96 protein-coding genes, 1 tRNA gene and 3 pseudogenes are annotated in these 101,839 nt (G+C 60.9%); 34 read left to right on the top strand and 66 right to left on the bottom strand.

Going from position 1 to position 101,839, the window contains the following annotated elements:
• The 7 genes from ACKTSJ_RS03780 to ACKTSJ_RS03750 form a co-directional block, all read left to right on the top strand.
• Positions 1-280 (top strand): transposase (locus tag ACKTSJ_RS03780; protein WP_407897535.1); only part of this gene is annotated, 280 nt, incomplete at its 5' end.
• A 166-nt stretch (positions 281-446) separates the two neighbouring features.
• Positions 447-1,475: an electron transport complex subunit RsxD gene (gene rsxD, locus ACKTSJ_RS03775; RefSeq protein ID WP_407897533.1), complete on the top strand. Its 1,029-nt coding sequence runs from the start codon at positions 447-449 to the stop codon at positions 1,473-1,475.
• Positions 1,472-2,104, top strand: coding sequence for an electron transport complex subunit RsxG (gene rsxG / locus ACKTSJ_RS03770; RefSeq protein ID WP_407897531.1), 633 nt, complete (start codon positions 1,472-1,474; stop codon positions 2,102-2,104). The genes rsxD and rsxG overlap by 4 nt, the downstream gene beginning before the upstream one ends.
• Complete coding sequence (locus ACKTSJ_RS03765; protein WP_407897529.1) at positions 2,101-2,796, top strand: electron transport complex subunit E; 696 nt, start codon at positions 2,101-2,103, stop codon at positions 2,794-2,796. Before rsxG ends, ACKTSJ_RS03765 begins: the two co-directional genes overlap by 4 nt.
• On the top strand, positions 2,793-3,425 hold the full coding sequence (gene nth / locus ACKTSJ_RS03760; RefSeq protein ID WP_407897527.1) for an endonuclease III: 633 nt from the start codon (positions 2,793-2,795) through the stop codon (positions 3,423-3,425). Before ACKTSJ_RS03765 ends, nth begins: the two co-directional genes overlap by 4 nt.
• Positions 3,425-3,847: a DUF1841 family protein gene (locus ACKTSJ_RS03755; protein ID WP_407897525.1), complete on the top strand. Its 423-nt coding sequence runs from the start codon at positions 3,425-3,427 to the stop codon at positions 3,845-3,847. The genes nth and ACKTSJ_RS03755 overlap by 1 nt, the downstream gene beginning before the upstream one ends.
• Positions 3,844-4,374 carry a cob(I)yrinic acid a,c-diamide adenosyltransferase gene (locus tag ACKTSJ_RS03750; protein WP_407897523.1) on the top strand — a complete coding sequence of 177 codons (531 nt, stop codon included), beginning with the start codon at positions 3,844-3,846 and terminating at the stop codon, positions 4,372-4,374. Before ACKTSJ_RS03755 ends, ACKTSJ_RS03750 begins: the two co-directional genes overlap by 4 nt.
• On the opposite strand, the gene pssA is transcribed toward ACKTSJ_RS03750, so the two are convergent.
• The 5 genes from pssA to ilvB all read right to left on the bottom strand — a co-directional run bounded on the left by pssA (position 4,371) and on the right by ilvB (position 9,122).
• Positions 4,371-5,129, bottom strand: coding sequence for a CDP-diacylglycerol--serine O-phosphatidyltransferase (gene pssA, locus ACKTSJ_RS03745; protein ID WP_407897521.1), 759 nt, complete (start codon positions 5,127-5,129; stop codon positions 4,371-4,373). The two genes, ACKTSJ_RS03750 and pssA, sit on opposite strands and share 4 nt — an antisense overlap.
• A gap of 5 nt (positions 5,130-5,134) precedes the next feature.
• Entirely contained in the window at positions 5,135-5,776 is a 642-nt protein-coding gene (locus ACKTSJ_RS03740; RefSeq protein ID WP_407897519.1) for a phosphatidylserine decarboxylase, read from the bottom strand.
• A gap of 95 nt (positions 5,777-5,871) precedes the next feature.
• Complete coding sequence (ilvC, locus tag ACKTSJ_RS03735; RefSeq protein ID WP_407897517.1) at positions 5,872-6,888, bottom strand: ketol-acid reductoisomerase; 1,017 nt, start codon at positions 6,886-6,888, stop codon at positions 5,872-5,874.
• A gap of 36 nt (positions 6,889-6,924) precedes the next feature.
• On the bottom strand, positions 6,925-7,416 hold the full coding sequence (gene ilvN / locus ACKTSJ_RS03730; RefSeq protein ID WP_407897515.1) for an acetolactate synthase small subunit: 492 nt from the start codon (positions 7,414-7,416) through the stop codon (positions 6,925-6,927).
• Positions 7,416-9,122, bottom strand: a complete 1,707-nt coding sequence (gene ilvB, locus ACKTSJ_RS03725) for a biosynthetic-type acetolactate synthase large subunit (protein ID WP_407897513.1) — start codon at positions 9,120-9,122, stop codon at positions 7,416-7,418. The genes ilvN and ilvB overlap by 1 nt, the downstream gene beginning before the upstream one ends.
• 156 nt (positions 9,123-9,278) lie before the next feature.
• Here ilvB and ACKTSJ_RS03720 point away from each other — a divergent pair, with 156 nt between their 5' ends.
• From ACKTSJ_RS03720 to ACKTSJ_RS03710, 3 genes are read left to right on the top strand one after another with little or no spacing between them, the layout of a single operon-like run.
• Positions 9,279-9,860, top strand: a complete 582-nt coding sequence (locus ACKTSJ_RS03720) for an RNA polymerase sigma factor (protein ID WP_407897511.1) — start codon at positions 9,279-9,281, stop codon at positions 9,858-9,860.
• Complete coding sequence (locus tag ACKTSJ_RS03715; RefSeq protein WP_407897509.1) at positions 9,845-10,186, top strand: DUF3619 family protein; 342 nt, start codon at positions 9,845-9,847, stop codon at positions 10,184-10,186. The genes ACKTSJ_RS03720 and ACKTSJ_RS03715 overlap by 16 nt, the downstream gene beginning before the upstream one ends.
• Positions 10,187-10,194: 8 nt before the next feature.
• Positions 10,195-10,569: a DUF3106 domain-containing protein gene (locus ACKTSJ_RS03710; RefSeq protein WP_407897507.1), complete on the top strand. Its 375-nt coding sequence runs from the start codon at positions 10,195-10,197 to the stop codon at positions 10,567-10,569.
• Between the two features lie 9 nt (positions 10,570-10,578).
• Here the strand turns inward: ACKTSJ_RS03710 and lptG are convergent, their stop codons facing one another.
• Both lptG and lptF read right to left on the bottom strand, forming a co-directional pair.
• On the bottom strand, positions 10,579-11,655 hold the full coding sequence (gene lptG / locus ACKTSJ_RS03705; protein WP_407897505.1) for an LPS export ABC transporter permease LptG: 1,077 nt from the start codon (positions 11,653-11,655) through the stop codon (positions 10,579-10,581).
• The gene (gene lptF, locus ACKTSJ_RS03700) at positions 11,652-12,794 is read right to left on the bottom strand and encodes an LPS export ABC transporter permease LptF (RefSeq protein ID WP_407897503.1); all 1,143 of its coding nucleotides are present in this window, start codon (positions 12,792-12,794) and stop codon (positions 11,652-11,654) included. The genes lptG and lptF overlap by 4 nt, the downstream gene beginning before the upstream one ends.
• A gap of 37 nt (positions 12,795-12,831) precedes the next feature.
• On the opposite strand from lptF, the gene ACKTSJ_RS03695 reads away from it, so the two are divergent.
• The 4 genes from ACKTSJ_RS03695 (at position 12,832) to ACKTSJ_RS03680 (ending at position 18,072) form a co-directional block, all read left to right on the top strand.
• A complete protein-coding gene (locus tag ACKTSJ_RS03695; RefSeq protein ID WP_407897501.1) occupies positions 12,832-14,313 on the top strand; it encodes a leucyl aminopeptidase in 1,482 nt (493 codons plus the stop codon).
• 20 nt (positions 14,314-14,333) lie between these two features.
• On the top strand, positions 14,334-14,759 hold the full coding sequence (locus ACKTSJ_RS03690) for a DNA polymerase III subunit chi (protein ID WP_407897499.1): 426 nt from the start codon (positions 14,334-14,336) through the stop codon (positions 14,757-14,759).
• Complete coding sequence (locus tag ACKTSJ_RS03685) at positions 14,756-15,070, top strand: hypothetical protein (RefSeq protein WP_407897497.1); 315 nt, start codon at positions 14,756-14,758, stop codon at positions 15,068-15,070. The genes ACKTSJ_RS03690 and ACKTSJ_RS03685 overlap by 4 nt, the downstream gene beginning before the upstream one ends.
• Before the next feature lie 146 nt (positions 15,071-15,216).
• Positions 15,217-18,072, top strand: coding sequence for a valine--tRNA ligase (locus ACKTSJ_RS03680; protein WP_407897495.1), 2,856 nt, complete (start codon positions 15,217-15,219; stop codon positions 18,070-18,072).
• Positions 18,073-18,105: 33 nt separating this feature from the next.
• Here ACKTSJ_RS03680 and ACKTSJ_RS03675 read toward each other — a convergent pair whose 3' ends face one another.
• Together ACKTSJ_RS03675 and ACKTSJ_RS03670 are read right to left on the bottom strand one after the other, a co-directional pair.
• Complete coding sequence (locus tag ACKTSJ_RS03675; protein WP_407897493.1) at positions 18,106-18,336, bottom strand: sulfurtransferase TusA family protein; 231 nt, start codon at positions 18,334-18,336, stop codon at positions 18,106-18,108.
• 10 nt (positions 18,337-18,346) lie between these two features.
• On the bottom strand, positions 18,347-19,633 hold the full coding sequence (locus ACKTSJ_RS03670) for a protein kinase domain-containing protein (RefSeq protein WP_407897491.1): 1,287 nt from the start codon (positions 19,631-19,633) through the stop codon (positions 18,347-18,349).
• A gap of 94 nt (positions 19,634-19,727) precedes the next feature.
• On the opposite strand from ACKTSJ_RS03670, the gene ACKTSJ_RS03665 reads away from it, so the two are divergent.
• A complete protein-coding gene (locus ACKTSJ_RS03665) occupies positions 19,728-21,149 on the top strand; it encodes a M48 family metalloprotease (protein WP_407897489.1) in 1,422 nt (473 codons plus the stop codon).
• 3 nt (positions 21,150-21,152) lie between these two features.
• Here ACKTSJ_RS03665 and mutY read toward each other — a convergent pair whose 3' ends face one another.
• From mutY to ACKTSJ_RS03625, 8 genes and pseudogenes are all read right to left on the bottom strand, one after another.
• Positions 21,153-22,247: an A/G-specific adenine glycosylase gene (gene mutY, locus ACKTSJ_RS03660; RefSeq protein WP_407897487.1), complete on the bottom strand. Its 1,095-nt coding sequence runs from the start codon at positions 22,245-22,247 to the stop codon at positions 21,153-21,155.
• Between the two features lie 56 nt (positions 22,248-22,303).
• Complete coding sequence (locus tag ACKTSJ_RS03655; RefSeq protein ID WP_407897485.1) at positions 22,304-24,448, bottom strand: AsmA family protein; 2,145 nt, start codon at positions 24,446-24,448, stop codon at positions 22,304-22,306.
• Between the two features lie 363 nt (positions 24,449-24,811).
• Positions 24,812-25,744, bottom strand: a complete 933-nt coding sequence (locus ACKTSJ_RS03650) for a CobD/CbiB family protein (RefSeq protein ID WP_407897483.1) — start codon at positions 25,742-25,744, stop codon at positions 24,812-24,814.
• A 356-nt stretch (positions 25,745-26,100) separates the two neighbouring features.
• A complete protein-coding gene (cysN, locus tag ACKTSJ_RS03645; RefSeq protein WP_407897481.1) occupies positions 26,101-27,354 on the bottom strand; it encodes a sulfate adenylyltransferase subunit CysN in 1,254 nt (417 codons plus the stop codon).
• Between the two features lie 98 nt (positions 27,355-27,452).
• Positions 27,453-28,379 (bottom strand): sulfate adenylyltransferase subunit CysD, encoded by a 927-nt coding sequence (gene cysD / locus ACKTSJ_RS03640; RefSeq protein WP_407897479.1) that lies wholly within the window; start codon positions 28,377-28,379, stop codon positions 27,453-27,455.
• A gap of 289 nt (positions 28,380-28,668) precedes the next feature.
• A pseudogene (locus ACKTSJ_RS03635) lies at positions 28,669-29,343 on the bottom strand (phosphoadenylyl-sulfate reductase); the annotation flags it as partial.
• Positions 29,340-31,370 carry a nitrite/sulfite reductase gene (locus ACKTSJ_RS03630; protein WP_407897477.1) on the bottom strand — a complete coding sequence of 677 codons (2,031 nt, stop codon included), beginning with the start codon at positions 31,368-31,370 and terminating at the stop codon, positions 29,340-29,342. The gene ACKTSJ_RS03630 and the pseudogene ACKTSJ_RS03635, both read right to left, overlap by 4 nt.
• 11 nt (positions 31,371-31,381) lie before the next feature.
• On the bottom strand, positions 31,382-32,164 hold the full coding sequence (locus ACKTSJ_RS03625; protein WP_407897475.1) for a sulfite exporter TauE/SafE family protein: 783 nt from the start codon (positions 32,162-32,164) through the stop codon (positions 31,382-31,384).
• 109 nt (positions 32,165-32,273) lie between these two features.
• Between ACKTSJ_RS03625 and cysB the strand changes: the two genes are divergently transcribed.
• The 3 genes from cysB (at position 32,274) to ACKTSJ_RS03610 (ending at position 37,434) form a co-directional block, all read left to right on the top strand.
• On the top strand, positions 32,274-33,200 hold the full coding sequence (gene cysB / locus ACKTSJ_RS03620; protein ID WP_407897473.1) for an HTH-type transcriptional regulator CysB: 927 nt from the start codon (positions 32,274-32,276) through the stop codon (positions 33,198-33,200).
• 229 nt (positions 33,201-33,429) lie between these two features.
• A complete protein-coding gene (gene serB, locus ACKTSJ_RS03615) occupies positions 33,430-34,266 on the top strand; it encodes a phosphoserine phosphatase SerB (RefSeq protein WP_407897471.1) in 837 nt (278 codons plus the stop codon).
• A 273-nt stretch (positions 34,267-34,539) separates the two neighbouring features.
• Positions 34,540-37,434 carry an adenosylcobalamin-dependent ribonucleoside-diphosphate reductase gene (locus ACKTSJ_RS03610; RefSeq protein ID WP_407897545.1) on the top strand — a complete coding sequence of 965 codons (2,895 nt, stop codon included), beginning with the start codon at positions 34,540-34,542 and terminating at the stop codon, positions 37,432-37,434.
• Between the two features lie 142 nt (positions 37,435-37,576).
• Here the strand turns inward: ACKTSJ_RS03610 and ACKTSJ_RS03605 are convergent, their stop codons facing one another.
• Entirely contained in the window at positions 37,577-37,813 is a 237-nt protein-coding gene (locus tag ACKTSJ_RS03605) for a VF530 family DNA-binding protein (RefSeq protein ID WP_407897469.1), read from the bottom strand.
• Positions 37,814-37,888: 75 nt separating this feature from the next.
• Here ACKTSJ_RS03605 and ACKTSJ_RS03600 point away from each other — a divergent pair, with 75 nt between their 5' ends.
• Genes ACKTSJ_RS03600 through ACKTSJ_RS03590 form a run of 3 tightly spaced genes read left to right on the top strand, consistent with a single transcriptional unit; the run spans position 37,889 to position 39,355 of the window.
• Positions 37,889-38,587 (top strand): rRNA pseudouridine synthase, encoded by a 699-nt coding sequence (locus tag ACKTSJ_RS03600; protein WP_407897467.1) that lies wholly within the window; start codon positions 37,889-37,891, stop codon positions 38,585-38,587.
• A gap of 15 nt (positions 38,588-38,602) precedes the next feature.
• Positions 38,603-38,815, top strand: a complete 213-nt coding sequence (locus ACKTSJ_RS03595; protein ID WP_407897465.1) for a DUF3820 family protein — start codon at positions 38,603-38,605, stop codon at positions 38,813-38,815.
• 18 nt (positions 38,816-38,833) lie between these two features.
• A complete protein-coding gene (locus tag ACKTSJ_RS03590; protein ID WP_407897464.1) occupies positions 38,834-39,355 on the top strand; it encodes a M48 family metallopeptidase in 522 nt (173 codons plus the stop codon).
• 15 nt (positions 39,356-39,370) lie between these two features.
• Here ACKTSJ_RS03590 and ACKTSJ_RS03585 read toward each other — a convergent pair whose 3' ends face one another.
• Both ACKTSJ_RS03585 and dbpA read right to left on the bottom strand, forming a co-directional pair.
• On the bottom strand, positions 39,371-40,690 hold the full coding sequence (locus tag ACKTSJ_RS03585) for an enoyl-acyl carrier protein reductase FabMG (protein ID WP_407897462.1): 1,320 nt from the start codon (positions 40,688-40,690) through the stop codon (positions 39,371-39,373).
• A gap of 93 nt (positions 40,691-40,783) precedes the next feature.
• Positions 40,784-42,202: an ATP-dependent RNA helicase DbpA gene (gene dbpA, locus ACKTSJ_RS03580; RefSeq protein ID WP_407897460.1), complete on the bottom strand. Its 1,419-nt coding sequence runs from the start codon at positions 42,200-42,202 to the stop codon at positions 40,784-40,786.
• 65 nt (positions 42,203-42,267) lie between these two features.
• Here dbpA and ACKTSJ_RS03575 point away from each other — a divergent pair, with 65 nt between their 5' ends.
• Positions 42,268-42,639, top strand: a complete 372-nt coding sequence (locus tag ACKTSJ_RS03575) for a YajD family HNH nuclease (RefSeq protein WP_407897458.1) — start codon at positions 42,268-42,270, stop codon at positions 42,637-42,639.
• 13 nt (positions 42,640-42,652) lie between these two features.
• Here the strand turns inward: ACKTSJ_RS03575 and ACKTSJ_RS03570 are convergent, their stop codons facing one another.
• The 5 genes and pseudogenes from ACKTSJ_RS03570 to ACKTSJ_RS03550 all read right to left on the bottom strand — a co-directional run bounded on the left by ACKTSJ_RS03570 (position 42,653) and on the right by ACKTSJ_RS03550 (position 46,875).
• Positions 42,653-43,549 (bottom strand): AEC family transporter, encoded by an 897-nt coding sequence (locus ACKTSJ_RS03570; protein ID WP_407897456.1) that lies wholly within the window; start codon positions 43,547-43,549, stop codon positions 42,653-42,655.
• 30 nt (positions 43,550-43,579) lie between these two features.
• The gene (locus tag ACKTSJ_RS03565; RefSeq protein WP_407897543.1) at positions 43,580-44,938 is read right to left on the bottom strand and encodes a DEAD/DEAH box helicase; all 1,359 of its coding nucleotides are present in this window, start codon (positions 44,936-44,938) and stop codon (positions 43,580-43,582) included.
• Positions 44,939-45,046: 108 nt separating this feature from the next.
• Positions 45,047-45,400: pseudogene (locus tag ACKTSJ_RS03560) on the bottom strand (hemerythrin domain-containing protein); the annotation flags it as partial.
• A complete protein-coding gene (locus ACKTSJ_RS03555; RefSeq protein ID WP_407897454.1) occupies positions 45,397-46,608 on the bottom strand; it encodes an NnrS family protein in 1,212 nt (403 codons plus the stop codon). The gene ACKTSJ_RS03555 and the pseudogene ACKTSJ_RS03560, both read right to left, overlap by 4 nt.
• A gap of 24 nt (positions 46,609-46,632) precedes the next feature.
• Positions 46,633-46,875, bottom strand: a complete 243-nt coding sequence (locus tag ACKTSJ_RS03550) for a DUF2249 domain-containing protein (RefSeq protein ID WP_407897452.1) — start codon at positions 46,873-46,875, stop codon at positions 46,633-46,635.
• A 209-nt stretch (positions 46,876-47,084) separates the two neighbouring features.
• Between ACKTSJ_RS03550 and ACKTSJ_RS03545 the strand changes: the two genes are divergently transcribed.
• The 3 genes from ACKTSJ_RS03545 to ACKTSJ_RS03535 are packed head-to-tail and all read left to right on the top strand — an operon-like array spanning position 47,085 to position 49,037.
• On the top strand, positions 47,085-47,516 hold the full coding sequence (locus tag ACKTSJ_RS03545; RefSeq protein WP_407897450.1) for a hemerythrin domain-containing protein: 432 nt from the start codon (positions 47,085-47,087) through the stop codon (positions 47,514-47,516).
• A gap of 10 nt (positions 47,517-47,526) precedes the next feature.
• Entirely contained in the window at positions 47,527-47,751 is a 225-nt protein-coding gene (locus tag ACKTSJ_RS03540) for a DUF2249 domain-containing protein (RefSeq protein WP_407897448.1), read from the top strand.
• Positions 47,748-49,037, top strand: coding sequence for a hypothetical protein (locus ACKTSJ_RS03535; protein ID WP_407897446.1), 1,290 nt, complete (start codon positions 47,748-47,750; stop codon positions 49,035-49,037). The genes ACKTSJ_RS03540 and ACKTSJ_RS03535 overlap by 4 nt, the downstream gene beginning before the upstream one ends.
• 23 nt (positions 49,038-49,060) lie before the next feature.
• Here ACKTSJ_RS03535 and ACKTSJ_RS03530 read toward each other — a convergent pair whose 3' ends face one another.
• Positions 49,061-49,258, bottom strand: coding sequence for a hypothetical protein (locus tag ACKTSJ_RS03530; protein ID WP_407897444.1), 198 nt, complete (start codon positions 49,256-49,258; stop codon positions 49,061-49,063).
• Positions 49,259-49,446: 188 nt separating this feature from the next.
• On the opposite strand from ACKTSJ_RS03530, the gene pepN reads away from it, so the two are divergent.
• From pepN to ACKTSJ_RS03510, 4 genes are all read left to right on the top strand, one after another.
• Positions 49,447-52,092 carry an aminopeptidase N gene (pepN, locus tag ACKTSJ_RS03525; RefSeq protein WP_407897442.1) on the top strand — a complete coding sequence of 882 codons (2,646 nt, stop codon included), beginning with the start codon at positions 49,447-49,449 and terminating at the stop codon, positions 52,090-52,092.
• Between the two features lie 144 nt (positions 52,093-52,236).
• Complete coding sequence (locus ACKTSJ_RS03520) at positions 52,237-53,025, top strand: dienelactone hydrolase family protein (RefSeq protein WP_407897440.1); 789 nt, start codon at positions 52,237-52,239, stop codon at positions 53,023-53,025.
• A 6-nt stretch (positions 53,026-53,031) separates the two neighbouring features.
• Positions 53,032-53,958 (top strand): hypothetical protein, encoded by a 927-nt coding sequence (locus ACKTSJ_RS03515; protein WP_407897438.1) that lies wholly within the window; start codon positions 53,032-53,034, stop codon positions 53,956-53,958.
• Positions 53,946-55,037, top strand: a complete 1,092-nt coding sequence (locus ACKTSJ_RS03510; protein ID WP_407897436.1) for a hypothetical protein — start codon at positions 53,946-53,948, stop codon at positions 55,035-55,037. Before ACKTSJ_RS03515 ends, ACKTSJ_RS03510 begins: the two co-directional genes overlap by 13 nt.
• A gap of 83 nt (positions 55,038-55,120) precedes the next feature.
• On the opposite strand, the gene ACKTSJ_RS03505 is transcribed toward ACKTSJ_RS03510, so the two are convergent.
• Genes ACKTSJ_RS03505 through ACKTSJ_RS03495 form a run of 3 tightly spaced genes read right to left on the bottom strand, consistent with a single transcriptional unit; the run spans position 55,121 to position 56,543 of the window.
• Positions 55,121-55,519 (bottom strand): rhodanese-like domain-containing protein, encoded by a 399-nt coding sequence (locus tag ACKTSJ_RS03505; protein WP_407897434.1) that lies wholly within the window; start codon positions 55,517-55,519, stop codon positions 55,121-55,123.
• 56 nt (positions 55,520-55,575) lie between these two features.
• The gene (locus tag ACKTSJ_RS03500; protein WP_407897432.1) at positions 55,576-56,061 is read right to left on the bottom strand and encodes a peptidylprolyl isomerase; all 486 of its coding nucleotides are present in this window, start codon (positions 56,059-56,061) and stop codon (positions 55,576-55,578) included.
• Positions 56,058-56,543, bottom strand: coding sequence for a peroxiredoxin (locus ACKTSJ_RS03495; protein WP_407897430.1), 486 nt, complete (start codon positions 56,541-56,543; stop codon positions 56,058-56,060). Before ACKTSJ_RS03495 ends, ACKTSJ_RS03500 begins: the two co-directional genes overlap by 4 nt.
• A 93-nt stretch (positions 56,544-56,636) precedes the next feature.
• Between ACKTSJ_RS03495 and ACKTSJ_RS03490 the strand changes: the two genes are divergently transcribed.
• Positions 56,637-57,767 (top strand): JmjC domain-containing protein, encoded by a 1,131-nt coding sequence (locus ACKTSJ_RS03490; RefSeq protein WP_407897428.1) that lies wholly within the window; start codon positions 56,637-56,639, stop codon positions 57,765-57,767.
• A 2-nt stretch (positions 57,768-57,769) separates the two neighbouring features.
• Complete coding sequence (locus ACKTSJ_RS03485; RefSeq protein WP_407897426.1) at positions 57,770-58,261, top strand: hypothetical protein; 492 nt, start codon at positions 57,770-57,772, stop codon at positions 58,259-58,261.
• A 33-nt stretch (positions 58,262-58,294) separates the two neighbouring features.
• Here ACKTSJ_RS03485 and ACKTSJ_RS03480 read toward each other — a convergent pair whose 3' ends face one another.
• Genes ACKTSJ_RS03480 through dapA form a run of 3 tightly spaced genes read right to left on the bottom strand, consistent with a single transcriptional unit; the run spans position 58,295 to position 60,555 of the window.
• Positions 58,295-59,059, bottom strand: a complete 765-nt coding sequence (locus ACKTSJ_RS03480; protein WP_407897541.1) for an MBL fold metallo-hydrolase — start codon at positions 59,057-59,059, stop codon at positions 58,295-58,297.
• Positions 59,060-59,067: 8 nt separating this feature from the next.
• Positions 59,068-59,661, bottom strand: coding sequence for a hypothetical protein (locus ACKTSJ_RS03475; RefSeq protein ID WP_407897424.1), 594 nt, complete (start codon positions 59,659-59,661; stop codon positions 59,068-59,070).
• Positions 59,662-60,555 (bottom strand): 4-hydroxy-tetrahydrodipicolinate synthase, encoded by an 894-nt coding sequence (dapA, locus tag ACKTSJ_RS03470; protein WP_407897422.1) that lies wholly within the window; start codon positions 60,553-60,555, stop codon positions 59,662-59,664.
• A 108-nt stretch (positions 60,556-60,663) separates the two neighbouring features.
• On the opposite strand from dapA, the gene ACKTSJ_RS03465 reads away from it, so the two are divergent.
• Positions 60,664-60,897 (top strand): ferrous iron transport protein A, encoded by a 234-nt coding sequence (locus ACKTSJ_RS03465; RefSeq protein WP_407897420.1) that lies wholly within the window; start codon positions 60,664-60,666, stop codon positions 60,895-60,897.
• On the top strand, positions 60,894-62,681 hold the full coding sequence (feoB, locus tag ACKTSJ_RS03460) for a ferrous iron transport protein B (RefSeq protein WP_407897418.1): 1,788 nt from the start codon (positions 60,894-60,896) through the stop codon (positions 62,679-62,681). Before ACKTSJ_RS03465 ends, feoB begins: the two co-directional genes overlap by 4 nt.
• A 189-nt stretch (positions 62,682-62,870) precedes the next feature.
• Here the strand turns inward: feoB and ACKTSJ_RS03455 are convergent, their stop codons facing one another.
• The 34 genes and pseudogenes from ACKTSJ_RS03455 to ACKTSJ_RS03290 all read right to left on the bottom strand — a co-directional run bounded on the left by ACKTSJ_RS03455 (position 62,871) and on the right by ACKTSJ_RS03290 (position 101,046).
• A complete protein-coding gene (locus tag ACKTSJ_RS03455; RefSeq protein ID WP_407897416.1) occupies positions 62,871-63,440 on the bottom strand; it encodes a YfaZ family outer membrane protein in 570 nt (189 codons plus the stop codon).
• A gap of 23 nt (positions 63,441-63,463) precedes the next feature.
• Positions 63,464-63,553: transfer RNA gene (locus tag ACKTSJ_RS03450), tRNA-Ser, on the bottom strand.
• Positions 63,554-63,747: 194 nt separating this feature from the next.
• A complete protein-coding gene (locus ACKTSJ_RS03445; protein ID WP_407897415.1) occupies positions 63,748-64,338 on the bottom strand; it encodes a CheB methylesterase domain-containing protein in 591 nt (196 codons plus the stop codon).
• Positions 64,319-65,146: a CheR family methyltransferase gene (locus tag ACKTSJ_RS03440; RefSeq protein WP_407897413.1), complete on the bottom strand. Its 828-nt coding sequence runs from the start codon at positions 65,144-65,146 to the stop codon at positions 64,319-64,321. The genes ACKTSJ_RS03445 and ACKTSJ_RS03440 overlap by 20 nt, the downstream gene beginning before the upstream one ends.
• A gap of 30 nt (positions 65,147-65,176) precedes the next feature.
• Entirely contained in the window at positions 65,177-65,680 is a 504-nt protein-coding gene (locus ACKTSJ_RS03435; RefSeq protein WP_407897411.1) for a CZB domain-containing protein, read from the bottom strand.
• 44 nt (positions 65,681-65,724) lie between these two features.
• Positions 65,725-65,935, bottom strand: a pseudogene (locus ACKTSJ_RS03430) (methyl-accepting chemotaxis protein); the annotation flags it as partial.
• 442 nt (positions 65,936-66,377) lie between these two features.
• Complete coding sequence (locus tag ACKTSJ_RS03425; protein WP_407897410.1) at positions 66,378-68,231, bottom strand: chemotaxis protein CheA; 1,854 nt, start codon at positions 68,229-68,231, stop codon at positions 66,378-66,380.
• 158 nt (positions 68,232-68,389) lie between these two features.
• A complete protein-coding gene (gene cheZ, locus ACKTSJ_RS03420; protein ID WP_407897408.1) occupies positions 68,390-69,121 on the bottom strand; it encodes a protein phosphatase CheZ in 732 nt (243 codons plus the stop codon).
• 8 nt (positions 69,122-69,129) lie between these two features.
• Complete coding sequence (gene cheY, locus ACKTSJ_RS03415) at positions 69,130-69,528, bottom strand: chemotaxis response regulator CheY (RefSeq protein WP_407897406.1); 399 nt, start codon at positions 69,526-69,528, stop codon at positions 69,130-69,132.
• A 77-nt stretch (positions 69,529-69,605) separates the two neighbouring features.
• The gene (locus ACKTSJ_RS03410; RefSeq protein WP_407897404.1) at positions 69,606-70,547 is read right to left on the bottom strand and encodes a chemotaxis protein; all 942 of its coding nucleotides are present in this window, start codon (positions 70,545-70,547) and stop codon (positions 69,606-69,608) included.
• A 10-nt stretch (positions 70,548-70,557) separates the two neighbouring features.
• The gene (locus tag ACKTSJ_RS03405; protein WP_407897402.1) at positions 70,558-71,502 is read right to left on the bottom strand and encodes a chemotaxis protein; all 945 of its coding nucleotides are present in this window, start codon (positions 71,500-71,502) and stop codon (positions 70,558-70,560) included.
• Positions 71,503-71,532: 30 nt separating this feature from the next.
• Positions 71,533-73,185, bottom strand: coding sequence for a methyl-accepting chemotaxis protein (locus tag ACKTSJ_RS03400; RefSeq protein ID WP_407897400.1), 1,653 nt, complete (start codon positions 73,183-73,185; stop codon positions 71,533-71,535).
• A gap of 15 nt (positions 73,186-73,200) precedes the next feature.
• On the bottom strand, positions 73,201-74,826 hold the full coding sequence (locus ACKTSJ_RS03395; protein ID WP_407897399.1) for a methyl-accepting chemotaxis protein: 1,626 nt from the start codon (positions 74,824-74,826) through the stop codon (positions 73,201-73,203).
• A gap of 27 nt (positions 74,827-74,853) precedes the next feature.
• On the bottom strand, positions 74,854-75,915 hold the full coding sequence (gene motB / locus ACKTSJ_RS03390; RefSeq protein WP_407897398.1) for a flagellar motor protein MotB: 1,062 nt from the start codon (positions 75,913-75,915) through the stop codon (positions 74,854-74,856).
• 10 nt (positions 75,916-75,925) lie between these two features.
• Positions 75,926-76,780: a flagellar motor stator protein MotA gene (gene motA / locus ACKTSJ_RS03385; RefSeq protein ID WP_407897396.1), complete on the bottom strand. Its 855-nt coding sequence runs from the start codon at positions 76,778-76,780 to the stop codon at positions 75,926-75,928.
• 312 nt (positions 76,781-77,092) lie between these two features.
• Complete coding sequence (flhC, locus tag ACKTSJ_RS03380; protein ID WP_407897394.1) at positions 77,093-77,641, bottom strand: flagellar transcriptional regulator FlhC; 549 nt, start codon at positions 77,639-77,641, stop codon at positions 77,093-77,095.
• 61 nt (positions 77,642-77,702) lie between these two features.
• Positions 77,703-78,023 (bottom strand): flagellar transcriptional regulator FlhD, encoded by a 321-nt coding sequence (gene flhD, locus ACKTSJ_RS03375; RefSeq protein ID WP_407897539.1) that lies wholly within the window; start codon positions 78,021-78,023, stop codon positions 77,703-77,705.
• A gap of 333 nt (positions 78,024-78,356) precedes the next feature.
• Entirely contained in the window at positions 78,357-80,084 is a 1,728-nt protein-coding gene (locus ACKTSJ_RS03370; RefSeq protein WP_407897392.1) for a tetratricopeptide repeat protein, read from the bottom strand.
• 56 nt (positions 80,085-80,140) lie between these two features.
• Entirely contained in the window at positions 80,141-80,611 is a 471-nt protein-coding gene (locus ACKTSJ_RS03365) for a prepilin-type N-terminal cleavage/methylation domain-containing protein (RefSeq protein ID WP_407897390.1), read from the bottom strand.
• A 517-nt stretch (positions 80,612-81,128) separates the two neighbouring features.
• Positions 81,129-82,832 carry an HD domain-containing phosphohydrolase gene (locus ACKTSJ_RS03360; protein WP_407897388.1) on the bottom strand — a complete coding sequence of 568 codons (1,704 nt, stop codon included), beginning with the start codon at positions 82,830-82,832 and terminating at the stop codon, positions 81,129-81,131.
• A 407-nt stretch (positions 82,833-83,239) separates the two neighbouring features.
• Positions 83,240-85,633, bottom strand: coding sequence for an ATPase, T2SS/T4P/T4SS family (locus ACKTSJ_RS03355; RefSeq protein WP_407897386.1), 2,394 nt, complete (start codon positions 85,631-85,633; stop codon positions 83,240-83,242).
• 14 nt (positions 85,634-85,647) lie between these two features.
• Complete coding sequence (locus tag ACKTSJ_RS03350; RefSeq protein ID WP_407897385.1) at positions 85,648-86,724, bottom strand: cyclic nucleotide-binding domain-containing protein; 1,077 nt, start codon at positions 86,722-86,724, stop codon at positions 85,648-85,650.
• A 6-nt stretch (positions 86,725-86,730) separates the two neighbouring features.
• The gene (locus ACKTSJ_RS03345) at positions 86,731-87,495 is read right to left on the bottom strand and encodes an MBL fold metallo-hydrolase (RefSeq protein WP_407897383.1); all 765 of its coding nucleotides are present in this window, start codon (positions 87,493-87,495) and stop codon (positions 86,731-86,733) included.
• Between the two features lie 10 nt (positions 87,496-87,505).
• Positions 87,506-89,737 carry a CHASE2 domain-containing protein gene (locus ACKTSJ_RS03340; RefSeq protein WP_407897381.1) on the bottom strand — a complete coding sequence of 744 codons (2,232 nt, stop codon included), beginning with the start codon at positions 89,735-89,737 and terminating at the stop codon, positions 87,506-87,508.
• Positions 89,738-89,796: 59 nt separating this feature from the next.
• Complete coding sequence (locus tag ACKTSJ_RS03335; protein ID WP_407897379.1) at positions 89,797-90,534, bottom strand: FHA domain-containing protein; 738 nt, start codon at positions 90,532-90,534, stop codon at positions 89,797-89,799.
• A gap of 25 nt (positions 90,535-90,559) precedes the next feature.
• A complete protein-coding gene (locus ACKTSJ_RS03330) occupies positions 90,560-91,387 on the bottom strand; it encodes a Stp1/IreP family PP2C-type Ser/Thr phosphatase (protein ID WP_407897377.1) in 828 nt (275 codons plus the stop codon).
• Between the two features lie 8 nt (positions 91,388-91,395).
• Positions 91,396-93,924 (bottom strand): CHASE2 domain-containing serine/threonine-protein kinase, encoded by a 2,529-nt coding sequence (locus ACKTSJ_RS03325; protein ID WP_407897376.1) that lies wholly within the window; start codon positions 93,922-93,924, stop codon positions 91,396-91,398.
• A gap of 104 nt (positions 93,925-94,028) precedes the next feature.
• Entirely contained in the window at positions 94,029-94,454 is a 426-nt protein-coding gene (locus ACKTSJ_RS03320) for a universal stress protein (RefSeq protein ID WP_407897375.1), read from the bottom strand.
• On the bottom strand, positions 94,451-95,194 hold the full coding sequence (locus tag ACKTSJ_RS03315; RefSeq protein WP_407897537.1) for a TerC family protein: 744 nt from the start codon (positions 95,192-95,194) through the stop codon (positions 94,451-94,453). The genes ACKTSJ_RS03320 and ACKTSJ_RS03315 overlap by 4 nt, the downstream gene beginning before the upstream one ends.
• A 19-nt stretch (positions 95,195-95,213) precedes the next feature.
• Positions 95,214-96,095 carry a succinate--CoA ligase subunit alpha gene (gene sucD / locus ACKTSJ_RS03310; protein WP_407897373.1) on the bottom strand — a complete coding sequence of 294 codons (882 nt, stop codon included), beginning with the start codon at positions 96,093-96,095 and terminating at the stop codon, positions 95,214-95,216.
• On the bottom strand, positions 96,092-97,261 hold the full coding sequence (gene sucC, locus ACKTSJ_RS03305) for an ADP-forming succinate--CoA ligase subunit beta (RefSeq protein WP_407897371.1): 1,170 nt from the start codon (positions 97,259-97,261) through the stop codon (positions 96,092-96,094). Before sucC ends, sucD begins: the two co-directional genes overlap by 4 nt.
• Before the next feature lie 202 nt (positions 97,262-97,463).
• The gene (phoR, locus tag ACKTSJ_RS03300; RefSeq protein ID WP_407897369.1) at positions 97,464-98,768 is read right to left on the bottom strand and encodes a phosphate regulon sensor histidine kinase PhoR; all 1,305 of its coding nucleotides are present in this window, start codon (positions 98,766-98,768) and stop codon (positions 97,464-97,466) included.
• 75 nt (positions 98,769-98,843) lie between these two features.
• On the bottom strand, positions 98,844-99,533 hold the full coding sequence (gene phoB / locus ACKTSJ_RS03295; protein ID WP_407897367.1) for a phosphate regulon transcriptional regulator PhoB: 690 nt from the start codon (positions 99,531-99,533) through the stop codon (positions 98,844-98,846).
• A gap of 70 nt (positions 99,534-99,603) precedes the next feature.
• Positions 99,604-101,046: a sodium:solute symporter family protein gene (locus ACKTSJ_RS03290; protein ID WP_407897365.1), complete on the bottom strand. Its 1,443-nt coding sequence runs from the start codon at positions 101,044-101,046 to the stop codon at positions 99,604-99,606.
• Positions 101,047-101,629: 583 nt separating this feature from the next.
• On the opposite strand from ACKTSJ_RS03290, the gene ACKTSJ_RS03285 reads away from it, so the two are divergent.
• Positions 101,630-101,839 (top strand): transposase (locus ACKTSJ_RS03285; RefSeq protein ID WP_407897363.1); only part of this gene is annotated, 210 nt, incomplete at its 3' end.

Here is a 101,839-nt window from a genome sequence, read left to right as displayed (position 1 = left end):
GTGGGACTACAAAAGCGAAGCGTGGGCGCGGCGCTTCTTCGAGAATTGGAAAGCCAGCCTGAAATGGCAACGGTTGAAACCCTACGAGAAATTTGCCGCGATGATCGGGCGTCATTGGGATGGAATCGCCGCCTATTGCAAGCCGGAGAATAAAGTTTCACTCGGATTCGTTGAAGGACTCAACAACAAGATACGAGTCATCCAACGCCGTGCGTATGGACTGCGCGATGAAGAATATCTGCGGCTGAAAATACTCACGTCCATGCTCCCGAGGCTCTAAAAAACATGAAATTTACCCACACTCTTTCACGAAGACCCAATGAATTAAAAGCGACGGGCATCCACGTTGGCTTGCTCATCAATTTTGGACGAAGCAAGGTTGGCTTCAAGCGTCTGGTTTTTTAATCCGTGTTTCATCCGTGTTCATCCGTGGCTAATTAAAAACTATGCTGTCATCCCCGTTCATCGCGCGCCCGCTTGCCGTCAACCAGATCATGCTGCGCGTGCTGTTGGCGCTGCTCCCCGGCATCGCCCTGTACGTGTGGTATTTCGGCCCGGCGATCCTGGTGTCGATCACGCTGGCTTCGCTCGCGGCGCTGGCGACCGAGGCGCTGATGCTCAAGCTGCGCGGCCGCCCGCTCAAGCCTTTCCTGTCGGACAACAGCGCCCTGCTCACCGCGTGGTTGCTGGCGCTGTCGGTGCCACCGCTGGCGCCGTGGTGGCTGGTGGTCGTCGGTGCCGCCTTTGCCATCGCGGTAGCCAAACAACTCTACGGCGGCCTCGGCAACAATCCGTTCAACCCGGCCATGATCGGCTATGCCGTACTCATCATTTCCTTTCCCCACGAGATGACGCACTGGGTTTCGCCGCAGGTGCTGGGCGGGGTTCACTTATCGTTCGCCGATCAACTGAATTTCATCTTCCGCCACGCCCTGCCGCCCGGCTTGACGCTGGACGCGATCACCATGTCCACCCCGCTCGATACGCTGAAGACGCAATTGCATCTTGGCCTGTCGGTGAGCGATATCCGTGACATGCCGATCTACGGCCGGCTGGCCGGCAAAGGCAGCGAAATGGTGGCTATCGGCTTCGCCCTGGGCGGCCTGTATTTACTGTTCGCGCGCATCATCTCCTGGCATCTGCCGCTGGTCTTCCTCGGCACCCTGTTTGCCATGGCGGGCCTGTTCCACCTGTTCGATCCCGCCCATTATGTCGCGCCCCTGTTCCACTGGTTCTCCGGGGCGGCGATGATCGGCGCGTTCTTCATCCTGACCGACCCGATCAGCTCGCCGACCACCGCCAAAGGCAAAATCATTTTTGCCGCCGGCGCCGGCATCCTCACGTATCTGATCCGCGTGTTCGGCGGTTTCCCGGATGGCATCGCGTTCGCCACGATTCTGATGAACCTGTGCGTCCCGCTCATCGATGCTTATACGCAGCCGGCAATCTTCGGCCGGAAGGATGCAAAAAAATGAAACGCGTCGTCCGTTCCACCCTGCAAACCGCGGTTAATCTGGTGTTTTTCGCCATCCTCGGCACGGCCATCCTGACCGCCACTTATGCGCTGACCCGTGACACCATCAGCGCGACAGTGGCTGCTGCCAAGCTCAAGCTGATCTCGCAGTTGTTGCCCGCAGATAGTTACGACAACGACATCATGCGCGACACGCTCACCTTGCCCGCACATGCATTGTTGGGTACGGACGAGCCTTCGCTGGCACATATCGCGCGGCGCAACGGTGAACCGGTTGCGGTGGTGCTGGAGGTGGTGGCACGCGAAGGATATGCCGGCGATATTCAGATGGTGCTGGCGATCCGTAGCGACGGTGCCCTGTCCGGGGTGCGCGTCATCAATCACAAGGAAACGCCGGGGCTGGGCGACTACATCGACATCGCCAAGAGCGACTGGATCCGCCAGTTCGAAGGCAAGACACGCATGAATGACGCCAACTGGAAGGTGAAAAAGGACGGCGGCCAGTTCGATTCGATGGCGGGCGCCACCATTACCCCGCGCGCCGTGGTCAAGGCCAGCCATCTGGCCCTGCAATATTTCGATACGCACCGCGGCGAGCTGCTGCCGCAAGAGAAAGGAGTTCAACCATGAACTGGAGCGAATTCAAAACCATCGCCCACAACGGCCTGTGGAAACAGAATCCGGGGCTGGTGCAGTTGCTGGGGCTGTGCCCGCTGCTGGCGGTGAGCAACACCCTGGTCAATGCGCTCGGCCTCGGTTTGGCGACCACACTGGTGATCACCCTGAGCAATACCACCATTGCGCCGGTACGCAGCTATGTGCCGAACGAGATCCGCATCCCGGTGTTCGTGCTGATCATCGCGGTGCTGGTTACGGTGGTGCAGTATCTGATGAACGCCTACGTGTATGACTTGTATCTGGTCCTCGGCATCTTCGTGCCGCTGATCGTGACCAATTGCATCGTGCTGGCGCGGGCGGAATCGTTCGCCTCGAAGAACCCCGCCCTGCCCTCCGCCGTGGACGGCCTGATGATGGGCCTCGGCCTGAGCGCGGTCCTGGCCACGCTGGGCGGGATGCGCGAGATCATCGGCAAGGGCACGCTGCTGTCCGGCATCGATCTGGTGTTTGGCGAGAACTCAAAGGCGTGGGTGATCCATGTCATCCCCGATTATCACGGCTTCCTGCTGGCCATCCTGCCGCCCGGCGCGTTCATCGGCCTTGGTCTCATCATCGCCGCCAAGAACTGGCTCAATCTGCGTGCCGAACGTAAAGTGCGCAGCCAGCCGGTGCCGGTCGCGATGCCCGGGGCCGTGCAGGGATGAATGCTGCCAAGCGGCGGGAAATCTTCCTGCGTCTGCAAACGGCGAATCCGCACCCCACCACCGAACTGGAATACTCGACGCCGTTCGAGTTGCTGGTCGCGGTGATCCTCTCGGCGCAGGCTACCGACAAGAGCGTCAACCTTGCCACGCGCGAACTGTTCCCAGTCGCCAATACGCCGCAGGCCGTCCTCGCTCTCGGCGAGGACACCCTGCGCGAATACGTGCAGCGCATCGGCCTGTATCAGACCAAGAGCAAACACATCATGCAGATGTGCCGTCTCCTGCTGGAACGACACGGCGGCGAAGTGCCGCAAACGCGCGCCGCGCTGGAGGCCCTGCCCGGCGTGGGGCGCAAGACCGCCAACGTGATCCTCAACACGGCCTTTGGCCAGCCCACCATCGCCGTCGATACGCACATCTTCCGCATCAGCAACCGCACCGGCCTCGCGCCCGGCAAGACGGTGCTGGAAGTTGAAAAGAAACTGCTGAAATTCGTTCCTGATGAATTCAAACTCGACGCGCACCACTGGCTGATCCTGCACGGACGCTACGTGTGTGTGGCGCGCAAGCCGAAGTGCGGCGCGTGTGTCATTCAAGACCTGTGTGAATTCAAGCAAAAGGTGTTCTGATGTTCCAGCCGACTCGCGATGAAGCGCGACTGTTCCTGTTTGAATCCTGGCGCAAGCGATGTGCGGGTGAGCTGCTGTCGCCGCTGGAAGACCTGACCGCGCAACTGATCGGCAAACACCCGGAATATCACACGCTGTTCAACGATGCGCAGAACAACCAGGACAAGGATTACGCGCCGGACGGCGGCCTGGTCAATCCCTTCCTGCACCTGATGATGCACCTGACCCTGGAGGAGCAGCTTTCCATCGGCCAGCCGCACGGCATCCGCGAGCAGTTCGCACGCCTGACGCAAAAGTACGAATCGGAGCACGAGGCGCAGCACGCCATGATGGACTGCCTCGGCGAAATGATCTGGCAGGCGCAGCGCAACAAAACTGCGCCGGATGCCGCCGTTTATCTTTCCTGTCTGGAGAAACAATGAGATTGAGCAAGATCACCACCCGCACCGGCGACGACGGCACGACCGGTCTCGCCGACGGCACCCGCCTGCCCAAGCATCACCCGCGCATCGCCGCCATTGGCAGTGTGGACGAACTCAACAGCCAGATTGGCCTGCTGCTGGCCGAGCCCATTCCGGATGAAATACGCGCGGAACTGCTGCGCATCCAGCACGACCTGTTTGATCTGGGGGGCATGCTGGCCGTGCCCGGCGCGCCGTTCGACGGCGCCAAGCTCGCCCGGCTGGACGGGGCCATCGCGCGGCACAACGCGAGTCTGCCGCCCCTGAAGGAATTCATCCTCCCCGGCGGTTGCCGCGCCGCTGCCCTTTGCCATGTCGCGCGCAGTGTGGCGCGCCGCGCAGAGCGCGATTATCTGCAACTGCAGCAAAGCGAGACCTGCACCCTAGCGGGATTGCATTATCTGAACCGGCTTTCCGACTTGTTGTTCGTGTTCTGCCGCCAGCTGAACCTGGCCGCGGGAAAACAGGAAACGCTGTGGCAACGTTAAGGTTGGCCCGGCGGCGTTGACCGGGTTTTGCGCAGATCAAGCAACGCCATCACGTAGCCCGACAGGCAATAGCCGAAGAACAGCAGGAACAGGTGCAACGGCGGATCGACCGACACCAGGATGAAGAACAGGGCGAACAGGAAGATGACAATGAACGGCACGCTCTTGCGCATGTTGATCGATTTGAAACTGTAGTATTTCAGGCTGCTGACCATGCTCAGGCCGGCAAACACCGTGAGCGCCGCAGCGTACCAGCGCAGGTCGTTGCCGCTGAAACGGTTATCCGACATCACCCACACGAATCCGGCCACCAGCGCGGCCGCCGCCGGGCTGGGCAAGCCCTGGAAATAGCGCTTGTCGATCACGTCGATGTTGGTGTTGAAGCGCGCCAGGCGCAGCGCGGCACCCGCGCAGTAGATGAAGGCGGCGAACCAGCCCCATTTGCCCAGATCGCGGAACGCCCATTCGTACATCAGGATGGAAGGGGCGACGCCGAACGACACCATGTCGGACAGGCTGTCGTATTCGGCCCCGAACTCGCTCTGGGTGTGGGTCATGCGCGCCACACGGCCATCCAGACCGTCCAGCACCATGGCGATGAAGACGGCCACGGCGGCGATCTCGTAGCGCCCGTTCATCGCCTGCACAATGGCGTAGAACCCGGCAAACAGGGCAGCCGTGGTGAACAGGTTGGGCAGCAAATAGATGCCGCGCCGACGCAAATCCATTTTGCTGCGATGATTCATCGGGTTCATGGTTGTCAGCCGAGCTGTGCCAGGATGGTTTCAGTGGCAGACACTTTATCACCGATGCTGACTTTGACGGTAGCGGTCAATGGCAGATAAACATCCACCCGCGAACCAAAACGGATGAAGCCGTAACGCTGGCCGCGGGTCAGCACATCACCCGCCTTGATGTAACACAGGATGCGCCGCGCGATCAGTCCGGCGACTTGCACGAAGGTAACTACCTGCCCGTTGCCGGTAGTGAGGACTACGGCATTGCGCTCGTTCTCGGTGGAGGCCTTGTCCAGGTCCGCATTCACGAACTTGCCCGGGAAGTACTGGATCTTCTCGACCTTGCCATCGACCGGGCAGCGGTTGGAATGCACGTTGAACACGTTCATGAACACGCTGACCAGGATCGCTTCGCGCTGCGCGTAAGGGTCCTGTGTGCGCTCGACCTTGATCACCCGGCCATCGGCAGGGGACAGCACGGCAGCCGCATCCTGCGGAATTTCGCGCGCCGGATCGCGGAAGAACTGCACCACGAACAGAAAGATGATCCACAGCGGAATCGACCAGCTCAGGCACCACGCGGATACGGCCAGCGCCGGCACCAGCGAGAGCGCAATGAATGGCCAGCCCTCGCGGGCGATGATGGGGTGCGGATAGTTGTTCATTTGGCGAGAAGGTGAAAGTGGAAAGAGAGAAGGGGAAAGCGTTCCGAGCGCAAAGGTTTTACCCTTCCCTCTTCACCCTTCCCCCTTCCCGTTTTTTAGTTCTTGGATTGATCGACCAGCTTGTTCTTGCTGATCCACGGCATCATGGAACGCAACTGGCCGCCGACTTGCTCGATCGGATGTTCCGCATTCAGGCGACGGCGCGCCGTCATTTCCGGATAATTGGTGCGGCCTTCCAGGATGAACTGCTTGGCATAGGAGCCGTTCTGGATGTTCTTCAGGCATTCCTTCATCGCGGCGCGGGACTGGTCGGCGATCACGCGCGGGCCGGTCACGTACTCGCCATACTCCGCATTGTTGGAGATCGAGTAGTTCATGTTGGCGATGCCGCCCTCGTAGATCAGGTCCACGATCAGCTTCATTTCGTGCAGACATTCGAAATAAGCCATTTCCGGCGCATACCCGGCTTCCACCAGCGTCTCGAACCCGGCCTTGATCAGTTCCACCGCGCCGCCGCACAGCACGGCCTGCTCGCCGAACAGATCGGTCTCGGTCTCTTCGCGGAAGTTGGTTTCGATCACGCCGCCCTTGGTGCCGCCATTCGCCGCCGCGTAGGACAGGGCGATGTCTTTCGCCTTGCCGCTCTTGTCCTGGTGGACGGCGATCAGGCTCGGCACGCCGCCGCCCTTGAGATATTCGGAACGCACGGTGTGTCCCGGCCCCTTCGGCGCGATCATGATGACATCCACATCGTTGCGCGGCACCACCTGGTTGTAGTGCACGTTGAAGCCGTGGGCAAAAGCCAGCGCGGCACCCGCCTTGATATGCGGCGCAACTTCTTTGTTATAGACATCAGGAATATTTTCATCGGGCAACAGCATCATCACCACGTCGGCGTTTTTCACCGCATCGGCCACTTCGGCAACCTTGATCCCGGCGGCTTCCGCCTTCTTCCAGGAGGCGCCGCTCTTGCGCAGGCCGACCGTCACGTTGACCCCGGAGTCGCGCAGGTTCTGCGCATGGGCGTGGCCTTGCGAGCCGTAGCCGATGATGGTCACGTGTTTGCCCTTGATCAGGGACAGGTCTGCGTCTTTGTCGTAATAAACTTTCATGTTGGCCTCGTTGAATAAATTCGGTTAAGGGGAAAATTACAGTTTCAGGATGCGTTCGCCGCGGCCGATGCCCGATGCGCCGGTGCGAACCGTCTCCAGAATCAGCCGGTGCTCGATCGCCTGCAGGAAATGGTCCAGCTTGTGGCCGGCGCCGGTCAGTTCGATGGTATAGGTCTTGTCGGTCACATCGATGATGCGGCCGCGGAAGATGTCGGTCATGCGCTTGAGTTCTTCGCGATCGGCACCTTCGGCGCGCACCTTGACCAGCATCAGCTCGCGTTCGATGTGGTCGCCGTCGGTCAGGTCCATCACCGCCACCACGTCCACCAGCTTGTTGAGCTGCTTGTTGATCTGCTCGATCACCGCATCGGAGCCGCGCGTGACGATGGTCATGCGCGACAGGGTTTCATCCTCGGTCGGCGCGACCGTCAGCGATTCGATGTTGTAGCCGCGCGCCGAGAACAGGCCGGATACGCGCGACAGCGCACCGGCTTCGTTCTGCATCAACAGGGAGATGATGTGCCGCATTACAGATCCTCCGCCATGATGATTTCAGAGAGTCCCTTGCCGCCGGGCACCATGGGAAACACGTTCTCGGTGGGATCGGTGTGGATGTCGAGGAAGACCAGCTCGTCCTTGCGCGCGAACGCCTCGCGCAGCCCGGCTGCCACGTCGGCCGGCTTGTCGATGCGCACCCCGACATGGCCATAGGCCTCGGCCAGCCTGACGAAATCGGGCAGCGCATCCATGTACGATTCCGAATAGCGGTTGCCGTGGAAGAACTCCTGCCACTGGCGCACCATGCCGAGATAGCCGTTGTTGAGCAGGACGATCTTGAGCGGCAGATGGAACTGTTTGCAGGTGGACAATTCCTGGATGTTCATCTGGATGCTGCCCTCGCCGGTGATGCAGGCCACGGCCGCCCCCGGATGCGCCAGTTGCACGCCCATCGCCGCCGGCAAACCGAAGCCCATGGTGCCGAGGCCGCCGGAATTGATCCAGCGCCGCGGCTGGTTGAACTTGTAATACTGGGCCGCCCACATCTGGTGCTGGCCGACGTCGGACGTGATGAACGCGTCGCCGTGCGTGACCTCGTACAACTGTTCGATCACATACTGCGGCTTGATGACTTCGGTGGAGTTGCGATAGGTCAGCGATTTGCGCGCGCGCCATTCATCGATCTGCCGCCACCAGTCCCCGAGCGCGGCGGCATCGGGTTTTTGCTTGCTGGCGCGCAACAGGACCAGCATGTCGTCGAGCACGTGCCGCACATCGCCGACCAGGGGCACATCCACCTTCACCCGCTTGGAAATGGAGGCGGGGTCGATGTCGATATGGATGATCTTGCGCGGCACTTCGGCGAAATGCGCCACATTGCCGATCACGCGGTCGTCGAAACGCGCGCCGATCGCCAGCAGCACATCGCAATGCTGCATCGCCATGTTGGCTTCCAGCGTGCCGTGCATGCCGAGCATGCCCAGGAAGTTCTTGTCCGGGGACGGGTAACCGCCTAGCCCCATCAGCGTGCTGGTAACCGGAAAATCCAGCAGCCGCACCAGTTCGGTCAATTGCTTGGCGGCATCGGACAAGACCACCCCGCCGCCGCTGTACACGACAGGATGCCTGGCCGCGAGCAACAGTTGCACCGTCTGCTTGATCAATGCAGGATCGCCCCGGGTGGCCGGATTGTAGGAGCGGATACTGACCGAGGCCGGGTACTCGTAAGCAGCTTTCTGGTTCGACACGTCCTTGGGAATATCCACCAGCACCGGGCCGGGGCGTCCCGTCCTGGCCAGATAGAACGCCTTCTTCAGGGTGAGGGCGATGTCCTTCGCATCCTTCACCAGGAAGTTGTGCTTGACGCAGGGGCGCGTGATGCCGACCGCGTCCACTTCCTGAAAGGCGTCTTCGCCGATGAAGCCCGTCGGCACCTGGCCGCTAATCACGACCAGCGGGATGGAATCCATGTAGGCGGTGGCAATCCCGGTCACCGCGTTGGTCAGGCCGGGGCCGGAAGTGACCAGCGCCACCCCCACCTTGTCGGTGGAGCGCGCATAACCGTCAGCCGCATGCACGGCAGCCTGCTCATGCCGCACCAGAATGTGTTTGACCTGTTCCTGCTTGAACAGCTCGTCATAGATGAACAACACCGCGCCGCCGGGATAGCCGAAGACGTATTCGACTCCTTCTTCCTGCAAACAGCGGACGGTTATTTCAGCACCGGTCAGTTCCATGGGACAACTACCTGTAGATTGCGTCGTTAAAGGTCGTGCACGATAAAGGCTGGCGGCATTTTGGTCAACCCCGCGGGCATTCCGGGCGGGCTGAAAACCCTTGCTGCAACAGGAATTTGCTATGATCGGCGCACCCAAGCCACGGCCGCGCCATCCTTGTCCACCGCAACCCAGCTTTCCGACTTCCTCGCCAGCGTCGAGCGCCGCGCCTTCAAGCATGCGGTATATGCCGTGCGCGATGATCAGGCGGCACTGGACATCGTGCAGGAAGCCATGCTCAAACTGGCGGAGCGTTATGGCGACCGACCGGCAACGGAATTCCCCATGCTGTTCCAGCGCATCCTGCAGAACACCCTCCGCGACCATTTCCGGCGCCAGAAAGTGCGCAATGCCCGTTTTAGCCTGTTTTCATCCTTTACTTCAGCCCAAGATGAAGATGAAATGGACCTGCTGGATGTGCTGGAAGACGGGGAGAATGCCAGCCAGCCAGCCACGCCGCACGCTGCGGCGGAGAATCAGCAACTGCTCGGCATCGTTGAGGCCGCGTTGCGGAAATTGCCGGCGCGTCAACGCGAAGCCTTTCTGCTGCGTTACTGGGAAGGACTTGATACAGCAGAAACGGCAGCCGCGATGGGCTGTTCGGAAGGCAGCGTCAAAACACACTGTTCGCGCGCGACCACGACGCTGGCGCGCATCCTGCAAAAAAAGGGGGTAGATTTGACATGGGCAGCAAACTAGATCGCAAGGCGCTGACCGCCCTGCTTGACAATGCGGCTGAGCAACTACCTCCGCACGTCGCAACCCGCCTCTCGGCCGCGCGGCACGCAGCCCTGCAACAGCAGAGACAACGGAGCCGGTTCCAGGTACGCCTGCATCAACTGGTGCCGGCACTATCGGCGCCGATGCAGCGGCATCCATCCGGATGGAACCTGGCACTGCTGGGGCTGTTCACCCTGCTTGTCGTCGCATTTTTCCAGTGGGGCACCCCGGCCCCGCACGACCATACCGAGCTGGACTTGGCCATTCTGACCGACGAATTGCCCGTGAGCATGTACGTCGATTGAGGACGGTGATGCGCAGCTGCATACCGCTTTACTGCTTGTTGCTGACGGCGCTCCTGTTGCCGCCCGCGACCGTCCACGCCGAGGATTGGAGCGATCTGACGCCGGCGCAACAACGCTTGCTGGCCCCGCTGGCCCACAGCTGGGCAGGCCTGGAAAAAAGCGAGCAGAAAAGCTTTGCCGGCATCGCCAGGGCGTATCCGAAATTGCCGCCTGACAAGCAGCAGCGCCTGCGTGAGCAGATTTCGACCTGGGCAACACTGACGCCGGAGCAACGCCATCGGGCGCGCGAAAAGTTCACCGCGTTCAGCAAGGTACCCGCCGAAAAGCGGGAGGCCGTCAAACAGATGGTGCGCGAACAGGAAGGGAAGCCCGGAAATCGCTAGGGGCAGCGCTCAACGTCTCTCTGAACGCCACAGCATGGTCAGGGCCAAACCAAGGAAAATCCAGCTCATGGCGGTGGCGCTGAAGATGGCCGGCCATTCGTTCAGCGCCCCCAGATTGGCAAACAGCCGGCCGGCAAAGTGGAAGCCCAGGCCCAGCACGACCCCGACGAAGATTTTGCCCCCGATCCCGCCCTCGCGCCGCTGATAGGACGAAAACGGCAGTGCCAGCAAAAGCATGATCAGCACCGCAAAGGGATAGACCAGCTTGTTCCACAACGCGATGTCGTAGCGCACGGTCTTCTGCTTGTTGTCAGCCAGGTGGCGGGTGTACTGAAACAGATTCCACGCCGACATCTGCTCCGGAACCACCAACAGCACATTCAGAATGGCCGGACTTAGCGCGGTATGCCACGCCGCGACAGGGAGCGCCTCGACGCTCGTGCCCTGCTCCGCGAACAACGTCCGCCGGACATCCTCCAGTTGCCACAGGCCCTCGCTTTGATAGGAAGCCCGTCCGGCGGCGGTGATGCTGCGCAGTTGATAGCTTTGGTCAAACTGGTAAATGCTCAAGTTGAGCAGCGAGGTGTCGGGCAACACATTTCTGACATTGACGAAACTGCCCTCGTCTTTCACCCACACGCCGGATCGAAATTCCTTGATGTTGACCTGCGCGTTCTGCGCCTTGAGCTTGATCTGCTGTGCCAGCTTCTCGCTCGGCGGCGCGATGAATTCGCCAAAAATGAAGCAGAGCACCAGCAACGGCGCGCCAATCCGCAACAAGGTCAGTATCATCTGCCGCAACGACACGCCGGACGCGCGATAAACCGTCAACTCCGAACTCGTGGCCATCTGCACCAGGGCGAAGATCGCCCCGATCAGCACGGCGACCGGGAACAGCTCGTAGATATGCCCCGGCAGCGTCAGCAGCACGAACAATAGAATATAGCCCAGCCGGTAATCACCGCGCCCCATCACGTTGAGCTGATTGATCAGGTCAAGCAGGGCGAACAGCATCAGCAATGCGGCAAACACCAGGCCGACGCTGAAGTAGATTTCGCGCGCGAGATAGCGGGCGAGCAGTTTCATCGCCCGAACCTCCACCATGGCGCAACGGAGGAGCGGTAGCGGAACAGGACGAGCAGGACCAGCACCATCGCCAGATGCAAGCCCCACAAACCGGACAGCGGACTGATTTTCTTGAGCGCCACCCAGGAATTGGCCACGCTGATCATGTTGTTGTAGAACATGTAAATCACCATTGCGGTGATGAGATTCAGCGAGCGGCCTGCGCGCGGATTGACATAGCTGAGCGGGATGGCGAGCAGCGCCAGGATGAGCGCGCTGAGCGGCAAGCCGATGCGCCAGTGCAACTCAGCCGTGTGCAGGCTGGTCGGATGCTGCAACAGATAGCGGGTGGTATGGGCTTTGATATTGGGTTGTTCCTTGCCCAGCTCGGCCGGTTCGATGCGCACCGCGTAGCGCTCGAAGCGCGAGATCCTGAAATCCGCCTGGCCGGGAACGCCCTCATAGCGCGCGCCGTTCAGCAACACCAGAAAACGGTCGCCGTTCTCCGCCGTTTCCTGGTATCCCTCCTTCGCCACCATGGTGCCATCTTTGCCGTTCTGCACCGAGCGCACGAAGATATTACCGACGCGCTTGCTGTTGATGTCCACGTCTTCCAGAAAAAACACGCGGTCCGCCTGCTTCGATTCGCGGAAAGCGCCGGGCGTGGCATGCGATACATCGTCGCGACTGTCCAGCCTGCGCTTGTACTCATCCGCCTTGGACAATGCCCAGGGCGACAACACCAGACTCATGAAGGCGATCAGCAGCGTGACCGGAATGGCATATCCCAACACCGGGCGCGTCCAGCGCACCAGACCGATTCCGGACGAGAACCACACCACCATCTCGCTATCGCGATAGCAACGCGACAAGGTCAGCAGGATCGAAAGGAACAGGCTGATCGAAAGCAGCACGGGCAGATAATTCATGGCGCTGAAGCCCAGCATCACCAGAATGCCGTCCACGGCCAGCAAACCGCTGACCGATTCCCCGAGGAAACGGATCAACTGGGTGAACACCACGATGCCGAGCAGAATGAAGAACACCAGCAAACCGGTGGCGGCAAATTCGCGGATCAGCGAGCGAAAAAATATCCCGCGCAGCCGCGGCGTGCAAGACAACTTTGACTTTTGCGGCGGGGATTGCGGATAATCCGGCATCTGGACGGGTTCAGAGATCACAATTGAGGAGTGGCGCGTGGAATTTAGCATAAAACAAGGAAGTCCGGAAAAACTGAAGGGCGGCTGTGTCGCCGTCGGCGTGTTCGAGGGCGGCAAGCTGTCGCGCGCGGGGCAAACCCTCGACCGTGCCTGCAATCACCTGCTGAGCGACCTCATCGCGCAGGGCGACATGAGCGGAAAATCGGCGACCACACTGTTGCTGCACAAGCTGCCGGGGATCGCCGCCGAACGCGTGCTGCTGATCGGCTTGGGCAAGACCGGCGAGCAAACCGAAAAATCCCGCGTCGAGATTCTGCAAGCCCTGTTCAAGACACTGCTTGCCACGCCAGCCAAAGACGCCGCGCTGTATCTGGCCGAAGCCGATCTCGGCAAGGATGCGGCATGGTTGCTGCGGCAAGCCGTGTTCATCGCCGCCGAGCAGGCTTTCCGCGCCGACGGGCTGAAAAGCAAGCCGGCCGATGCGGTGAAACTGAAGCGGATCACCTTCGCCACTCTGGACAAGCCCGCAGCACAATTGCAGGAAGTGATCGGGCAAACCGCCGCCACCGCGCGCGGCATGGCGCTCGCCAAGGCGCTCGGCAATCTGCCGGGCAACATCTGCACGCCGACCTACCTCGCGGCGCAAGCACTGGCACTGGGCAAAACACACAAGAAGATCAAGGTCACCGTGCTGGAAGAAAAGGACCTGCGCAAGCTGGGCATGGGCGCCTTCCTCTCCGTCACGCGCGGCAGCGAACAGCCCGCCAAGCTGATCACTCTGGAATACGCCGGCGCGGACAAGAAGCAGAAACCCGTCGTGCTGGTCGGCAAGGGCATCACCTTCGACAGCGGCGGCATCTCGCTCAAACCGGGCGCGGAGATGGACGAGATGAAATACGACATGTGCGGCGCGGCCAGCGTACTGGGTACACTGCAGGCCGTCGCGGAAATGGGATTAAAGCTGAACGTGGTCGGTATCATTCCGAGCAGCGAGAACCTGCCCTCCGGCACAGCCACCAAACCGGGCGACATCGTCACCAGCCTGTCCGGTCAGACGATCGAGATCCTCAATACCGATGCGGAGGGGCGCCTCGTCCTGTGCGACGCCCTGACCTACGCGGCAAAATTCAAACCGGATGCGGTCATCGACATTGCCACCTTGACCGGCGCCTGCGTGATCGCGCTGGGCCATGTGGCCAGCGGCTTGTTCAGCAACGACGACAAGCTTGCCGGGGAAATTCTGGCGGCAAGCAGGCAAGCGCACGACCGGGCCTGGCAACTGCCGCTGTGGGAAGACTATCAGCCGCTGCTGGACTCCAACTTTGCCGACATGCAGAACATCGGCGGCCGCGCGGGCGGCACCATCACCGCCGCCTGCTTCCTGGCGCGCTTCACCAAAGACTATCGCTGGGCGCATCTGGACATCGCCGGTACTGCCTGGAAATCGGGCAAGGAAAAAGGCGCGACCGGACGTCCTGTGCCGCTGCTCACGCAGTACCTGATTAACCGCGCAGGCTGAAGGACGCCACCCCCGAGCCAATGACCAAAGTCGAGTTCTATTCCGGCAGCGCAGACAGGTTGCGCACCGCGTGCGAATTGAGCCACGAGGCGATGCAAAACGGCGCGCGCGTGTTGCTGCATGTGCCGGACGACGATTTGGCCGACAAGCTGGATAAACTGCTGTGGCACTATCCCGCCACCGCCTTCATGCCGCACTGCCGCAGTCACGAGGCGGAAGCGGCCAGCATGCCGGTGGTGATTGGGCGCGACGAAAATTTCCCCCACTCCGAATTGCTGATCAGTCTGCACGAGGAATGCGTGACGTTCTTCAGCCGCTTCGAGCGCGTGATCGAGATCGTCGGTTGCAGCGAAGAAGAGGCTGCACGCGGACGCCTGCGCTTCAAGTATTACCGCGACCGCGGCTATGAACTCGGCCACACCAAGCTTGCCGGGCCCCACAGATGAGCGGCCCGGAAGAATTTGCACCCGACATCCCGCTGTTGACCGAAATCGCGGGCAATCCGGCGGACGATCTGCCGCTGCTGACCGACGTGGCGCAGGAAACCCCACCGGCACCGCCCCCGGACATCGCGCTGAACGCTGAACCCCGCTTGCAGCAAACGCTCGAAACCTATCTTGAAACCGTGTTTGCCGAAAAACTGAAAGCCCACCTGGCCATCGCCCAACAATGGGCAATCGACGCAGCCATCACCGAATTGAAGAACGAACTGCCGCAACTGATCCGCAAGGCACAGGATCGAACGGACATGGACTGACCCTCCGACACGGTGCGGCGGAGTCGTAACGCGCCGCAGCCGACAGCCCGCCTCGGGCGCCATGCGGAGTTGGTATAATCGCGCCCTTCTTCGACACGCTCAGGACAGGCTTTGCGCCGCATCTCTGACATACATACCGCACGATCATGACTCACAAAGAACTCGCAAAAAGTTTCGACCCCAAAGACATCGAATCGCACTGGTATCCCGTCTGGGAAAGCGCAGGCTATTTCAAGGCCGGACTCGACCCGCATAAATCCGAATCTTTCTGCATCCAACTGCCGCCGCCCAACGTCACCGGCACGCTGCACATGGGCCATGGCTTCAACCAGACTTTGATGGATGCGCTGACGCGCTACCACCGCATGCGCGGCGACAACACCCTGTGGCAACCGGGCACCGACCACGCGGGCATCGCCACCCAGATCGTCGTCGAACGCCAGCTCGACGCGCAAGGCATCTCGCGCCACGACCTCGGCCGCGAGAAGTTCATCGAAAAGGTGTGGGAGTGGAAGAAATTTTCCGGCGACACCATCACTCGCCAGATGCGCCGCCTCGGCACCTCGCCCGACTGGTCGCGCGAACGTTTCACCATGGATGCCGACCTCAACAAGACGGTGACAGAGACTTTCGTGCGCCTGTACAACGAGGGGTTGATCTATCGCGGCAAGCGCTTGGTGAACTGGGACCCGAAACTGCACACCGCCGTCTCCGACCTCGAAGTGGTGCAGGAAGAAGAAGACGGGTTCATGTATCACATCCGTTATCCGCTGGCGGACGGTTCCGGCCATCTGGTGGTGGCAACGACGCGCCCCGAGACCATGATGGGCGACGTTGCCGTGATGGTGCATCCTGAAGACGAACGCTACAAACACCTCATCGGAAAACAAGTCACGCTGCCGCTGTGCGACCGCACGATCCCCATCATCGCGGATGAGTACGTCGATAAAGAATTCGGCACCGGCGTGGTCAAGGTCACTCCTGCGCATGACTTCAACGACTATGCCGTCGGTCAGCGTCACAAGTTGGAGATGATCTCCATCCTCACGCTGGATGCGAAGATCAACGAGAATGCGCCCAAGCAATACCAAGGTATGGATCGATTCGCCGCACGCAAACAGATCGTTGCCGATCTGGAGACAGCGGGCGTATTCGACAAGGCCGAGAAACACAAAATGAAAGTGCCGCGTGGCGACCGTACTGGCGTGGTCATCGAACCGATGCTGACCGACCAGTGGTTCGTCGCCATGAGCAAGGCCGGCCCCGAGGGCAAGAGCATCACCGAGCAGGCGCTGGAATGCGTGGCCTCCGGCGAGATCAAGTTTCACCCCGAGAACTGGGTCAACACCTACAACCAGTGGTTGAACAACATCCAGGACTGGTGCATCTCGCGCCAACTGTGGTGGGGCCACCAGATACCCGCGTGGTATGGCGTGAACGGCGAAGTATTCGTTGCGCATGATGCAGACGAAGCGCGCAAGCTCGCCAACCAGGCCGGTTACGCCGGGCAGCTCGACCGCGACAACGACGTGCTCGACACCTGGTTCTCCTCCGCGCTGTGGCCGTTCTCCACGCTTGACTGGGAAATGAACAAACCGTTCGCACAGCAGAACCCGTTCGTGCAGCAATACCTACCCTCTTCCGTGCTGGTCACCGGCTTCGACATCATCTTCTTCTGGGTGGCGCGCATGGTGATGATGACCAAACACATCACCGGAAAAATTCCGTTCAAGGACGTTTATGTGCACGGCCTGATCCGCGACGCGGAAGGCCAGAAGATGTCCAAGTCCAAGGGCAACGTGCTCGATCCCATCGACCTGATCGACGGTATCGGCATCGAAGACCTGGTGAAGAAACGTACCACCGGATTGATGAATCCGAAACAAGCGGAGCAGATCGAAAAGCGCACGCGCAAGGAGTTCCCGCAAGGCATCACCGCCTTCGGCACCGATGCACTGCGCTTCACCTTTGCCTCGCTCGCCTCGCCCGGCCGCGACATCAAGTTCGACATGCAGCGCTGCGAAGGCTACCGCAACTTCTGCAACAAACTGTGGAACGCCACCCGTTTCGTGCTGATGAATTGCGAGGGCAAGGATGTGGGATTAGACGAATCATTGCCGCTGGAATTCTCATTCGCCGACAAGTGGATGATCAGCGAATTGCAGAAGGCCGAAGCCGAGATGGCGACGCACTTCGCCGACTACCGTTTCGACATGGCCGCGCGCACGGTGTACGAGCTGGTATGGAACACTTACTGCGACTGGTACGTGGAACTGGCGAAAGTTCAACTGGCATTCCCTCACCCCAACCCTCTCCCGGAGGGCGAGGGAGCGGTCGAGGAAAGCAATGTTTCGATCCTTGCGCGGCAACGCGCCACGCGCCGCACCCTGGTACGGGTGCTGGAGACCATCCTGCGCCTGGCGCATCCCATCATCCCGTTCATCACGGAAGAGCTGTGGCAGTCGGTCGCGCCGCTGGCGAATGCCCAGGGCGACAGCATCATGTTGCAAGCCTACCCCAAGGCCGACAGCAGCAAGATCGACGCAGCCGCCAGCGCGCAGGTTGCGCTGTTGCAGGAACTCACCACGGCCTGCCGCAGCTTGCGCAGCGAGATGAACCTGTCGCCCGCCGCCCGCGTGCCGCTGATCGCAGCAGGCGATGCAGTCGTACTGACCGCGCTCGCGCCCTACATCAGCAGCTTGGGCAAGTTGAGCGAAGTGAATGTGGTCGCGGAATTGCCGGAAGGAGACGCGCCCGTTTCCATCGTCGGCACCTTCAAGCTGATGCTGAAGGTGGAGATTGACGCCGCTGCCGAGCGCGAGCGCCTGGACAAGGAGATCGCGCGCCTTTCCAACGAGATCACCAAGGCGCAAGCCAAATTGGGCAACGAGAGCTTTGTCGCCCGGGCGCCTGCCGCAGTAGTCGAACAGGAAAAACAACGGCTGTCAGGTTTCGGCACGACCTTGGCGCAATTGCAAACACAGCGCGGCAAACTCGGCTGACCGGCCGCAGAATGAGTTCAGGGAACCTCTAGATCAGCGGCGGCGAATCAGGAACACGAATTCCTCGCCCAAGGTTACCGCCGAGATCAGTTCATGACCGGTCTTGGCGCAGAAGTCGGGAAAGTCCTTCAGCGCACCCCGGTCGGTCGCCACCACACGCAACACCTGCCCGGCCGGCATTTCCGCCAGCGCCTTCTTGGTGCGCAGGATCGGCAACGGACAAGCCAGTCGCCGCACGTCCAGTTCTGCATCGAACTCGCTCATGTTTGCCTCCTCACGCTTCGTGATCGCTCAACAATCTGGAAATGCGGGTATTGGCCACAGCCAGACGCTTGACCAGCAGGCGCAGGAAAGCTTCGCCGAACTGGTAGCGGCAACCAGCCGAGGCGCGCGCCAGGACTTCCGGATCGATCTCGATCAGTTTGACCTCGGTCTTGGCGAACACATCGGTGCTGCGCCGCGCATCCTTGCCGGTGAGGTGCGCCATTTCGCCGAAGCAGTCGCCTTTGTGCAGCAGGCTGAGCAGCCGTCCCTGTTTGACCACGCGCACCGAACCGCTGGCGATGATGAAGAAGTTCTGCCCCGCCTCGCCTTCGCTCAATATCTGCTCGTCCTTGTGCACCTTGCGCCATTCGCTGATGCGTAATACTTCCCACAGCTCGACATCGCTGAACTCCGCAAAAAACGGCAAGGCGCGCAGGGTGTCGAACTTTTCCGTGTCGAATATCTGTTCCTGTTGCGGCACATCCGTGCTGATGAAGGCGACCAGATCGCGCGCCATTTCATCCCAGCTCTGGTAACGCTGCGCGATGTCCTTGCACATCGCGCGCTGCACGATGGCATCCAGCGCGGGGGGTATCTCGGGGCGGTAATTGCTCGGCGGCGGCGGCTCGATGTTCATGATCTGGTAGATCATGCTGTAGTTGTTGGCCGCATCGAACGGCAGTTTTCCCGTCAGCATGCGATACATGGTCACACCCAGCGAATAGATGTCGGTCTGATGCGTCAGCGCCTGTTCCCTGATTTGTTCGGGCGACATGTAGGCCGGCGATCCCACACCGCTCACCTGCGTGGTCTGCTGGTTCTCCAGGAACGCCGCGCCGAAATCCGATATCTTGATGTCGCTCTCCCCGCGCAGCAGGATGTTGGCCGGCTTGATGTCGCGGTGAATCACCCCCTGATATTGGGCGTACTCAAGCGCCTTGCAGCACTTGTAGATGATTTCCGCAATCCGCCCGAGCGGGAGCAGGTGATCCACCTCGGCAGATCTTTCCAGCGTTTCCCCCTCGACATACTCCATCACCATGTAATTCACGTCGCCTTCCATGACGGCATCGTGAATTTTCACAATATGCGGGTGCGACAATTTTCCGGCGAGTGAGGCTTCGGTCAGCAGCAGCTTCCTGAACGCTTTGCTGCTGGCGCCCTGTTGCAACACGCCGGGATTGAACAGCTTGAGCGCGACCTGCTGCTGATTGAACGGGTCGATGGCAAGGAACACCGTGCTGGTCGCGCCGCGCCCGATCTCTTTTACAACCTGATATTTACCGATGGATTCCATGTTGACCATAGCCTGGAGGGGGGGACATTCTGCGATCTTGGCGCGGGGCTGTCCAGCGCGGGAACCGAATCCTGTGCGGTGCTATCATATCGCCATGCAAAAAATCATTTTCGCCTTGCTGCTCCTGGTGGCGCCGCCCCTTGCGGCCGATGGCCTGCCCGATCTGGGGGACGAGTCGCAGACCGTGATATCGCCGCTGGTGGAACGCCAGATCGGCGAGCAAAGCATGTTGCAGATCCGTGCCAGCGACCGCTATCTGGACGATCCAGAGTTGACGAACTACCTCAATCGATTGGGCCGGCGTCTCGTCGCCAACAGCAGCGAACCCGGACAGCCGTTTGAATTCTTTGTGATGGATGACGCCGCCATCAATGCGTTTGCCATGCCCGGCGGGTTCATCGGCGTCAATACCGGGCTAATCCTGTTGACGCAAACCGAATCCGAGTTGGCGTCGGTGTTAAGCCACGAAATCTCGCACGTCACCCAGCACCATCTGGCACGCATGGTGTCCGGCCAGAAGTATGATTCGCTTGCCGCGCTCGCGACGGTTGCGGTCGCTATCCTGGCTGCCCGGAGCAATCCGGATGCCGCACAAGCCGGCATCATCGGCGCCCAGGGCGGCCTGATCCAACATCAGCTTAATTTCACCCGCGAGTATGAGAAAGAGGCAGACCGGATCGGCGTCGGCCTCCTGCAACGATCCGGTTTTGATCCCTATGCCATGCCCAGTTTTTTTGAGCGCCTGCAAAAAGCCACCCGGCTGATCGAGGGCAATGCCCCGAGCTATTTGCGCACCCACCCGCTCACGCTCGAACGGGTCGCCGACGTGGGTAATCGCGTACAGCAGATTCCGTTCAGGCTGGTGGAAGATACGCTGGACTTCCAGCTGATGCGCGCCCGCGTCGTTGCCTCACAGCGGACACCGCAAGACGCGATCAGCTATTTCGAGCAGGCCCTGGGAGACCAGAAATACGGCAATCCGCTGGCGCAACGCTATGGATTGGTGCTCGCCTTATTGAGGAATCGGGAAACCACCCGCGCCGGCCGGGAAATGGACACGCTCTACCGCACCGCACCGCCCAACGCCACGATCACCACGCTGCTCGGCATCATCCGGCAGAAAGAATGGCAGGATCAACGGGTCACCGAGTTCTATCGTGCCGCCCTTAAGAACCATCCCCATCATCTGGCATTGATTCTGGACTATGTCTCCGTGCTGTTGAATCAGCAGCAATATGCCGAAGCGCTGGCCCTGCTCGACAAGGAAATTGCACGCGATGAAAACAACGCCAAACTTTACGAACTGCAGGCACGCGCTTACACCGCATTGCGGCGTCCTCAGGAAGCTCATCATGTACTGGCCTATTACGAAATTTTGCACGGAAATTTACGCGGTGCGGTCGAGCAGCTGGAGTTGGCGAAGCGGGCGGGAAACGACTATTACCAACTTTCCATAATCGAGACCGAACTTAAACAGTATCGTGAAATCCTGAACGCACAGCGCCAACGCAAATGAAATTCATCTGCCGGCCGATGTTGGCTTCACCTTCAGCAAGAGCTGTCTGACCGGAACGGGAATCGCCGCATCTAACGCGTCTGTCACGTCCAGCCAAACACCCCCCGGCTGGGCGGCCTGCACCGGCTTGCGTGCAAGCCGAATCTTCAACGGCGTGATATGCAGCCTAAAGTGGGTGAAAGCATGGGTGAATGGCGCCAACCGTTCCCCGCCAGTCGCGTCCAGCCCAGTGCGCTCAAACCAGTCCCTTGCCGCCGTCTCATGATCGAATTGCGGCGGACACCACAACCCGCCCCAGATACCACTGGACAAGCGTTTCTCCAGCCAGATTTCTTGCTCATGCATCAGCAATACAAAGGTGGCTTGCCGTTCCGGTACAATTTTGCGCGGACGGGGACTGGGCAGCGTGGCGAGACGCCCGGTCTGCAGGGCAACACAGTCGGTTCGCACCGGACACATTCCGCATCTGGGCTGATGGCGAACGCACACGGTGGCGCCCAGATCCATCATGGCTTGGGTGTACGTGGCAATCCGGGTATTGGGCACGCCACCGTCAACCCTGTCCCCGCTTGCCACGTGTGTTGCCGAAGGTAGCAGCGCATCGGCCTGTTGCCACAGCCGCGCTGCCACTTTTTGTTCGCCCGCCCACCCCGAAATACCGCAGTAACGCGCCAGCACGCGTTTCACATTCCCATCCAGAATCGCAAGATGGTCGGCATAGGCCAGCGCACCAATGGCGGCTGCCGTGGAACGACCAATACCGGGAAGTTCCAGTATCTGCTCATATCGGCGGGGAAACTCGCCCTTGTATTTTTCCACGATGATTTGTGCCGCGCGGCGCAGATTGCGCGCGCGCGCGTAGTAACCCAGCCCGCTCCAACAGGCCAGCACCTGCTCTTCCGAGGCTGACGCAAGCGCGTGGATATTCGGGAAAGCCGCGATAAACCGCAGATAAAAGGGGATAACCGTGGCAACTTGAGTTTGTTGCAGCATGATCTCGGACAGCCAGATTTGGTACACCTCCGCCCCCTGCCAGGGCAGGTCATTGCGGCCATGCGCGCGCTGCCACGCGATAAGACGATTTGCAAAACTGGCCATCACTGCAGTCCGTTGCCCTGCCGGTCAGACACGCCGCACACAAGGTCCTTTCCCGGTCACTTGAACAAGCCCCGCAGCCCCTTGTTCAACTCGTCTCCAATTTTTGTCTTGGCATTCCCCTGGCCCGCCCCAAGGGCATCTTTCACTTTCTGCTTCGCGTTATCCGAGATCATCGAACCCAGGTCGGGCGTGTATTTCAAAGCAGCGAACGGCCCAACCAGACGAACCGGAATTGTTAATCCGCCAACACGATCCTTACCCCCCTGACCTTCCAGGGTTCCCGCGATCGTGGCTTTTACCAGGTAATTCATGCGGTCTTTACCCACATCGATTTCTCCCTTCCCGCCCACGCGCACAAAGGGAGATTTCAGCATCAAGTCATCGTTATATGCGACGCCATTGGCAATCTTGAAGCTGGCTTTCATTTCGCTGAAGTCGGTTTTTTCCCGTTGATCGACACCCTGCGTTGTGTTCCCACGCGGGCCGATTTCACGCACGATCTTCGCCAGGTTCACCCCCTTCACCGCGCCATCCGAAAGATAAATGGACAGCGTTCCGTTCAAGTTTTTTTTCAACGCACTAACACGGTCTCCCCGCGTGACGACGTTGATTCCCACATTGCCCTTGCCTTCGATGAAATCCTTCTTCAGGGCGTCGACCAGGAGGGGGCCTATCTCGATCGCATTCAGTCTGGCGCTCACCGAAAACTGCGGTTGTGGCTGTGTAACATTCAGCACCATGTCACTGTTCAGGCCACCTTGATACAGATTGGCCGAAAACGTTGTCACTTTCAGGATTCCATGCTTTGCGCTTAAATCAAGGCGCAGCTTATTCATTTTCAGCTGGGCCGCCTTGAATTCCCCCACGCGCAGGCTTCCTTCCACGTTCAGGGTTCTCAAGGCGGACAAATCAAAAGGTTGCTCCAGTTCTGCGGCTTGGGTTCCCGCGACGGACGTACCGGCTGGCGCCGGCGTGATCAACGGATCTGCATCGAATCGGTCTGCCTCCACGTCATAGCGAATGGCGGGTTCTGTAAAATTCTTGACGGCCAACTTCAGCTTGATCTGGCTTTGCATCAGCCTGCCCGCCAGATTGGTCTGGATGCTTTTTCGTCCAAGATCGGCTTGCAAACTGCCTTTCAATTCACCCCGTATATTCTTGCCCGGCAACTGATCTCCAATCGCGTTCAGGGCGACAGCCAAATCAGGCAGATTGAATTGTTGTGTCTTCAGCGTCCCGGTTACAGAGGTATCCACGTTCAGGTTGAACGCCTGTTCCGGCTTCTTGATATCGGCCTTGATTGACAGCCCGTTCAGATTAAATTTCTCTGAATCGCCCTTCAGGGCCGGCAGCGATAACGCGATCAGAACATTATCCAACGCCGCATCCAGCTTGGCGTTGAGTTTGACATCCTTGCCGGAAAACTGATTTTTCTCGATTTCAAATTCGGGCACATCCAAATTCACTTCAAACGTGTCGCGATCTTTCACTCCTTCCGCTTTCGCATTCAGCGACTTGATCTGATAAAAATTCTTTTCCAAATCAAAAGTCAGCCAGGTTTTCAGTTTAAGCCGGACATCCAGCGGTGGCTGGTTCGTCACCAGATGCCCCGAAAAATCGATCGGGCTCGACACGCCATTCGTAATACGACCCGTCTCAAGGTTCAGGTCATCAACGCGATAGTCCGCGTGGCGAGTCTCATCCCGGAAAGTTAATGCGGCCCGTTCAATTTTCACTGACGCGATGTCAAGTTTGAACGGCGCGCCTGTTGCAGGCCGTTGCTCCGGCTGTTCCGACGAAGCCCCCCCCGCCAGATCACCAAAATTGGTTTCCCCATTCTTGAATTTCACGACATGCACCTTGAGGCCGCTCACCGCCACGCCATCCACGATGATTCGTTTCGACAACAGCGGCCACAAGGCAAGCGACACATCAACATGATCTATCGCGGCGAATTCCTGCGCACTTTCAAATTCGGATAATGAGACCGAATCCAGGCGAACCCCCAGGTTTGGAAAGAAGACCAGCCTGATGTCCCCGTCCAGCTTCAAGGTGCGATGCGCACTCTCCTTAACCGCCTGAATAATCTGCGGCTTGTATGTATTCGGATCCAATGTCAGTGCAACGTAAGCAACCACACCAAAAACCAGCAAAGCCATCCCGCCCGCACACCACAAACCATATTTGAGATATTTATTCATATCACTGTCCCATGAGCGACGAAGCCGATTATAAACGATTGAGCGAAGGGATTTTTCGCCAGGAACACGTCATACCTCTCTTTCCGAATGACGAATCAGTACCACGACCGCACGGCGCATCGCACGCAGAACAGAAGGAATCGCCCAAAAGCATGAAATACTCCGGGCGGCCAGAGGCACGAATCCGCTTTAATTGCCCGGCCATTTGAAGACGCTTCGAGCGCGAAAAATGTCCGTTCTCTTTCCGCGCACGCCGACGTCCCTGCCTGAAGTCGATGGGCTGTGCATCAAACTTCATACCCCCTCAGGGCTCAAGTAATGGAGCGGGATATTGGAAGCATCCGCAGAGGGCCGAATCGATTCCTATCCCAGCAAATTGGCAATGGTAAGCAGCAACAGCAGGATCAGCTGAAACACCAACGTGCGCCAGACCAGTCCCACGGCGCTTTGCAGGTGGTCGGTATCGACATCGTCGCCGCTTCCCAGTTCGGGGCGATACGCCGGCTGATCGTCGAGCACCACGGTCTGTCCCAGCTTGACACCCAGCGCACCGGCACCGCTGGCAAGCAGAATTCCCGCCTCCGGCTCGGGCCATTCTTTTGCTTGCGTGCGCCAGCAAAAAATAGTGTCCTCGAAATTGCCGACGATGGCGAAACTGATCGCCGTCAGCCGCAGCGGCAGCCATTCCAGCACCCGGCACGCCTGCTGTGCGAAAGCGCCGAACGCAGTGTCCTCGTTCTCCGCCCCGCGCCAACGGCTGCCGATGAAGGTGGCCAGCCGATACAGCACCGCTCCCAGCGGCCCCATGCCGAGCAGCATGAAAAAGACGAACCAGAAAACGACCCCGAACACATGGCGGTGCGAGGCCAGCAGCGCCTGTTCGATGGTGAGGCGCGCGACTTCCTGCGGATTGAGGTCGCTGCAGGATTGGCCCGTCCATTCGCCCAACAGTTCGCGCGCAAGCTGCAGATCGTTGTCGCGCAGGGCCTGATGAATATCGGTGAAGTAATGGCTGAACTGACGGAACCCCATCGAGAGGTAAAGCACCAGCACGCAGAACGCCCAGGCAAAGACCGCGTGCTTGGCCAGCAGCACGGTATACAGCAGCCATAGCAGCACCAGCAATGGCAGCACGGCGAGCAGCCAGGCGACGCGGCCGTGCGAATTCTCTCCGGCATCGAATTGATGGCGGAAGAATTGGGCATACTCGCCGACCCACCGGTGCAGGTAGCTGCGCGAAGCCAGCGGGACGACTTGTTCCAGCAACAGGGCGGCGATCAAGGAGAGCAGGCTCATGACTTCAAAGGGTGCATCAGTCTCTGGTGGGAGAAAGATACCACAAACAGCCTGTGTCGCTCCGCGCCCTCCGCAACTCTGCACGGGCTCAGGATGGGCTGTCCTGCGGAAATGAATTCGTCGGACTGGCGGCTGCGACACGTTACTGCGCAGCAGCCGATTGCGGGAGCAGCCGCCGGTAGCCCTTCCCGCACCGCCGGCTTCGCCGCACCGTGTCAGGGCTACGGTCCGCCCCACAAACCCGGCATTCGCCAGGGGACGGGTTTCAGCTCTGTAGGTCGGACTTTAGTCGGACAGCCCACACAGCGTCCTGGCCGGTTATCCGCAGGCTACTGCCCCTTTTGGGGAAAGCCAGCCTACCCGATCATGCCCGCCGCGACGGTGTTGTTGCTCGCCTCGTCGATGACGATGAAGCTGCCGGTGGCACGGTCGTTTTCGTAGGGGTCGAACACCAGCGGCAACTGGGTCTTGATCGCCACGCGCGCGATGTCGTTCATGTTCAACTTCTCGACCGCGTGTTGTTCCAGGGTGTTGACATCGACCCGGTAATCCAGGCGCGCGAACAGGCACTTCGCCGTGCGCGTGGTGTGCTTGACCAGATACTTGCGGTTGCGGTCCAGCGGCGACTCGGACAGCCAGCACAGGGTCGCCTCGAATTCTTTTTCCACTTTGGGCAGATGGACGGAGGATTTCACCAGCATGTCGCCGCGCGAGATGTCGATCTCGTCCGCCAGCCGCAGGGTCACGGATTGCGGGGCGAAGGCGGTGAGCAGGCCGCCGTCATAGGTGAAGATTTCCTTGACGGTGCTGGTGCGCCCCGATGGCAGGACGGTGACTTGGTCGCCCACCGAGACTTCGCCCGCTTCGATGCGTCCGGCGAAACCGCGGAAGTCGTGATATTCATCGGTCTGCGGGCGGCACACCCATTGCACCGGGAAACGGAAATCGCTGGTGTTCACGTCGTGCTCGATCTCGACGTTCTCCAGCAATTCGAGCAGGGCCGGGCCGGTGTACCAATCCAGTTGGTCACCGCGATCGACCACCATGTCGCCGTTGAGCGCCGACAGCGGAATGCATTTCACGTCATGCAGGCCGAGTTGCGCGGCAAATGCCTTGTAGTCGGCCACGATCTCGTCGAAGCGCGCCTGCGAATAATCGACCATGTCCATCTTGTTCACCGCCAGCACCACGTGCGGCACCCCGAGCAGGCTGGCGATGTAAGTGTGGCGGCGCGTCTGGGTCAGCACCCCCTTGCGCGCATCGATCAGGATGATGGCGAGATTGGCGGTGGATGCCGCCGTGACCATGTTGCGCGTGTATTGCTCGTGCCCCGGCGTGTCGCCGATGATGAACTTGCGCTTCGGCGTGGCGAAATAGCGGTAGGCGACGTCGATGGTGATGCCCTGCTCGCGCTCGGCCTGCAGGCCGTCGGTCAGCAGCGACAGATCAACCGCCGCCATGCCACGCTTCTCGCTGGTTTTTGAAATCGCCGCGAACTGGTCCTCGAAAATCGATTTCGAGTCGTGCAGCAGGCGCCCGATCAGGGTGCTCTTGCCGTCGTCAACCGAACCGGCAGTGATGAAACGCAACAGTTGTGTGGTGGTGTTCATAGTTAAACCCTAAAATAATTAGCCACTGATTAACACGGATGAACACAGATAAAATCGGAGCATTCATCCGTGAATATCCGTGTGCAACCGTAGCTAAATCAAAAGTATCCTTCCTTCTTCCGCAGCTCCATCGACGCATCCGAAGTCTGGTCGTCCATGCGCGTCGCGCCGCGTTCGGTGATGCGCGTGGTCGCGGTCTCGGCGATGATCTCGTCCACCGTGCGCGCCGTGGATTCCACCGGCGCGGTGCAGGTCATGTCGCCCACGGTGCGGAAACGCACCGACACCACTTCCACCTTCTCGCCCGGCTTCGGTTGCACCAGATGCGACACCGGGATCACGTTGCCGCCGCGCCTGATCACCTCGCGCTCGTGCGCGAAGTAGATGCTCGGGATGTGCAGGTGTTCGCGCCCGATGTACTGCCAGATGTCCGTCTCGGTCCAGTTGCTGATCGGGAACACGCGGATGTTCTCGCCCGGATGCACACGGGTGTTGTAGGTGTCCCACAATTCCGGGCGCTGGTTCTTCGGGTCCCACTGGCCGAACTCGTCGCGGAAGGAAAAGATGCGCTCCTTGGCGCGCGCCTTCTCCTCGTCGCGCCGCGCGCCGCCCAGGCAGGCATCGAAACCGAACTCGGCGATAGTCTCCAGCAGCGTCACCGACTGGTAGGGATTGCGCGGCTTGCTCTCGTCCTTGATGACGATGCTGCCGCGCTTGATCGAGTCCTCCAGCGAACGCACGATCAGCCGTTCGCCCAGATCCTTCGCCAGCTTGTCACGGGTGGCGATCACTTCCGGGAAGTTGTGCTCGGTATCGATGTGCACCAGCGGGAACGGGAACTTCGCCGGACGGAATGCCTTTTCCGCCAGGCGCAGCATCACGATGGAATCCTTGCCGCCGGAGAACAGCAGCGCCGGGTTTTTGCACTCCGCCGCGACCTCGCGCATGATGTGGATCGATTCGCTTTCCAACGTATCAAGGTGGGATAAGGTTTTTGCGCTCATATCGTGATCGATCAGTTTCATGTTGATTTACCTTCCTTCTTCAAGCCGTGACAGCCTGCTTGAATCTGGCCCGCGCGGCGATCTCGAATACACGCGCACGGCTCGCCTGCAATGAAGTGCTGCTCGTCTCCTGCACGCCCGATCCGTGAGCCACGCTCCCTCCTGCGGGAGCATGGCTGACATGCAGGCCGCACTCCTTGCCGGCCACGTTTTGGTTCCGGCTAACGTCGTCCGCTTCGCTCCCGGCATTACCCTGCACCGAAACCCCGAAACCGTGAGCCACGCTCCCTCCTGCGGGAGCATGGCTGACATGCAGGCCGCACTCCTTGCTTTCGGGGTTTTCCCACCACCAGCGTCCGGCGCGGATGTCTTCGCCCGGCGTGACCGAGCGCGTGCACGGTGCGCAGCCGATGCTGGGATAGAACTGGTCGTGCAGCTTGTTGTAGGGCACATCGTTCTGGCGGATGTACGCCCACACGTCGTTGTTCGACCAGTCCAGCAGCGGGTTGAATTTCTGCAGGCCGTTGTCGGCATCGAAAGCAGAGACTTCGAGCGTGCCGCGTGTGACGGCCTGGTCGCGGCGCATGCCGGTGATCCACGCGCCCTTGTCCTTCAGGGCGCGGCGCAACGGCTCCACCTTGCGCACGAAGCAGCAGCGCTTACGGTTCTCCACGCTATCGTAGAAACCGTTGATGCCGTGCTGCGCGACATATTCCTCGATCAGCCTGCTGTCGGGGAAATAGACCTGCAGCGGCAGGGCGTAGCGCCGGTTCACGGCCTGAACCAAGTCGTATGTCTCCTGTGGCAGGCGGCCGGTATCCAGACTGAACATGGCGATGTCGGGCTGATATTTGGCGATCAGGTCGGTCAGCACCATGTCTTCCGCACCCAGACTGTTGGCAAACACGACCGGTGCAAATTCGCTGGCGGCCTGCTGCAACACCACGAGGGTATCGGCAATCTTTTGATTCAGTTCGGTGTTCATTTTGGCAATGCCTCCTTCAAGTCCAGTTGTCCGTCTTTTGCGGTGGCGAATTCCGCCACCCTGACCGTCCATGCGTCCACTCTGGCGCTGGCGGCAGTAACGGTGTCACTGTCGATCTCCCCGCTGTTCGCCGATTTTTGCGCGGCGCGGGCGAACTCGATGGCAATCTCTTCCGGTGCCAGCAGATTCAGCTGCTCTGCCAGCTTGGCCAGATCATCCAACCGCGAGCCGCCAAGCAACTGCGCCACGCCGGAACCGAGCAGGCGCAGGATGGATTCGTTGCACTGCGCCGCCTCCGCATATTTGCGCTGGAACACCAGCGCATTGCGGTATTCGCGCTCGTGCGCTGCTTCGAAGAAGTTGGCGCCGATGAGCACCTGCGATGCGCCCGCGCATTCGCCGCCGCCCAGATTCAGCACACGGAAGTCGGTCTTGTCACCGAAGTCCTGCATCACGCCGTGCAATTCTTCCGCCTTCACCTCCGCCAGGTCGGCCAGCAAGCCCTTGAAATAATCCGGCGCCTGTTGCCGCGCCCAGACGAAAAAGTCCGGTTCGCCGCTGGCCAGATGCGCTTCCTGCACACGAGCAACCGCCGTCATGATGCGCGCCGCCGGCACAGATGGGCCTTTCAGGGCGAGTGCGCCGCCCGCCGTGCCGCGGCCAGCCAAATACATCTGGTAATGCGGCACCAGCTTGCCGTGCAGACGCTTGGCTTCGCCGTAGATGCCGATGTCGGCCGTCTCCGGCTGGGCGCAGCCGTTGTGGCAACCGGACACGCGGATATGCAGGTCGGCGCGCCCGCCCGACAACAGCGGCCCCAGCACGGTGCTGCTGGTGATGCCGAGGCGGCAGGTGGATGTGCCGGGGCAGGCCACCACGTTGTCGCCGGTTTGCGGTTCGCCCAGGCCAAGGGCGGCCAGACCGCTGCGCAAGGCGGCCAGCTTGTCCTGCGCCACATTGAAGATGACCAGGTTCTGATCCTGCGTGGTGTTAACGCGATCCAGCCCATGCGCTTGCAGTAACGCCGCCAGGTCGATCATCTGCTGCGCCTTGAGGTCGCCGATCGGCAACGCCACCGGCAGCACGAACAGGCCCGGCTGGTGTTGCGCCATGACCCGGCGCGGCGCGCCCTGTCCCGGCACAACCCCTGCGCCCGGTGCGCGCCACTCGCCCTGCGGATACGGCTGTGCCGCCAAGGCTTCACGAGTGCGCGCGAATTCCTCGCGGTATTTTTCGATGAACCCGGCTGCACCAAAACGTTCGACCAGGAACTTGAGGCGCGATTTGGCGCGTTTGGTGCGGTCGGAATACTTGTTGTGCAGGCTCACCAGCGCCTCCAGCGCGAACAGCAACTCGCGTTCTGGAATGAATTCCTCAACCACGATGGACTCGTGCGGCTTATGCCCCAGCCCGCCGCCGGCGCGGATGCGGAAACCGTGCACGCCGTCCTTTTCGGTGGCGATCACGCCGCAGTCATGCAGCAGCGATTGCGCGCAATCGGCCTCGCAGCCTGAAAAGGCAAACTTGAACTTGCGCGGCAACTGCTGGTTGAGCGGGTTGCGCAGGAAATGCAGGGTCGCCCCGTCCACATGGCGCGCCACGTCCACCCGCTCTTTCGGGCACACCCCGGCCAGCGGGCAGGCGGTCATGTTGCGGATGGTGTTGCCGCAGGCCTCGCGCGTGGTGACCCCGACCCCGGCCAGCCGGCGCATGGCGTGCGGCGTGTCGGCCAGCGGCACATAGTGCACCTGGATGTCCTGGCGCGTGGTGACGTGGGCGACGCCGTGCTGCGAATAGTCGCGGGTGATTTCGCCGATCACGCCCAGTTGCCGCGCCGTCAGCCTGCCGCCTGGCACCTTGATGCGCAGCATCTGCACGCCCTGCTGGCGCTGCCCATAAACACCCTGTTGCAAACGGATGGCGGTGAAGCGGTCGGGATCGATGTTGCCCGCCTCGAATTCGGCGATGGCCTGCTCGAAACGTTCGATCTCTTCCAAGTCGGACAGATTGCGGTTATTCAGACTCATTTCATTTCCTTTCAATGCAAAACCAGGCGGGTGCCGATGATTAGCAACATCACTGCCAACAGCGGGCGCAACACTTTTTCCGGGACTCTGGCCGAGAGATGGCTGCCGAGATAGATGCCCGGCAGCGAACCCAGCAGCAGACTGCCCAGCAGCACCAGATCCACCGTGCCCAGCCCCATGTGCCCCAGCCCGGCCACCAGCGTCAGCGGCACGGCATGGGCGATGTCGGTGCCGACGATTTTTGCGGCAGACAGGCGCGGATAGAGGAACAGCAACGCCACCGTGCCGAGCACCCCGGCGCCGATGGAGGAAATGGTCACCAGCACGCCGACGATGGCCCCGGTGATGAGGGTGGCGGTCGGCAGATGGCGGTGGTGCAGTTCGAACACGGTGCCGTCGTCGCGCCGCGCAATTTTTCTGATCCAGTCTTTCAGCAGCAACGCCACCGCGGTGAGCAACAGGGCGATGCTCAACACGCCGGTCATCAGGCTGCCCAGCGTCTTTTCATCCAGCGCCAGATATTTGAACAGGGCGAGGGTGAACAGCGCGGCGGGCAGACTGCCCAAGCTCAGGCGCTTGACGACTTTCCAGTCCACCGTGCCGTTGCGGCTGTGCACCCAGCCGCCGAGCGACTTGGTGAGTGCGGCATACAGCAGGTCGGTGCCGACCGCGGTCGCGGGCGACACGCCGAAGAGCAGCACCAGCAGCGGCGTCATCAACGACCCGCCGCCGACGCCGGTCACCCCGACGATCAGCCCGACCACAAAACCGGAAACCGTATAAAGCCAATCCATGATTGCCCCGTTGCACTTGAATGCAGCGCATTCTAGGGGCGCTGCTTTATATTACTAAATACTTTTATGTTAATATTTTATAACCTAATGACATATACGAGCCCAAGCCATGAACCTGCAACAACTGCGTTACCTGAATGAAATCGTGCGTTGCGATCTGAACATCTCGGACGCGGCGGGCGCGCTGTTCACTTCACAACCTGGCGTGAGCAAACAGATCAAATTGCTGGAAGAAGAGCTCGGCGTCGACATCTTCGTGCGCAACGGCAAACGCATCGTCGCGCTCACCGAACCCGGCAAGGCGGTACTGGCGATCGCGCAGCGCGTGCTGCACGAAACCAACAATCTGAAGCAGGTCGGGCAGGAATTCAGCCGCCAGGACAGCGGCAGCCTGACCATCGCCACCACGCACACCCAGGCGCGCTATGCCCTGCCCCACGTCATCAAGGCCTTCACCTTGCGTTACCCGGAAGTCAAACTCGGTCTGCATCAGGGCAGCCCGACCCAGATCGCCGAGATGGTATTGAGCGGGGAAGCGGACATCGGCATCGCGACCGAGAGCATCGCCCTCTACGACGAACTGGTCACCCTCCCCTGCTACGAATGGCATCACTGCGTGGTCGTACCGCCCAAACATCCGCTGCTGGAGGAGAAACGCCTGACCCTGAAGAAGCTGGCACAGTACCCCCTCATCACCTACGACTTCGCCTTCACCGGGCGCAACAAGATCAACCAGGCATTCAGCGAGGCGGGGATCGAACCCAACATCGCGCTCACCGCCATTGACGCTGATGTGATCAAAACTTACGTCGAACTCGGGCTGGGGGTCGGCATCGTGGCGCAGATGGCCTTCATCCCGGAGCGGGACCGGCAGTTGCGCATGATCGACGCCGGGCACCTGTTCCAGCCCAGCACCACGCGCATCGCCATCCGCCAGAACCAGTACCTGCGCGGCTTCGGCTACCACTTCATCGAACTGTTCGCCCCCCGGCTCACGCATGCCCTGGTGGCTGACGCATTGCACCTGACGCGCTAGTGTAGTGTTGCACGCTATCTGGAACTTATGCCAAGGTGCGGGAAGCCCTTGTGGGTCGGGTTTTAACCCGACATGTCGGACTGAAGTCTGACCCACAAAGGTTCGCAATAAGTATCGTTAAGCGTGCGGCACTACACCAGGAGCCCGCCCCAAGTTTGTCCATGCCCGCGCATCGGTCTGGATTAAAATGCGCCTCCTTCAATTCAATGCACCCGACCCGGTTTTAGCCATGAACCTCGTTCTGCAAGCCCCGCACGACCTTCCCGCCGACCAGATCGAACACCTCGCCAGACAGGCGGCCGCCCGCGCCATCGAGCAGACGGGCAGGCGCACGTTCCGGCTGCGTGACGCGCAGCCGCATGCCGAAATCGAGCCGTATTGTTTTGAGCACCATATCGATTTCGGTTTCGTGCCACGGGAACGGCGTCTGTCTGATTTCGGCCTGCTGGTGATGGACATGGACTCGACCCTGATCACCATCGAGTGCATCGACGAAATCGCCGGCATGCAGGGGCTGAAGCCGCAGGTCGCGGCAATCACCGAGGCGGCGATGCGCGGCGAGATCGACTTCGCCGAGAGTCTGCGCCGGCGCGTGGCCTTGCTGGCCGGGCTGGAGGAAGGTGCGTTGCAGCGCGTCTATGACGAGCGCCTGTGTTTGAATCCCGGCGCCGAACAGATGCTGGACACCCTGCGCTTGCAGGGCATCAAGACGCTGCTGGTGTCCGGCGGCTTCCTGTTCTTTACCGAACGGCTCAAGCCGCGTCTCGGCCTCGATTACACCCATGCAAATACGCTGGAAATCATCGACGGCAAACTCACCGGCCGCGTGCTGGGCAACGTATTCGATGCCCAGGGCAAGGCCGACTGGCTGGTGAAAATCCGCGATGAGCTCGGCCTCGGGCCGGAACAGGTGATCGCGATGGGCGACGGCGCGAACGACCTGAAGATGATGGCGCTGGCGGGGGTGAGCATCGCTTACCACGCCAAGCCGGTGGTGCGCGCCCAGGCCAACTATGCGCTCAACTTCGTCGGGCTGGACGGCCTGGTCAACCTGCTTGGCCGTTAAACCTTTTCCGCTCCGCGGTCAATGCCGGAGAGATGATTTTTTCGCTTGCCAAAACGGGCTCGGCTCCCTACAGTTAGTAAAAATTTCACCGGCAACCACTATCTATAGTGGTAAACCTGTAATCCGCAACACACTCAAGGGAGCCACACCGTGCAGGATACCGAAAACGCTTTGCCCTCCGCCTCAACCCACAAGAAGCCCATGACCGGACAGGAATTCCTGAACGAGATCACCCGCAATCTGTCGGGCAACGCCCCCGGCAAGGAAGCCGGCATGGCGCCGCAGGAGATCAGCACCGAAGTCTTGCTGGAAAAATACGCGGAGGCGGATGAAAAGTCCGTGCAGGACGTGCGCCGCCGTGTTGCGCGCGGTCTGGCACAGGCAGAAAAACCCGAGCACCGCGCGAAATGGGAAGAAGCCTTCTTCCTGGCACAGGAGAACGGCTTCGTCCCCGCCGGGCGCATCAACTCCGCCGCCGGCCTGAAGATTCAGGCGACGCTGATCAACTGTTTCGTGCAACCGGTGGGCGACGCCATTTCCGGCATCAGAGACGGCAAGCCTGGCATCTATGATGCGCTGCAGCAAGCTGCCGAGACGATGCGCCGCGGCGGCGGCGTCGGTTACGATTTTTCCTCCATCCGTCCGGCCGGCGCACATGTCAAAGGCACCAACTCGCGCGCCAGCGGGCCCATTTCCTATATGCGCGTGTTCGACCGCTCCTGCGAAACCGTGGAGTCCGCGGGCGCACGGCGTGGCGCACAGATGGGCGTGCTGCGCTGCGACCATCCCGACATCGAAAAATTCATCCGCGCCAAGGATCAGGGCGACTTGCGCAACTTCAACATCTCGGTCGGCGTGACCGATACGCTGATGCAGGCGGTGGAGAAGGACGAAGAATTCGAACTGGTGCATGCCGCGGAACCGTCTGTCGCCCTGAAAGAAGCGGGGGCAACGCAACGTGCAGATGGCAAATGGGTGTATCGCAAAGTGCGCGCCGCCGACCTGTGGAAACAGATCATCGAAAGCACCTACGACCACGCCGAACCCGGCGTGCTGTTCATCGACCGGATGAACCGCGACAACAACCTGTCGTATTGTGAGTTGATCGAGGCGACCAATCCTTGCGCCGAGCAACCGCTCCCCCCCTACGGCTGCTGTTGCCTGGGTTCCATCGACCTGACCCGCATGGTGAAGAATCCGTTCTCGAACCACGCCGGCTTCGACTACGAACCGTTCAAGCAACTGGTGCACACGGCGGTGCGCATGCTGGACAACGTGCTGGATGTCACCGCGTGGCCGTTGCCGGAACAGCAGCAGGAAGCACAGAACAAGCGCCGCGTCGGCCTCGGTTTCACCGGGCTGGGCGATGCGCTGGTGATGCTCGGGCTGCGCTATGACACCGACGAGGCGCGCGATTTTGCCGCAGACATCACCCGCATCATGCGCGACGAAGCCTATGCCGCTTCAGTGGAACTGGCACAGGAGCGCGGCGCGTTCCCGCTGCTGGATGCGGACAAATATCTGGCCGCACCGCGCTTTGCTTCGCGTCTGCCGGACGAACTGAAAGACCATATCCGCCGGCACGGCATCCGCAACAGCCACCTGTTGTCGATCGCGCCCACCGGCACCATCTCGCTGGCCTTCGCCGACAATGCTTCCAACGGCATCGAGCCGGCCTTCTCCTGGTTCTATACGCGCAAAAAACGCATGCCGGACGGAACGAGCAAGGACTACTCGGTGGAAGACCATGCCTGGCGCGTGTTCAAGTACCAGGGAGGGGATGTCGATCATCTGCCGCCGACCTTCGCCTCCGCGCTGGACATCTCCGCCATCGACCATATGAAGATGGTCGCCGCCGTTGCCCCCTACATCGACACCTCGATCAGCAAGACAGTCAACGTCCCCGCCGATTATCCGTACGAGGATTTCAAGGACCTCTACACCGAGGCGTGGAAGGCCGGTCTGAAGGGTCTGGCGACCTACCGCCCGAACAGCGTGCTCGGCTCGGTGCTGTCGGTCACGCCGGAAAAGAAAGAAGACCAGCCGCAGGATTTCGTGTTCGACCAGGATAGACGCATCGAGCTGGAAGCGGCGCCCAAGCCGGCGCTGGCCTCCCTGCGCTGGCCCGGTCGCCCCGCGCTCCCGGCCGGCAGCGAAGGCTGGACTTCGCCGGTGGTGAAACACCCGCTCGGCAGTTTCGTCGCCTTTGTGTCGCACACCCGGAGCTTCCCCCACCCCAACCCTCCCCCGGTGGGAGAGGGCGCGAACGCCGCGCTGCGCGATTCCTCAACTCTGGGCTGCAACCATCCGTTCGAGGTCTGGGTGAACGGCTCGGAACAACCGCGCGGTCTGGGTGCATTGGCGAAGTCGCTGTCGATGGACCTGCGCACGCAAGACCCGGTGTGGATCCGCATGAAGCTGGAAATGCTGATGAAGACCGCCGGCGACGACGCGTTCGACATGCCGATGCCCCCCAGCGGCGAGATGATGCGCATGCCGAGTCTGGTCGCCGCCTTCGCCTACCTGCTCAAATACCGCATCGAGGCGTTGGGCGCGCTGGAAGTCTGCGACGGCGCGACCACGCCGATGATGGACGCGCTATTCGCCAAAAAGGAACCCAAGACCGGGGTCGATGGCACCATGAGCTGGACGGTGGACATCGCCAATGCGGGCAGCGGCGACGATTTCGTGCTGGGATTGAAAGAACTGGTGCTGCCGGACGGCCAGCGCCGCCCGTACTCGATGTGGCTTTCCGGCGTGTATCCGCGCGCCTTGGACGGGCTGTGCAAAGTGCTGAGTCTGGACATGCGCGTCATCGACCCGGCGTGGATCGGCATGAAACTGCGCAAGCTGCTCAACTTCGGCGAGCCGCTGGGCGACTTCATGGCGCGCGTGCCGGGCGGGGTCAAGATGGAAAGCTATCCCTCCACGGTGTCGTACGTCGCCAAGCTCATCATTCACCGTTACGCCATGCTCGGCATCCTCGACGAGAGCGGCTATCCGGTGCAACAGATGGGCGTACTGGAAATCCCCGAAGGGCAACTCAAACCGACCGCGCTCAAGACGATCGCCGGCAAAGTGTGCAAGGAATGCGGCAACGCCACGCTGATCAAGAAGGATGGCTGCGAGTTCTGCACCAGTTGCGGCGCGATCGGGGCGTGCGGGTGAGCTAGCGTAGTGTTGCACGCTATCTGGAACTTATGCCAAGGTGCGGGAAGGCCTTTGTGGGTCGGGTTTTAACCCGACATGTCGGACTGAAGTCCGACCCACAAAGGTTCGCAATAAGTATCGTTAAGAGTGCGGCACTGCACTAGCGCCGCGCGCGCATCTGCTGCAGATACAGCGTTTCCACTTTCTGCCGCGCCCACGGGGTGCGGCGCAGGAACTTGAGGCTGGAGTTGACGCTGGGATCGTGCGTGAAGCAGCGGATCGGCACTGCATCCGCCATCGCTTCCCACCCCATTTCTTCGGCCAGCCGGGTGACGATCATCTCAAGGGTGATACCGTCCAGGCTGGGGCGGTTCGCCGGTTTTGTGTGGGCTTCCATGCGCGGATTTTACCGCCGATCATTGCAATCGGGCGCTTACAATGCGCTTCCTTGTTTTGAACTTGCCACGCACACATGACCGAATCCGTCCGACTCGCCAAACGCATTGCCGCACTCGTCCCCTGCTCGCGCCGCGAAGCCGAGTTGTACATCACGGGCGGCTGGGTGAAGGTGGACGGTCAAGTGGTGGAAGAACCGCAGTTCAGGGTAACGGCGCAAAAGATCGAACTGCATCCCAAGGCAGCGCCCGTTCCCGTCGTTCCGGCGACCCTGCTGCTTCATCAGGCGGCCGCTGCCACGCCGCAACTGCCGTGCGCCAAGACGCACGCGGCGGACGACCCTTCCGGCCTCCGCCTTCTCAAACATCACTTCCTGCATCTGACGCAATGCCTGCCGCTGGAGCGCGGCGCGAGCGGCCTCGCGGTGTTCAGCCAGGACGGCCGCGTCACGCGCAAACTGGCGGCCGATGCCGGCAGCATCGAACAGGAGTACGTGGTGGAAACGGCCGGCGCGTTGAGTACCGATGGCCTCAAACTGCTCAACCACGGACTCGACTACAACGGCAAACCGCTGCCGCCGGCCAAGGTCAGCTGGCAGAACGAGACCCGTCTGCGCTTTGCGCTCAAGGGCGTGCAAACCGGGCAGATCGCCCACATGTTCCAGGCCGTAGGACTGCAGATCGTGAGCCTTAAGCGGCTCCGCATCGGGCGCATCTCCCTGTCCAAACTGCCCGCCGGGCAATGGCGCTACTTGATGCCATCTGAACGATTTTAATGCCGATCCGCAACGATGAACCCGGAACACCTGAAACTTCTGGTCACCCGCGCGATGCCTTACGGAAAATACAAGGGCCGCCTGATCGCCGACCTGCCCTGGAATTACCTCAACTGGTTCGCGCGCACAGGCTTCCCGCCCGGCGAGCTCGGCAGGCGGTTGGCGTTGATGCAGGAAATCGATCACAACGGGCTGTCCTCTTTGCTGGAGCCGCTGCGCGGGCGCTGACGCCCGCGTTTCACCGCCATGCATAAGCAATCCACCCGAGACTATCTCGCCGGCTATCCCCCCGCACGGGTACAACAAGTGCGGCAAGCAATCGCGCAGGACAGATTGTCCGGACTTTTGCGACAGAAATACCCGCTGGCCCATGCGGTGCGCACCGACAAGGCGCTTTATGACTATGTGCTGGAAATCAAGAACGCGCATTTGCGCAATGCCGGGCAAATCAGCAAAGTGATATTCGACAGCAAGCTGCATGTCCTCAGGAATGCGCTGGGGATGCACACCCGTGTCCCGCGCGTGCAAGGCCTGAAACTCAAGACCAAACGCGAAATCCGCGTGGCGACCTTATTCAGGGAAATGCCGCCGGAGTTTCTGCGGATGATTGTCGTGCATGAACTGGCACACCTGAAAGAGCGCGCGCACGACAAGGCGTTCTATCAGTTGTGCCTGCAGATGGAGCCGGACTACGCGCAACTTGAATTCGACCTGCGCGCCTATCTGACTTACCGGGAGACCGGCGGGGCGGCGCTGTGGGGGCCGTAATGCTGCACGGCGCGGTCAGCCCTGGTGCAACTGGTTGAGCTGGCGCGCGATGATGTCGTGGTTCAGCCACAGCACGGGCCCGGCCGGAGCGGAGGTTTCCCTGAACATCAGCGGACCGGTGCCTTCCAGCACCAGCGCGCTCAAGATGTCCGTCACCAGCGCATCGCGGCTCTTGTGCATTTTAGTGATGTCTTCGGACGTGCCGATCATCACCTCGGCCAGTTCCGGCGTGTTATCCATCGGCCACGCATCAAAATTGCGGAACTGGCGCATGGTCGCGCTGTCGTTGTAGGCATCGATCTTCTGCAACAGTCCTTCCAATGACTGGCCTTCCTGCAGTACGGCCATGCAGGCCTGCCACTGCGCTTCGGCCCAGGCGCCGCCGCCTTCGCGTTTCAATGCTTTCAGCAGCGGAAACAGGGACAGCTCGACCCCGACGAAAATGTCGGACGAGTTGGTGCGAATCTCCGGGCAGTTGTACACCGTCGCCTTGATGCCCTGCTGCCACGCCGCCTGGGCGTGTTTTTCCAGGCGCATCTTGGCGTAGCCCTGGGTGTAGTTGGTATAGGTCTGCCACTGGTAATCGTCGCCAATCAGGATTTCGGTGCCGTGATAGCCGTAGGCGGTGTAACGCGCCTGGCCGCCGCTCTTTTCCACGCGCTCGCGAATCGCGGCGCTGCCTTCGATCAGGTACTGGAAGGTATTCGCCGTCACCTCGTCAAAATTCATCAGAATCAGCTTGCCCAGGTCGCTGTTAAGCAAGGCACTGGAAGGCTGGAAGCGCTCGCCGCGGCCTTTGTAGATGCGGTTGGCAATAGCGAGAAACACCTTGGTCTTGGGGATACCGCCGGCCATGGTGTGCGCGAAAAATACATTGCTGCCGTCCGGAATCATGCGGTCCAGTTCGGCCATCACCTTTGCCACCGAATCCCTGAAACGCTTCACCCCCACGGCACGGCACTGCTCGATGTGCGCCCAGTCCAGTTTGTCCTCCTGCCAAGTCTTCAGCGTCATCTCGGCGACCCTGTCGGTCGGGGTCGGCGTGCCCGCCGGCGCATCCAGGTCAAAGCCCGCCATCAACGGCACGTTGATGATGCGCCCGCCCAGATTGGCTTCCGCAGTGGCGAGCTCCTCGGCAGTCAGCGCGCGCAGCGCGTTGTTCTCGTCGCGGCGGCCGACGGTGATGCCGATGATGGTCATCCCGGCCGTGCGCGCCTCGTTGACCAGTCCGTTGGCATAACCCCGGCCAAACAGCTCGCCAAACAGGACAAAGACATCGCCTGGGCGAAAAATGTTGCCTTGCGGAAGCGCTCTCAAAGAAGTCGGTGCATGCATCTGTGTAATCTCCTGCGTAAAAATTGTTCAAATCCGGGTTCAGGCCTGAAACTCTATCAAAAATATGGGCGGGTCAAGGCGGTAAATCACCATTCATGTCTCCAGCGCCCGCACTTTCACCGTTTTTCCCTTCACTTTTCCGGCCGACAGGCGCTTCACGGCCTCGCGCGCGATGTCGCGGGTGACGGCGACGTAGGTGGACAGGTCGGTGACGATGATCTTGCCGACCTGTTCGCGGGTGAATCCGGCTTCGCCGGTAAGCGCGCCCAGCACGTCGCCGGCACGGATCTTTTCCTTGCGGCCGCCGAGGATCTGCAGCGTGACCATGGGCGGCACCAGCGGCACGTTGTGTTCACGCTGCAGTTTGTCCAATTCTTCCCACTCCGGTTCAATGCCCATCAGTTTGGCGATATTGCCGATGCGGTTCATCTCGGCGGGGCTGACCAGGTTGAAGGCGCTGCCTTCCGCGTCGGCGCGGCCGGTGCGGCCGATGCGGTGGATGTGCACTTCGGGGTCGGGCGTGACATCGACGTTGATGACGGCTTCGAGTTGCGCGATGTCCAGCCCGCGCGCGGCGACATCGGTGGCGACCAGCACGGAACAACTGCGGTTGGCGAACTGGATCAGCACCTGGTCGCGCTCGCGCTGTTCCAGGTCGCCGTTCAGCGTGAGCGCATGGATGCCCTCGGCCTGCAGCACTTCGAGCAGATCGCGGCATTGCTGTTTGGTGTTGCAGAAAGCCAGCGTGCTGACCGGGCGATAATGCTTGAGCAAGGTGGCGACGGCGGGCAGGCGGCTCTCGTGGCGCACTTCGTAGTAATGCTGTTTGATCTTGCTGTCGTCATGCTGCTCGGCCAGTTTCACTTCCTGCGGCTGGTGCATGAACTGGCGCGCCAGTTGGGTGACGCCATCGGGATAGGTGGCGGAGAACATCAGGGTCTGGCGACGGTCGGGACAGCGCTTTGCCACGAAAGCGATGGAGTCGTAGAAGCCCATGTCCAGCATGCGGTCGGCTTCGTCCAGCACCAGCGTGTTGATGGCGTTCAGTTCCAGCGAGCCGCGCTCGATGTGGTCCATGATACGGCCCGGTGTGCCGACCACGATGTGCGCACCGAAGCCCAGGCTCTCGCGCTGCGGGCGCAGGGTGCTACCGCCGACCAGGGTGAGGATCTTGATGTTGTGCATGTAGCGCGCCAGGCGGCGCAGTTCCTGCGTGACCTGGTCGGCCAGTTCGCGCGTCGGGCACAGCACCATGGCCTGCACGCCCATATGTTTGGGATTGAGTTTAATCAGCAGCGGCAAACCGAAGGCGGCTGTCTTGCCGCTGCCGGTCTTGGCCTGCGCGATCAGGTCTTGCCCGGCCAGCGTGATGGGCAGGCTCTCGGCCTGGATCGGCGTCATGGCGTGGTAACTGAGCTGCTGCAGGTTGTCCAGCAGGGCGGGCGGCAGCTTCAGCATGTGGAAAGCGGGACCGGTGGCGGTCGGGGTGGAAGGCGTGCTTGTTTTGGTCATGCGCGATTATCCTCGCCGGCGGCGCGTCCTGCTATAGTTGGCACAACATTTAGCGGAGCCCCGCCATGCCCAAGCACACCCTCCCCGACCCTGCCCGCCTCGACCGCGTTGTGGCCGAGGCGCGCCAGCAGCGCGAATTGCGCGAAGCCGGTTACCGCGAACGCGCGCTCAAGCTCTATCCGCACATCTGCGGACGCTGCGGGCGGGAGTTCGCGGGCGCACGGCTGCGCGAGTTGACCGTGCATCACCGCGACCATAATCACGACAATAATCCGCCGGATGGCAGCAACTGGGAATTGCTATGCCTGTACTGTCACGACAACGAGCATTCGCGCGTGATGGACGAAGTGGTGCGCGACAGGAAAGACGGCAAGCCGGCGGTGGCGACGCACAATCCCTTTGCCGACCTTAAGGCGCTGCTCAAGAAGAACGACTGATCCGCCTGCCGGTTCAGAATCCCAGCAGGAACAACCACAGGGGCAAGGTCAGCGCGGCCAGCAAGGTGCTCAACATTACCTGCGCGGCGATGGTGTCGCCGTCGCCGCCCATGCGCGTCGCCAGCACATAAGCCATGGTCGAGACCGGCAGTGCCGCCATCAGCACGGCGATATTGAAATACACCCCCTGCAAACCGAACAAGGTCGCCAATCCCCAGGCGATGGCCGGAATCAACAACAGCTTCACCCCCACGCCGTACCACAGTGTGCCGCGCTGCTGATGCAAACCTTTCAGGCGCAGTGCCGAGCCGACCGCGATCAAGCCCATCGGCAACGAGGCCTGCGATAACAGCGCGAGTGTGGTGTTCAACATGGCGGGCAAGTGCAAGCCTCCCAGGCTGAACGCGATGCCGCCCACCGTGGCGAGGATCAAGGGGTTGAGCAAAATCTCGCGCAGCCAGTGGCTCTCGCTGTGGCGCGCCAGCATCAGCACGCTGGCAACATTGGCGATGGGCACCATGAAACCCATCAGCAAACCGATGGCGGCCAGGCCGGTCTGTCCGTGCAAACTGCCCGCGATGGAAAGACCGACAAAACTGTTGAAGCGGAACATGGCCTGGAAGGTGGCGGCATAAACCTTGGACGGGGCATGGAACAGAGGTTTCGCCAGCAGCCCGAGCAGGATGCCCGCGCCCATGTACAGGGCCGCCACCCCCATCATCGGCGCCGCCGCGCCAAGGTCGAGGGTGAAGTGCGACAGCGTGTGGAACAGCAGCGCGGGGAAGAACACGTAGTAGATCAGGCGGTCTAGCTGCGGCCAGAAATCGTCGCGCAGGCCGAACCAGCGGCGCATGGCAGCACCAAGCAGGATCAGCAGGAAGATGGGAACGATGGTCTGCGCGACGGTCATGGCTGGATGAGTGCCGCGCGGAAAAGACCGTTAGCTGGCGCGCCTGAACAGGGCGGGGATCGCCGCCTTGGGCCTGGCTGCAGGCAGTTCCGGCTTGTGGGTGGAAGGCGCAGGCTCGGTCACTTTGGGCACGTATGGCTGGTCGAACCAGGGATCGTGCGCCGGTTTGTTCGGTGCGGGCTTGTGGTAAGCGTGATGCGATTCATGCGCTGCGGCAGGCGGGCGCACCGAACGGGCAGGCCCTTGCGGCAGCACGGCAGTTTCTTTTTCAATCGTGATCTTGATCAGCTTTTCGATCTCGACCAGATATTTTTCCTCTTCCGGCGACACCAGCGAGATCGCCTTGCCCGAGGCGCCGGCGCGGCCGGTGCGGCCGATGCGGTGTACATAGTCTTCCGCCGCATGCGGAATCTCGTAGTTGATCACCATCGGCAGATGGTCGATGTCGAGTCCGCGCGCGGCCACATCGGTGGCAATCAGCACACTCACGCTGCCCTGCTTGAAAGCTTCCAGCGTCTGCTGGCGCTCAAGCTGGCTGCGGTCGCCGTGGATGGCATCGGCGGTGATGCCTTCGCGCTGCAACTGGCGTGCCAGACGGCTGGCGGTCAGCTTGGTCTTGGTGAACACGATCACCTGCTTGGCGTCGTCGCCCTTCAACAATTTAGCCAGCAGCGCATGCTTGTCGGCCTGTTCCACCCGATAAACCTTCTGCGCGATGTTTTCGGCCAGGGCATTGCTGCGCGCCACTTCGATCAGCGTCGGGTAAATCAGAAAATCCTCGGACAGCTTCTTGATCTCGTCGGAGAAAGTCGCGGAGAACATCAGGCTCTGGCGGCGGCGCGGCAGCAGCGCAAGGATGCGCTTGAGCGCCGGCATGAAGCCCATGTCCAGCATGCGATCGGCCTCGTCCAGCACCAGCATCTGCACCTGGTTCAGCAGCACGGTCTTCTGTTCGATGTGGTCCAGCAATCGTCCCGGCGTCGCCACCAGAATCTCCACGCCGGTCTTCAGGTGCGGCGTCTGCGTCCTGATGTCCACCCCGCCGTACACCACCAGCGAGCGCAGGTGGGTGTACTTTGCATACATCTTCACACTCTCTTCGACCTGCACCGCCAGTTCGCGCGTCGGCACCAGGATCAGTGCGCGCACCGGATGGCGCGCGGGCGAGGTGCTGGCACTGGCATGCGGCAACAGTTTTTGCAGCATGGGCAAGGCGAAGGCGGCGGTCTTGCCGGTGCCGGTCTGCGCGCCCGCCATCAGATCCTGATCCGCCAGCACGGCCGGAATAGCCTGCGCCTGGATCGGCGTGGGCGTGCTGTAACCGGCTTCGGTCAGGGCTTTGAGAATGGAGGGATCAAGCTGCAGATCGGCAAAACTGACGGTATTCAATGTGGGCGTCTCTTGGGTCGTGGATGAAAAATTGCGGGCATTATACCCCTGCCCGCCGCAGCGCTCTCGCCCCCCTGCACTCACCCCGGCGCGCTCCAGCGCCGGGAATAATTCCTGCTCTTCAAAACGCACATGCCGGGCCAGCAGTTCGCCGAAATCGGCCAGTGTCTGCGCGTCTCCTGCCTGGATCGCGGGCAACAAGGCATGCAGACGGCGATGGTCGGCCAAGGTACGCTGGATCAGCATTTGCGCGGCGGGATAATGCAGGCGCGGCAGCCAGTCGTGTTCTTCGCGTGCAAAGTGCGGCGCCAGTTCGGTAGCCATTTCCTGGACGACGCGCGCACCGGCAACAGCGATCGCTGCGGGATCATGCCCGGCGGCAGCGCGTACACAGGCCTTGGCCAAGGTCAGCGCCTGGTGATGTTCACGCGACAAGTCCTGCAAGCGGGGATCGCGCTTCATCCCGGCTGCCCGTCCGCGCGCGGCCGCCAGTAGGCCGGCAGGTAGCGCCACACCCACGGGCCGAAGCAGGCCAGCCATAGCAGGGTGGCGGCAAGATAGAGCCAGCCGGAATGCGACGGCAGCAGATCGGCCGCGAGGCGCAGCAGCGCGGTGAACTGGATGCCGACGAACATCAGCTTGACCGGCGTGTCGATCACGAACGGCAGGCCGGAGTGACCGAGCGTGACGCGCGTGCCCATGCCGATCACCAGCGTGGCATAGCAGCCCACGGTCAGCGCGTGCAGCGGTGCCAGGCCGAGGATGAAGGCGGTGCCGCCGTGCGTGAGCAGCCACAGGCTCTGCACCGAGTACAGCAGCATGGCGATGGAAAGCCAGGCGAACCCGACGTGCAGCACGGCCAGCAGCGGATTCCGGAAACTGCGCCGGAAGCCCCACAGATACGTCAGCGTCAGCGCACTTGCCGCCAGCGGCAGGTCGGCCAGCCACAGCCAGGCGGACAGGTTGAAGAATTCCAGTACGCCATGCACGAGACTGGCCGCCAACAGGGTCCACCACGGCCAGAACGGGCGCGGCACGTCCTGTTGCTGCAACGCGCTACTGGTGAAGAACGGGATCATGCGGTGCGCCACGGTGGCGAACACCGGCAACACAAAACCCCACAGCGCGGCCCGCAGGGAGAGTTGCAACAGCGCATGCGCCCCGGTCAGTTGCCACAGCAGGAAACTCAACAGCGCCAGCCAGCCGATCGAGAACGCGATGAACAGCACGATAGTGTGACGCTTGTCGCCGCGGCGCGTGTCCAGCAGCACGCGCAACAGGGCATACAAGCCGACCGCCCAACCGGCCAGCAGGCTGACATCGGCCAGCAACAACAGTGCGCGACCGAAGACCAGCCCGGCGTAAAACAGCAGCACCCCCGCGAACATCAGCGCGAAGGCCGGCACAAAACGCGCCGCCGGAATCTCGTTGCCCGCCATCCAGCGCGGGAAGGTGGTCATCAGAAAACCGAAAAAGAAGAACGGCAGCGTGCCGAACAACAGCAGCCAGATATGGATGGCCGTCGGGAAAAGCGGCCAAGCCACTGTCTGCTGCGGAAACAGATAGCGGGTGCTCAACTCGAACAGCCACCACAGCATGGCCAGCAAGGTTTGCACGGCCCCTCCGAAGAACATGACACGGTGCGGAGCGGCGATAAAGGATTTCAGCATGAGATTTGCCTGTCGTGTGAACACTTATTGGCGCTTGAATTCGATGACGATCTGCCCCGGCTCGCGCGCCACATACTGGATCGCGATGCCGTTGCCATAGCGTTGCTGCAATTGCGCCAGCAGCGGCAGCGGGTCGTGGTCATTCACGAACTGCATGATCTCGCCGGGGTTCAGGCTGTCCAGCGCGCCGAAAATGGCGGCGTGGCGGAAACGTTTGGCCACCCCGCGCGCGTCGAAGGGGTAGCGCAGGTCTTGGTTAAAGGTCATGGAACAATCGTGATTCATGGGTTTTTCTCCAAAAGTGTTGAACAGGGATTCACAAAAGGGATTCACAAAAGGGATTCACAAAAGGCACGCGTGCCTGCATAATACATGCAAAATTTATGAATGTTTAATTCTACAAGCGCGGCCGGCACAATCCAAGCGAATATTGCCGCCAGTCCGTTCACAACCGCACCTTCTGAAAGGATATTGCCATGCCCTCCCTCACCGAATTCATGCACGCCGGCCACCAGACTTGCGACGCGGCCTTTGCCGACGCAGAGCAACATGCGCTGGCAGCAGACTGGACTGCAGCCGCGACCCAATTCGCCTCGTTCCGCGCCGAGATGGCGCGCCACTTCCGGCAAGAGGAAGAAACGCTGTTCCCCTCGCTACTGGCAGCTGGCGGTCCCGGCGGGCCGGTGCAGGTGATGAAAATGGAACACGCGCAGATGAACGACCTGATCGAACAACTGGCCGCCGCTGTCGCGGCGCGCGACAGCGATGCCTATGCCGGGGTGGCGGAGACCCTGCTGATCGTGATGCAACAACACAATCACAAGGAAGAGCAGATGCTGTACCCGATCGCCGACCATATCCTGGGCGCGCGCAGCACAGAGCTCATCACGCAGTTGCAAACCGCCTGAGCCGCGCCCAATGTCCCCCTTGCAGCTACTCGATGTGCGCGGCCTGCCGCCGCCGGAACCGTTCATGCAGATCATGGCCGCACTGGCCGAACTGCCGCCGCATGGCAGCCTGCGCGTGCTGATTCACCGCGAGCCGTTCCCCTTGAATGAGGTGTTGCGCGAGCAAGGTTATCGCTGGCAGACCTTGCCGCAAGCGGCTGGCGAATTCGAGATCCTGATCGGGCGCGCGGCATGAATCTCTCCGCGCTCAGCACCGAGCAGTCGCCACCGATCGCCTTGCCGTTTGCCTTCTTCGCCGTCGCGCCGCTGTTCCTGCTGCTGGCCGCGCTGTTGCTGCTCACTGCTGCCGACGCGCCGTTCGCCGCCCCACACACCCCGGAATTGCTGGCCGCCACCCACGCCATCACACTCGGCTGCGTGGCGGCGGTGATGCTGGGCGCACTGCAACAGATTCTGCCGGTGCTGGTGGGCAGCCCGCTGAGCGGTGCGCGCTGGGTGGCGGGCAGCGTCTGGTTGCTGTGGCTGGCCGGCGCGCTGGCACTGGTCGCGGGATTTCGCTTCGGCTTGCCGCCGCTGCTCCACGCGGCATGGGGTTTGCTCGGCAGCGCGTTCGCCATTTTCATCACCGCCTGCCTGATTAGCCTCGCGCGCGCGCCGGCGCGCAACATCACCTGGCTGGGCTTGCTGCTGGCGTTTCTTTCCCTGGCGGTTGCCGTCGTGCTGGGCGCGTTGCTGGCGCACGGCTATGCCAGCGGGCTGGCCCTGCCCTATGCCGCCTGGGCGGCGCTGCATATCAAGCTGGCGCTGGGCGGCTGGGTGCTGCTGCTGATCGTCGGCGTGTCCTATCAGGTGGTGCCGATGTTCCAGCTCACGCCCGCGTATCCCGCCTGGCTGACGCGCCTTCTGGCCCCGCTGCTGTTCGCCAGCCTGTTACTCAGCATCGCGGCAAGGGGAGCGGGATACGAACCGCTCGCCACGGCGGGTGAGATTTTGTTCTGGTCGCTGGCCATCAGCTTCGCCGTGGTCACGTTGCAGTTGCAACGGCAGCGCCGCCGCCAGGTCGCCGACACCACGCTGGATTTTTTCCGCAGCGGCATGCTCGCCCTGCTGTTCGCCGCCGCCGCGTCCTTGCTGGCGCGCGGCTGTCCGCTCACCCACGACAGCCTGCGTCTGTTGTCCGCGCTCGCGTTCGTGCTGGGTTTTGCGTGGTCGGTCATCTGCGGCATGCTGTACAAGATCATGCCGTTCCTGGTGTGGTTCCACCTGTTTCGCGGCGGCATGCAGGCAGGCATCCCCAACATGAAGCAGATCATCCCGGCACGCTGGATGCGCTGGCATTACCGCGTGCAGCTTGCCACGCTGCTGGCCGCGGCGGGCGTGCCCTTCTGGCCATCGGCCAGCACCGCATTGGCACTGGGACTGCTGGCGCAGGGACTGTTGCTGGGCGCGGCCGTACTCACCGCATGGAGGATTTATCGCTCGCACCTGCGCCGCCTGGCGCAGCCCGTTTCTGCGACCTGACGCGCCGGCGCACCATTGATGCTTCAGTAGGAATAACGCAGGCTGCCACTCACGTTGCGGCGCGGCTGCAAATAATAGTGGGCAGACTGCGGGTTCCTGTCATCTACGCCGTGCACCTGTTCTTGCGCCATCTGGTTGACGGTCTTCAACCCAAGGATCGTTTCCAAGCCAACCTTGGCCTTGAATGCCACCCCCAATACTTTTCGTTTCGTCTCGCTCATGGCCCGTTTCCCTCTCGTGTCGGGCTGGCGCTTAATCTATCGTCTTAAATTCTGAAGGGCGCTATAGTTCCCAGCGTTTCGGTGCCCCGGCAGATGAACACCTGTCGAACCTGCGCGGCAGCCTTTTATCCATGCGCCCGCCGGCACTGGATACAATACCCGCCTCGCATCGCTTGCCACCTGACCCCATGACAAAGACACCCAACAACAGCCGAAACAGCAACGCCGTCTATCGCACGGACTACACGCCGCCCACTTACCTCGTCGAGCAAGTCGAACTCGGCTTTGATTTGGATGCTGACAACACGTTAGTCAGTGCGCATCTGGTAATGCGGCGCAATCCGCTGGTGCCTGCGGCCGCACTGCAATTATTCGGCACGGATCTGGAGCTGGTGTCGCTACGCATGAACGGCAAATCGCTCAGGGCGCGCCGCGACTATGTTTTATCCGAAGGCGCGCTGGACATTCCGCATGCACCTGATGCGGTGGAGCTGGAAATCGTGACGCGCATCCATCCCGCGCGAAACACTTCGTTGATGGGCGTGTATGTGTCGAACGGGAATTTTTTCAGTCAGTGCGAAGCGCAAGGGTTTCGCAAGATCACCTACTTCCCCGACCGCCCAGACGTGATGGCGCCTTACACCGTGATGTTGCGTGGAGACAAGGCCAAATATCCAGTGCTGTTGAGCAACGGCAATTTGATCGAACAGGGCGATCTGGGCGACGGCAGGCATTACGCCAAGTGGCAGGACCCGTTCAACAAACCCTCGTACCTGTTCGCCTTGGTGGCGGGTAATCTGGTGTGCCAGGAAGAACGATTCAAGCTGCAATCTGGACGCAAGGTATTGCTGCAAGTGTGGGTGGAGCCGGGCAATCTGGACAAGACCGACCACGCGATGCAGTCCCTGAAAAAGAGCATCCGCTGGGACGAGCAGCGCTTCGGGCTGGAGCTGGATCTGGAACGCTTCATGATCGTGGCGGTGGGCGACTTCAACATGGGCGCGATGGAGAACAAGGGGCTGAACATCTTCAACACAAAATATGTGCTGGCCAATCCGCGCATCGCCACCGACAGCGATTACGACAACATCGAATCGGTGATCGGCCACGAGTATTTCCACAACTGGACGGGCAATCGCGTGACCTGCCGCGACTGGTTCCAGCTCTCGCTGAAAGAAGGCCTGACGGTGTTCCGCGATCAGGAGTTCTCTGCGGATATGGTGGGCACGGACACGGGACGGGCGATGAAACGCATCGACGACGTGCGCGGCCTGCGCCAGGTGCAGTTTGCCGAGGACTCCGGGCCGATGGCGCATCCGGTGCGCCCCGACAGCTATGTGGCGATCGACAACTTTTACACCGCGACCGTGTACGAAAAAGGCGCGGAAGTGGTGCGCATGTACCAGACCCTGCTCGGGCGCGACGGCTTCCGCAAAGGCATGGATTTGTATTTTGCACGCCATGACGGTCAGGCCGTCACCTGCGATGATTTTCGTGCCGCGATGGCGGATGCCAACGGGCACGACCTGCGCCAGTTCGAGCGCTGGTACAGCCAGGCCGGCACGCCGCAGGTGCATGTCAAGACCACTTACGACCCTGCCGCCAACAGCTATGACGTGACCCTCACCCAAAACTTGCGCAACAAGGCTGATATGCCGTTGCATATTCCATTCGCGCTGGGTTTGCTGGATGCGCAGGGAGCCGAGATGCCGTTATATCTGGCGGGAAAGAAACAAACTGAAACCACCTGTGTGCTGGAACTGACCCAGACGCAACAGACTTTCCGTTTCACGCAGGTGATGCACCGCCCCACCCCGTCGCTGCTGCGTAACTTCTCCGCGCCCGTGGTACTCGATTACGCCTACCGCGACGATGAACTCCTGCATTTGCTCAAGCACGACCGCGACCCGTTCAACCGCTGGGAAGCGGGACAACGCCTGGCGCAGCAACGCTTGTTGGGACTGGTTGCGCAAGTGCAGGCCGGTGCGGCATTGGTGCTGGATGCGCTGTTCATCGACGCGCTGCGCAGCACCTTGCTGGATGAAACGCTCGCGCCCGGTTTGCGCGAACAGGTGTTGAGCCTGCCCACCGAAAGCGTGCTGGCCGAACAATGCAAGATCATCGACCCGCACGCCATCCATCATGCGCGACAGTTCATGCGGCGCACGCTGGCGCAATCGCTCAGGGCGGAATGGATTGCCACCTATGAGGAAAATTTAACCCCGGGCACATACCGCCCCGATGCGCAATCCGCAGGCAAGCGCGCGCTGAAGAACCTGTGCCTGTCCTACCTGCTGGAATGGGACGACGAAAGCACGGTGCAATTAGCCCTCGCGCAAGAAGCAACGGCAAACAACATGACCGACCGTCAGGCCGCGCTCGCGGTGCTGGTGCAGCGCGATCCGCACACGCCCGCCCTGCAACGCTTCTACGCGGACTTTGGCGACGAGCCGCTGGCCGTGGACAAATGGTTCAGCCTGCAAGCCACTGCGCGGCGCAACGATGTGCGCGCCATGCGCCGCTTGCTGCGGCACCCCGCCTTCACCCTGAACAACCCGAACCGCGCGCGCAGCCTGATCTTCAGCTTCTGCAACGCCAACCCCGCGCAGTTCCACGCGCAGGACGGCAGCGGCTACGCGTTCTGGGCAGAGCAAGTCATCGCCCTCAACAAGATCAACCCGCAAGTGGCGGCGCGGCTGGTGCGCAGCCTGGATCACTGGAAGAAATACCCGCCGCAGTTGCGCGATCAAATGCAGGCCGCGCTGCAACGGGTCGCACAGGAAAAACGGTTATCCAAAGACGTGCTGGAACTGGTGCAAAAGGCGCTGGGGTAGCGGCCGATGCGGCCTGTTCCGTTCGCAGGGCCTCGCGCATAAAATGCACGAGGAACCCGGAGGTCTCTCAATCTGTTTGCGATCATTGCCCGGATTCGCATTATCATCGCAACCGGATCGATCCAAACCGTCACGGAGGCCCTCATGCAAAAACTGCTTCTTTCCCTCGTCCTGTGCTGTCTTTCCGTTACTGCCGCATTCGCCGCCGTGCAGGGCAGGGAGGTCAGCTATCGCGCCGGCGGCACTACGCTGAAAGGCTGGATCGCTTACGACGACGCGATAAAAGGCAAACGCCCGGCGGTGCTGGTGGTGCATGAATGGTGGGGGCACAACGCCTATGCGCGCAAGCGCGCCAACATGCTGGCGGAGCTGGGCTATGTTGCGCTCGCGGTGGATATGTATGGCGACGGCCGGCAGGCGCAGCACCCGGACGATGCGGGCAAGTTCGCCACCGAAGTCTCGCAGAACAAACCCATGGCCAAGGCGCGCTTCGAAGCGGCGATGAACGTGCTGCGCCGCCAACGCCGTGTGGATGCGCACAGACTGGCGGCCATCGGTTATTGCTTCGGCGGTTCGGTGGCGCTGAACATGGCGCGCGCGGGTGAGAATCTGAAAGGCGTGGCGAGTTTTCACGGCGGCCTCGCCACCGATGTACCGGCCCAGGCGGGCAAGGTGAAGGCAAAGGTGCTTTCCTTCACCGGTGCCGACGACAAGATGATCCCCGCCGCGCAGGTCGCCGCCTTCGAGCAGGAGATGCGCAATGCGGGCGTGAACTACCGGGTCGTGGTGTATCCCGGCACCATGCACAGTTTCACCAATCCGGAGGCGGACGAATACGGCAGGAAGTTCAATCTGCCCCTGGCCTACAACGCCGAGGCAGACCGCGACTCCTGGGCGCAGTTGCAAACTTTTCTGGCCGACGTGCTGAAATAAGCGCGCATGGCTGGCGCGACGAAACTCCGCGTCCTGATCCTCGGCTACGGGGAGATGGGACATGCCATGGAATACCTGCTGGCAGCGCGGCACGATGTGCGCATCTGGAACATGGGCGAGGTGGTGCGCGGCCAGCATGCGACGCTGGAGGAGGCAGTTGCCGCAGCGCAGGTGATTCTGTTCTGCCTGCCGGTCAACCCGCATTTCGAGATTGCCCGTCGCATCGCGCCGCATCTGCCCGCCGACAGCTTGTGTCTGACCATTGCCAAGGGACTGGACGAGTCGGGACGCACGGCGGCGCAGGTGTTCGAACGGCTATTCGCGGACACGCATCATTACGGCGTGGTGTACGGCCCGATGATCTCGGAAGAGTTGCGCGCGGGACGCCACGGTTTTGCCGATGCGGTGTTGTCCGCGGCAGCGGATTTCGCGGTGGTGCATCGCCTGTTTCGCGGCAGCACGCTGGTATGCCAGCAGGCCTCCGACTTGCACGGCAGGAGCTGGTCGGTGATCCTGAAGAACGTGTACGCCATCCTGTTCGGCGTAGCGGACGAACTGCGGCTCGGCGACAACATGCGCGGGCATCTGATGGTTGCAGCCATCGCGGAGTTGAGCGCCATCGTGCAGTCGTTCGGTGGCAAGGCCAACACGCCCTACAGCTATGCCGGGCTGGGCGATCTGCTGACCACGGCAACCAGCGCGGATTCGCACCACCATGAGCTCGGCCGCAGGCTGGCGCGCGGCGAGTGGGACGACATTTCCGGGGAGGGTGTGCACACCCTGCAGATGGTGGAGAAGTTTTGCCTGTTCGATTGGCGCAGCTATCCGCTGTTCGCGCTGGCGCACGACATGGTCACTGCGCCGCCGGCGCTGGATCGGCTGCTGCAGGCGTATCTGCGTCAATTGCGCGAGGTGGAGCGTTGCGCGATCTGAAGCACGCCCAGCCCCACCTCGTCGTCTCGATTTCCGGTCACGGCTTCGGCCACCTGGCGCAGACCGCCCCCGTCCTGAACCGGCTGCATCAACTCCTGCCCCGGATGCGCCTGACGGTGCGCTCGGGCCTGCCGCTGGCGCATCTGCGCTCCCGCATCCATGTTCCGTTCGCGCATCTGGGCAGCGAGGGCGACCTTGGCATGGCGATGTCATCAGCGCTCGATGTGCTGGCCGCAGAGAGCCGCGCGGCATTTGCCCGGTTCCATGCGGGATGGGAGAGGCGCGTAGCGGACGAGGCGCGCCTGTTGCGCGAACTCGGTGCGGACATGGTGTTTGCGAACGTGGGCTATCTGCCGCTGGCGGCGGCGCAGCACGCGGGCATCGCCAACGCGGCGCTGTGTTCGCTCAACTGGTTTGACATCTACCGTCATTACTGCGGCGATGATGACATTGCGGCACGGATGTTCGCCAGCTATGCACAGGCCGATGCCTTTCTGCGCGCCACGCCGGGCATGGCCATGGCGACGTTGCCCAATCTCGTGCCGGTCGCCCCCGTCGCCGACAGCGGCGCAAACCGGCGCGACGAACTGGATCGCCATCTGGGCTTGTCGCGGGAAGAACGGCTGGTCCTGGTGAGCCTGGGCGGCATCGCCAGCCGCTTGCCGCTCGAAGGCTGGCCGCGCATCGACGGGGTGAGCTGGCTGGTGCAGGAAAGCTGGCAGGTCCGGCATCCGGACGCCATCGTGCTTGAATCGTTGCCGCTCCCTTTCAGCGATCTGCTGGCCAGTTGCGATGCATTGCTGTGCAAACCGGGCTACGGCAGCTTCGTCGAAGCGGCATGCAGCGCGGTGCCGGTGGTGTATGTGAACCGTGCCGACTGGCCGGAATCGCCCGCGCTGATTGCGTGGCTGCAACAGCACGGCACCTGCCGCGAAGTGTCACGCACGATGCTGGAACGCGGCGACCTCGCCGGAGCACTTCACGCGGTGTGGCGAGCGCCGCGACGGGAACCGATCATTCCGCGCGGGAACGATGACGTTGCAAACTGGCTGGCCCATCACCTGCCGGGCGATTCATGATCCGGGCGTGATGGCCCGTTTCGCCAAACCGGAAAGGCATGCCGGAACCAGGCACGTGCTGCGGGTTGTATCGTGCTCGCGATTCATTGCTGCGGAGCACCGCGCTCGACCGGCAACCCCGCTTCCGCCCAGCGCACCATGCCGCCGTCAACGCTGAATACCTGGGTGAATCCGGCCTCCTGCAACTGCTGCACAGCCCGTGCCGAACGCCGGCCGGAGTGACAAATGACCACAACCGGCCGGTCTTTGTATGACGCAATTTCACCCATGCGCGACGACAATTGCCCCAGCGGCAGCAATCGGCTGTTCGGTGCGCGAAACTCCGCGTATTCGTCAGGCTGCCGCACATCCAGCAGCAGTGCGCCCTGCGCCTGCATCTCCGCCGCCTGCTTGACTTCGACCAGCGGAACGTTGTCCGCCCTGCAACCGGCAATGCTCAGCAAAAAAACACCGAGTGCAAATAATGCATAACGAAACTTCATGGGTGCCTCCTTATGTTTATGGCCTCGCGCCATCGTTGTGAGACTGGCGCGCCGAATTAGTGGTGATGGCCGCCGTCGCCATGCACATGCCCGTGGCTCAACTCTTCTGCCGATGCGGCGCGCACGCCGGTGACGACCCCGGAGAAGGTAAGCGCCTTGCCCGCCAGTGGATGATTGCCATCGACCGTGACTTGATCGTCGCTCACGTCGGTCACGGTGTAGAGCATGAAGTCATCGTCATCATCTCCTTCCGCGCCGCCCTCGAATTGCATGCCGACCGCGACTTCCGCCGGAAACATGCTGCGCGGCTCGACGCGCACGAGGTCATGTTCGTATTCGCCGAAGGCATCGTCCGCCTGCATGCTGACCGCGAACCGGTCGCCGACCGCTTTGCCTTGCAGCGCCTCTTCCACCAGCGGGAAGATGCCATCGTAGCCCCCGTGCAGATAGCTGATCGGCTCGCCGGCCTTTTCGATCAGCGCGCCATCGGCATCGGTCAATTCATAGGTCAGTGAGACCACTGCGTTCTTTTCGATCTTCATTGCATTTCCTTTATCAGTTTAAGTATTTCCTGCGGATGTCCGTGCGCGTGGACATCGTATAAAACGTGGCGCAGTTTCCCTTGTTTATCGATGACGAAGGTCGAGCGACGGATGGCCAGTTTCTGTTCCCCGTCGATTTCCTTTTCGTACAGCACCCCGTATTTCCGGCACACCCGCCCTTCCGGATCGGACAGCAGCAGCACCGACAGGCCGTACTTGTCGCGGAACGAAGCATGGCTGATGCAATCGTCGCGGCTGATCCCGATCACCCGGGTGTCGCGCGCGGCAAACTCCTCTTCGAGATCGCTGAATTCGTTCGCCTCCATCGTGCATCCCGGCGTGTCGTCGCGCGGATAAAAATACAGCACGACGTGCTGTTTGTCCTGCAGGGATGCCAGTCTGAAGGGATGCATGTCGGCATCGGGCAACTCGAAATGCGGAGCGGCCATGCCGGCCTGAAGCGATACAACTTGTATTGGCATAACTCCTCCTGGAGGTGGCATTCTATCCAATTTTGCACCGCGCGCACGGCTGAATTTGCTTTCCATTACCCGCACCGGGGATATAATCCGCGCATGAAAAATCTCCTGCTTGGCGGCATCACCCCGCAACAATTCCTGCGCGATTACTGGCAAAAGAAGCCGCTGCTGATCCGTCAGGCCGTGCCCGGTTTCGCCGGTCTGCTCGACCCGCAACAACTGATCAAACTCGCCTGCAACGAGGATGCGCAGGCGCGCATCGTCACGCAGCGGGGCGGTCGCTTCGGCCTGCAATGCTCGCCTTTGACGGCCGGTGATTTCAGCGGATTGTCGAAGCAAGGCAAGTGGTCGGTGCTGGTGCAGGGCGTCAATCATTTCCTGCCCGAGGCGGCGGAATTGCTCAAGCGCTTCAGCTTCATTCCGCATGCGCGCCTGGACGACCTGATGGTGAGTTACGCGCCCAAAGGGGGCGGTGTCGGCCCGCATTTCGACATCTACGACGTGTTCCTGTTGCAGGGTTATGGCCATCGGCGCTGGCAGATTTCCACCCAGCAAGATCAGACCCTGATCGAGGGCACGCCGTTGCGGGTCCTCAAGGACTTCAAGGTGGCGCAGGAATGGGTGCTGGCGCCGGGCGACATGCTCTATCTGCCGCCGCAATGCGCGCACAACGGCATCGCCGAAGACGATTGCATGACCTACTCCATCGGTTTCCGCACGCCCTGGTATCAGGAGTTGGCGGAGCAGTTCCTCGTCTATCTGCAGGATCGCATCGAAATCGGCGGCACCTATGCCGACCCCGACCTGAAACTGCAGAAGCATCCCTCCGAGATTGGCAAGAAGATGCTGAAACAGGTGGCGGCGGAAATCCGCAAGGTGCGTTGGGACGACGAGGACGTGGCGAACTTCCTCGGTTGTTACCTGAGCGAACCCAAGCCGCACATCTTTTTCGATGCGCCCACCAGGCCGCTGTCGCGCCCCCGCTTCGCGCTCGCCGTGGCGAAGCGTGGCGTGACGCTGGACCTGAAGACCTTGATGCAGTGCTACGGACACACGGTGTTCATCAACGGCGAGGCCTGTCCGCTGAAGAAGTCCAGCTACCGCATCCTGCGCCAGCTGGCCGATACGCGCGAACTGCCGCCTGCGCAATCGCTGCCGGAAGAAGCCGCCGCGCTGCTGCATGAGTGGTATCTGGCCGGTTATCTAGCACCGAAAGCGGGGAAATGACGATGGGTGAAGACACGCTGCAACACACCCCTTTCGACGGCGCGGCTGATTATGTTGCGGCGCTCGACCGGATTTGCGCTGCCGCACAGCACAGCCTGCTCATCTTCGAAAAGGATTTCTCCGACATCGGTTTCAACAGCGAGGCGCGTTACGACACCCTGCGCCATTTCCTGCTCGGCGGCAGCACCCACCGCCTGCACCTGCTGGCACACGACACCCAACACCTCGTCCGATTCTGTCCGCGCATGATGCTGCTGTTGCGCGAATTCGGGCACAGCATGGCCATCTTCCAGACTCCCCCGCACTTGCAGAAGGTGACCGAGCCGTTTGCCGTTGCCGACAACGCCCACTACGTGCGCCGTTACCATTTCGACGACACGCGCGGACTGCTGGCGCTCAACGATCCGCAAGGTGCGCGCGAACTGCATTCCCGTTTCGAGGAAATGTGGCAATCCTCCCATTCCGGCGCCGCCCCCACCCGTCTCGGCCTGTAATTTGGGGGCGGGGAAATTTTTTATCCGTTCCCTTCAGGCAATCACGCGCCAATCCAGTCCCGTTTCCTGGGTTGCGACTGCAATCTCTTCCGCCGCACAAGACAAGGTCGCGCTCAAGGCGCGCACCGCCAGTTCCGGCGTGTTGTTATGCGCGCTCAAGTGCGCCGCCACGATGTGCTGCAGACAGCCCGTGTCCAGACGCGCCAGAAAGTCTGCCGCCTGTTCGTTGTTCAGGTGGCCGAAACGCCCGCCCACCCGCTGTTTGAGACTGGCCGGATAGCGACCGTTGCGCAACATCGCTTCGTCATGATTGCATTCGAGTACCAGCGCGTGACACCCGGCCAGCGAGGCTTCGATGTGCGGTGTGACATGCCCGGTGTCGGTCAGCACACCCAGACGGCGTGCGCCGTCGCTGAACCCATATTGCACCGGCTCGCGCGCGTCATGCGGCACCAGAAAGGGCTGCACCTCGATGTCGCCGATGACGATGCGATGATGGGGATTGAGTTCGGTGACCGCGATATCCGCGAACGCGGCACGCTGCATCAGCAAGCTGCCGTGCGTCATCCATACCGGCAGTTTGAATTTGCGTGCCAGCCGCGCCACGCCGCCGATATGGTCGCTGTGTTCGTGGGTGACGAGGATGCCGTTGAGTTGTTCGGCCTGCAGGCCGAGACGGGCCAGTCGGGACTCGGTCTCGTTGACCGAGAAGCCGCAATCGAGCATCAGGGTGGTGCGACCGGCCTGCACCAGCAGCGCGTTACCCTCGCTGCCGCTGCCAAGCAAGGCAAAGCGCATCGCTGCCGTCACGGCACCATGCGTTGTTGAAGCGATTCCAGCAGGCGCGCGGCCGCGTCCTGCGGCGCCCCCTCGACGGTCACCACAGAAACACCGGCGGTTTCGACGACATGCAGTTGCGCTTCGGACTTGGATTTTGCCTTGTCGCCGATCTTCAGGAAATACACGCCTTTGCTGCGATCCCGGTCCATCGGTTTGATGGCCGCTTGAGTCAGCGCCACATCCACCGTGCGCCATGCCCGCTCGAAGGGCTCGGACAACAAAATAAAGTGGGTTGCGCCCACTTTCATCAGTTTCGCCGGCATCGGCTGCGCCTGGGCCGGCACCACCAGCGGCGCGGGCGCAACACAGGGCGCAACCGGCCCTTTCGGCGCGTGCGCAAAATCAGAATAGCTGGCGACCCGGGTACCGTCCGGCGCGGCTGATTCAAGCGGAGTGGCCGTGGCCGGCGCAACCAGATCAGGCGGCACTTCGAGCGGCTGTACCGCAACCGCCCCCGCCGTGTAATCCGACTGACCGATCCCGAACAGGCTGCACCCCGCCAGCAACGACACAACGGTGATTCCGGATACGATATTCCTGACCTGCATGACGACTCCCATTCAAATGACTCCTGCCTGACGCATCGCCGCTTCCACCTGCGGTTGCACCGCGGACGAAAGCGGGGTCAGGGGTAAACGCAGCACGTTCTTTATTTTGCCCATCCGCGCCACCGCCCATTTCACCGGAATGGGGTTGGCTTCGACGAACAGTTTGCGATGCAGACCGAGCAACTGGAAATTGATCGCGCGCGCGCGGGCGACCTCGCCGCGCAACGCCGCCGCACACATCTCGTGCATCAGCTTCGGCGCGACGTTGGCGGTGACCGAGATGGTGCCGTGCGCCCCCAGCAGCATCAGCGCCAGCGTGCTGGCATCGTCGCCGCTGTAGATGGCAAAATCCCCGATGGAGTCCTTCAACAAAGCAGCGCGCTGCAGCAGATCGCTGCCGCGCTCGATGCCGCCGGTCGCATCCTTGATGCCGACGATGTTGGGAATCTCCGCCAAGCGCAGCACCGTGTCGTTGTGCAGATCGCAGCCGGTACGCCCCGGCACGTTGTACAGGATGTGCGGCATGTCCACCGCCTCGGCGATGGCTTTGAAATGCCGGTACAACCCTTCCTGCGTCGGTTTGTTGTAATACGGCACGACCGTGAGCGAAGCATCGGCGCCGGCCTTTTTGGAGAAGGTCGCCAGCTCGATCGCTTCCCGGGTCGAGTTCGCCCCGGTGCCGGCGATGATGGGCACGCGCTGGCCGGCGTGCTTCACCGCTTCCGCGATGAGCAGCTCATGCTCTTCCACATTGACCGTGGGGGATTCGCCGGTGGTGCCGACCACCACGATGGCGTCGGTGCCCGCGTCGATATGGAAATCGATCAAGGCGCGGAACGCCGCCAGGTCGAGACTGCCGTCCTCATGCATCGGGGTGACGATTGCTACGATACTTCCCGTGATCATGATCTCTGCCACAAAAAGAAAGGCCGCATTCTAACCCAATCGACCGCTGTCACGCGACAGAAGCGAGGTGCCTGTGGAATAATGCGGGCAACCGGAACCCATTCGCTCATGTCCTCACTGACCCTCGCTCAACTGCATCCCGGCGACAGCGCCACCATCGTCACCATCCACGCCGAAGAGGCGTTGCACCAGCGCTTGCAGGCCCTCGGGATGCGCAGCGGCAAACGGGTCGAGCTGATCCGCCAGGCCGGTTTCTCCGGCCCGCTCCAGGTCCGCATCGGCACCACCGATGTCATGCTGCGCCGCAACGAGGCAAAAAAAGTCACGGTGTGCAAGGCATGAAAAGAATCGCCCTGCTCGGAATGCCCAACACCGGCAAATCCACCCTGTTCAACCGCATGACCGGCGGCGCGGCGCGTGTCGGCAACTGGCCCGGCATCACGGTCGAACTGCTGTCCGGCAAGATCCTGCTGGGCGGCGATATGGTGGAGATCATCGACCTCCCTGGCATCTACGACCTGCACGGTTTTTCCGACGACGAACAGGTGGTGCGCCATTTCCTGCACGACAACGTGCCCGACCTTGCCCTGGTCATCCTCAACGCCACCCAGATCGAACGCCAGATGAGCCTGCTGCTGCAATTGAAGCGGCTCAACCTGAACGTGGTGGTGCTGCTCAACATGGCGGACGAGGCGAAGAAATACGGCATCACCATCGACAGCAAAAAGATGGCCGAAATGCTCGACATGCCGGTCTTCCTGCTCAGCGGCAAATACGGCGCCGGCTACCCCGAAGCCCTGCAGGCCGTCGCCCGGGCGCTGCGCTATCCCACGCCCGGCATGGCCGAGCAATTGCGCAGCCAGCTGGAAGAAGACGCGCATCTTGAATCGGAAATGGCGCGTGTGCTGCACCATGCGGTACAGATTCCGGTGCAGATGCCGGAACATCTCAGCGACAAACTCGACCGCGTAATGCTGCACCCGTGGGCCGGGCTGCCGCTGTTCTTCGGCATCATGTATCTGCTATTCCAGGGCATCTTCCTGCTCGGGCAACCGCTCCAGTTATGGGTGGGCGACGCCCTCGGCTGGTTGCGCGGCGCCGCCCTCGAACCCGCGGTCGGCTGGCTGCCCGCGATCGTGCAGGGGCTGTTGTTGGACGGCCTCTATAACGGCGTCGCCACGGTCGCCGCATTCGTGCCGCTCATCATCCTGTTCTTTCTGTTCATGGCCATGGTGGAGGACAGCGGCTACCTGTCGCGCGCCGCCTTCCTGATGGACGCCCTGATGGCAAAGATGGGACTGGACGGGCGCGGCTTCGTCATGCTGCTGATGGGCTTCGGCTGCAACGTCCCGGCCTTGATGGGCACGCGCGTGATGCGCTCGCGCAGCCTGCGCCTGCTCACCATGCTGATCATCCCGTTCTCGCTATGCTCGGCGCGCCTGCAGGTGTTCGTCTTCATCACCGCCGCCTTGTTCTCGCCGGTGGCCGCGCCGCTGGTGCTGTTCAGCCTGTATCTGTCCAGCTTTGCCGCCGCCATCCTCACCGCGCTGCTGTTCAAGGGCAAGTACCAGAACAACGAGCCTTTCGTGCTGGAACTGCCGCCCTATCGCTTTCCCACCCTGCGCCAGATGCTGCTGCGCGGTTGGCAGGAGGTCAGCCATTTCCTGCGGCGCGCCACCCAATTCATCGTCGCCGGCGTGGTGCTGGTCTGGCTGCTCACCAACCTGCCGCCCGCCGCCGCACCCGGCGGGCCCGACACGTTTGCCGGGATGATTGGCAGCCTGCTCCACCCCCTCTTCGCCCCGGTCGGCATTGATGAACAGCTCACCATCGCGCTCATCTTCGGCTTCGTCGCCAAAGAGATCGTCATCGGTGCACTCGCCGTGATCTACGGCCAGTTCGGCGATGCGCTCGGCAGTGCGTTGGCCCAGCAACTGGATTGGGTGCAGGCCTACAGCTTCATGTTGTTCACCCTGATCTACACCCCTTGCCTGTCCGCCATCGCCACCCTGCGCAACGAAGCAAAAAGTACCGGCTTCGCCGCCTTCGTCATCGTCTGGTCGCTGGCGCTGGCCTGGCTGGTCAGCTTCCTGTTTTATCAAACGGCGCGCGCACTGGGCTATTGAACCTAAAAACCGCAGTTGACCGCTCCCGGGATGCCGCACGTCAATGAACAGAAGAGAATTTCGTTATATTTCCACGCTCATCTTTTGGGTGAATCGCCACGAAGTGTATTGCACGTCCCTCGCGGCGCACCCTGCAAAAACGCCCCGGTCAAGCCGGGGCGTTTCGTTTGCGGCGCAGCAATTGCGTGATCAGAACGACAATCTGATCCCGATATGCGCCCCATTTTCCAAGTCCGCAGTGGGCAGACCCTTGTCCAGGTTGAACTTGCTGTCACGATAGCCGATGTACGCCTGGGTCAATGGAGAAATGGAGAACTCGCCCCGGACCGCCAGTTGCGAAAAATGATTGACGTCACCAAAACTGATGATGCTGGGGGCGTAATGATATTCACCCACCACGGCAAAACGGCGATCAGCCGGCACCTCAAAGCGCACTTGCCCCCCCAGCGCAACTGCGGACACAAATTTGCGCGATGGCGCAACATTGTTCAGGGAAGCCGCAACGGCTTTCGCCCCGATTCCCAAAGTCAGCCCGGGCACACTCCCTTCTTCATTGAGCACCAGCAGCCCGGCATCCGCCATGGCATCGTTGTCGTCGTTGTACAAAAATGAGGCAAACAGGCTCGACTTACCGGCGATTCCGCTCGGCACGCCATATTTGAACTGGGCTGCGCTATTGCTCAAGTTGATATCCAGCGTATCTGCCATCGCCAGCGAACTTGCCAGCACCAATCCGATTGCAACATAACGACGTAGCATGAGCGACTCCTTATAAATGATGTTGGCGGAAGCGGTGAGATTCGAACTCACGGAGGACTTTCATCCTCGCTAGTTTTCAAGACTAGTGCCTTCAACCGCTCGGCCACGCTTCCAGTTGTCCCGGCACCGGCAGCCTGGCTGCGGCAGGGTCATGATGTCGGCGGGAGGGCGAACCCGGTTAACCCGCAAACAATGGCGCGCATGATACCTGAAAGGGCGACTTTTCCCAATGCGCGAAGATTCGGTCCCGCGCATTTTGCGGCTTGCCGTGCAGCCGGTTGATGGCAGCATGAATGCCGTCTGCCCGTCAGCGCCGGATTCGTGCCAGGACGCTCTCCGCCATTTCATCCAGCGGCACGACTTCATCCACCGCGCCCAGTTCGATCGCGGCGCGCGGCATGCCGAACACCACGCTGCTCGCCCGGTCCTGCGCGAAGTTGTACGCACCCGCCCGTTTCATCTCCAGCATCGCGGCGGCGCCATCCTTGCCCATGCCGGTCAGCATCACGCCGATGGCGCGGTTGCCCAGCACCTGTGCCGCCGAGTGGAACAGCACCTCCACCGAGGGCCGGTGGCGGTTGACGGGTGGCGCATCGCCAAGGACGATGCAATCGTCCGCTCCGTGGCGTGCCAGCGCGATGAGCGAGTGCCCCGGAGACAAATAGGCGTGTCCGCTCTGGATGTGTTCAAGCGGGGCGGCCACCTTGACCCGCATGGCGCACATACCGTCAAGCCGCGCCGCAAACGAAGGCACGAACATCTCCGGCATGTGTTGCGCGATCAGGATGGGTGGCGCATCTTTCGGCATCCTCCCGAGAAACACGCGCAACGCCTCCGTCCCACCGGTCGATGAACCCACCACGACAATCTTGCGTCGGTCATCTTTCAATTGTTTCAAGCCTGTTCGCCAGCGCATACACCGTCTGCCCGCGCAATCTGAAATACGCTGCCGCCTGATAGAAGTGTTCCGAATGCCCCGCGAACAGCAAACCGTTCGGCTTGAGCAGGGGCGCGAATTTCTTGAGGATGGCGAGTTGCGTCTCCTTGTCGAAATAGATCATCACATTGCGGCAAAAGATCGCGTCCAGCTTTGCGCGGATGGGATAGGCGGCATCCAGCAAATTGAAGCGCTTGAATTCGATCATGCGCTGCAACTCCGGGCGCACCATGAAATAACCGGCGTCGGCAGGCGTAAAGAATCGTTCGATTCGTTCCAGCGAGAGTCTCGCCACAGCTTCCGCCTTGTAGCGTCCGGCGCGCGCCGTGGCAATCACGCTACTGTCCAGATCGGAGGCGATGATGGAGACGGGTTGTTTGAAGCCCCCGAAAGTCTCGGCCACGGTAATCGCCATGGAATAGGCCTCCTCACCCGTCGAACAGGCCGAACACCACAGCTGGATCGGACCCGACTTGTCCAGCTTGCGCAGGTGCTCCGCCAGCAAAGCGAAGTGATGCGCCTCGCGGAAAAACGAGGTGAGGTTGGTGGTGAGCGAATTGGTGAACGCCTCCCACTCGGTTTCGCCACCGCGTTGCAACAGGGCGAGATATTCGCCGAACGACTTCAGCCAGGTGGCGCGCAGGCGCCGCGCGAGGCGGCTATACACCAGTTCCTGCTTGCTGTCGGCCAGCGCGATCCCGGCATGCTGGTGGATCAACGTGCGGATGCGCTGAAAATCCTGCTCGGTAAAGACGAATTCTCGATGCATCAAGTCAGTGCCGGATCCCGGTGGCCAAACTCATCCCGGCGAATGACACAGCAGGCTGCTATCCGTTTCCCCCGCCACCGCGATGCGTTCCAGCGCGGCCAGCACGCCCATGCTGTCGGCTTCCATCTTCGCCACGAATTCCATGCCGCGCAGGGCGTCGCCCGCACGGAACGCGGCGACGGCATCCTTGCCATTCTGGTGAAAATTCTGGTGCGGACTCGCCACCGCCTGGTAGCCGTCCAATTTGGCAAAACAATCCTTGCCTTCTCCTTCGAAATACCATTTTCCCAGACGGCATCCCGTGTGCGAGGCAAAGCTGTCGGCCGTCCGCTCGGAGATCCCCATGAACACCTTGTAGATTTCGAATTTGTACAGAATGTGGTCGATCTTGGCGACCTCCACGAAACTGCGCAGGGCGGCGGCGGAAATGGTGCCTTCCGAGTTGTGCATCAGCTCCAGCAGATGTTTCTGGCTGTCCACCACGCGTGTCACGTCGGAACCGAATTCATGCGACTTGGCCGCCCATTGTTCCATCTGTTCGCGCGCCGTGCTGCTCTCGCCCTAGATGGCGGTCACGATCACCGAGATTTCGCTGGTGGCCTTGGCGGTGCGTTCCGCCAGCTTGCGCACCTCGTCCGCCACCACCGCGAAACCGCGCCCCTGCTCGCCCGCGCGCGCCGCCTCGATCGCCGCATTCAGCGCCAGCAGATTGGTCTGGTCGGCGATCTCCTTGATCAGTTGCACGATGCTGCCGATCTGCGCCGCGCGCTCGGTCAGTCCCTGCACGCTGCCCGAAGTCTGCAAGGTGTCGTTGGAGAGGTCGGCCATGCTCTGCGCGATCTTCATCACCGCCTCGCGGTTGTTCACCACCTCGCCGGCCGCATCGATCGTGGTCTTCTTTTCCTGGCGCAGGCTGTCCGCCGCCGCCACCTGCGATTGCTGCAAGGCAATGAAGGATTCGCCAAAGCCCTGCATGTTGCTGTAAATCTTGTCCGCCACCTGGCAGTCGGTGCGCGCCGCGTTCGCCTCGCCGCGCAAGCGATCGCGCTCGGCGGTGAGCTGCGCCAATTCTCCCTGCAGGCGCCCCACCTCCTGCTCGGCCTGTTGCAGGCGGCTCATTGCCTGCTGGTGCTCCCGCCTCAATTTTCCGCAAAACATGATGCACTCCTTATTAAAAGCCATTCAAACCCGGAACCGAACCGCGCCCGACTTCACGCCTCAACGCGCACCTTCAGTTGCCGCGCACGTCACTCAACAGTTCCTTGATGTCCAGGATCAACACGATGTCCCCCTCGCTGGACATGGTCACGCCCGCCACGCCTTTCGGGCGGAAAGTGTCCAGCGACTTGATCACCACATCCTCGTGGCCGACAAAACCGTCGGCGGTGAGGATGAAGCTGTTGCTGCCGAACTGCATCAGCACGCCCACTTCGGAGTGCTCGTTGCTGCCCCAGCCGATCAGCTGCGTCAGCGGCAACACCGGCAACACTTCGCCGCGCACCACCATGGTGGCCTTGCCGGAGACTTGTTGCAGCCCTTCCTGGGTGACGGGCAAGATCTCGCGCACCATCGACAGCGGCACGGCAAACGACTGGTCGCCCAGCCGCAGCACCAGCACCGGCAGGATGGCCAGCGTCAGCGGCAGCGAAATGGCGATGGTGGTGCCGCGCCCCGGCTCCGACTGGATCTGGATGTTGCCGTTGAGCTTCTGGATGTTGGTTTTCACCACGTCCATGCCCACGCCGCGCCAGGACACGGCGGAGATTTCCTCCTTGGTTGAAAATCCGGGCAGGAAGATCAGTTCCAGGCATTGCGCCTCGTCCAGCGTGTTGGCCACCTCGTTGGTGATGAGCCCCTTTTCGATCGCCTTGTTGCGGATCACTTCCGGGCGCATCCCTTTGCCGTCGTCGGCGATGGTGATCAGGATGTGGTCGCCTTCCTGGCGCGCGGAAAGTTCCACGCTGCTCTTTTCCGGCTTGCCGGCGGCACGGCGCTCCGCCACGGTTTCCACGCCGTGGTCCACCGCGTTGCGCACCAGATGCACCAGCGGATCGTTCAGATCCTCGATCATGGTCTTGTCCATTTCGGTCTCTTCGCCTGACAGCACCAGTTCGACCTCCTTGCCCAGCGAGCGCGCCAGGTCACGCGCCAGACGCGGGTATTTCTTGAACAAGCGACCGATGGGCTGCATGCGGGTTTTCATCACGGCGTTCTGCAGATTGACCACCAGCATGTCGAGCTGGGTCACGGCCTGATCCAGCTCGCGCAAGAGCTCGGCATCGCTGCGGCCTTGCAACAGATCGGAGCGCAGATGGGTGAGGCGGTTCTTGGTCAGACCGATCTCGCCGGACAGATTGAGCACCTGATCCAGCCGATCGGTATCCACCCGGATGGTGGTTTCCTTGGCTTCCGCAGGCGGCACATCGCCGCTGCGGCGCCCCACGGTTGCACCGGGGACATCCGAGGCGCGGCGACCGAAGGCTTTTTTGGTGGACTCTTCCTCGTTGATCGCCTGCCTGATTTCTTCCGGATCGCGTTTCGCACCGACCGTTTCCACGATATCGCTGCCGGTCAGCGCCTTGTAGAGCGCGTCCCAATCCACCTGGTCGGCAGGAATGGCGGGCAGCGGCGCCTTTTCGGCATCCGCTCCGGGCGCCGGAGTCGCCGGCACGGACGCATGCAGGGCGACGGTTTTTCCTTCCAGTGCAGATTGCAGCGCCGCGATGATCTCATCCGGCGCCGCCGCAGGTTGCTGGCTTTGCTGCAGATTGCCGAACATGCGCCGCACCTCGGCGGTGGCGGCGAAGATCACATCCATCAGCTCCGCGCTCAAGGTCAGCTCGTTGTTGCGCAGCTTGTCGAACAGGTTCTCGGTCAGGTGGCACAGGGTGACCAGTTCGCCCGCGTTCAGAAATCCCGCGCCCCCCTTGATCGTATGAAAGCCGCGGAATATCTCGTTCAGCAATCCGCCATTGTTTGGATTCTTCTCCAGCCCCATCAACTTGCTGTCCACATCGGACAGCATGTCGCCCGCCTCCATCAGGAAATCGCTCAACAGGTCTTCCATGCCGGCAAAATCGTTCATTTTTTCAACTCCTGTTCAGTTCCCTCTCCCACCGGGAGAGGGTTAGGGTGAGGGAACACTCGTTCTACTTTTTTCGTCCGAGATGCTTCCTGCTGCCTTCCATCACCCCGGCCCTCCCCCGCAGGGGGAGGGAGCTAAAACCAATCGCGCTACCCAATCTAGAAGCCCATACTCTCCAACAGATCATCGACCTGGTCCTGGCTGGTCACCACATCGCTGCGGCCGTTTGCGTTAATCACCGGGCCGTTCAGCAGGCCGCTGTTGATTTCCGCCCTGACCGCAGCGGGCGCGTTCTCCAGCAACAATGCGAGCAACTGCTGTTCCATCTCCTGCGTCACCTGAATGATCTTCTTGATGACCTGCCCGGTCAGATCCTGAAAATCCTGCGCCATCATGATGTCCACCAGATAGGCGTTGGTCTCTTTGGTCTGTTTGGGGGTCTCGTGCAGAAAGGCATGGGTCTGGGTGACCAGCTCCCTGAACTGCTGCACGTCGAGTTTTTTCTGGAACAGCAAATCCCACTGCGTGGCCAGCCGGTGCGAATCGCTGCCCAGCTTCTCAACCAGCGGCTGTGCCGCCTCGGTCGCGTTGAGCACGCGCTCCGCCGCCTGCTGGGTCAGGGTCGCCACATAGTTGAGACGGTCGCGCGCGTCGGGAATGGTTGCGGCGGCTTTTTCGATCTCCTTGTGCAGCCCCAGCTCGCGCAAGGTGTCGTGCAACTTGCGCGCCATCTGCCCGACCTGGTTGATGACCCGGGCGGGCTCCGTCTCCGCATTGAGCGGGATCACCTTGGCCTGCGCCGCCGCGGGTTCATCCGTGTTCGCGGCGATGATGCTGTCGAACAGCGCCTCCAGATCGTCCGAGTCATTGTTTGCCGGATTGCTTGCCATGATTCACCTCACTTGTTCAATTGCGGGAACGCAGCAAAGATCTTCTTCAGTTTTTCATCCAGAGTCGCCGCCGTGAACGGCTTGACCACATAGCCGGAGGCCCCCGCCTGCGCGGCCTCGATGATGTTTTCCTTCTTCGCCTCGGCCGTCACCATCAAGACCGGCAGATGCTTCAGGGCGGCATCGGCGCGAATCGCGCGCAACAGCTCGATCCCGGTCATGTTGGGCATGTTCCAGTCGGACACCACGAAATCGAACGGGTCGCCGCGCAGTTTTTGCAACGCATCGACGCCGTCCACCGCTTCCTGCACATTGGTGAAGCCCAGCTCCTTGAGCAGATTGCGCACGATGCGCCGCATCGTGGAGAAGTCATCCACCACCAGAAATTTTGTGTTCTCTATACCCATTTTCATCCCCTCATACCCACCTTGTGGGTCGGGTTTCAACCCGACACCGTTGTCGGACTAAAGTCCGACCCACATCCTTACGTCAGCAGCGGCCGCAACGTGGACGACAACACCTGCGAATCGAACTTTGGCACGTAGTAGTCCACCCCCACACGCTTGCCCATCGCCCGGTTCGCATCCGACGACAAAGAAGAATGCATCACCACCGGGATGCCTTCGAAGCGCTTGTCGTTCTTGATGTTCTGCGTCAGCACATAGCCATCCATCACCGGCATCTCGGCGTCGGTCAGGATGACCTGGATCTGGTCGCGCAAATCCTGCCCGCTGCTCTGCGCGCCATCGGCCATCCCGCGCAGGCGCTCCCACGCCTCCTGCCCGTTATTCGCCTGGATATGCTTGACGCCCATCTTGTCCAGCACCTCGGTGATCTTGCGCCGCGCCACCATCGAGTCATCCGCGAAAAAGACGCACAATTCATGCCCTGCTTCGACCTTCTCGACGTTGCCGACGATGGCCTCGCCAAACGCATCGGACAAAATCTGCTCGACATCCAGGATCGACACCAGCGACCCGTCGTCCAGATTGGTGATTGCCGTGATCAGCGCGCCCTTATCGGAAAGCATCCCCTCGGTCGGGCGCACCTTGTCCCAGTCCACGCGGATGATACGGTCCACGTCCTTCACCAGAAAACCCAGGATGTGCGTGTTGTACTCGGCCACCATCATGGTCTGGTGCGGCGCGGTTTCCTTGACCCCCATGAACTTTGCCAGATTGAGCACCGGCATCACATGGCCGCGCAGACTGACGATGCCGTCCACCCCGCCCGGCATGTTCGGCGTGCGCGTGATCTTGCCGGCCTGCGACACCTCTTTCACCTTGAACACGTTGATGCCGAACTTCTCCTCGCCGCCCAGACTGAACAGCAGGATTTCCATCTTGTTGGTGCCGGCCAGATTGGTGCGCGCATCGACATGGTCGAGCAGGCTGTCGGACGAAGTCATGTCTTCTGTGTAGCTCATCGGTCTCTCCCTACGCCAACAGACGCGCCAGCGTCTGCGACAATTTCTGCGGCTCGAATTTCGGCACATATTCATCCACGCCGACGGCCTTGCCCAGTTGCTGATTGGAACTGCTCGACAGCGAGGAGTGCATCAGCACCGGGATGCCGTTGAAACGCTTGTCCGCCTTGATCTTGCGCGTCAGCATGTAACCGTCCATCTCCGGCATCTCCACATCGGTCAGGATGACCTGCACCATCTCCCTGAGCGGCGTATTGGAGGAATCGGCATAGTCCGCCATGCGCGACAGCTCTTCCCATGCCCTGCGGCCATTGATGGCAGAGATCGACTTCACGCCCATCGCTTCCAGCGTGCGCGCGATCTGATTGCGCGCCACGGACGAATCGTCGGCAAAAAACACCGTGCGGTTCTCCTTGCCCAGATGTCTGACCGCCTTGAAGATCATCTCGTCGCTGCCGAAATGCCCGGTCTCGGCCAGCACCTTCTCCACGTCCAGCATCATCACCAGCCGCTTGTCCTTCAGCTCGGTGATGGCGGTGACCAGCCCGCCCAGTTCCGCGACCAGCATCTCCGGCGGCACGCGCATCGCCGACCAGTCCAGACGCAGGATGTTGTCCACCGCCCTGACCAGAAACCCCTGGGTGTAGCCGTTGTATTCGGTCACGATCATGATGCCCGGCTGGCCGTCGGGCTCCATGCCGATGTACTTCGCCAGATCGATCACCGGCACCAGCGCCCCGCGCAGGCTGACCATCCCTTCGACTGCGGCCGGCATCTCCGGCGCACGGGTGATCTCGGGGATGCGCATCACCTCGCGCACCTTGAACACATTGATGCCGAAGGTCTCCTCGCGCCCGGTGCGCAAATCCTTGCCAAGCGAGAACATCAGGATTTCCAGTTTGTTGGTGCCCGCCAGCTTGGTGCGCGCATCGATGTTTTTCAGCAGGTCTGACATTGCTCTCTCTCCTCGCCTTCCTGTTGCGTCTCAAACGCGGAACTTGCCCACGGCCTGCTGCAATTCACGCGCGACCTGTTCCAGGCGCTGGATGTCCTGCGCGTTGGAATCCACTGCCGCGTGGTTCTCTTCCGCCATTTGCGCGATTTTCTCCACGTTCCGCGCAATCTCCGTGCTGGCCAGACTTTGTTCGCTGACCGACGCCGAAATATCGCGCACCCCGAGGCTGGACTTCCGGATCGCATCGCCCGTGCCGGCGAGAACTTCCGCCACACGCTCGACTTTCTCCTGGGTGGTGCGCAGGGCGCGCAGTCCCTCCTGCACGCTTGTTTCGACGTACCCTGACTTCTTGTTCAGGGCATTGGTCACCTGATCGATCTCGCTTGCCGATTGCGCCGATTTCTCCGCCAGCTTGCGCACCTCGTCGGCCACCACCGCAAATCCTCTGCCCTGTTCGCCGGCGCGTGCGGCCTCGATGGCGGCATTCAGCGCCAGCAGATTGGTCTGCTCGGCGATCTCCTTCACCTGCTGGGTCATGCCGGCAATGGCGCGCGTGCTCTCGACGAACTCCTTGACCGAGCTGGCGATCTGATTGACCGACGCCTCGACCTTGTCGATCTCCGCCATCATCACCGTCACGCTTTCATTGCCCTCGGTGGCTTGTTGCAGGCTCGACTCGGACTGCTTGCGCACGTCCTCCGAATTGTCGGCAACCGAATTGATGCTGACCGTGATTTCCTCCAGCGCGGCCGCCGTCGAGGCGGCCGCCTCGCTCTGTGCCCGGGATGCCTGGGTGATGCGGCCCGAGGCGCCGGCCAATTCGGTCGCCGTGGTCAGCACGGCGTTGGCGCCGCGATTGACATGGCCAATGGTCTGGCTGATGTTGGCCATCAGCGTGTTGTAAGCCCCCGCCGCCTGGGCAACCTCATCCTTGCCCACCACGTTGACCCGGCGCGTCAGATCGCCGTCGGCGGCCGTGCTGGCCATCCCCGCGCGCATCTCGCCGGTGGAGCGCGCAATGCCGGAGATCACCGAATAGGCCATGCCTCCGCCGACGATCAGCGCCAGCAACATGCCGGCCAGCATGATGATTTCGGCCAGATGCGCGCCTTTCATGGACTGCTCGAATGCCTGGTGTGCCCCCTCATCCTCGTGACTGGCAAGGGCGCGCCCCTTCTCGATCGCCGGGGTGAACAAGGGATTCATCTTCGTCAGCAGCGACTTGTCTGCCTGGGCGTAATTTCCGGACTTGATCAGCTCCAGCGTGGGCAGTAAGCCGGCTTCGTCAAAAGCGTTGCGCGCCTCGCGGAAGGCCTCCAGAAATTGCCGGCCTTTCTCACTGTGAGAGTTATTCCCCAGTTCGGCGAAATACTCATCGAGCTTCTTGTTGTTTTCCGCGATCGCCTCGAAATGCCGGGTAACCGGATGGTCGTGCAGCGCCGCCACCATCCCGTTTGGGTCGTGCTGCAAAGCCGCCATCACTTCGACCTTGTTGCTCTGGAGCGTGGTCATTGCCCGGTTCACGGTGCGGATCAGCAGGATGCGTCGCTCGGCGATATCCTGCGTGACCGTCTGCAAATTGGCGAACCCGATGTAGGCGGATGCGACGACCCCGGCACCAATTGCCATGAGGATGCACAGGAGCAGAATCAGCCTCCCTTTGATGGTCATGTTGCTCAACATCCCATCCTCCTTTAATCAGACTTTGAAGCGCCCCACCGTCTTGCTCAAATGGGTCGATATTTGTTTCATGCCCTGCACCGCGACAACGGTGCGCTGCACGATGGCATCGCTTTGCTGCGACATGCCGGCGATGCGCTCGATATTGCGCGCGATCTCCTGCGTGGCATCGCGCTGCGAATTGATCGAGCGCGAGATTTCTTCCAGGCCGTCGTTGACGCCGCCCACCGACCGGTTCGATTCGACCAGGATCTGAGTCACTTCCCCGACATGGGACTGGCTGGTTTGCAACGCATTCATGCCCAGTTGCACCGTGCGTTCGACCTGTTCGGACTGCGCCCCCAGCGATTGGGTGACCTCGTCGATCTGGCTCGCCGATTGCGCGGATTTTTCCGCCAGCTTGCGCACCTCGTCCGCCACTACCGCAAATCCTCTGCCCTGTTCGCCGGCGCGCGCCGCCTCGATGGCGGCGTTCAGCGCCAGCAGATTGGTCTGCTCGGCAATGTCGCGCACTTGCTGCGTCATGTTGGTGATGCTCTGCGTGTTGGCCACGAACTGGCCGACGGAATGGGCGATCTCCTGCACTGCCTTTTCCACGTTGCCCAGTTCCAGCACCATTTCCTGCAGGCTGCTCTGGCCGTGATTGGCGCGTTCCAGGCTTTCATGGGAAAGTTTCGCCACGCGCTCCGCGCCCTCCGCAACCATCCCGATGCTGCCGCTCACCTTTGCCACCGCGCCGGCCACTGCCGTTGCGGCGTCATTCTGTTTGTGCACGCTGTCGGCCAGCGTGGCCGCATCTTCCGCCAACGCATGGGCCGCAACCGATACCTGCTTCGCCTGGCCATCGACCTGGGAAACGATCACCTGGAAATTATTGGCCAGCGCGTTGAATGCCTGCACCGTCTGTCCGACTTCATCCTGGCTGCGCACCGGCGCGCGCTTCGCCAGATCGCCGCTCGCCTGCATCGCCAGCATCGCCTGCTGCAATTCATGGGTCGGGCGCGTGACAATGCTGATCAGCCAGCCGACCAGGAAATACAACAGAACCTGCACCAGCACCTGTGCCCCCCACAAGATCGTGTTTGCCTTTGTGATCAGGGCGAATTCTTCCGACAGGTCGAGGGTGATGCTCGCCGCACCGTTGACCGACCCCTCCGGCACGATGTGGCACATCAGGCAGTTGGTGCCGCGAAACGCCTTGCGCGCAATGAAGGGAACCACCACGCGCAGCGAATTCTTGCCGGAAGTTTCCGCCAGCGCGGTTTGCTGCTCGCCCGTTGCCAGGGCACGCCGGTCCAGGTCGTCCCGGGCCTGCTCGGAAGGCAGGCCCGGCCCGAATTGCTCGATCACCGGCGTATTGCGCATCACGCGCAGTTCAAGCACCTTGTTCGAGGCGCCCATCTTCTCCACATACAGCTTGCGCTGGTCGGCGTCGCTGATGATGCCGTTGAGCATCAGCATATTGAGGCCGTTCAACACGCCGTCGGCGGACACCTCGGCTTTTTGCCGCGCATCTTCCAGCACGCGCTCCTCGAACGTGCTCAAGGCTGCGCGCTGCGCCAGCACCATGATCACCAACAGAACCAGCTGGATTGGAAGCTGCAGCTTGCTCTTCAGCGAAAGTTTTCCCCACCATGCGTTCATGTCCGGCCCCTTCAATTCTTCGTGTGTTCAACTATCGGCCTGGTGCGGCAATTCTTTAGTTTTGTCACTCACCGGCGGCGCGGAACCTTCGGACACCGCATCCGTCGGTTGGACTTCCATTGCGGCGGCAACCCCGGAGGCGGCCTGCACCCCGGACGCGCCCAGCAATTCTTCCGGGTCGCCGTTCTCCGCATCGATCTGCACGGTGCCGCCGTCCTGGCGGGCCGCCTCTTCCGCTTTCTTGTTCATCACGATGATGCTGATGCGCCGGTTGATCGGGTTCAGCGGCTGCTCGCTGTCGAACAGCACCGCCGAGGACAGCCCCACCACACGCACGATCTTTTCATCCGCCAGACCACCGGCAATCAGCTCGCGGCGCGAGGCGTTGGCGCGATCCGCCGACAATTCCCAGTTGCTGTAGCGGCCGCCCGCCGTCAGATAAGGCTGCGCATCGGTGTGTCCGGACAGGCTGACCTTGTTCGGCATGGCGTTCAGCATCAGGCCGATCTCGCGCAGGATGTCGCGCGTGTAATCTTCCAGCCTGGCGCTGCCGCTCTGGAACATCGGACGGTTCTTCTCATCCACGATCTGGATGCGCAGCCCCTCGGTGGTGAGATCGAGCAGGATCTGACTCTTGAACTGCTGCAACTTCTTGTTGCTCTCGATGGCGGCCTCGATATTTTTTTTCAGTTGCCGCAACTGATCGATTTCTTTCTTCGCCTCCAGGCGCAGGAACTCCTGTTGCGCCGCTTTCAGATTGATGACTTTCTTTTCCGGCGGCAGTTCGCCCTGCTTCACCTGCCCCTGGCTGCGCGTCAGATCCTGGCCGCCGCCCTTGATGATGCTCGAACTGTCGCCGCTGCCGGAGCCGCCCATCAGCGCCACCTTGAGCGGCGTCTTGAAGTATTCCGAGATGCCCTGCAAGTCGCCCTTCGCCGTCGAACCCAGCAGCCACATCAGCAGGAAGAACGCCATCATCGCCGTCACGAAGTCCGCATAGGCGATCTTCCACGCGCCGCCGTGGTGGCCGCCGGCGACTTTCTTGATGCGCTTGATGACGATGGGGCGCTTGTTCTTGTCTTCAGCCATGGTCGCGCGCTCAACGTTTCTGCTTGACGTGATCTTCCAGTTCGGCGAAGCCGGGGCGGTCGGTCGAGTTCAGCACCTTGCGCCCGAACTCCACCGCCATGGCCGGCGCGTAGCCGTTCAGATTCGCCAGCAGCACGACCTTGATTGCCTGGTACATCTTGCTGCCCTCTTCCGCCTTCTGTTCAAGCAAGGCCGCCAGCGGCCCGACGAAACCGTACGCCAGCAAAATGCCGAGGAAGGTGCCCACCAGCGCGTGCGCGATCAGCATGCCCAGTTCGGCGGGCGGAATGCCGACCGATTCCATGGTGTGCACCACGCCCATCACCGCGGCCACGATACCGAAGGCCGGCATGCCGTCCGCCAGCTTGGCGATGACGTGCGAAGAGACCAGCGCCTCGTGGTGATGCGTCTCGATCTCGACATCCATCAGGTTCTCGATCTCCATCGCATTCAAATTGCCGCTGACCATGATGCGCAGATAGTCGGTGATGAACTCGACCACGTGATGGTCGGACAATATCTTCGGATACTTGGAGAAGATGGGACTCTCTTCCGGTTTTTCGACATCGCCCTCGATCGACATCATCCCTTCCTTGCGCACCTTGCCGAGCAACTCGTACATGAGCGCCATCAGCTCCATGTAGGTTTCCTTGCTGTACTTGGAACCCTTGAGCAGGCTGGGCGCATCCTTGAAGGTGGCCTTGATCGCTTTCATGTTGTTGCCGACGAAGAACGCACCCAGCGCCCCGCCGCCGATCATCAGCAATTCAAGCGGCTGCCACAGCGCGCCCAGATGCCCGCCGGCCATGGCGAAACCGCCGAACACCGACCCCAACACCACCACATACCCAATGATGACCAGCATGGCTCCACCCCTCACCGATTCGTTTCAATTACGCTTCATGCTAGCAGCGGCTGTCTGGCTTCATCCGCCGAACAGCCCGGCTTTTCGGCAACTGTTCTTTTTTTACGACGGGCAGATACCCATAAAAAACCGCTACTGCTGAAGCTCTGCATTAGTAGCGGCAACATTCGGTAAAACTTTAGAAGAGTAATGCGGGTCGGGCTGCTTCGTCGGACTGAAGTCCGACCTACAAACCCCCGCTGCTCCCTGTGGGTCGGGTTTTAACCCGACAGGAGGTTGGATTTATCCTGAGATGTCGGGTTGAAACCCGACCTACTGGGTGGCAACAACACCTTCCGCCTGCTTGGCTTTTTTGGTCTTGCCAGCGCGTGACGGCGGCTTGCAGATGCCGCAGACATAGGTTTCGCACAACTCGTGCGTATGCACCACGAACTGGCCGCTGCATTCGTGGCACGTGGTGAGCTGCATCATGTCCGCCTCAAAAAAGCGAATCAGGAACCAGGCGCGGGTGATGCTCAAAACCGGCTCGTCATCGCCCGTTTCGGATTGTTCCAGATACAGCCGGTAGCTCTTGACCAGCGCCTCGACGCCGGTCAGCCCCGCATGCTTTGCCATGAACTGGTGAATCCCCATGAACAGGGAAGAATGGATGTTCGCCGACCAGCTCATGAACCAGTCGGTGGAATAGGGCAGCATGCCCTTGGAAGGCGACTCGCCCTTGACCTCCTTGTACAGCTTGAGCAGGCGCTCGCGCGAAAGGTGTGTCTCTTCCTGCAACAGTTGCAGGCGCGCCCCCAGATGGATCAGGTCCACCGCGATCTGGATCTCGCGTGCCTCGTTCACCACACTCTTGTTGCGCATTGCTTCGCTCCCCGTTCTTGTGGGTCGGACTTCAGTCCGACATGTCGGACTAAAGTCCGACCTACACAGCCAGTGCCTCGACCGGCTGTCCCGCCATCAGGATGGTGGCGTGCGCCTTCGACATCATGCGATCCTTGTTGTAATCGGTAACCATGTTGAGCAGCAGGCGCTCGTCGAAACGGAAGCGGCACAGCAGCATGTTGGAGGCGGCCATCTTCAGCAGTTGCGCGGGTGACAGCCCGGCGATCAGCTCGGCCATCTCCTCGCTCACCCCCAGACGAAAGATCGCGCTCGCCTTGTCGTTGCGGATCATCTGCTGCGCCAGCATCATGTAAGAAAGATTGGTTTCGCGGATTTCTTCGTGCACCTGATTCGTGTTCATCATGCCCCCTCAAGAATGCTGTCTCAATTCGACGGTCGCATTCTGCGGGGATGAAGCACAGAAAAAAATCGGAGGTCTTCCGATTTTCACCTAGGAAGGTTCTGCACGGTACGACTAGGAAAGTTTCCTACAAAAAAAGAACCCCCTCTGCCCGGGGATTGATCCCGGCAAAGGCGGTCAGGTGATATGCCATGCCGGGAGAAGGGTTCAGCATGTTGCACGTACAGGTCATCGGCAGGGCTGGCAGAAACTTTAGGGCAAGTTTGGAAATTATCTATCTGCGCTGTAGCACCAATACGCGGCGGCACGAGGGTTTATCCAAATGGCGCGGAATCAATCGACCAATTTGTCGCAACCTTTGTTTGCTATCTTGCACGACATTTCATAGTGGCGTCTGGCTGCAGTCATTTCTCCCATTGCTTCATAAGCTTTCCCCTTACCCAAGAATGGACGGCTATCCAAATTCCTGCCTGATGACTGCATAATCTTTATCGCCATATCGAAAGCCCGGATAGCCTCTTCAGGCTGGCCTACTTTCAGGTACAAGGCTCCCAAGTTGGTATATGCAAATGGAGAGTTTGGATTAAGACGAATCGCCATTTCAAAGTCACTTCGTGCATCAGTGAATTGATTTAATTCAAGTCGCTCAAGGCCGCGATTGTTATAGATCCGCGCACTTCCAGGCAGTGGTGCGTCCTGTTTCAACAACTTTGCCGCATCATCCCAAAGTGTCAGTGGATGGGAAAATGTAGCCAGCCGGTCCATCGAAATCGGAATCATGGCCAGCGCAATCGCAGCAATCACAACACCCGCCATGTGCTTGTCCAGCCGGTCCAGCAGCAGCGGCAACACCGCGCATGCCCCCGCCGCCCACAGATAGCTGCGATACAGCACGAAACTTTCCTGGATGCGCACGGTGGAAAACTCCGGCAGGAACATCAGCCACGGAAACAACAGCGCAAAGCCAAGCAATCCCAGACGCCCCCGCTTGAACAGCAGCCACCCCGCCAGCGCGCCCCAAGCCAGGAAAGCGAAAAAGGCTGCGAGATAGCCTGACCACAGCGAAGTCGCAAACGGTTCGCGCATGTCCACCGACATCCAGTGCGGATTCGGGAACAGCCACAGAGCTGCATACTTGAAAAATAGCCATGTTTGCGTCAATACACTTAACGGATAATTGAGATTGCTTTCCGGCTCGGCCAGCATTTCCGGCGCACCAGGCTCATACACCGAACCCAGAATGCCAATCTTCGAGAACAGGACAAACAGCGCCACGCCGCACATTGCCAGCAGCACTGTCCAATTTCGTTGAAATTTTTCCTTCCAGTCGCTATGCAGCATTACGGTCAGTGCCAGCAATACCGCAGGCAGCATGATCGCGTGTTCCTTGCTAAACACTGCAAGGTAATAAAAAAATGCGCTCGCCCACAGCCACGGTTTGCTTTCTCGCTCATCGCCGTGCAACCAGGCCAGCATCGCCAGCAGACTGAACAAGGTTGCCATCAGGATGGTGCGCTGAACCAGATAACCCGCCGCATAGACTGCGACGGGGTGCAGGGCAAACAACAACGCGGCGCAGAACGCCAACGTATCGGGCGACAACTTCGATGCCGTCTGTAGGTCGGGTTTCAACCCGACAGCACCATGGGATTCGACGGGCCGTGTCGGACTGACACCCGCGAGGGGTAGGCCGTGGCTGTACGGGGCTGACGCCCCTACACCACACGCACAGTCCGACCCACCAACCGCCCCGAACACACGGGATAAAAAGAAAAACAATACCACGGCAACCGCCGCGTGCAGCAGCAGGTTCTCGATGCGAAAGTGCAGCATGTCGAGACCAAAAGCTGCCTTGCCCCAGGCCAGCGTCGCGTAAGGCAAGGAACGTAATTCAAGGGGCGAATAACGATAATCATCCACCGGCTGATGGCCGCTGGCGTTGACCATGAAGAATGGCGAATCGTCGAACACGATCGGGTTCCACAGAAACTGACCATACAGCATTGCGGTTGTGCAGATCAAAACCATCACATAGATTAGTTTCCGTTTGATTGACATCATCCACTCCAAGAAAAAGCCCCTCCGAAGAGGGGCTTGAATTACCAACAACCTGCAAATTACTTACAAATATTCGCCGTGAAGCAGGAGCTTTGAGCTGTGTCGAGAGCCCAAGTAACGCCTCTTGCGGCATCGAAATTTGGAACCAGCTCGTAATCCTCACCGCGCAAGCCATTTGCGTTTTTCGCGGTGGCTACAAGGTGCATGTTGAGATAATTGCCATCGGCTTTTGTGCCCGTTTGCCCTGCAACCACAACCGATTGAATATACTTCGAATTTGGGTAGGAAGCATTATTGGCAGGCACCCCGCCGGTACCCCCAGGAAGACAATTGTCAACCACCCCATTTTCATCGGAAAGACAAAGTTCAACCGCCGTCTTGACTGCTTGTGTTGCTTGCACAACTTCGGTGAATTTTGCCTTACGGGTGTAATCGCTGTAAGCCGGAATCGCCACAGCAGCCAGAATACCGATAATCGCGACCACGATCATCAGTTCGATCAGGGTGAAACCTTTTTGGATTTGCTTCATTGTCATTCTCCTTTGCGGTTTGGAACGTTGCCCTTGGCAACCCGACCACTGCCTGACGAATTCCTTGGGTTGGATCGGACCGCTTTCCGCCCTTTCCGCACCATGGACTCCGCCGCGCCGTGATCTGGCTGACGGGCACACACGAGGTGTGCGGGCGAATACTAGCAGGTTGCGTGCCATCGGCAAACGCCCTGTTATGCCGGGTTCCCGGGCTGGCGATTCAGACCGGGCTGCCAAAATTCGCACGCCAGGTGACGTTTTTTGTCAATCCATGATCGAACGGTCTGGTTGAATTTATCTTCCCGCGTCGGACTAAACAAACCCCGCTGCTCCCTGTGGGTCGGGTTTCAACCCGACAGGGGGTTCGAATTCATCCTGCCTTGTCGGACTGAAGTCCGACCCACAAACCCCCGCTGATCCCTGTGGGGCGAGTTTTCCCAAAGGGGACAAGAACCCCTGCGGGGTAACCCGACAGGGGGTTTGAATTTCCCTGCCGCGCCGGATTGCACTGATGGGATCATGGGCTGTAGCCGGGGATGCGCGTTTCATCCACCGCGTCGATCTGCTCCGGCGCAAGAAATTTCCGCGCATAGTCCAGATAGACCTTTTCGCGGATAAAGACGTCGAACAGGTCGGGGTCGATGTGGCCGTTTTCCTTGAATTTGCCCAGGATGGTCAGCGACTCGGTGAGCGTCTTGCCTTCCTTGTACGGGCGGTCCTTGGCGGTGAGCGCCTCGAAGATGTCGGCGATGCCCATCAGCCGCGCCTGCACCGACATCTGCTCGCGCGTGAGCCCTCTGGGATAGCCCTTGCCATCCATGCGCTCGTGGTGGCCGCCCGCGTATTCCGGCACGCGCTTGAGGTGCTTGGGCCAGGGCAGCGATTCCAGCATCTTGATGGTGACCACGATGTGGTGGTTGATGATCTCGCGCTCGGCGGCGGTGAGGGTGCCGGCGCGGATGGTGAGGTTTTCCAGTTCGTCCGCCGACAGGAAATCTGCTTCCACGCCCGCCGCATTGCGCCAGCGGTAACGGGCGATACGCTGCACCCGCTCGACATCGGGATCCGACATCTTTTCGCCGCCGATGTTGCTGTTGCGGAGGAATTCGCGGTCGTCGTCAAGCTGGCGCAGCCGCGCAGCGTATTGGGCGCGGACGGCGGCTTCGTCGCCGCTTTTCCCCCGCCCCATCCCTGCCCCGACGGGAGAGGACGATGGATGCAACTCGTGCAACGCATGAAGCATTTCAATCTCGGCATCACGCTTGAGCACTTCGAAGCGGGTGTCGATCAGGTGGATACGGTCGAACAGGGTGTGCAGCTTGGTCGCCTTGTCCACCACGTGCACCGGCGTGGTGATCTTGCCGCAGTCGTGCAGCAGACCGGCCATCTTCAGTTCGTAGCGATCCTGGTCGGTCAGTGAAAAATCCTTGAGCGGCCCGGCTGCGGTGCGGCTGGCGGCCTCGGCCAGCATCATGGTCAGCACCGGCACGCGCGCGCAATGCCCGCCGGTGTAGGGCGATTTGTCGTCGATCGCGGTGTTGATGAGCTGGATAAATGCCTCGAACAGTTCTTCCAGGTGCTGGATCAGACGCTGATTTCTGACGGCAATGGCAGCCTGCGAAGTCAGCGACTCGAGCAGTTTCTGGTCGTCCTGCGAGAACTGGCGCACCTTGCCCGTTGCGTCGAGCGCATTGATGAGCTGCACAACGCCGATCACTTCGTGCTCGTGGTCGCGCATCGGCACGGCCAGGAAGGAACGCGAGTGGTAGCCGGTCTTGGCGTCGAATTTCTTGGTGCCGGAAAAGTCGAACCCCTCGGCGATGTACGCGTCGGGAATGTTGACGGTCTCCCCGCTCAATGCGGCGTGGCTGACGACCATCGCATGGTTGGGCCGCCCGTCCTTGCCGGTCAGGTGGATGGGATAAAAAGGAATAGCCACGCCGGAAGTGCCGCCCATGCGAATGCCCAGAGAGCGGTTGTGCAGAATCTCGAAGGTCAGCGCCTGTTTTTCCGCATCGAGCAGGTACAGCGTGCCGGCATCGGCACGGGTGATCTTCATCGCCGCCCCCACGATGCTTTCCAGCAACTTACCCAGATTGCGCTCGCTGGAAAGCGAGGCACCGATGGCGTTGAGGTCAGCCAGGCGGTTGAGCAGCCCTTCCATCTCTGCACGTTGAACGTGCGCATCAACGGGATGCGCATTGACCTTGCCGGTTTTCATTTCGATTCCTCTGTGAGTCACTGTGGGGCGGGTTTTCCCCAAGGGGACAAGAACCCCTGCGGGGTAACCCGACAGGGGGTGAATTTTATCCTGCCTTGTCGGACTAAAGTCCGACCCACAACCCCGCTGCTCCCTGTGGGTCGGGTTTTAACCCGACAGGGGGGTTCGAATTCATCCTGCCTTGTCGGACTAAAGTCCGACCCACAACCCCGCTACTCTCTGTGGGTCGGGTTTTAACCCGACAGGGGGTTCGAATTCATCCTACCTTGTCGGACTAAAGTCCGACCCACAACCCCGCTGCTCTCTGTGGGTCGGGTTTCCCCGCAGGGGTTCTCGTACCTTCTGGGCGCAACCCGACATGGATTTGAATTTATCCTGCCGTTGCCGGCCCAACCCATAAAACCCAATTATTTGATGCAGACCGCGCGCACCTGCTGGATGTCGGTGATGCCGCTCAGTACTTTTTCGATACCATCCTGCTTCAGGGTGCGCATGCCCTCATCCAATGCGATGGCGAACAGTTCGGCGACGCGCGCATGTTCCTGGATGGCTTTTTTCACCGGGTCGGTACCGATCAGCAATTCGTGCAGGCCGACGCGGCCGGCATAGCCGGTGTTGGCGCATTTGTCGCAGCCGACTTTTTCATACAGCGTGACCTGCCCTTTGTCGTCGCCGAACAGCTTGATCCATTCCGCATACTGCTCTTTCAATCCGGTCGCGGGATCTTTCTTCCAGCGCTCGGTGTTTTTCAGCTCTTCCGCGTATTCGGCAAGCAAAGTCTTGATCTCGTCCTGCGTGGCGATGTGCGGTTTCTTGCAATGCTTGCACAGCCGTTTCGCCAGACGCTGCGCGAGAATCCCGAGCAGCGCATCGGCGAAGTTGAACGGGTCCATGCCCATGTCAAGCAGACGGATGATGGATTCCGGCGCGCTGTTGGTGTGCAGGGTGGCAAATACCAGGTGGCCGGTGAGCGAGGCCTCGATGCCGATCGAGACCGTCTCCTTGTCGCGCATTTCGCCGACCATGATCACGTCCGGGTCGGCGCGCAGGAAGGCGCGCATGATGGTGGCGAAATCCAGTCCCGCCTTTTTGTTGATCTGCACCTGGCGCAGGCCCTTTTGCGTGATTTCCACCGGGTCTTCCGCAGTCCAGATCTTGGTGTCCGGCGTATTGATGTGCTTGAGGATGGAGTGCAGCGTGGTGGTCTTGCCGGAACCAGTCGGGCCGCATACGAAGAACAGGCCGTAGGGCTTGGCCACGGTTTTCTTGATCAACTCCAGATTGCGCTCGGAAAAGCCCATGTTGTCCAGCGGGATCGGCTCGCCCGAGGCGAGGATACGCATCACCACGTCTTCCACCCCGCCCTGCGAGGGAATGGTCGCCACGCGCAGCTCGATGTCGAGCGGGCCGTATTTCTTGAACTTGATCTTGCCGTCCTGCGGCCGGCGTTTCTCGGAAATATCGAGGTCGCACATGATCTTGAGCCGGGTCACCAGCGCATTGCGGTAGGTGGCCGGAATCTCGATGTAGTTCAGCAGCGAACCGTCCTTGCGCAGGCGAATGCCGGTCTTGCCCTTGCCCGGCATCGGCTCGATGTGGATGTCGGAGGCGCCCATCTTGTAGGCATCGATGATGATCTTGTTGACCAGCTTGACCAGCTCGTTGTCGGCGGCCGCGTTGAGGTCGTCCTGGTTGACGCCGCTTGATTCCTCATCTTCGTCGCTGCCGAGCGAAGTGAGCAGATCGTCCATCGATTCGGAGTCGCCGAAACTGCCGGTGACATCCCCGATCGAGCTGTTGCCGCCGCCGTAAAAGGCATCCAGGGTGGCCTTGAATTCGCGCTGGGTGCAGACCTTGTAGATCAGCCGGTTCCTGGGAAAGATGTTGTTGACCACGCGCGAGGCCTGAATCCGCTCGGGGTCGGTGGTGAGAATGACCAGCCCTTCCGGCGCGTCATCGACCGGCACCCAGTGGCTGCTCTCGACGTACTCGCGGCGCAGATTGCGCAACAGGTCGGTCGGTTTGATGCGGTCAGCCTTGAATGGTTCATAGGACACATTGAAGAACTTCGAGAGCGCCGCTCCCAGCGCATCGAGCTTGATATTGAATTCGTCGATCAGCACGTTCTCGATGTCGACCCCCTTGCGGCGCGCGGTGCGCGTCGCCAGATCGAACTCGGCCGCCGACATGACCGCATCCGCCACCAGATAATCGTATTTTGTCTTGATCGCGTCACTTTGTTGCTGGCGCTGGCGCAAGGCAACGGCAAGGGTCTGCGCCAGTTCCTGCGCCCCATTTTCCACCTCCGCCGGAAACGCTTGGCCCGCCTTGTTGTTGATGACCTGCATGACGCCGACCAGTTCGTCTTTCTCATCGACGATCGGTGCGACCAGCATCTGCTTGGTGCGGTAGCCGGTGCGCTTGTCCACATCCTGCAGGAAACGCAGGGTGGCGCTGTGCGCCGCCAGTTCCTGCACGTCGTACACGTCCTTGATGTTGAGCAATTTCTTGTGCGCGGCGCAGTAACCGGCAATGCTTTGCTCGGCGATCGGCAGCTTCAGGTCCTTGAACGAATTCAGCCCGGTCTTGACCTTGGACACCAGCGAGGTCTTGTCGTCGCCGACGACGTAGATGGTCAGGCGATCGGCATTGAACAGGGCGCAAATATCCTTGCTGACATCGAGCATGATCTCGTCGATGTTGCTGGTCGCATGGATCTTGTTGGTGACGTGGTTGAGGTTGCGGGTAAATTCCAGGCGCGCGCCCATCTCGTTTGCGTTGCCCTGCATCGGACTATTCATTTTCTTCCCCTCGCTTACTGTTGCTGCGCCCGCGGCACCGACCACAGTCCGTTTTCCAAAACATAAACCTCATATCCGGCCTGCGCCAGAATGAACGCGGCAGCCGAGCTGCGCCGCCCGCTCTGGCAATAGGCGACATAGACGACCGCGCGGTTCAGCACCCCGACCGCATTGCGGATGTCGTTGAGCGGAACGTTGATCGCGCCCGGCAGTTTGTCGTAGCGGTATTCCGGCGGATGGCGCACATCCAGCCACACCGCGCCCTGCTTCACCTTTTCCTTGGCTTCCGCAAAACTGATGCGGTGCAGCAAGGGCTCCTTCATCAGTTCCAGGAAGTCCTGCTTCTTCATGCGCAGCAGCACGCCGTTGCTGCGCATGGTGACCGTGGCATTGCGCTTGCTGTCGGAGATCAGCGCCTCTTCGCCGAACACGTCGCCCGCCTTGAGTTCGGCCAGCAACAGATCGGCGCCCCCCACCCGCCGCGTTACCTGCGCCCGCCCGCTTTCGATCAGGTAGTAGTAATCGCCTTCCTCGCCCTCGCGCACGATCACGTCTTTTTCCCACACCGCGATGGCTTCGACGCGGTTGAGCAGCTTGCCGATGTTCGCCGGCGGCAGATGCGCGAAGGGACCGTGGTTCAGATTCTCCGCGCTGAACATGCCGGAATTCAGCAGACGCCTGACCGCCGCCTCGCTCCCGCCCTGGTCGATCTTGGGCTTGATGTCGTCGTGGGTGGCGAACTGGTCCCAGGTCACCATGCGATCCAGCAAGTCGTCATCGACCCGCATCAGTTGCACCGGGCTCAGGGCGTTGGCGGCGACGATGTCGGGCTGGCGCTTGCCGATCGGGTGGCGCGCCCATTCGGAATCGGCGCGCATCGTGACCGTGTTGCCGTCGGCAAAGATCAATTCCAGTTCGCCCCGTACCAGATAGACGGATTGTCCCTGCAGGTTGCGATTCTGGAACGGGTCCTGTCCCGGCGCGACATTTTCGATCTGGCAATAATCGAGCAGTTCGCGCAGGCGCGCCGGGCTGAAACTGGAGATGGGTTCCAGCGCGGCGAGCACCCTGATGTCAAGCATGTCGTTCATGATCTTCTAAAAATCGAACTCTTGTCCGTTTTGCAAAATTTTCGGGTTGAATCGGTGCACCTGTTCGCCGATTTCCTGCATGGTCAGTTCCACTTCACCCGGCTTCAGGTGGGTCACAAAGATTTCCGGCCGGCATTTCAGTTTGGCCAATTCCTCCGCCAGCAGGCTGGGACACAAGTGCTTGGACAGGATCGCCAGTTCCTTTTCCGCATCACAAAAAGCCGTTTCCACAATAAGATACCGCAGATTGCCGATGCGGTTGACCGCTTCCCACAGGGCATCGCAGGTGGTGGTGTCGCCGCTGAACACCAGACTGGCTTTCCCGCTGTCGATGCAGAAACCGACCGCCGGCACGACGTGGTTGACCGGCAAGGGAGTGAGCTTGCGCCCGCCAATATCCACGGTTTCACCCAGGCGAATCTCCGCGTAACGCATCATCGGCTGCTGCAAACTCGGGACTTCGGAAAAATCCGGCCAGATCGCCCAGTTGAAGATGTGCTGCTGCAAAATCTTCAGCGTCTCCGCCGTGGCATGAATGACCATGGGCCGGTCGCGCATGAGGCCGACGCTGTCGATCAGCAGCGGCAGGCAGGCAATGTGATCGAGATGCGAATGCGTGATGAACACATGGTCGATCACGCTCATCTCGGCCAGGCTCAACTCGCCCAGACCGGTGCCGGCGTCGATCAGCACGTCATGGTCGAGCAGGAACGAGGTGGTGCGAAAATTGCCACCGATTCCGCCGCTGCATCCGAGCACCTTGAGTTTCATTCCGCGTCACTCATTTCGTTTTGAAAATGAACACGCCATCCCAGTTCTCACCGGGCGGATTGCTGCGATAGTAAGCCACGCGCTCCGCATAAACCTGGTACAGCTTGCTGTTCGGGGCCATGTTGTGCAGGCTCAACAAGTCCAGTTCAGCCTTGTCCCACTCCTGTTTGCGATAGGCGCGCAGCGCCTGATGGAACAGTTTTATCTCGTCCAGCATCGCCTGTCCGACCTCGCCCGTCAATCCCAGCGGCTCGAAGATCGCAACCGGTTTTTCCTTGCCCTTGACGCGCACCCTGTCGACTTCGCGATAGACAAAGCCGGGGGCCGCCTGCCGGGTCGTTTCGCCCACCAGAATCTGCGACCCGTACTCCTTGGTGATGCCCTCGAGGCGCGAGGCAAGGTTGACCGCATCCCCCATCACGGTGTAGGCAATACGCACTTCCGAGCCCATGTTGCCGACACTGACGCGCCCCGTATTGACCCCCACCCCGACCCGAATCTCCGGCCAGCCGCGCGCCTTGAAGTGCGGCTGCAACTCGGCGAGCGTGCGCTGCATCTTCAGTCCGGCGAGGATAGCATGCTGCGCGTGTTCGGGGTCCGCCAGCGGCGCGCCCCAGAATGCCATGATGCAATCGCCCATGTATTTGTCGATGGTGCCGCGCTGCTCGTAAACGATGCGCGACAGCGGGGTGAGAAACTCGTTCATCAGCAATGACAGTTCCTTCGGATCCAGCCCTTCCGAAATGGTGGTAAAGCCGCGCACGTCGGAGAACAGAATGCTCATCTCGCGGCTGTCGCCTTCCATCGAAACGCTCTCCGGATGCTTGGCCATTTCGTCCACCAGCTCGCCCGGCACATATTGCCCGAACAACCCTGTGATCTGCTTCTTGGCGCGCGATTCGACGAAGTAGCCGAAGCTCATGTTCAATCCGAACAGCACCACGATCAGCAACAATCCCCCCGCCAGCGGCATCGCAATATCGGCGTAATCCCAGAGGGCACGATTGAACGCCACATCCGCAGTCAGCGCACCGAGCGCCACCAGCATGCCGCGCACCGGGGTCAGCAGCGGCAGCAGCAGGCTCAGGCTCAGACCTAGCAGCAGCAGCAACACGACGTTCGCGCCCACCAGGTAGGGCGGGCTCTGTTTCAGGTTCTGGCTGAGGATGCCGCTGATCATGTTGGCGTGCACTTCCACCCCGGGATAGATTTCACCGACCGGCGTGCTGCGCATATCCATCAGCCCCGGTGCCGAAGTCCCCACCAGCACGATCTTGTTTTGCAGTTCCGGCAACGCAACCTTGTGCTGCAACACATCGGTAACCGGGATGTATTTGAAGGCCCCGCGCAGGCCCCGATAGGGCACCAGGGTGCTGGCCTGGCCATCCACCGGAATGGTCAGATTGCCCTGCTCTGATTCCAGCGTCAGCCACTCCAGCCCGCCGTAACCTTCGTTTTGCCCGCTGGCAAATCCGGGCACCAGTTTGGGCCAACCCAGCACGCTACGCGCCACCGCCAGCGACAACGCTTCGTAATACGCGCCCTCATGCTGCACGACCATCGGGATGCGGCGCACGATCCCGTCGAAATCCACCAGCGGATTGAAATGCCCCGCGCTTGCCGCGCCGGCCTGCAACGCCGGCAAGTTGGCACCGTAGCTGTCCCATTGCACAAAATCGATGGCGCGCCCCCGGAAGGTGTTCGGCGCAAAGACCGGCGGCGGCAAGGCGCCCGACCTGCTCGGTGGCGCCCCCGCTTCGCTGTTGCTGAAGTAATAGCCCAGCACGACGTTGCGCTGCTTAAGCTTTCCGGCAAACAGCGCATCGTATTCCAGGGTGGGCTGGAGCTGATCCAACACGGCATGAAACTGCGCGACGTCCTTCAGTTGCTTGCGCCCAAGATCCTGCAGCACGTTCAGGCCGGAACTGGTGTCCGGCTCGGCAAATACCACGTCGAAGCCGACCGTCGCCACGCCGTAATGGTCGAACAGGTCGTCCATCAGCGCAGCGAGCTTGTCGCGCCCCCACGGCCAGCGCCCTTCCTGTTTCAGGCTTTTTTCGTCGATATCGAGGATGACGATGCGGTCGTCCGTGCTGTGCGGCAAAGACAGCAGCATGCGGTAATCATAGAGCTTGGCATCGAAGACTTTCACGAAGCCAAGCCCGTACAGCCCTGCGGCATCGCCCAGAAAGAGCGCCATCGCCAACAGGCCCAACCCGATCAACAATGCGTGCTTCTTCACGGGCAGCCCCTTTCAAACGCATGCAAGGCTCGGGAACACATCAGGCCGAATGCTGCGATTCAAACCTTGAGATAGAACTCCATCTTGATCCCCGCCAGCTCGATCAGGTCGTGATCCTTTAGTTGGTGGGGCTGCTCGCCGATGGCGGACCCGTTCACCAGGGGGAAACTGACGCCTTCGACATGGGTGATGAAATAGCCGTGGGGACGGCGCGCCAGCACCGCCACCTGTACGCCCGGTTTGCCCAGCGTGGTGAGGTTCTTGCTCAACTCCATCTCTTTGCCAAGATTGGGTCCGTTCAGAATCTGGATCACCCCGATTGGGGTCGCCGGGGCAGCCAACGGCGTGGCCGGTTTGGGTTCAACCCGGGTTGTGGTCGCGCTGAACTGAGTGGTCGATTCGAATTTGGCTCTGCCCCCGTCTACTGCAGCGGGCGCAGCGGATGGCTTGATCGGGGCGCGCATGACCAATGTTTTCTCGAAATCGGCGGCGGTCGTCTGGGTTGGCTGATCGTTCAGATATTTGAGCTTGTACTTGCCGATCTCGATCAGGTCATTGTTCTGCAGGAAATGCTTCATCGTCGGCGCGCCATTGACCAGCGATCCGTTGGTGCTGTTCAGATCCTCGAAAAAGGAATCGTTGAGGATGGTGATCACCGCGGCATGCTCGCTGCTCACCGCCAGATTGTCGATGACGATGTCATTGTGCGGCTTGCGTCCGATGGTGGTGCGCTCCTTGGTCAGAGGAACTTCCTTGATTACCGCCCCGTCCATGCTGAGTATCAGTTTTGCCGGCATTTTGTATTCCCCTTGATCTCTCTTTTCAATTCCCGAACCATGATGTCAGTTTTGCCCACCAGCCGCGGGGCGCTGGATAACTTGCCTTGACCTTCACCAGGATGACCGAAACGTTGTCGCGTCCGCCGTTGTCATTCGCCTGTTCGATCAGCTGGCTGGCCGCCAGGGGCAGATTACCTTGCAACATTTGCAGCGTGGCGCCGATATCCTCGTCTTCCACCATATCGTTCAAGCCATCGGAGCAGAACAGATAGATGTCGCCGACTTCAACCTCGTACACATGCACTTCCGGCTCGGCCTCGGCATCGATGCCGACCGCGCGCGTCACCAGATTCTTGTTCTTCGACAGGCGCGCCAGCTCCTTGCTGATCACCCCGCTGTCGATCTGTTCCTGCAACAGGGAATGATCGCGCGTCACGGTTTCAAAGGTTTCGCCGCGCAGGCGGTACAGGCGCGAATCGCCCACATGCGCGACGGCCACGCGATTGTCGTAAAACAGGCCCGCCACAATCGTGGTCCCCATGCCGGCATACTGCGGCTGGCTCTGCGCGGCATTATAAATGGACAGGTTCGCTTTGTTCACATTGTCGCGTAGCAGCGCCACACCCACCTCGTCCTGCGTCCCCGCTTCTTTTTGTTCCGGGCGCACGCCATCGAGACGATGGCGGATCTCGCTCGATAGCACCGACACGGCGATGCCGCTGGCGACTTCCCCGGCATTGTAGCCACCCATGCCATCCGCCAGCACCGCCAGGCCATAGTTTGCATCGAAGGTGATGCTGTCCTCGTTGTGGGAGCGCACCCTGCCCGGATCCGTTTTGCCAACGATCTCCAGTGCGTCATTCAAGTTCACGTGGCACCTCAAATTCTGTTCAAAGTTGTGGCGCACTGGCGGATCGCCTCCGCCATCGCCGCGCCGTTTGCAAAACGTTCTTCCACCTTTTTTGCCAGCGCTTGCTGAATGATGGCCGCCACGCACGGCGGCAGGTCCGGTTTAATACCCAGAATATCGGCAGGCGGTTCATTCGCAATCCTAAACATCAGTTGCGCCATCGAATCGCCCTCGAAAGGCAGCTTACCACAGGCCAGTTGATACAAACTGACCCCGAGCGAGAACAGGTCGGAGTGGCCTTCGATCTTGGCACCCGACAACTGTTCCGGCGACATGTAGGAAGGCGTGCCCAGCACCATGCCGGTTTTGGTTTTGGAGGAATCGGTGATCCGCGCGATGCCGAAATCCGTGACTTTGACGGTATCGGTTTCGGGGTCGTACATGATGTTGGCCGGCTTGATGTCCCGGTGCACGACATGCAGGCCGTGCGCGTAGCCCAGCGCATCGGCCACGCGCGCGATGATGGACAACACCCGGGGCAAGGGCAACAGATTGTCAGCCTTGGTGTAGGGGACCAGGTCCTTGCCCTTGAGGAATTCCATCGCGATGTAGGCCAAGTCGTGTTCCTCGCCCGCGTCGTACATGGTGACGATGTTGGGATGGTTCAGGCGACCCGCCGTTTCCGCTTCGCGGAAGAAGCGCGCCTTCACGTCTTCCAGTTCATCCGCCTCGAACTCCTGCGACAGCGCCATGGTCTTGATCGCGACGATGCGGCTAATCTTCGGGTCCTTGCCCAGATAGACCACCCCCATCGCGCCCTTGCCCAGTTCCTTTTCGATCTCGTAACGCCCGAGCATCGGCTTGGAGAGTCCATCCCGGTCGAGTTTCATCGTGCTGTCATTGCTGTGCCCGGAACTGCCCCCCAGGATGATCGTCTCCGACATCGCTTTGGTCTGCGCCATGCGCGTTTCCAGATCGCGGAATTTCGGGTTGTGGCCGGCCATGTATTTGAATACCGACTCGGCCTTGTTGAACTGGCGCTTGCGCTCGAAATCCAGTCCGAGGTTGTAAAGCACATCCATCAGGCTGTCATCCAGCGGCACCTTGCGAAATTTGTCGAACGCCATGTCGAGCTGCCCCTGCCCCTGGAACGCCAGGCCCAGCATGCGGTTGCTCTCCGCCGAATTGGCATCGGACAATTCCTTGCCCTTTTCCGTCAGGAGGAAACGTTTGGTGGTCAGCATCAGATGTCCGACCAGCAACAGGGCGGTCGGCAACATCAGTTGCAGCCACATCGCCTGGGTCGTCATCAGCACAAAATGGGCGGAAAGCAGCGCCACGAACAATACCGCGGTGATTGCCGCACCCAATCCGGCACCAAGGCGCGGCAGCAACAGAATCAGATACAGCGCGATCAGCAGGAAGGCGCCCAGCTCCGCCCACACACCCCAGGCGGGCACCACGAAGAAGTCCTGTTTGAGAATGCTGGAGACCGAATGTGCCAGGGTGACCACCGGCGGCGTCACCGCCGAGACCGGCGTGACCTGCGCCGAGCCGACACCGGCGGCCGTAGCGCCGATCAGCACGATTTTGTCGCGATATTTTTCCGCCGGAATCTTGCCGGTGATCACGTCGTAGAAAGAGTCCACCTGAAACGAGGGTTTCCCGGCGCGGTCTGCATAGAAGTAGGTGTTCATGCGCAAGGCCGGATCGGTCGCGATCTGCAGATTTCCCAGGCGCACCCCCTCGCCCAGGGTTACCTGAATATCCTTCGCTTCCAGATTCAGGCTTTTCGCGGCCAGCATGAGCGAGAGCGACGGATAATACTGGTCGTAATAAGCAATGACCAGGGGCTCGGTGCGCACGCCGCCATCCACATCGGGGGTGGCATTCAGATGTCCGAGCGCCACCGCTTGTTGTCCCAGCATCGGGATCGGCACCAGCGCGTTCCGCGCCGGGATCGGTGCAGCCGCATCCGCCCTGCTCTGCACGTTCGTCAGCGCGTTCTTGAGGACATAGTCCGGCACCGCCGTGTCCGGATTCCCCTGCGGCTCGCCCAATTCGAAAAACAACCCCAGCAGCACGTTGTTGATCTTGCCCATGCTGTCAGCCATCTTCTGGTCGTTGTCCAGATGTAGCAGGGCTTCCTGCATCAACCCCTGCAATTCCTGCCATTGTTCGGGATGGCTCTGCGCCAGGTCGGTTTGTTCGAGGACGGCGGCAATGTTCAGAATGTAATCCAGCCCCGCATCGACCTGCGGCTCGAAAAACAGCGCGGTCTGTCCGACCACCTTGGCGTGCCCCTCGGCCAGTATGTCCAGCAACTTGGCTTGAATCTCGCGCGGCCACGGCCAGCGCCCGAGGTTGGCAATGCTCTGGTCGTCGATGGCAATGATGGCGATGCGGTCGCTGGGCTGGCGCGACGATGCGCGCACGCCCCAGTCATAGGCCTTGCGCTCAAGACTCTGGATCAAATCGGTGTTGGCGGCAAAGAAAAAAATGACCACCAACACCGCGGCAAAGAACCCGTCTGCTTTCCAGAACGACGTTTTATTCATGACCACCCTGACCGTTTATTCGTTTTTCTTGAAGTTACGGGCAGATACTAAAACAATTTACAACGTCAATCCATACCTGATTGATTTATCGGGGGAACCTCATTTCAGCGCACCACCATGACGGGCACTGCGGACAAGCGCAGGACGCGTTCCGCGACCGAGCCGATCAGCCATTGCGCCAACCCCTCCTTGCCTTGTGCGCCCATGAGGATGAGAGACACTTCCTGGGCGGTGGCGTATTGCAGAATTGCTTCGGCCGGACGACCGATGCTGATGTGATATTGGTAGGGAAGCTGGGCGGCATCGAGCAAGGCACGCGCGCTCTGCAAGGCCTGCAATCCCTGCTCGCGCTGGTAATCGTCGATGACCTGCTGGTCGAACAGCAGTTTCACATTAACCGTCGCCACGTTCCACTGCACATTGAGCAAGCGCAATTGCGGCACCTGTTTCATCGTCGCGGCCAGAAGGATCGCCTGCTCGACCGCATGCAGGGATTGTGCGGAACCATCCACCGGAATCAGCCACTTCATGCTCTCTCCTTTTCAGCTTGGGTTTGCGGCGCAACCTCCACATCCGCCAAATCCCTGACCGCGACCCGACCGGCGCGGCGCTGCGCAATCGCGGCGGCAAGTGCCAGCACCAGCAAGGCGCACACGACCGGCACCCCCCAATGCAGATAATGTTGCGCCTCGACCCACGCCTTGAACGAAACCTCGGTGACCAGCATCTCGCCTGCCACATAGCCCAGCAGCGCCCCGCCCGCGTAGATGATGAACGGATAGCGATCGATCAGTTTGAGCACCAGCTGGCTGCTCCACGCGATCAGCGGGATGCTGATGAGCAACCCGAACACCAGCAGGAACACATTGCCCTTGGCCGCCGCCGCCACGCCCAGCACGTTGTCCAGGCTCATCACGAAATCGGCGATGATGATGGTCTTCACCGCCCCCCACAGATTGGCCTCGGCCTTGATGCTGCCTGCACCGTGGCCTTCCGCTTCCGGCAGGATCAGCTTGATGCCGATCCACAACAGCAACAACGCGCCGACGACTTTGAGATAAGGCAGGGACAGCAGGGTGACCGCAAAAAAAGTCAGCACCACGCGCAGGCCGATGGCGCCGCCCACCCCGTACAGGATGCCTTTTTTGCGCTGCGCCTCGGGCAGGTTGCGGCAGGCCAGCGCGATCACCACCGCGTTGTCGCCCGACAGCAGCAGGTCGATCATGATGATCTTGAACACATCCACCCAGAACTGCGGGCTTTCCACCATCTGCACGACTTCCAGCACTTCAACCCTTCAGCACTTTTTGCATCACGCGCCCCATCTCCGCCGGGTTGCGCGTGATGTGGATGCCGCATTCTTCCATCACCGCCAGTTTCTCGTTGGCGCCGCCCTGGCCGCCGGAGATGATGGCACCCGCATGGCCCATGCGCTTGCCCGGCGGCGCAGTGACGCCGGCGATGAAGCCGACCACCGGTTTCTGCATGTTGTCCTTGATCCAGCGCGCACAGGTTTCCTCGTCGTTGCCGCCGATCTCGCCCACCATCACCACCGCTTCGGTTTCCGGGTCGTCGTTGAACAGGCGCAGCACGTCAAGGTGTTTCAGCCCGTTGATCGGGTCGCCGCCGATGCCGACGCAGGACGATTGCCCCATGCCCAGCGCCGTGAGTTGCCCCACCGCTTCATAAGTCAGCGTGCCGGAACGCGACACCACCCCGATGCGTCCCTTGCGGTGGATATGGCCGGGCATGATGCCGATCTTGATCTCGTCCGGCGTGATGAGGCCGGGGCAGTTGGGGCCGATCAGCAGGGTTTTTTTGCCCTGCATCTTGTAACGGGTGCGAATCATGTCGTGCACCGGAATGCCTTCAGTGATGCAGATCACCAGGTCGAGGCCGGCCTCCACCGCCTCGTCAATGGCGGCGGCCGCACCGGCCGGCGGCACATAGATCACCGACACGGTGGCGCCGGTCGCCTCTTTAGCATCGCGCACCGTGGCGTACACCGGAATGTCTTCGAACCGTTCGCCGGCTTTTTTCGGGTTCACCCCGGCCACGAAACAGTTCGCACCGTTCGCATATTGCTTGCACTGCTGGGTGTGGAACTGGCCAGTCTTGCCGGTCATGCCCTGGGTGATGACCCGTGTGTCCTTGTTGATGAGAATGCTCATTGCGCCCCCTTTGCCGCCAATACGACTTTTTGCGCCGCATCGGCCATGTCGTTTCCAGAGATGATGGGCAAGCCGGAATCCGCCAGAATCTTTTTGCCCAGCTCGACGTTGGTGCCTTCCAGCCGCACCACCAGCGGCACGTTAAGGCTCACTTCGCGCGCCGCCGCGACCACCCCTTGCGCGATCACGTCGCACTTCATGATGCCGCCGAAGATGTTGACCAGGATGGCTTTCAGATGTGGGTTCTTCAGCATCAGTTTGAAGGCCTCGGTCACTTTTTCCGTGGTCGCCCCGCCGCCGACGTCGAGGAAGTTGGCCGGACTGCCGCCGTACAGTTTGATGATGTCCATGGTCGCCATCGCCAGACCCGCGCCGTTCACCAGACAGCCAATATCGCCGTCGAGCTGGATGTAGGCCAGATCGAATTTCGAGGCTTCGATCTCCGCCGGGTCTTCCTCGTCCAGATCGCGGTAGGCAACGATCTCGGGATGGCGATACAGCGCGTTGGAATCGAAATTAAACTTGGCGTCCAGCGCCAGCACGCGGTTGTCCGCCGTCACGATCAGGGGGTTGATCTCGGCCAGCATCGCGTCCTTCTCCACGAAGGCGCGATACAGCCCTTGCAGGATGCCGACGGCCTGCGCGTTGGCTGCCTCGGGAATGCCGATGGCGCGCGCCACCCGCGCCGCTTCCGCCGCATCCAGTCCGGCCGCCGGATCGATGCGCACGGTATGGATTTTTTCCGGCGTGCGCCGGGCCACTTCCTCGATCTCCATGCCGCCTTCACTCGACGCCAGCAGCGCCACGCGCTGCGCGGCGCGATCCACCACCATGCCGACGTACAGCTCCTTGACGATCTGCGCGCCCTCCTCGATCAATAGCCGGCGCACGGTCTGGCCTTGCGGCCCGGTCTGGTGCGTGACGAGCTGCATGCCGAGGATCTGCTGCGCGTGGTTCCGCACTTCGTCCAGCGACTTCGCCACCTTCACGCCGCCGCCCTTGCCGCGCCCGCCGGCGTGGATCTGCGCTTTCACCACCCACACCTGACCGCCCAGATCGCGCGCAGTTGCAACCGCTTCATCGACACTGAAACAGGCCTTGCCGCGCGGGGTGGGCACGCCGAACTGGCGCAGGATTTCCTTGCCCTGATACTCGTGAATTTTCATGATGCCCTCCTGAACAGGATGGGCGTGAATGTACCAGACAGGCTATGGGCGTGCAGGAAAATTCACCTGAAATGCCGGCCACGCAATCAAGCTCCGGTAAATTTTTTGTGCGGGTTCATTCAATCCACGGGGGATTCTCGACAGCAAAGACGCAGCCCGGCGCTGTGCATGACACGCGCAACCGCAGACACATCTCCGGCATTTACCCGCTTGCGAGTACGCTGCGCTTGCCCGGAAACAGCAGCGAGAACGTGCTGCCCCGCCCTTCCTCGCTGGCGATCTCCAGTTTGGCCTGGTGGCGCAGGGCGATGTGCTTGACGATGGCCAGCCCCAGCCCCGTGCCGCCGGTCTCGCGTGAACGACTGCGATCGACCCGATAGAAACGCTCGGTCAGGCGCGCGATATGCTGCGGCGCAATGCCGATGCCGCTGTCGCGCACCGAAAACACCGCCTGCCCGTCGCGCAACGACCAGTACACATCGATACTGCCCCCGTCCGGCGTGTAACGGATGGCATTGCTGAGCAGATTGGCAAAGGCGCTGCGCAGTTCGTTGCGGCTTCCCCGCAGATTGACTGCGCAGTCGAGATGCAATTCCAGCCGATGCCTGCCATGGCTCAACAATCGTCCCTCTTGCCCGACTTCGTCCAACAGCCCGCACACATCCACGACTTCCTCGTGCAGGGGATGCTGGTCGTTTTCCAGACGCGACAGGGTCAACAGATCATCCACCAGATGCGCCATGCGGTGGGTCTGTTCACCCATCAACTGCAGGGCGCGCTGCGCCATGTCGGAGTCGCGGGTCTGCATGTCCTGCAAGGTCTCGACAAAACCGTTGACCACGGTCAGCGGCGTGCGCAACTCGTGCGAGACATTGGCGACAAAATCGCGGCGCATGTTTTCGAGGCGCTCGAACTGGGTGATGTCGCGGCTGATGAGCAGGCGCTTGCTTTCGCCATAAGCGATGAGTTTGATCGACAGGACCACGTCGTCCTGGCGGGTTCCGCGCAGGATCAGCGGCTGGCGCGCCTCCGCCGCGGCCAGATATTCCACGAACTCGGGTTGCCGCGCGAGATAGGTGATCTGCTGGCCGATATCGACGTTGCTGTCCAGGCCGAAATGCTGTTCCGCCAGCGGATTGCACCACTCGATGCGGTCCGCCGCATCCAGAATCACCACCCCCTCCGGCAGGGCGGCGGTGGCCTGTTCCATCTGCTGCAGGTCGGCGAGGTGTTCCGCGCGCTCCTGCCGGTGAACCCGCATCATCTGGTTCAGGCTGGAAAAAACGTCCTCCCACAAACCGGCGCCTTCGGGCATCGCGCGTTGCTCGGGAAGCGCCAGCCAGTGCAACAAGGCGCCCAGATGGCGCAGGTGGTGCAACAGCCACCAGGCGAGGCCGAGCGCGAATCCGAGGGCCGCCGCCAGCGGGCCAAAGATTGCCCACAGCAACAGGGAAAACAACAGGAGAAAGAAAGGATAGGCAGAGGCGCTCTGCCAGAAATCGCTCACGATACGGATCCGGTTGGGGATAGGGACGGGCGGATTATAAGGCGTTCGGTCTGCCCGGCGATAGGAATCAGCCGCCTACTGCGCGGAGAATCGATAGCCGCTGCCGCGCACGGTCTGCACGAACCGATCCAGGCCGGACGCTTCCAGCGCCTGGCGCAGGCGGCGGATATGCACATCCACCGTGCGCTCTTCCACGAACACATGATCGCCCCACACCTGGTCCAGCAGTTGCGCCCGGCTATACACGCGCTCGACATGGGTCATGAAGAAATGCAGGAGGCGAAACTCGGTCGGCCCCAGTTCGATGTTGGCCCCCCCGGCGCTGACGCGGTGGGTGGCGGGCGAGAGTTCGATGCCGCCGATGCTGACCACCTCTTCGCTCATCTGCGGCGTGCGCCGGCGCAACACGGCACGGATGCGCGCCATCAATTCGCGCGGCGAAAACGGCTTGGTGATGTAATCGTCCGCACCGGCTTCGAGACCCAATATTTTGTCGCGCTCTTCGCCGCGCGCGGTCAGCATGATGATGGGGATATCGCGGGTGCGCGCATCGGCGCGCAGGCGGCGCGCCAGCTCGACCCCGGAACTGCCGGGAAGCATCCAGTCCAGCAGAATCAGGTCGGGCAATGCCTGATTGATCCGGGACAGGGCCGCTTCGGCATCGAATGCCTTGACGGCGCGGAAGCCGCATTGCTCCACGTTGAAGGCGAGCAATTCCTGGATCGCCGGCTCATCTTCCACCAGCAGAATGGTTGCTGTCGTCATACCGTTCCCCGCTTCTATATTTTCGATGGGTGAGCATGGTATTAAAGAAATATGACAATAGCGTGACAATTCAGCCGGCAGAACGCCGTTGCGCCGCATTTGCTGTGCCGTTCAGATCAGGCAGCGACGAACCCAGCAGCATCCCGGCCACGCTCATCAGCAATCCGACCAGTTGCGGCGGCCAGTAGGTGTCCGGTGTCAGCCATTCCAGCAGCAGCCAGGAACCCAGCCCCAGCACGATGGACAGCAGCGCGCCCTGATTGTTGGCGCGCTTCCAGTACAAGCCGAATACCAGCGGCACGAACGCGCCGACCAGCGTGACCTTGTAGGCGTTCTCCACCATATGGAAGATGCTCGATTCGGAATTGAGCGCGAACCAGAGGACAAGAACGCCGAACGTCAGCAGAATGATGCGCATGGTGCGCAACATCTGCTGGTCGCTCATGTCGCCGAAGGCGAAATGCTTGAGGATGTTTTCGGTGAACATGACCGAAGGCGCAAGCAGGGTGGACGAAGCGGTGCTCATGATGGCGGACAACAGCGCCCCGAAGAACAATATCTGCATGAACAGCGGGGTGTGGTTCAGGATCAGGCTGGGCAACACCATCTGGGAATCGCGCCCGATCAGTTCGCCGAAGAACTGCGGATCGATCAGCGTCGCAGCAAAAGCGAGAAACATCGGGATGAAGGCAAAGGCAAAATACAGCACACCGCCACCCACCGTCCCGCGCATCGCGATCTTTTCGCTTTTGGCGGAAGTCATGCGCTGGAACACGTCCTGCTGCGGGATGGAGCCGAGCATCATGGTCAGCGCGGCGCCGATGAAGGGAATCCAGGCTTCCATGCCGCTGCCGTCAGGGAACAACTGCAACTTGCCCGCCGCCTGTGCCTGCAGCACCACGTTGCCCACCCCGCCCGCCCGCTCGCCGATCAGGGCGGCGATCAGCAGCAGGGCGACCATGATGATGGTCATCTGCACGAAGTCGAGCAGTGCCACCGACCACATGCCGCCGATCAGCGTGTAGGCCAGCACCACGGCGATGCCCAGGATCATGCCGACCTGCGGCGTGAGCGCCCCGTCGCTGACCACGTTGAACACCAGTCCCAGCGCCACCACCTGTGCCGATACCCAGCCGAGATAGGACAGCATGATGCACACCGACATCACGAGTTCGACCCTGCGGTTGTAGCGGGTGCGGTAATAGTCGCCGATGGTGAGCAGATTCATGCGATACAACAGCGGCGCAAAAAACAGCCCGGCGAAGATCAGGCACAGACTGGCGCCGAAAGGATCGGCGATCACGCCCCCCAGTCCTTCCTGCACAAAGGTGGCCGAGATGCCGAGCACGGTCTCGGCGCCAAACCAGGTGGCGAACACCGTGGCAGTCACCACCGGCAACGGCAGATTGCGCCCCGCCACCACGAAGTCGCGCGAGTTATGTACCCGTGACGAAGCGTAGATGCCGATTCCGACAGAGAACAGCAGGTAAAGAACGACGAACCAGAGCAGCATGCCTATATCTCACAAGCCCAATAATGGCAGGTATTTTAGCAGTGTTCCATAAAACGAAAAGGCTGCTGGAATGCAGCAGCCTTACAGTTCACTGCTGTTCGATTTTGGCTACGTTACGTTAGGCAAAAGACAAGACCTGACCCTGTGTTTTTCTAACTGGGTAGAAAGTAACGCGGCATATGGATTAACGTACCTTAATATAGTCGTCGCAAGCCCACTAATACCGGCAACACTCTGAATATTCAAATTTGATGATTCGCAGCTCATTTATGCCCCCATTTATAGAATAGTTAGTATTACCAACGCAATAAAAAATACGCTCACTGATAATCCGAGAACAAATTTAAATTTGCCAATTAACTTCAAGTAATAAACATTGACCCAATAGGTTAAGTTGGGCTGTGCTCCGTTATATTTGACCTCATTTACAATAACGCTCGCCCTTTCAATCTCAGATTCAGCAACCCCGCGAGAAAACTCGATTGAGTCCTTAAACTGCTGTAAATAATTTGGTGGGCAGCCACCGCTTCGATTCGGTAAATTAACGTTAACGAGACGATCAACAACCGAAGGAGAAGAAGCGATGGCTGGATATGAGATTAGCGTAGGTTCCGAATTGTTGCCAGGTCTTTTGAACGGGCAGGACGGGCTGGCGAAGCTGGTGGAGACGGTGCTCAACCAGGTGCTGGAAGCGCAGGTGGCGGAAACGCTGGGAGCGGGTCGGCACGAGCGCACGGACGATCGGCAAGGCTACCGCAACGGCTACCGGGCGCGCACGCTCTACACGCGGGTC

The sequence above is a fragment of the Ferrigenium sp. UT5 genome, assembly GCF_045866295.1.
Taxonomy (GTDB): domain Bacteria; phylum Pseudomonadota; class Gammaproteobacteria; order Burkholderiales; family Gallionellaceae; genus Sideroxyarcus.
The sequence above is the reverse complement of the archived record's forward strand: the minus strand, read 5'-3'. Positions and strand labels throughout refer to the sequence as shown.

Coding starts and splice junctions, on each gene's coding strand:
- rsxD (WP_407897533.1), top strand. CDS start 447: ATGCTGTCATCCCCGTTCATCGCGCGCCCGCTTGCCGTCAACCAGATC.
- rsxG (WP_407897531.1), top strand. CDS start 1,472: ATGAAACGCGTCGTCCGTTCCACCCTGCAAACCGCGGTTAATCTGGTG.
- ACKTSJ_RS03765 (WP_407897529.1), top strand. CDS start 2,101: ATGAACTGGAGCGAATTCAAAACCATCGCCCACAACGGCCTGTGGAAA.
- nth (WP_407897527.1), top strand. CDS start 2,793: ATGAATGCTGCCAAGCGGCGGGAAATCTTCCTGCGTCTGCAAACGGCG.
- ACKTSJ_RS03755 (WP_407897525.1), top strand. CDS start 3,425: ATGTTCCAGCCGACTCGCGATGAAGCGCGACTGTTCCTGTTTGAATCC.
- ACKTSJ_RS03750 (WP_407897523.1), top strand. CDS start 3,844: ATGAGATTGAGCAAGATCACCACCCGCACCGGCGACGACGGCACGACC.
- pssA (WP_407897521.1), bottom strand. CDS start 5,129: ATGAACCCGATGAATCATCGCAGCAAAATGGATTTGCGTCGGCGCGGC.
- ACKTSJ_RS03740 (WP_407897519.1), bottom strand. CDS start 5,776: ATGAACAACTATCCGCACCCCATCATCGCCCGCGAGGGCTGGCCATTC.
- ilvC (WP_407897517.1), bottom strand. CDS start 6,888: ATGAAAGTTTATTACGACAAAGACGCAGACCTGTCCCTGATCAAGGGC.
- ilvN (WP_407897515.1), bottom strand. CDS start 7,416: ATGCGGCACATCATCTCCCTGTTGATGCAGAACGAAGCCGGTGCGCTG.
- ilvB (WP_407897513.1), bottom strand. CDS start 9,122: ATGGAACTGACCGGTGCTGAAATAACCGTCCGCTGTTTGCAGGAAGAA.
- ACKTSJ_RS03715 (WP_407897509.1), top strand. CDS start 9,845: ATGGGCAGCAAACTAGATCGCAAGGCGCTGACCGCCCTGCTTGACAAT.
- ACKTSJ_RS03710 (WP_407897507.1), top strand. CDS start 10,195: ATGCGCAGCTGCATACCGCTTTACTGCTTGTTGCTGACGGCGCTCCTG.
- lptG (WP_407897505.1), bottom strand. CDS start 11,655: ATGAAACTGCTCGCCCGCTATCTCGCGCGCGAAATCTACTTCAGCGTC.
- lptF (WP_407897503.1), bottom strand. CDS start 12,794: ATGCCGGATTATCCGCAATCCCCGCCGCAAAAGTCAAAGTTGTCTTGC.
- ACKTSJ_RS03690 (WP_407897499.1), top strand. CDS start 14,334: ATGACCAAAGTCGAGTTCTATTCCGGCAGCGCAGACAGGTTGCGCACC.
- ACKTSJ_RS03685 (WP_407897497.1), top strand. CDS start 14,756: ATGAGCGGCCCGGAAGAATTTGCACCCGACATCCCGCTGTTGACCGAA.
- ACKTSJ_RS03680 (WP_407897495.1), top strand. CDS start 15,217: ATGACTCACAAAGAACTCGCAAAAAGTTTCGACCCCAAAGACATCGAA.
- ACKTSJ_RS03675 (WP_407897493.1), bottom strand. CDS start 18,336: ATGAGCGAGTTCGATGCAGAACTGGACGTGCGGCGACTGGCTTGTCCG.
- ACKTSJ_RS03670 (WP_407897491.1), bottom strand. CDS start 19,633: ATGGAATCCATCGGTAAATATCAGGTTGTAAAAGAGATCGGGCGCGGC.
- ACKTSJ_RS03665 (WP_407897489.1), top strand. CDS start 19,728: ATGCAAAAAATCATTTTCGCCTTGCTGCTCCTGGTGGCGCCGCCCCTT.
- mutY (WP_407897487.1), bottom strand. CDS start 22,247: ATGGCCAGTTTTGCAAATCGTCTTATCGCGTGGCAGCGCGCGCATGGC.
- ACKTSJ_RS03655 (WP_407897485.1), bottom strand. CDS start 24,448: ATGAATAAATATCTCAAATATGGTTTGTGGTGTGCGGGCGGGATGGCT.
- ACKTSJ_RS03650 (WP_407897483.1), bottom strand. CDS start 25,744: ATGAGCCTGCTCTCCTTGATCGCCGCCCTGTTGCTGGAACAAGTCGTC.
- cysN (WP_407897481.1), bottom strand. CDS start 27,354: ATGAACACCACCACACAACTGTTGCGTTTCATCACTGCCGGTTCGGTT.
- cysD (WP_407897479.1), bottom strand. CDS start 28,379: ATGAAACTGATCGATCACGATATGAGCGCAAAAACCTTATCCCACCTT.
- ACKTSJ_RS03630 (WP_407897477.1), bottom strand. CDS start 31,370: ATGAGTCTGAATAACCGCAATCTGTCCGACTTGGAAGAGATCGAACGT.
- ACKTSJ_RS03625 (WP_407897475.1), bottom strand. CDS start 32,164: ATGGATTGGCTTTATACGGTTTCCGGTTTTGTGGTCGGGCTGATCGTC.
- cysB (WP_407897473.1), top strand. CDS start 32,274: ATGAACCTGCAACAACTGCGTTACCTGAATGAAATCGTGCGTTGCGAT.
- serB (WP_407897471.1), top strand. CDS start 33,430: ATGAACCTCGTTCTGCAAGCCCCGCACGACCTTCCCGCCGACCAGATC.
- ACKTSJ_RS03610 (WP_407897545.1), top strand. CDS start 34,540: ATGGCGCCGCAGGAGATCAGCACCGAAGTCTTGCTGGAAAAATACGCG.
- ACKTSJ_RS03605 (WP_407897469.1), bottom strand. CDS start 37,813: ATGGAAGCCCACACAAAACCGGCGAACCGCCCCAGCCTGGACGGTATC.
- ACKTSJ_RS03600 (WP_407897467.1), top strand. CDS start 37,889: ATGACCGAATCCGTCCGACTCGCCAAACGCATTGCCGCACTCGTCCCC.
- ACKTSJ_RS03595 (WP_407897465.1), top strand. CDS start 38,603: ATGAACCCGGAACACCTGAAACTTCTGGTCACCCGCGCGATGCCTTAC.
- ACKTSJ_RS03590 (WP_407897464.1), top strand. CDS start 38,834: ATGCATAAGCAATCCACCCGAGACTATCTCGCCGGCTATCCCCCCGCA.
- ACKTSJ_RS03585 (WP_407897462.1), bottom strand. CDS start 40,690: ATGCATGCACCGACTTCTTTGAGAGCGCTTCCGCAAGGCAACATTTTT.
- dbpA (WP_407897460.1), bottom strand. CDS start 42,202: ATGACCAAAACAAGCACGCCTTCCACCCCGACCGCCACCGGTCCCGCT.
- ACKTSJ_RS03575 (WP_407897458.1), top strand. CDS start 42,268: ATGCCCAAGCACACCCTCCCCGACCCTGCCCGCCTCGACCGCGTTGTG.
- ACKTSJ_RS03570 (WP_407897456.1), bottom strand. CDS start 43,549: ATGACCGTCGCGCAGACCATCGTTCCCATCTTCCTGCTGATCCTGCTT.
- ACKTSJ_RS03555 (WP_407897454.1), bottom strand. CDS start 46,608: ATGCTGAAATCCTTTATCGCCGCTCCGCACCGTGTCATGTTCTTCGGA.
- ACKTSJ_RS03550 (WP_407897452.1), bottom strand. CDS start 46,875: ATGACCTTTAACCAAGACCTGCGCTACCCCTTCGACGCGCGCGGGGTG.
- ACKTSJ_RS03545 (WP_407897450.1), top strand. CDS start 47,085: ATGCCCTCCCTCACCGAATTCATGCACGCCGGCCACCAGACTTGCGAC.
- ACKTSJ_RS03540 (WP_407897448.1), top strand. CDS start 47,527: ATGTCCCCCTTGCAGCTACTCGATGTGCGCGGCCTGCCGCCGCCGGAA.
- ACKTSJ_RS03535 (WP_407897446.1), top strand. CDS start 47,748: ATGAATCTCTCCGCGCTCAGCACCGAGCAGTCGCCACCGATCGCCTTG.
- ACKTSJ_RS03530 (WP_407897444.1), bottom strand. CDS start 49,258: ATGAGCGAGACGAAACGAAAAGTATTGGGGGTGGCATTCAAGGCCAAG.
- pepN (WP_407897442.1), top strand. CDS start 49,447: ATGACAAAGACACCCAACAACAGCCGAAACAGCAACGCCGTCTATCGC.
- ACKTSJ_RS03520 (WP_407897440.1), top strand. CDS start 52,237: ATGCAAAAACTGCTTCTTTCCCTCGTCCTGTGCTGTCTTTCCGTTACT.
- ACKTSJ_RS03515 (WP_407897438.1), top strand. CDS start 53,032: ATGGCTGGCGCGACGAAACTCCGCGTCCTGATCCTCGGCTACGGGGAG.
- ACKTSJ_RS03505 (WP_407897434.1), bottom strand. CDS start 55,519: ATGAAGTTTCGTTATGCATTATTTGCACTCGGTGTTTTTTTGCTGAGC.
- ACKTSJ_RS03500 (WP_407897432.1), bottom strand. CDS start 56,061: ATGAAGATCGAAAAGAACGCAGTGGTCTCACTGACCTATGAATTGACC.
- ACKTSJ_RS03495 (WP_407897430.1), bottom strand. CDS start 56,543: ATGCCAATACAAGTTGTATCGCTTCAGGCCGGCATGGCCGCTCCGCAT.
- ACKTSJ_RS03490 (WP_407897428.1), top strand. CDS start 56,637: ATGAAAAATCTCCTGCTTGGCGGCATCACCCCGCAACAATTCCTGCGC.
- ACKTSJ_RS03485 (WP_407897426.1), top strand. CDS start 57,770: ATGGGTGAAGACACGCTGCAACACACCCCTTTCGACGGCGCGGCTGAT.
- ACKTSJ_RS03480 (WP_407897541.1), bottom strand. CDS start 59,059: ATGCGCTTTGCCTTGCTTGGCAGCGGCAGCGAGGGTAACGCGCTGCTG.
- ACKTSJ_RS03475 (WP_407897424.1), bottom strand. CDS start 59,661: ATGGGAGTCGTCATGCAGGTCAGGAATATCGTATCCGGAATCACCGTT.
- dapA (WP_407897422.1), bottom strand. CDS start 60,555: ATGATCACGGGAAGTATCGTAGCAATCGTCACCCCGATGCATGAGGAC.
- ACKTSJ_RS03465 (WP_407897420.1), top strand. CDS start 60,664: ATGTCCTCACTGACCCTCGCTCAACTGCATCCCGGCGACAGCGCCACC.
- feoB (WP_407897418.1), top strand. CDS start 60,894: ATGAAAAGAATCGCCCTGCTCGGAATGCCCAACACCGGCAAATCCACC.
- ACKTSJ_RS03455 (WP_407897416.1), bottom strand. CDS start 63,440: ATGCTACGTCGTTATGTTGCAATCGGATTGGTGCTGGCAAGTTCGCTG.
- ACKTSJ_RS03440 (WP_407897413.1), bottom strand. CDS start 65,146: ATGCATCGAGAATTCGTCTTTACCGAGCAGGATTTTCAGCGCATCCGC.
- ACKTSJ_RS03435 (WP_407897411.1), bottom strand. CDS start 65,680: ATGGAACAATGGGCGGCCAAGTCGCATGAATTCGGTTCCGACGTGACA.
- ACKTSJ_RS03425 (WP_407897410.1), bottom strand. CDS start 68,231: ATGAACGATTTTGCCGGCATGGAAGACCTGTTGAGCGATTTCCTGATG.
- cheZ (WP_407897408.1), bottom strand. CDS start 69,121: ATGGCAAGCAATCCGGCAAACAATGACTCGGACGATCTGGAGGCGCTG.
- cheY (WP_407897406.1), bottom strand. CDS start 69,528: ATGGGTATAGAGAACACAAAATTTCTGGTGGTGGATGACTTCTCCACG.
- ACKTSJ_RS03410 (WP_407897404.1), bottom strand. CDS start 70,547: ATGAGCTACACAGAAGACATGACTTCGTCCGACAGCCTGCTCGACCAT.
- ACKTSJ_RS03405 (WP_407897402.1), bottom strand. CDS start 71,502: ATGTCAGACCTGCTGAAAAACATCGATGCGCGCACCAAGCTGGCGGGC.
- ACKTSJ_RS03400 (WP_407897400.1), bottom strand. CDS start 73,185: ATGTTGAGCAACATGACCATCAAAGGGAGGCTGATTCTGCTCCTGTGC.
- ACKTSJ_RS03395 (WP_407897399.1), bottom strand. CDS start 74,826: ATGAACGCATGGTGGGGAAAACTTTCGCTGAAGAGCAAGCTGCAGCTT.
- motB (WP_407897398.1), bottom strand. CDS start 75,915: ATGGCTGAAGACAAGAACAAGCGCCCCATCGTCATCAAGCGCATCAAG.
- motA (WP_407897396.1), bottom strand. CDS start 76,780: ATGCTGGTCATCATTGGGTATGTGGTGGTGTTGGGGTCGGTGTTCGGC.
- flhC (WP_407897394.1), bottom strand. CDS start 77,641: ATGCGCAACAAGAGTGTGGTGAACGAGGCACGCGAGATCCAGATCGCG.
- flhD (WP_407897539.1), bottom strand. CDS start 78,023: ATGAACACGAATCAGGTGCACGAAGAAATCCGCGAAACCAATCTTTCT.
- ACKTSJ_RS03370 (WP_407897392.1), bottom strand. CDS start 80,084: ATGATGTCAATCAAACGGAAACTAATCTATGTGATGGTTTTGATCTGC.
- ACKTSJ_RS03365 (WP_407897390.1), bottom strand. CDS start 80,611: ATGAAGCAAATCCAAAAAGGTTTCACCCTGATCGAACTGATGATCGTG.
- ACKTSJ_RS03360 (WP_407897388.1), bottom strand. CDS start 82,832: ATGAAAACCGGCAAGGTCAATGCGCATCCCGTTGATGCGCACGTTCAA.
- ACKTSJ_RS03355 (WP_407897386.1), bottom strand. CDS start 85,633: ATGAATAGTCCGATGCAGGGCAACGCAAACGAGATGGGCGCGCGCCTG.
- ACKTSJ_RS03350 (WP_407897385.1), bottom strand. CDS start 86,724: ATGAACGACATGCTTGACATCAGGGTGCTCGCCGCGCTGGAACCCATC.
- ACKTSJ_RS03345 (WP_407897383.1), bottom strand. CDS start 87,495: ATGAAACTCAAGGTGCTCGGATGCAGCGGCGGAATCGGTGGCAATTTT.
- ACKTSJ_RS03335 (WP_407897379.1), bottom strand. CDS start 90,534: ATGCCGGCAAAACTGATACTCAGCATGGACGGGGCGGTAATCAAGGAA.
- ACKTSJ_RS03325 (WP_407897376.1), bottom strand. CDS start 93,924: ATGAATAAAACGTCGTTCTGGAAAGCAGACGGGTTCTTTGCCGCGGTG.
- ACKTSJ_RS03320 (WP_407897375.1), bottom strand. CDS start 94,454: ATGAAGTGGCTGATTCCGGTGGATGGTTCCGCACAATCCCTGCATGCG.
- ACKTSJ_RS03315 (WP_407897537.1), bottom strand. CDS start 95,194: ATGGTGGAAAGCCCGCAGTTCTGGGTGGATGTGTTCAAGATCATCATG.
- sucD (WP_407897373.1), bottom strand. CDS start 96,095: ATGAGCATTCTCATCAACAAGGACACACGGGTCATCACCCAGGGCATG.
- sucC (WP_407897371.1), bottom strand. CDS start 97,261: ATGAAAATTCACGAGTATCAGGGCAAGGAAATCCTGCGCCAGTTCGGC.
- phoB (WP_407897367.1), bottom strand. CDS start 99,533: ATGACGACAGCAACCATTCTGCTGGTGGAAGATGAGCCGGCGATCCAG.
- ACKTSJ_RS03290 (WP_407897365.1), bottom strand. CDS start 101,046: ATGCTGCTCTGGTTCGTCGTTCTTTACCTGCTGTTCTCTGTCGGAATC.